This window comes from Affinundibacterium nitidum (assembly GCF_014284155.1).
Classification (GTDB): domain Bacteria; phylum Pseudomonadota; class Gammaproteobacteria; order Burkholderiales; family Burkholderiaceae_D; genus Undibacterium; species Undibacterium nitidum.
Genome location: NZ_JACOFZ010000001.1, coordinates 1,166,243 through 1,281,585 on the forward strand (window position 1 = coordinate 1,166,243; position 115,343 = coordinate 1,281,585).

97 protein-coding genes and 1 pseudogene (2 of these 98 running past the window's edge) are annotated in these 115,343 nt (G+C 47.8%); 44 read left to right on the forward strand and 54 right to left on the reverse strand.

Translation table 11 applies throughout. The features are described from left to right. On the reverse strand, window positions 1-111 hold the beginning of the coding sequence (locus H8K36_RS05035; RefSeq protein WP_186914789.1) for a M14 family zinc carboxypeptidase. It extends 1,584 nt beyond the left edge of the window; 111 of the gene's 1,695 nt are visible here — the first part of the coding sequence; its start codon is at window positions 109-111; its stop codon lies beyond the left edge, outside the window. A 129-nt stretch (window positions 112-240) separates the two neighbouring features. Here H8K36_RS05035 and H8K36_RS05040 point away from each other — a divergent pair, with 129 nt between their 5' ends. Together H8K36_RS05040 and H8K36_RS05045 are read left to right on the forward strand one after the other, a co-directional pair. Then, a complete protein-coding gene (locus H8K36_RS05040) occupies window positions 241-450 on the forward strand; it encodes a DUF3820 family protein (RefSeq protein WP_186914788.1) in 210 nt (69 codons plus the stop codon). A gap of 221 nt (window positions 451-671) precedes the next feature. Continuing rightward, a complete protein-coding gene (locus tag H8K36_RS05045; RefSeq protein ID WP_186914787.1) occupies window positions 672-1,292 on the forward strand; it encodes an outer membrane beta-barrel protein in 621 nt (206 codons plus the stop codon). A 329-nt stretch (window positions 1,293-1,621) separates the two neighbouring features. On the opposite strand, the gene H8K36_RS05050 is transcribed toward H8K36_RS05045, so the two are convergent. The 3 genes from H8K36_RS05050 to H8K36_RS05060 are packed head-to-tail and all read right to left on the reverse strand — an operon-like array spanning window position 1,622 to window position 4,691. After that, the gene (locus H8K36_RS05050) at window positions 1,622-2,941 is read right to left on the reverse strand and encodes a TAXI family TRAP transporter solute-binding subunit (protein ID WP_186914786.1); all 1,320 of its coding nucleotides are present in this window, start codon (window positions 2,939-2,941) and stop codon (window positions 1,622-1,624) included. Between the two features lie 47 nt (window positions 2,942-2,988). Then, window positions 2,989-3,786, reverse strand: a complete 798-nt coding sequence (locus H8K36_RS05055; RefSeq protein ID WP_186914785.1) for a competence/damage-inducible protein A — start codon at window positions 3,784-3,786, stop codon at window positions 2,989-2,991. A 23-nt stretch (window positions 3,787-3,809) separates the two neighbouring features. Beyond that, complete coding sequence (locus tag H8K36_RS05060) at window positions 3,810-4,691, reverse strand: EI24 domain-containing protein (RefSeq protein ID WP_186914784.1); 882 nt, start codon at window positions 4,689-4,691, stop codon at window positions 3,810-3,812. A 169-nt stretch (window positions 4,692-4,860) separates the two neighbouring features. Between H8K36_RS05060 and H8K36_RS05065 the strand changes: the two genes are divergently transcribed. Then, window positions 4,861-5,217: an FKBP-type peptidyl-prolyl cis-trans isomerase gene (locus tag H8K36_RS05065; RefSeq protein ID WP_186914783.1), complete on the forward strand. Its 357-nt coding sequence runs from the start codon at window positions 4,861-4,863 to the stop codon at window positions 5,215-5,217. A 440-nt stretch (window positions 5,218-5,657) separates the two neighbouring features. On the opposite strand, the gene orn is transcribed toward H8K36_RS05065, so the two are convergent. Continuing rightward, on the reverse strand, window positions 5,658-6,263 hold the full coding sequence (gene orn, locus H8K36_RS05070) for an oligoribonuclease (protein WP_186914782.1): 606 nt from the start codon (window positions 6,261-6,263) through the stop codon (window positions 5,658-5,660). 96 nt (window positions 6,264-6,359) lie between these two features. Between orn and H8K36_RS05075 the strand changes: the two genes are divergently transcribed. The 3 genes from H8K36_RS05075 to rsgA are packed head-to-tail and all read left to right on the forward strand — an operon-like array spanning window position 6,360 to window position 8,995. Beyond that, window positions 6,360-7,637: a M48 family metallopeptidase gene (locus H8K36_RS05075; protein WP_186914781.1), complete on the forward strand. Its 1,278-nt coding sequence runs from the start codon at window positions 6,360-6,362 to the stop codon at window positions 7,635-7,637. Window positions 7,638-7,690: 53 nt separating this feature from the next. Continuing rightward, the gene (locus H8K36_RS05080) at window positions 7,691-8,038 is read left to right on the forward strand and encodes a 4a-hydroxytetrahydrobiopterin dehydratase (RefSeq protein WP_186914780.1); all 348 of its coding nucleotides are present in this window, start codon (window positions 7,691-7,693) and stop codon (window positions 8,036-8,038) included. 3 nt (window positions 8,039-8,041) lie between these two features. Further along, entirely contained in the window at window positions 8,042-8,995 is a 954-nt protein-coding gene (gene rsgA / locus H8K36_RS05085; RefSeq protein WP_186914779.1) for a ribosome small subunit-dependent GTPase A, read from the forward strand. A gap of 13 nt (window positions 8,996-9,008) precedes the next feature. Here the strand turns inward: rsgA and H8K36_RS05090 are convergent, their stop codons facing one another. After that, window positions 9,009-9,821: a substrate-binding periplasmic protein gene (locus H8K36_RS05090; RefSeq protein WP_186914778.1), complete on the reverse strand. Its 813-nt coding sequence runs from the start codon at window positions 9,819-9,821 to the stop codon at window positions 9,009-9,011. 373 nt (window positions 9,822-10,194) lie between these two features. Between H8K36_RS05090 and H8K36_RS05095 the strand changes: the two genes are divergently transcribed. Then, a complete protein-coding gene (locus H8K36_RS05095) occupies window positions 10,195-13,530 on the forward strand; it encodes a S41 family peptidase (protein ID WP_186914777.1) in 3,336 nt (1,111 codons plus the stop codon). Window positions 13,531-13,717: 187 nt separating this feature from the next. On the opposite strand, the gene H8K36_RS05100 is transcribed toward H8K36_RS05095, so the two are convergent. The 3 genes from H8K36_RS05100 to H8K36_RS05110 all read right to left on the reverse strand — a co-directional run bounded on the left by H8K36_RS05100 (window position 13,718) and on the right by H8K36_RS05110 (window position 16,780). Next, complete coding sequence (locus H8K36_RS05100) at window positions 13,718-14,860, reverse strand: hypothetical protein (protein ID WP_186914776.1); 1,143 nt, start codon at window positions 14,858-14,860, stop codon at window positions 13,718-13,720. A gap of 172 nt (window positions 14,861-15,032) precedes the next feature. Continuing rightward, window positions 15,033-15,857 (reverse strand): DUF2189 domain-containing protein, encoded by an 825-nt coding sequence (locus H8K36_RS05105; RefSeq protein ID WP_222611116.1) that lies wholly within the window; start codon window positions 15,855-15,857, stop codon window positions 15,033-15,035. A 269-nt stretch (window positions 15,858-16,126) separates the two neighbouring features. Next, the gene (locus H8K36_RS05110) at window positions 16,127-16,780 is read right to left on the reverse strand and encodes a ribonuclease HI family protein (protein WP_186914775.1); all 654 of its coding nucleotides are present in this window, start codon (window positions 16,778-16,780) and stop codon (window positions 16,127-16,129) included. Window positions 16,781-17,024: 244 nt separating this feature from the next. Between H8K36_RS05110 and H8K36_RS05115 the strand changes: the two genes are divergently transcribed. From H8K36_RS05115 to H8K36_RS05150, 8 genes are all read left to right on the forward strand, one after another. Beyond that, window positions 17,025-17,798: a sulfite exporter TauE/SafE family protein gene (locus H8K36_RS05115; protein ID WP_186914774.1), complete on the forward strand. Its 774-nt coding sequence runs from the start codon at window positions 17,025-17,027 to the stop codon at window positions 17,796-17,798. 81 nt (window positions 17,799-17,879) lie between these two features. Next, window positions 17,880-19,586: a nitrite/sulfite reductase gene (locus H8K36_RS05120; RefSeq protein ID WP_186914773.1), complete on the forward strand. Its 1,707-nt coding sequence runs from the start codon at window positions 17,880-17,882 to the stop codon at window positions 19,584-19,586. Between the two features lie 16 nt (window positions 19,587-19,602). Further along, a complete protein-coding gene (locus H8K36_RS05125; protein ID WP_186914772.1) occupies window positions 19,603-20,124 on the forward strand; it encodes a DUF934 domain-containing protein in 522 nt (173 codons plus the stop codon). Window positions 20,125-20,132: 8 nt separating this feature from the next. After that, the gene (locus tag H8K36_RS05130) at window positions 20,133-20,876 is read left to right on the forward strand and encodes a phosphoadenylyl-sulfate reductase (protein ID WP_186920438.1); all 744 of its coding nucleotides are present in this window, start codon (window positions 20,133-20,135) and stop codon (window positions 20,874-20,876) included. A 96-nt stretch (window positions 20,877-20,972) separates the two neighbouring features. Continuing rightward, complete coding sequence (gene cysD / locus H8K36_RS05135; RefSeq protein ID WP_186920439.1) at window positions 20,973-21,908, forward strand: sulfate adenylyltransferase subunit CysD; 936 nt, start codon at window positions 20,973-20,975, stop codon at window positions 21,906-21,908. Next, on the forward strand, window positions 21,908-23,242 hold the full coding sequence (locus H8K36_RS05140) for a sulfate adenylyltransferase subunit 1 (RefSeq protein ID WP_186914771.1): 1,335 nt from the start codon (window positions 21,908-21,910) through the stop codon (window positions 23,240-23,242). Before cysD ends, H8K36_RS05140 begins: the two co-directional genes overlap by 1 nt. After that, complete coding sequence (cobA, locus tag H8K36_RS05145; protein WP_186914770.1) at window positions 23,235-23,990, forward strand: uroporphyrinogen-III C-methyltransferase; 756 nt, start codon at window positions 23,235-23,237, stop codon at window positions 23,988-23,990. Before H8K36_RS05140 ends, cobA begins: the two co-directional genes overlap by 8 nt. Before the next feature lie 135 nt (window positions 23,991-24,125). Continuing rightward, window positions 24,126-24,686: an SCO family protein gene (locus H8K36_RS05150; RefSeq protein WP_186914769.1), complete on the forward strand. Its 561-nt coding sequence runs from the start codon at window positions 24,126-24,128 to the stop codon at window positions 24,684-24,686. A gap of 47 nt (window positions 24,687-24,733) precedes the next feature. On the opposite strand, the gene H8K36_RS05155 is transcribed toward H8K36_RS05150, so the two are convergent. From H8K36_RS05155 to lptF, 6 genes are all read right to left on the reverse strand, one after another. Next, window positions 24,734-26,683, reverse strand: a complete 1,950-nt coding sequence (locus H8K36_RS05155) for a methyl-accepting chemotaxis protein (RefSeq protein ID WP_186914768.1) — start codon at window positions 26,681-26,683, stop codon at window positions 24,734-24,736. A 140-nt stretch (window positions 26,684-26,823) separates the two neighbouring features. Then, entirely contained in the window at window positions 26,824-27,225 is a 402-nt protein-coding gene (locus H8K36_RS05160; RefSeq protein ID WP_186914767.1) for a phosphate ABC transporter substrate-binding protein, read from the reverse strand. Window positions 27,226-27,235: 10 nt separating this feature from the next. Then, complete coding sequence (locus H8K36_RS05165; protein WP_186914766.1) at window positions 27,236-28,606, reverse strand: TonB-dependent receptor; 1,371 nt, start codon at window positions 28,604-28,606, stop codon at window positions 27,236-27,238. A 454-nt stretch (window positions 28,607-29,060) separates the two neighbouring features. Next, window positions 29,061-29,432, reverse strand: coding sequence for a sirohydrochlorin chelatase (locus tag H8K36_RS05170; RefSeq protein WP_186914765.1), 372 nt, complete (start codon window positions 29,430-29,432; stop codon window positions 29,061-29,063). A gap of 62 nt (window positions 29,433-29,494) precedes the next feature. Beyond that, window positions 29,495-30,625, reverse strand: coding sequence for an LPS export ABC transporter permease LptG (lptG, locus tag H8K36_RS05175; protein ID WP_186914764.1), 1,131 nt, complete (start codon window positions 30,623-30,625; stop codon window positions 29,495-29,497). Then, on the reverse strand, window positions 30,622-31,785 hold the full coding sequence (gene lptF, locus H8K36_RS05180; protein WP_186914763.1) for an LPS export ABC transporter permease LptF: 1,164 nt from the start codon (window positions 31,783-31,785) through the stop codon (window positions 30,622-30,624). The genes lptG and lptF overlap by 4 nt, the downstream gene beginning before the upstream one ends. A 191-nt stretch (window positions 31,786-31,976) precedes the next feature. On the opposite strand from lptF, the gene H8K36_RS05185 reads away from it, so the two are divergent. The 7 genes from H8K36_RS05185 to H8K36_RS05210 all read left to right on the forward strand — a co-directional run bounded on the left by H8K36_RS05185 (window position 31,977) and on the right by H8K36_RS05210 (window position 39,747). Continuing rightward, a complete protein-coding gene (locus tag H8K36_RS05185) occupies window positions 31,977-33,476 on the forward strand; it encodes a leucyl aminopeptidase (RefSeq protein ID WP_186914762.1) in 1,500 nt (499 codons plus the stop codon). A gap of 165 nt (window positions 33,477-33,641) precedes the next feature. After that, window positions 33,642-34,406, forward strand: a complete 765-nt coding sequence (gene xth, locus H8K36_RS05190) for an exodeoxyribonuclease III (protein ID WP_186914761.1) — start codon at window positions 33,642-33,644, stop codon at window positions 34,404-34,406. Window positions 34,407-34,973: 567 nt separating this feature from the next. Next, window positions 34,974-35,858 carry an HDOD domain-containing protein gene (locus tag H8K36_RS05195; RefSeq protein ID WP_186914760.1) on the forward strand — a complete coding sequence of 295 codons (885 nt, stop codon included), beginning with the start codon at window positions 34,974-34,976 and terminating at the stop codon, window positions 35,856-35,858. Between the two features lie 151 nt (window positions 35,859-36,009). Then, on the forward strand, window positions 36,010-36,432 hold the full coding sequence (locus tag H8K36_RS05200) for an SxtJ family membrane protein (RefSeq protein ID WP_186914759.1): 423 nt from the start codon (window positions 36,010-36,012) through the stop codon (window positions 36,430-36,432). A 111-nt stretch (window positions 36,433-36,543) separates the two neighbouring features. Next, window positions 36,544-36,693 carry a DUF5989 family protein gene (locus H8K36_RS19150; RefSeq protein ID WP_230404292.1) on the forward strand — a complete coding sequence of 50 codons (150 nt, stop codon included), beginning with the start codon at window positions 36,544-36,546 and terminating at the stop codon, window positions 36,691-36,693. Between the two features lie 6 nt (window positions 36,694-36,699). Next, window positions 36,700-38,535, forward strand: a complete 1,836-nt coding sequence (locus H8K36_RS05205) for a carbamoyltransferase family protein (protein WP_186914758.1) — start codon at window positions 36,700-36,702, stop codon at window positions 38,533-38,535. 12 nt (window positions 38,536-38,547) lie between these two features. Further along, window positions 38,548-39,747, forward strand: a complete 1,200-nt coding sequence (locus tag H8K36_RS05210) for a hypothetical protein (protein WP_186914757.1) — start codon at window positions 38,548-38,550, stop codon at window positions 39,745-39,747. Window positions 39,748-39,807: 60 nt separating this feature from the next. Here the strand turns inward: H8K36_RS05210 and H8K36_RS05215 are convergent. The 5 genes and pseudogenes from H8K36_RS05215 to prpB all read right to left on the reverse strand — a co-directional run. Next, window positions 39,808-41,742, reverse strand: a pseudogene (locus tag H8K36_RS05215) (propionate--CoA ligase); the annotation flags it as partial. Between the two features lie 634 nt (window positions 41,743-42,376). Next, window positions 42,377-43,561 (reverse strand): 2-methylaconitate cis-trans isomerase PrpF, encoded by a 1,185-nt coding sequence (gene prpF / locus H8K36_RS05220; protein WP_186914756.1) that lies wholly within the window; start codon window positions 43,559-43,561, stop codon window positions 42,377-42,379. Between the two features lie 155 nt (window positions 43,562-43,716). Then, a complete protein-coding gene (gene acnD / locus H8K36_RS05225) occupies window positions 43,717-46,311 on the reverse strand; it encodes a Fe/S-dependent 2-methylisocitrate dehydratase AcnD (protein ID WP_186914755.1) in 2,595 nt (864 codons plus the stop codon). Between the two features lie 184 nt (window positions 46,312-46,495). Continuing rightward, window positions 46,496-47,650, reverse strand: a complete 1,155-nt coding sequence (prpC, locus tag H8K36_RS05230) for a bifunctional 2-methylcitrate synthase/citrate synthase (RefSeq protein ID WP_186914754.1) — start codon at window positions 47,648-47,650, stop codon at window positions 46,496-46,498. Window positions 47,651-47,690: 40 nt separating this feature from the next. Next, entirely contained in the window at window positions 47,691-48,581 is an 891-nt protein-coding gene (gene prpB, locus H8K36_RS05235) for a methylisocitrate lyase (protein WP_186914753.1), read from the reverse strand. A 285-nt stretch (window positions 48,582-48,866) separates the two neighbouring features. On the opposite strand from prpB, the gene prpR reads away from it, so the two are divergent. The 4 genes from prpR (at window position 48,867) to H8K36_RS05255 (ending at window position 52,569) form a co-directional block, all read left to right on the forward strand. Continuing rightward, entirely contained in the window at window positions 48,867-50,480 is a 1,614-nt protein-coding gene (prpR, locus tag H8K36_RS05240) for a propionate catabolism operon regulatory protein PrpR (protein ID WP_186915718.1), read from the forward strand. 108 nt (window positions 50,481-50,588) lie between these two features. After that, window positions 50,589-50,972 carry a response regulator transcription factor gene (locus H8K36_RS05245; RefSeq protein ID WP_186914752.1) on the forward strand — a complete coding sequence of 128 codons (384 nt, stop codon included), beginning with the start codon at window positions 50,589-50,591 and terminating at the stop codon, window positions 50,970-50,972. Continuing rightward, entirely contained in the window at window positions 50,969-51,583 is a 615-nt protein-coding gene (locus H8K36_RS05250; protein ID WP_186914751.1) for a chemotaxis protein CheX, read from the forward strand. Before H8K36_RS05245 ends, H8K36_RS05250 begins: the two co-directional genes overlap by 4 nt. After that, a complete protein-coding gene (locus tag H8K36_RS05255) occupies window positions 51,580-52,569 on the forward strand; it encodes a GGDEF domain-containing protein (protein WP_186914750.1) in 990 nt (329 codons plus the stop codon). The genes H8K36_RS05250 and H8K36_RS05255 overlap by 4 nt, the downstream gene beginning before the upstream one ends. A 65-nt stretch (window positions 52,570-52,634) precedes the next feature. On the opposite strand, the gene H8K36_RS05260 is transcribed toward H8K36_RS05255, so the two are convergent. Beyond that, window positions 52,635-53,423: a substrate-binding periplasmic protein gene (locus tag H8K36_RS05260; protein ID WP_186914749.1), complete on the reverse strand. Its 789-nt coding sequence runs from the start codon at window positions 53,421-53,423 to the stop codon at window positions 52,635-52,637. 301 nt (window positions 53,424-53,724) lie between these two features. Between H8K36_RS05260 and H8K36_RS05265 the strand changes: the two genes are divergently transcribed. Both H8K36_RS05265 and H8K36_RS05270 read left to right on the forward strand, forming a co-directional pair. Continuing rightward, complete coding sequence (locus H8K36_RS05265; RefSeq protein ID WP_230404293.1) at window positions 53,725-55,026, forward strand: metal-dependent hydrolase family protein; 1,302 nt, start codon at window positions 53,725-53,727, stop codon at window positions 55,024-55,026. A 75-nt stretch (window positions 55,027-55,101) separates the two neighbouring features. Continuing rightward, window positions 55,102-55,809, forward strand: a complete 708-nt coding sequence (locus tag H8K36_RS05270; protein ID WP_186914748.1) for a DUF6445 family protein — start codon at window positions 55,102-55,104, stop codon at window positions 55,807-55,809. A gap of 40 nt (window positions 55,810-55,849) precedes the next feature. Here H8K36_RS05270 and H8K36_RS05275 read toward each other — a convergent pair whose 3' ends face one another. After that, window positions 55,850-60,454 (reverse strand): DUF4214 domain-containing protein, encoded by a 4,605-nt coding sequence (locus tag H8K36_RS05275; protein WP_186914747.1) that lies wholly within the window; start codon window positions 60,452-60,454, stop codon window positions 55,850-55,852. A 510-nt stretch (window positions 60,455-60,964) separates the two neighbouring features. Between H8K36_RS05275 and H8K36_RS05280 the strand changes: the two genes are divergently transcribed. From H8K36_RS05280 to H8K36_RS05290, 3 genes are all read left to right on the forward strand, one after another. Beyond that, window positions 60,965-62,356, forward strand: coding sequence for an RCC1 domain-containing protein (locus H8K36_RS05280; protein ID WP_186914746.1), 1,392 nt, complete (start codon window positions 60,965-60,967; stop codon window positions 62,354-62,356). Between the two features lie 234 nt (window positions 62,357-62,590). Next, window positions 62,591-63,310: a substrate-binding periplasmic protein gene (locus H8K36_RS05285; RefSeq protein ID WP_186914745.1), complete on the forward strand. Its 720-nt coding sequence runs from the start codon at window positions 62,591-62,593 to the stop codon at window positions 63,308-63,310. Between the two features lie 12 nt (window positions 63,311-63,322). After that, window positions 63,323-64,213, forward strand: coding sequence for a Dyp-type peroxidase (locus H8K36_RS05290; RefSeq protein ID WP_186914744.1), 891 nt, complete (start codon window positions 63,323-63,325; stop codon window positions 64,211-64,213). 69 nt (window positions 64,214-64,282) lie between these two features. Here the strand turns inward: H8K36_RS05290 and H8K36_RS05295 are convergent, their stop codons facing one another. The 6 genes from H8K36_RS05295 to H8K36_RS05320 form a co-directional block, all read right to left on the reverse strand. Continuing rightward, window positions 64,283-65,518 (reverse strand): ABC transporter permease, encoded by a 1,236-nt coding sequence (locus tag H8K36_RS05295; RefSeq protein ID WP_186914743.1) that lies wholly within the window; start codon window positions 65,516-65,518, stop codon window positions 64,283-64,285. Then, a complete protein-coding gene (locus tag H8K36_RS05300) occupies window positions 65,515-66,798 on the reverse strand; it encodes an efflux RND transporter periplasmic adaptor subunit (RefSeq protein ID WP_186914742.1) in 1,284 nt (427 codons plus the stop codon). The genes H8K36_RS05295 and H8K36_RS05300 overlap by 4 nt, the downstream gene beginning before the upstream one ends. Next, the gene (locus H8K36_RS05305) at window positions 66,795-68,804 is read right to left on the reverse strand and encodes an HlyD family secretion protein (protein ID WP_186914741.1); all 2,010 of its coding nucleotides are present in this window, start codon (window positions 68,802-68,804) and stop codon (window positions 66,795-66,797) included. The genes H8K36_RS05300 and H8K36_RS05305 overlap by 4 nt, the downstream gene beginning before the upstream one ends. Next, window positions 68,801-69,472, reverse strand: coding sequence for an ABC transporter ATP-binding protein (locus tag H8K36_RS05310; protein ID WP_186914740.1), 672 nt, complete (start codon window positions 69,470-69,472; stop codon window positions 68,801-68,803). Before H8K36_RS05310 ends, H8K36_RS05305 begins: the two co-directional genes overlap by 4 nt. Window positions 69,473-69,720: 248 nt before the next feature. Next, window positions 69,721-71,397, reverse strand: coding sequence for a hypothetical protein (locus H8K36_RS05315; protein ID WP_186914739.1), 1,677 nt, complete (start codon window positions 71,395-71,397; stop codon window positions 69,721-69,723). Between the two features lie 566 nt (window positions 71,398-71,963). After that, window positions 71,964-73,649, reverse strand: coding sequence for a formate--tetrahydrofolate ligase (locus H8K36_RS05320; RefSeq protein ID WP_186914738.1), 1,686 nt, complete (start codon window positions 73,647-73,649; stop codon window positions 71,964-71,966). 163 nt (window positions 73,650-73,812) lie between these two features. Between H8K36_RS05320 and H8K36_RS05325 the strand changes: the two genes are divergently transcribed. After that, window positions 73,813-74,955, forward strand: a complete 1,143-nt coding sequence (locus tag H8K36_RS05325; protein WP_186914737.1) for a tetratricopeptide repeat protein — start codon at window positions 73,813-73,815, stop codon at window positions 74,953-74,955. Window positions 74,956-74,994: 39 nt separating this feature from the next. Here H8K36_RS05325 and H8K36_RS05330 read toward each other — a convergent pair whose 3' ends face one another. The 3 genes from H8K36_RS05330 to H8K36_RS05340 are packed head-to-tail and all read right to left on the reverse strand — an operon-like array spanning window position 74,995 to window position 78,601. Continuing rightward, complete coding sequence (locus H8K36_RS05330) at window positions 74,995-76,677, reverse strand: hypothetical protein (RefSeq protein ID WP_186914736.1); 1,683 nt, start codon at window positions 76,675-76,677, stop codon at window positions 74,995-74,997. Between the two features lie 55 nt (window positions 76,678-76,732). Next, a complete protein-coding gene (locus H8K36_RS05335) occupies window positions 76,733-77,251 on the reverse strand; it encodes a hypothetical protein (RefSeq protein ID WP_186914735.1) in 519 nt (172 codons plus the stop codon). Between the two features lie 33 nt (window positions 77,252-77,284). Then, window positions 77,285-78,601, reverse strand: coding sequence for a metal-dependent hydrolase family protein (locus H8K36_RS05340; RefSeq protein ID WP_186914734.1), 1,317 nt, complete (start codon window positions 78,599-78,601; stop codon window positions 77,285-77,287). 228 nt (window positions 78,602-78,829) lie between these two features. On the opposite strand from H8K36_RS05340, the gene H8K36_RS05345 reads away from it, so the two are divergent. Beyond that, window positions 78,830-80,209 carry an MATE family efflux transporter gene (locus tag H8K36_RS05345; RefSeq protein ID WP_186914733.1) on the forward strand — a complete coding sequence of 460 codons (1,380 nt, stop codon included), beginning with the start codon at window positions 78,830-78,832 and terminating at the stop codon, window positions 80,207-80,209. Window positions 80,210-80,211: 2 nt separating this feature from the next. Here the strand turns inward: H8K36_RS05345 and H8K36_RS05350 are convergent, their stop codons facing one another. Continuing rightward, complete coding sequence (locus H8K36_RS05350) at window positions 80,212-80,589, reverse strand: GFA family protein (RefSeq protein ID WP_186914732.1); 378 nt, start codon at window positions 80,587-80,589, stop codon at window positions 80,212-80,214. A 326-nt stretch (window positions 80,590-80,915) separates the two neighbouring features. On the opposite strand from H8K36_RS05350, the gene H8K36_RS05355 reads away from it, so the two are divergent. Beyond that, on the forward strand, window positions 80,916-82,796 hold the full coding sequence (locus H8K36_RS05355) for a FimV/HubP family polar landmark protein (RefSeq protein WP_186914731.1): 1,881 nt from the start codon (window positions 80,916-80,918) through the stop codon (window positions 82,794-82,796). A gap of 118 nt (window positions 82,797-82,914) precedes the next feature. Here H8K36_RS05355 and H8K36_RS05360 read toward each other — a convergent pair whose 3' ends face one another. The 6 genes from H8K36_RS05360 to H8K36_RS05385 all read right to left on the reverse strand — a co-directional run bounded on the left by H8K36_RS05360 (window position 82,915) and on the right by H8K36_RS05385 (window position 90,256). After that, window positions 82,915-84,195, reverse strand: coding sequence for a serine hydrolase domain-containing protein (locus tag H8K36_RS05360; protein WP_186914730.1), 1,281 nt, complete (start codon window positions 84,193-84,195; stop codon window positions 82,915-82,917). A 49-nt stretch (window positions 84,196-84,244) separates the two neighbouring features. Then, the gene (locus tag H8K36_RS05365; protein WP_186914729.1) at window positions 84,245-84,688 is read right to left on the reverse strand and encodes a hypothetical protein; all 444 of its coding nucleotides are present in this window, start codon (window positions 84,686-84,688) and stop codon (window positions 84,245-84,247) included. After that, the gene (locus H8K36_RS05370) at window positions 84,672-85,157 is read right to left on the reverse strand and encodes a hypothetical protein (RefSeq protein ID WP_186914728.1); all 486 of its coding nucleotides are present in this window, start codon (window positions 85,155-85,157) and stop codon (window positions 84,672-84,674) included. Before H8K36_RS05370 ends, H8K36_RS05365 begins: the two co-directional genes overlap by 17 nt. Before the next feature lie 64 nt (window positions 85,158-85,221). Beyond that, complete coding sequence (locus tag H8K36_RS05375; RefSeq protein WP_186914727.1) at window positions 85,222-88,356, reverse strand: efflux RND transporter permease subunit; 3,135 nt, start codon at window positions 88,354-88,356, stop codon at window positions 85,222-85,224. Window positions 88,357-88,367: 11 nt separating this feature from the next. After that, the gene (locus tag H8K36_RS05380; RefSeq protein ID WP_186914726.1) at window positions 88,368-89,588 is read right to left on the reverse strand and encodes an efflux RND transporter periplasmic adaptor subunit; all 1,221 of its coding nucleotides are present in this window, start codon (window positions 89,586-89,588) and stop codon (window positions 88,368-88,370) included. Next, window positions 89,585-90,256, reverse strand: a complete 672-nt coding sequence (locus H8K36_RS05385; protein WP_186914725.1) for a hypothetical protein — start codon at window positions 90,254-90,256, stop codon at window positions 89,585-89,587. The genes H8K36_RS05380 and H8K36_RS05385 overlap by 4 nt, the downstream gene beginning before the upstream one ends. 161 nt (window positions 90,257-90,417) lie before the next feature. Here H8K36_RS05385 and H8K36_RS05390 point away from each other — a divergent pair, with 161 nt between their 5' ends. Together H8K36_RS05390 and H8K36_RS05395 are read left to right on the forward strand one after the other, a co-directional pair. Continuing rightward, a complete protein-coding gene (locus H8K36_RS05390) occupies window positions 90,418-91,113 on the forward strand; it encodes a heavy metal response regulator transcription factor (RefSeq protein ID WP_186914724.1) in 696 nt (231 codons plus the stop codon). Beyond that, complete coding sequence (locus H8K36_RS05395; RefSeq protein WP_186914723.1) at window positions 91,113-92,540, forward strand: heavy metal sensor histidine kinase; 1,428 nt, start codon at window positions 91,113-91,115, stop codon at window positions 92,538-92,540. Before H8K36_RS05390 ends, H8K36_RS05395 begins: the two co-directional genes overlap by 1 nt. A gap of 76 nt (window positions 92,541-92,616) precedes the next feature. On the opposite strand, the gene H8K36_RS05400 is transcribed toward H8K36_RS05395, so the two are convergent. Then, a complete protein-coding gene (locus H8K36_RS05400; RefSeq protein WP_186914722.1) occupies window positions 92,617-94,050 on the reverse strand; it encodes a M20/M25/M40 family metallo-hydrolase in 1,434 nt (477 codons plus the stop codon). 213 nt (window positions 94,051-94,263) lie between these two features. On the opposite strand from H8K36_RS05400, the gene H8K36_RS05405 reads away from it, so the two are divergent. Further along, on the forward strand, window positions 94,264-94,638 hold the full coding sequence (locus H8K36_RS05405; RefSeq protein WP_186914721.1) for a hypothetical protein: 375 nt from the start codon (window positions 94,264-94,266) through the stop codon (window positions 94,636-94,638). A gap of 75 nt (window positions 94,639-94,713) precedes the next feature. Here H8K36_RS05405 and lnt read toward each other — a convergent pair whose 3' ends face one another. Next, window positions 94,714-96,276 (reverse strand): apolipoprotein N-acyltransferase, encoded by a 1,563-nt coding sequence (lnt, locus tag H8K36_RS05410; protein ID WP_186914720.1) that lies wholly within the window; start codon window positions 96,274-96,276, stop codon window positions 94,714-94,716. Window positions 96,277-96,282: 6 nt separating this feature from the next. Further along, entirely contained in the window at window positions 96,283-97,164 is an 882-nt protein-coding gene (locus tag H8K36_RS05415; protein ID WP_186914719.1) for an HlyC/CorC family transporter, read from the reverse strand. A gap of 297 nt (window positions 97,165-97,461) precedes the next feature. On the opposite strand from H8K36_RS05415, the gene H8K36_RS19705 reads away from it, so the two are divergent. After that, on the forward strand, window positions 97,462-97,680 hold the full coding sequence (locus tag H8K36_RS19705) for a DUF1294 domain-containing protein (protein WP_408058387.1): 219 nt from the start codon (window positions 97,462-97,464) through the stop codon (window positions 97,678-97,680). Here H8K36_RS19705 and H8K36_RS05425 read toward each other — a convergent pair. Both H8K36_RS05425 and H8K36_RS05430 read right to left on the reverse strand, forming a co-directional pair. Next, window positions 97,674-98,159 (reverse strand): histidine phosphatase family protein, encoded by a 486-nt coding sequence (locus H8K36_RS05425; protein ID WP_186914717.1) that lies wholly within the window; start codon window positions 98,157-98,159, stop codon window positions 97,674-97,676. The genes H8K36_RS19705 and H8K36_RS05425 overlap by 7 nt on opposite strands. Window positions 98,160-98,188: 29 nt before the next feature. Next, window positions 98,189-99,094 (reverse strand): ion channel, encoded by a 906-nt coding sequence (locus H8K36_RS05430; protein ID WP_186914716.1) that lies wholly within the window; start codon window positions 99,092-99,094, stop codon window positions 98,189-98,191. A gap of 215 nt (window positions 99,095-99,309) precedes the next feature. Between H8K36_RS05430 and H8K36_RS05435 the strand changes: the two genes are divergently transcribed. Together H8K36_RS05435 and H8K36_RS05440 are read left to right on the forward strand one after the other, a co-directional pair. Beyond that, window positions 99,310-99,915: a hypothetical protein gene (locus H8K36_RS05435; protein WP_186914715.1), complete on the forward strand. Its 606-nt coding sequence runs from the start codon at window positions 99,310-99,312 to the stop codon at window positions 99,913-99,915. A gap of 160 nt (window positions 99,916-100,075) precedes the next feature. Further along, window positions 100,076-100,318 (forward strand): helix-turn-helix domain-containing protein, encoded by a 243-nt coding sequence (locus H8K36_RS05440; RefSeq protein WP_186914714.1) that lies wholly within the window; start codon window positions 100,076-100,078, stop codon window positions 100,316-100,318. Between the two features lie 59 nt (window positions 100,319-100,377). On the opposite strand, the gene ybeY is transcribed toward H8K36_RS05440, so the two are convergent. Genes ybeY through H8K36_RS05460 form a run of 4 tightly spaced genes read right to left on the reverse strand, consistent with a single transcriptional unit; the run spans window position 100,378 to window position 103,884 of the window. Continuing rightward, window positions 100,378-100,836 (reverse strand): rRNA maturation RNase YbeY, encoded by a 459-nt coding sequence (gene ybeY, locus H8K36_RS05445; protein WP_186914713.1) that lies wholly within the window; start codon window positions 100,834-100,836, stop codon window positions 100,378-100,380. A gap of 8 nt (window positions 100,837-100,844) precedes the next feature. Beyond that, window positions 100,845-102,029, reverse strand: a complete 1,185-nt coding sequence (locus tag H8K36_RS05450) for a PhoH family protein (RefSeq protein ID WP_186914712.1) — start codon at window positions 102,027-102,029, stop codon at window positions 100,845-100,847. Window positions 102,030-102,071: 42 nt separating this feature from the next. Beyond that, window positions 102,072-103,478 carry a tRNA (N6-isopentenyl adenosine(37)-C2)-methylthiotransferase MiaB gene (gene miaB, locus H8K36_RS05455; protein ID WP_186914711.1) on the reverse strand — a complete coding sequence of 469 codons (1,407 nt, stop codon included), beginning with the start codon at window positions 103,476-103,478 and terminating at the stop codon, window positions 102,072-102,074. Window positions 103,479-103,533: 55 nt separating this feature from the next. Continuing rightward, on the reverse strand, window positions 103,534-103,884 hold the full coding sequence (locus tag H8K36_RS05460) for a hypothetical protein (protein ID WP_186914710.1): 351 nt from the start codon (window positions 103,882-103,884) through the stop codon (window positions 103,534-103,536). 262 nt (window positions 103,885-104,146) lie between these two features. Here H8K36_RS05460 and H8K36_RS05465 point away from each other — a divergent pair, with 262 nt between their 5' ends. The 4 genes from H8K36_RS05465 to H8K36_RS05480 all read left to right on the forward strand — a co-directional run bounded on the left by H8K36_RS05465 (window position 104,147) and on the right by H8K36_RS05480 (window position 107,793). Next, the gene (locus tag H8K36_RS05465; protein WP_186914709.1) at window positions 104,147-104,644 is read left to right on the forward strand and encodes a flavin reductase family protein; all 498 of its coding nucleotides are present in this window, start codon (window positions 104,147-104,149) and stop codon (window positions 104,642-104,644) included. 12 nt (window positions 104,645-104,656) lie between these two features. Continuing rightward, complete coding sequence (locus tag H8K36_RS05470) at window positions 104,657-104,911, forward strand: SemiSWEET family sugar transporter (protein WP_186914708.1); 255 nt, start codon at window positions 104,657-104,659, stop codon at window positions 104,909-104,911. 16 nt (window positions 104,912-104,927) lie between these two features. Further along, the gene (locus H8K36_RS05475) at window positions 104,928-105,581 is read left to right on the forward strand and encodes an HAD family hydrolase (protein ID WP_186914707.1); all 654 of its coding nucleotides are present in this window, start codon (window positions 104,928-104,930) and stop codon (window positions 105,579-105,581) included. Window positions 105,582-105,666: 85 nt separating this feature from the next. Then, entirely contained in the window at window positions 105,667-107,793 is a 2,127-nt protein-coding gene (locus H8K36_RS05480; protein ID WP_186914706.1) for a TonB-dependent receptor plug domain-containing protein, read from the forward strand. Between the two features lie 54 nt (window positions 107,794-107,847). On the opposite strand, the gene H8K36_RS05485 is transcribed toward H8K36_RS05480, so the two are convergent. The 7 genes from H8K36_RS05485 to H8K36_RS05515 form a co-directional block, all read right to left on the reverse strand. Then, window positions 107,848-108,885: an L-threonylcarbamoyladenylate synthase gene (locus H8K36_RS05485; protein WP_186914705.1), complete on the reverse strand. Its 1,038-nt coding sequence runs from the start codon at window positions 108,883-108,885 to the stop codon at window positions 107,848-107,850. 18 nt (window positions 108,886-108,903) lie between these two features. Continuing rightward, on the reverse strand, window positions 108,904-110,103 hold the full coding sequence (locus H8K36_RS05490; RefSeq protein WP_186914704.1) for a 5-(carboxyamino)imidazole ribonucleotide synthase: 1,200 nt from the start codon (window positions 110,101-110,103) through the stop codon (window positions 108,904-108,906). Between the two features lie 201 nt (window positions 110,104-110,304). Further along, the gene (gene purE, locus H8K36_RS05495; RefSeq protein WP_186914703.1) at window positions 110,305-110,817 is read right to left on the reverse strand and encodes a 5-(carboxyamino)imidazole ribonucleotide mutase; all 513 of its coding nucleotides are present in this window, start codon (window positions 110,815-110,817) and stop codon (window positions 110,305-110,307) included. An 18-nt stretch (window positions 110,818-110,835) separates the two neighbouring features. Next, window positions 110,836-111,732 (reverse strand): phosphoribosylaminoimidazolesuccinocarboxamide synthase, encoded by an 897-nt coding sequence (locus tag H8K36_RS05500; protein WP_186914702.1) that lies wholly within the window; start codon window positions 111,730-111,732, stop codon window positions 110,836-110,838. Window positions 111,733-111,893: 161 nt separating this feature from the next. After that, complete coding sequence (gene fba / locus H8K36_RS05505) at window positions 111,894-112,958, reverse strand: class II fructose-bisphosphate aldolase (RefSeq protein WP_186914701.1); 1,065 nt, start codon at window positions 112,956-112,958, stop codon at window positions 111,894-111,896. A 338-nt stretch (window positions 112,959-113,296) separates the two neighbouring features. Further along, entirely contained in the window at window positions 113,297-114,727 is a 1,431-nt protein-coding gene (gene pyk / locus H8K36_RS05510; RefSeq protein ID WP_186914700.1) for a pyruvate kinase, read from the reverse strand. Between the two features lie 79 nt (window positions 114,728-114,806). Then, on the reverse strand, window positions 114,807-115,343 hold the 3' end of the coding sequence (locus H8K36_RS05515; RefSeq protein WP_186914699.1) for a phosphoglycerate kinase. It continues 657 nt past the right edge of the window; 537 of the gene's 1,194 nt are visible here — the last part of the coding sequence; its start codon lies beyond the right edge, outside the window — the gene reads right to left on this strand; the stop codon is at window positions 114,807-114,809.

A 115,343-nucleotide genomic window follows, 5' to 3' on the forward strand; every position in this document is an offset into this window, starting at 1 on the left:
CGGAAAGTCTTCTGCCAATTTTTCATAGAAAGGAATGCAGTCAGCCCAAGTCGTGGTTTGATTTTGATTCCCCAACTCAAACGGTGTAGGATAAGCGCGATTTGTTGTCATTTTCGATAAGCCCTGCGTGCAAGAGATAAGTCTAAGAATGGCGCAGATTGTAGCACTCTAGCTTAAAAATTTTGAACGCAATATCGCATTCACCACCAAACTAAACATCCAAAAAACACAGCGTTTCCTATGCAAAGCCAAGATTTAATTCTCCTCGTGACCCGCCAAATGCCGTATGGCAAATACGAAGGCCGCGTCCTCGCCGATTTACCCGGACATTATCTTGGCTGGTTTGCTCGCGAAGGTTTTCCGAAAGGTGAGATCGGACGCTTACTCGAATTGATGTATGAAATTGATCATAATAATTTGCGAGATTTACTCAAACCCTTAAGAAAATAAGTTCCCGATTTAGCAAAAATCAGCAAAAGTACTGTGGCATAAACCCAAGCCTCGCATCTGACAGTCCCTTCGATTCATTTTTTGAAATTTAAGCTCTTCACAACGACACTGCAAACCAAGTTGATTGCGAACGATGAAACATCATCAGATTCAGACGATCAGTCCACAGTTTCAGTACCAAGCAAGTTAGTTTCACTCGTTGTTCATTTGAAGAGGTTCACATGTCTACACTCAAACGCACTATCTCTACCACTCTATCTATCGCTGCATCGCTCAGTGCCCTAGCTTTTGCTGGAAGTGCACACGCTAACGACACCAGCGTAGGTGCCTCTTGGGCCGTTCGCACCAATTCTGATTTAGGTTGCTCTGTAGGTGCGCCATGCGAACGTGCGAGTAAAACGAGCGGCAAAATTTATGGTGACTACAGTTTCGCGGTCACGCCATACAACGGCTTTAGCATTTCGCAGAGCGTAGAGGGGATGCTGTATCAAATTGGCGAGGCAAAAGCGAATTTCAATACTGGCAGTGGTATCAAGAGCGGCAACGGCAAATCAAGTGGCGTTGGCGTATTTTACAAGGTCGATTTGGGCACCGATGACTTTGGCGTCACAGCAAAGCTGGGCGGCAGCTATGCTCACGGCTCCGTCAATTTTATGAATGGCGGTTCTGAATCACAAAACGCATGGTTCTTGCCAGCCGGTGGTCTCGGTTTACGAGTCAACCTGAACAAGAATGTGATGCTCACAGCGGATTGGGATCGCTTGCCAGCCAAATACAGCAGCACGAATAGCACAAAAGCAAAGAACGATATGTATTCAATCGGTGTCGCTTATAAGTTTTAAGAAGATACGAACGGTAAATCAAATCGCAAAAACAATGCGATAACAAGCAAGCTGTAATGCTTCAAATCGCTTAGTCTGGATGCAGTGCATAAGTGAACTTTGGCCTCCCGCAGCCATACTCAAGTATTAGGTACGATGGGGCCAGGCAACAACGCAATGCGCCAGAATAAGCAATTTGAATAAGGAACCACTGACGCACAGAGCCACACACCTACCTGTGAATGCGCAAGATACTCCCCTCCATCTTGCAAATTCGTGTGTCTCTGTGCCGATGGGGTTGATCTATGATGTCTCAATAAAAAAACGAAGCCTAGGCTTCGTTTTTTGCTTTAGAACTCACCCTGCACACGCTTGCGAACAAAACTGATGTGACTTCGCAAGCCATATAGTTCATCCGCGTAAGCAAGTGGAATCGAAATTTGATTGACCTTTTCTTCGATTTCGTCGAGTCGTTTAAGCTGTGCCTCCGCCGCTTTTTTTCGTTGAGCTTTCTCTATGCCTTCCATCGCCATCTCGACTGCTCTTAATTGGCCATACCAACGATAAACACGCGAACGAATTCGCCAACGATATAGTGGAGGTATTACCTTAGACAAAGGCAATGCCAAGGCACCAAAGGTTAGCAATACAACCCACATTCTTTCCAAGAAATTCGCCATCCAAAAACTCAGATAACGCTGCAAGAACGGTTGGCCACTACGATAGAACTTTTCGGCTTGCGGATCGACGGGAATTTCCGTGTAACGATCTGAGGGAAACTCACCTTGATCACTAAACCAATTTGCTCCACCGTGAATCTTCTTGGCTGCTTGCAGGAACAAACTTATTAGGGCGGGATGGAGACTTTCATGTGCCACCAGTGTCGCGGTTGGCGAAATTAAATGATAATCGCGTGCAGGAATATCTTTACCGATATCAACGATACCGCGTGGCAGAACCACGTGAGACAGAAATGGCAAGCGTCGGGTATAAGCTTCGGCTTGGACAAAATCAAATAAGCGCACGCCCGGTGTTTGTAACAACATTTGCACCAGTAGCGAATCTGAGGCCGCACTCATCACCAAAACGTCGAGCTTACCATCAAGAAATGCCGCCGTACCTTGCATACTATCTAGCTTCTGTAGCTGAAAATCGGTATCACTGAGGTTATTGACGCCGATTATTTGCGTAAAAAGTTTATGAACACCATAGCCATCGGGCCCTACATTCACACGTAGGCCTTTAAGATCAGCGAGATTATTAAGTTCTTTTTTCGAACGATAAAAAATCCAGACAGGCTCATAAAATAAGCTACCAAGAGAAATCAAACCTTGAGCCTCTGCCTCTTCTTGATTGGTTGATCCACTTTGCACGAAACCGATATCAACGATGGAATTAGGGTCACGAATTTGATTTAAATTGTCGAGCGAGCCCTGTGAACGATGAACCCTGAGTTCAATTTGATTCTTCGCCAACTCCGTCGCATACAACTGTGCAAAGTGATCATACGCGCTGTTTTCCTGTCCCCCGACGAAGTCTAATTTTTTGCCTGGCGCTGGTTCCACAAAATACAGCGTTGAGGCTATCAAGACCAAGACCAATAAAGTCATCGGTCCAAAAGCAAGCAAGGCGTCCTTCATCGAAAAGAGAGTGAATCGGATTTTATTCATACTTTTTTCTTTCAAATCAAACGCTGTGCCCTGTAAGCCACAGACAATTAATCGACGGCGGCTGTCGATTCATATTCCATATGAAATCCATCCAAGACGGCGAGCATTTCGGCAAATGCCTGCTGCACTTGACGAGGCTCACCCTTCACGCCGAGCTCTATATGACGCCGCATGGTTTCAGATCCCACGCTAGGCAAACTAAATACTTTGACCTCAGGGTATCGTTGCTCTAAGTCTTCCATCATCGGCGTTAGCGTCGACTCTGCCACCTCAAACACTAATACTGATTTTTCGTCATGCGGCTGTTGATGAAACAGATGCGCATAATGCGTATCCAAAACCCAGGCAATCATCGGCCACGCCATCACAGGAAAACCCGGCACAAAATAATGCTGACGAATCGCGAAACCGGGGATTTTATTAAAAGGATTCGGAATAATCTCCGCGCCATGTGGAAACTCCCCCATCTTCAAACGATGTAAATGATCAGGTGAATTTAAGTCAGCCGGTTTGTCTGCTGTCGATGCGGTTTCTAAAATCCGTTCTTGGATCAAACGCTTCGCTTCTGGATGCAGCTCAATTAGCACACCCAAGGCTGCAGCCGCACATTGACGCGTATGATCGTCTGGCGTAGCACCAATACCACCCGTACTAAAAACAATATCTCCACTCGCAAAACTACGCTCCAAAGTCGCTGTGATACGAGCCCTATCGTCACCCACATACTCCGCCCAATCTAAGCTCAATCCACGCTCCTTGAGCAAAGCGATCACTTTGGGTAAATGTTGATCTTGACGTTTGCCCGATAAAATCTCATCACCAACAATAATTAAACCTATACCCATCTCAATCTCTCACTTTCGCACAATCATTTATTTTCGAGTATTGCAGTGCTACGTTCATCTCCTACAACCGGCGTAATGTTCTTGGAACTCGCTTCGCGATCGGCACGTAGTTTGTGCAGGGCCTGCAAACAATAATATTGGAACCAGCAACCGCTATAGATAAAAATCAACAAATACATCCAGATCGCAACGCTGACAAAAAACGGGAAGAAAGCGACATAGGCCAAGGACATGGCACCGCCCAACCACAAAGCGCTCGGCAAAGTCCCAAACCAACCAGCGGCAATACCGATCAACAACAAAGAGCCTCGATGTTGGCTAAATATCGCTTGACGCTCTTCCGCATCGGCATACGCCGCTAAAGCGTCATAGGCCATGATGCGGTAGGTCAGCCAACCCCATAACAATGGTTGGACGAAAAAATAAATCGGAGGGAAGAAAATTAAGGGCAGCGTCACTACCCATAAGAAGGTGAAGATAAAAAAGGACAGCAAAGAGAAACCAATACTACCCAACAGCGAACCGCCTTGGCGTTTTTCTAATTGAGGAAAATCGCGTTGCCCGACATAGCGACTAATCACTGGCATCACAACCAAGCCGATAAACAGCAATGAACTCATAATCATCGCCGGCAATAGTGCCCACATGGTGACTAATGGCACGATTACTGTCTTGAGCGCGAGCAAACCTAAAGAACTCAACATTTGCCCAGCAGAATTTGCCGACTCATGGTTCACGTAATAGCTTTGCACAAAGTCCAGAATGCTTTGCATACGCCACCACATCAGTCCACCCCATAACAAGAGCGAAAGCACTAAAGGCAACAAACTTAGGAAAAGGATACGTGGACTAAACTGAGCCACAAAGGCGCGGCTCCAGGAACGCAATACTTCTTGAAGATTCATGCAACATCCTTTGGTAAACAAACGAAACCATGGTCGTGCACGTATTTTACCTTGGCTTGTATCGATTGATTTGAAAATCCCAGTTTTACAGGGCAAGTCTCAAGGCAAGCGACGATAGAGCTCATTTTCTACTACAATGACATTTTTTGATTTCATTTGAGAGTACATCATGACAGCAATTACTACCGTCACTGGCCTGCAATACGAAGACAAAGTAGTAGGCGACGGCGCCGAAGCCACAGCAGGTAAAAATGTGGTCGTGCATTACACGGGCTGGTTACAAAATCCAGACGGCAGTGCAGGCAAAAAATTCGATTCCAGTAAAGATCGCGGTCAGCCTTTCGAATTCGCTCTAGGCGCTGGCCAAGTCATCAAAGGCTGGGACGAAGGCGTACAAGGCATGAAAATCGGCGGCACCCGTGTCCTGACGATTCCCTCATCCCTAGGCTACGGCCCACGCGGCGCAGGCGGCGTTATCCCTCCAAACGCGACCTTGATTTTTGAAGTGGAATTATTGGGCGTGTAATGAGCCAATAAGCGAGAATTCGTCGCTAAAAGTAAAAAATCCAGCAAATACCTTGCTGGATTTTTTCGTTTTAAGGCCCACAACACGGCGAGGCGAACACAACAACGCCAGCGTCTGTTTTTCACCCGACCAAGGGCTGACGCAAAATAGCGCTGGCTAGGCGCCGACGCGAAGACAGTGCACTAGCACGGCGAGCCGACGGCAACAACGCCAGGGTCTGTTTTTCACCCGACCAAGGGCTGACGCAAAATAACGCTGGCTAGGCGCCGAGGCGAAGACAGTGCGCTAGCACGGCGAGCCGATGGCAACAACGCCAGCGTCTGTTTTTCACCCGACCAAGGGCTGACGCAAAATAGCGCTGGCTAGGCGCCGAGGCGAAGACAGTGCGCTAGCACGGCGAGCCGATGACAACAATGCCAGCGTCTATTTTTCGTCTGCCCTTATTCTTTGATGAAATTGGCGCGGTAATACTTCAACTCCTCAATCGACTCAATAATATCCGCCAAAGCCGTATGCTTCTGATGCTTCTTGAAACCGCTCGCCAGTTCAGGCTTCCAACGACGGCAAAGTTCCTTCAATGTGGAAACGTCGAGATTGCGATAGTGGAAGAAGGCTTCGAGCTTAGGCATACCACGCGCCATGAAACGACGATCTTGGCAAATCGTATTGCCACACATCGGTGATTTACCCGCTGGCACATAGGCTCTGAGGAATTCGATCAGGGCTTTGGAGGCATCTTCTTCAGTCACTGTCGACGCTTTGACGCGGTCGATCAGGCCTGAACGGCCATGCGTACCCTTGTTCCACGCATCCATCTTGTTCAAGGTTTCGTCAGACTGATGAATCGCGAAAACAGGCCCTTCCGCTAGTACATTTAATTGCATATCAGTAACAACAACTGCGACTTCGATGATTTTATCGGTGTCTGGATCTAAGCCTGTCATCTCCATATCAACCCAGATGAGGTTCATTTCATTCGGCTTACCTGGCTTGGCCGCGACTGCCGTTTGTGCATCAGTTGCTTGTACATCGCTCGCTTGTGACATAATTCTTCCTTACTCGTTTTTAATGCGTCGTTTTATACGAATTACTGGCCTCGGCGGCTAAGTAACCCTGAATTTTTCGTAAAGCATCATTTTCCCATGAATTCATACACGTTTTCGGTTTTATTCGTCATTTTTCTTGGTATTACGGTAAGTTTGCAATTTTGGCTATCGACTCGCCAAATTCGCCATGTTGCCCGCCACCGCCAAGCCGTACCAGCTGAATTTGCTGAAAAAATCAGTTTAGCGGCGCATCAAAAGGCGGCCGACTACACCATTGCCAAGACCCAATTCGGCTTGATTTCACTATTTATGAGTGTGCTCGTGCTGTTGGCATTCACGCTATTTGGTGGTCTGCAGCTACTAGCAGTGACGCTCTTCAAGTCAGTCGGCGATGGCATGGTCTACCAATTGAGCTTGGTCGTTGGTTTTGCGGTGATCAGCTCGGTGATTGATCTGCCTTTTGACTACTATCGTCAGTTTGTCTTGGAAGAAAAATTTGGCTTCAATAAAATGAGCATCAAACTATTCTTTACTGACATGATTAAAAGCACGCTACTCGGCGCTGCGATTGGCCTACCTTTACTATGGATAGTCATCAGCTTGATGGATAAAGCGGGAGCGATGTGGTGGCTGTATGCTTGGTTGGTCTGGAGTGGGTTCCAACTATTGATGATGCTCATCTTCCCGACATGGATCGCACCGTTATTCAATAAATTTACTCCGCTCGCCGACGAGGCGCTTAAGAATCGTATCGAAGGTTTGATGCAACGCGTTGGCTTTGCGTCTAAAGGTTTGTTTGTGATGGATGGATCCAAACGCAGCGCGCATGGCAATGCTTACTTTTCCGGCTTCGGCAATAACAAACGCATTGTTTTCTACGATACATTGATCGAACGCCTTGCGCCAGAAGAAGTCGAAGCCGTATTGGCGCACGAACTCGGCCATTTCAAATTGAAACATATCGTCAAACGCATGATCGTCATGTTTGCAGTGTCTTTGGGATTCTTGGCTTTATTGGGTTATTTGAAATCGCAAATTTGGTTCTACACTGGCTTAGGTGTTGACCCGGTCATGTTCGCCTCCTCCAATAACGCAATGGCATTGATTCTATTTATGATCACTTTGCCGGTGTTCACTTTTGTATTGTCACCATTGACGTCGATTAGCTCACGCAAACATGAATTCGAGGCGGATGCCTTTGCTGTGAAACATACCAATGCCAATGATTTGGTGACCGCCTTGGTCAAGCTCTATGAAGACAATGCGTCGACCTTAACGCCAGACCCTGTGCACTCAGCATTTTATGATTCACACCCGCCAGCATCAATACGCATCGCCCACCTGCATCAGCAGGGACAAGTTGCCGCGGCCTAATTAATGCTCATACATTTCATCATCTAATTTTTTGCATTCATCTAACCGCAATTATGAAAACTTCTGATCTACTCGCAAAGAAATCTGCACATACCGAAATCGGTCTTCAAGACAATGAATTACCAGCCTACTTCGCCGCCACACCAGGTTGGAAGCAAGATGGTCCGCGCATTGTGAAGACCTACGAATTTAAGAATTACTACGAAACCTTGGCATTTGTGAACGCCATCGCCTATACCATTCATGAAGAAGATCATCACCCTGAATTGACGGTTACTTACAACCGCTGCGTGGTCAAGTTCGACACGCATACAGTCAATGATGGCAAGGGTGGCATTTCTGAAAATGACTTCATTTGCGCAGCGAAAGTCGATGTCATTTTTACGCAGACTTTCGGTTAATGCATGTCTAAACGTTCCGCTCCAGCGAAGAAAAGCGCCGCCCTGAAATCCGGCGCGACGGCACAAGGCTTAGTGATTGCCGCGCACGGTCGACATTATTTGATCGACGCTACCGGCACCAAATTACATTGCGTGACCCGCGGCAAAAAAAGCGACGTGGCAGTTGGCGATATCGTTGAGTATCAGCTGACCTCAGACAATCAAGGTGTGATTGAAGCCATCGTACCGCGCACCACGCTCTTGTACCGTTCTGATCAGTACAAGTCAAAGATGCTGGCAGCGAATCTCACGCAGTTGATCATCGTCGTCGCCACCGAGCCTAGCTTTTCCGATGATTTAGTGTCACGGGCTTTGGTCGCTTCAGAGTCTTCGGGCATACAAGCCCAAATCGTGTTGAACAAAATCGACGTCACGGAAAGCTTAGCGAAAGCACGTGAACGGGTCGGCCTTTATGCCTCGCTTGGCTACCCTGTGCATGAAGTGTCGGTGACGGGCGCGCCGGAAATCACACGCGAAAAAATGTTGTCGCTAGTCAGCGGACAAAGCAGTATTTTGATTGGCCAATCGGGTATGGGAAAATCATCGCTGATCAATCTCTTGATCCCAGATGCGGATATCGCTACGCGTGAAATTTCGGCAGCCTTGGATACGGGAAAACACACGACGACATTTACTCGCCTGTTTCAAATGGATACCGAATCTGACAAACCTACCTATGTCATTGATTCACCAGGTTTCCAAGAGTTTGGTTTACATCACTTGAGCGAAGGAATGTTAGAGCGGGCTTTCCCAGAGTTCCGCCCTCACCTTGGCAACTGCAAATTCTATAATTGCCACCACCACACGGAACCAGGATGCGCTGTGTTGGCGGCGTTAGAAGGCAAAGAAATCAGCCGCATGCGTCATGATTTGTTCAAGCAGTTGGTGCATGAAGCGGCGCAAACGATTGGGTATTGAGCTTAGCCTTAGCTTATGGCGCTGGAACCTGCCAGCGCTGCTCGATTTTGGCATACTGACCATTACTCTTGATTTTGCGGAGGCCTTGATCGAGCAATGCTGCATATTTGGCCGACTCTTCACGTTTCTTAGAGAAGCTCACGTACAAACGATCAACATTGATGGTGCCTACTTGCTTAATCTTACCTTTAAACTCTTGAGGATAACGGTGCACAAGATAATCAACGATACGCGTATAGACCAAAGAATACTCCGAACGCTTTAACAAGAGCTTACGCAAATTCGACAGGTCAGTCGGTGCCTCTTCCCTTTGTATGCTGCTATCTTTGTCGATTGCGTCGGTATAGGTATAACCATGCGTCAGCCCCACTTTACGACCACTCATATCGCTGGCGCGTAAGCCGCTCTCTTCTGAGGTGATAAGACCGTAGATGCCTATCTCGGCTTTGAAGATGGGTTCTTGATGAAATAGAAATTCTGCACTGAGCTTGCTATCTTTGAGGCTATCAAAACAGCCGAGTTCTTGACCGGTTTCCACTAACATCAGGCAACGTGCATAAGGCGCTGATTTGAAATTAACAGTGACGTCGACTGACGCATAAGCAGCCTCAATCACCTCGACTGCAAATCCACGCAATTTACCGTCTTTTTGCGCAGAATACGGGTACCAGTCATCTTCGCCAACCAGTGTGATGGTTTGAGCATGTGCAGAAAACACACTTAGTGTAAATGCGAACATCAATGCACCAGTCCGCAAGATGCCTAGCCCACGAAGAGTCAGCAAAGGAAGCAGTGAGTGAATCAAATAGCGCATACGAAGCGTCATGATACTTTTATGAACTTTTTAAGTTTATATTTAAACATAAATTCCAAGCCCTGATTTGATATTTCTTCGAAATCCAAACGAAAAAAACAGACGACCGTTCATAAAAAAGAAGTCGCAAGAAAATAGAACTTCATCGACGTTTTACGGTCATAGCAAAACAAAAACAGGACAAGCTCGCAAAAATGAGGTTTTTCTTGAGTTAGTTGCTCTTCCCTTCACGGAAAAACCAAGACTAGCGGGACAAGATCAGTTCAACACAAAGCTGTCATTGTTCAATTGAACAGGCCAAGCAAACAAAACGAACTAGCCCAATAAACAAACAACAAAACAACAAGCACACCCACGTAATCACCTACTTACTCGATCCAACATCATGAAACTACGCTCATTCATATTGACAGCTTCTCTCGCTAGCATGATCACATCCGCCTACGCGGCTCCAGCCGAGAATGCCTATGTTAGATTCCCTAGCGTTCGCGCCGACTCTGTGATCTTCACCGCTGAAGGTGATTTGTGGAAAGTCGGTATCAATGGCGGCGCAGCCCAGCGTCTCACCACTCACCCAGGCGCAGAGACCAATGCGGCGATTTCTCCTGATGGTAAGTGGATCGCCTATTCCGCAACCTACGAAGGCGCACAAGAAGCCTATGTGATGCCAGTCGGTGGTGGTGTACCTAAGCGACTGAGCTTTGAAAATAGCACGGTCACGGTATTGGGTTGGACAGCGCAAGGCGAGGTCTTGGTCACCATGCAAAACCAAACTGGGCCAGTAGCACAAGCGGTCATTGCAGCCATCAATCCAAGTAACTTGCAAAAACAAATCTTCCCGATCACGGATGCCAACGAAGCTGCTGTCGATGAAAGCGGTAAGACTTTGTACTTCACACGCTTAGGGGCACACACGCGAGGCGACAATGTTAAACAATATCGCGGTGGCGCCTTGGCGCAATTGTGGAAATTTGATTTGGCCAGCAAAGGCGAAGCGGTCAATCTGTTTGCCAAAGACAAATCAAACAACCGTCGCCCTATGCTGTGGAAAAATCGTCTGTATTTCTTGAGTGATCGCGATGGTGCTTACAATGTGTACTCCGCCAATCTCGACGGTGGCGAAGTCAAAGCCCTCACACGTCATCGTGAATGGGAAGTACGCAATCCACAGCTCGGTGACGGAAAGATTGCCTACCAGCTTGGCGCCAATTTGCATGTGTTGGATATCGCCAGCCAAAACGACAAAATCGTTAATGTCGATTTGATTTCTGATTTCGATCAATCACGTCAACGCTATATCAAAAACCCGCTGGAGTATCTAACGAATGTACAGCTCGCCGCCAAGGACGAACGTTTAGTCTTCACTGCACGCGGTCAAATGAGCATCGCTGGTATTAGTCCGCAACGGCGTATCGATATCAACTTACCCAACGCCGCACGTGCTCGCGAAGCGGTGTTTTCGCATGACGATCGTTATGTCTATGCGTTCGTTGATAGCACGGGCGAAAACGAAATCTGGCGCTTTGCCACCAATGGTAGCGGCAAAGGCGAACAACTAACCAAGGACGGCAGCACGCATCGTCTCAATATTTTCCCATCACCCGACGGTAAATACTTGGCGCACACCGATAAACGTGGCCGACTCTGGTTATTAGACTTAGCGACACGCACAAATGTGGTGATCGACGACGCCGGCAAACAAGGCTATGGCAACCATGGTGATATCGTCTGGTCTGCTGATGGGAAAACCATCGCCCTCGCCCGCGCCAATAGCTCACAAGGACGCGAACAAATTGGTTTGTACGATCTCGATAGTAAGCAATTGCATTTTGTGACGAGCGACCGCTATGAATCTGAGTCTCCGGTATTTTCAGCGGATGGTCGTTGGTTGTATTTCCTCTCTAACCGCAATTTCCAACCCGGTATTGGCGCGCCATGGGGTGACCGCAATATGGGTACCTATTTCGACAAACGTACGGGCATTTTTGCTTTGTCCTTACAAGCCGGTAATCGTTTTCCGTTTAAACCTGACGACGAGTTGAGCAAGGCCGCCAACGATAAACCTGCCGCCGACAAAGCGGAAGTCAAAACGGATAACAAAGATGTCGTCAAAACGAGCGCAGAAGACAAGAAGCCTGAGGCAGCACCTGCGAAAAAAGCAGCGACAGCCATCGCCTATGAAGGCCTAGCTGAACGTTTGTATGAAGTGCCTGTACCAGCAGGCAATTACCGCCAGCTCGAGGCAGATGACAAACGTTTGTACTTCCTTGAACGTGATCCGGTCGAACGTAGCCGCAGCAATCTCAAGACTTTAGCGATTGCAAAAACTGCACCGCAGGCCGAAGTATTTGCAGCAAACGTGCGTGCCTATGGTCTAGGCAAAGACAAAAAACGGATCTACGTCAATATAGGCACAAGCGGCATGGGTGACTTCTACATCACCGAAGCCGGTGCCAAGGCTCCCGGCGATCTAAGCAAGGCCAAAATCAAGATTGACGATTGGAGCTTTAGCGCGAACCCGCGCGACGAGTGGAAGCAAATGTTCACCGACGCATGGCGCATGCACCGCGACTTCTTGTACGACACCAAAATGCGTGGCGTCGATTGGGAAAAAATGCGCGACAAGTATGCGCCGCTAGTTGATCGTGTCACCGACCGCGCTGAGCTCAACGATGTACTCGGTTTAATGGTCAGCGAAGTCAGCTCTCTGCATTCGCAGATTCGCCCAGGTGATGTGCGTCGTGCCAGCCCCGACGGTGCACCCGCTGGTTTAGGTGCCGTGCTCAGCAAAGTGCAAGATGGCTATCGTATCGATCATATTTATCGCAGCGAACCCGATTTGCCTTCACAACGCGGGCCACTCGACAACCCAGACCTCGATATCAAAGCGGGCGATGTGATCACCTCGATTAACGGTAAATCCGTCCTCGATGCGCGTGACATTTCTGACCTCTTATTGAACCAGGCCGATAAGCAAGTGCTGATTCAAGTCAAACGCGGCGCGGCTGCAGCCAAGAGTATGTTGGTCTCGCCAATCAGCATGCAAAAACAAGCGAACCTGCGCTACAGCGATTGGGAACAAGGCCTGAGCAAAAAAGTGGATCAAGCATCCAATGGCAAAATCGGCTACTTGCATTTACGCGCCATGGGCCCAGCCGATGTCGCCAGCTTCGCACGTGATTTTTACGCCAACTACAACCGCGATGGTTTAATCATCGACGTGCGTCGCAATAATGGCGGCAATATCGATAGCTGGATCATCGAAAAACTCTTACGCAAAGCGTGGGCGTTTTGGTCATCTGAAGGCAATCAACCATATGCCAATATGCAACAAACCTTCCGTGGTCATTTGGTGGTCTTGATCGATGAATTGACTTACTCCGACGGTGAAACCTTCGCCGCAGGCATCAAATCATTGAACCTCGGCCCACTGGTCGGCAAACGCACCGCCGGCGCGGGTGTCTGGCTCTCAGACCGCAACACGCTGGCTGATAACGGCATGGTACGTGCAGCGGAAAATGCCCAGTTTGATGTCAAAGACGGCCGTTGGTTAGTCGAAGGCGTAGGCGTAGCACCAGACATCGAAGTCGACAACCCACCGCACGCCAGCTTCAAAGGCGAAGACAAACAACTGGACGCGGCGATTAACTACTTACAGAAGAAGTTAAAGGAACAACCGATTAAACCATTGGTGCCGCAGGCGATTCCGCCTTTGAAGTAATGTGCTTGTGATTCACTCTTTTCTGAAGTGAATTCGGAAGCACAAATAAAAACGCCAGCTTGCTTTGCTTGCTGGCGTTTTTATATGAACATGTTATGTATTTAATTTAGAGGGGAAATCCAATTTCATGCTCGGAGCACGCTGATTTCACTCATCATTTTCAAATCAAAAATATTCTCGCTTACACCTATTTTTTGTTTATAGGTTTAAGCACTTTCTTGAGAAACCAAGCAGTTGGCATCGTCATTTCCTTATTGCAATGCACTGCTCCCATCCACCAACTTGATACTTCCGATGAGCGCAAATCGCTATACATGAAGCTACGACGCCATGCTAGAACCTCGCCTGTTCTTAGGTCTACGACTATTTGCTCGCCTCCAGCGATACCTTTTTCTCGTAGCTTAGCGTCGCCGATACCTCGCCATGTGTAGCCGAACTTCGCATTGATCTGGTTGGTCAGCATTGCAGTCACGAGATATGGCACGTTTGTCCAAGCGCCTTTTCTGGTTGGATCGAAAGTGTTGTACATCTTACCGGGATGGGCATTTTCATCTCTATAAAATAGAACATATGTGCTTGTAAGGTTTGTGAAATCAATCTGTTCATTTACCTTTTTTGCAGACAGCACTTTGTCTTTGATCGCAGCACTCCATATCAAAAGAAAATTGTACTCACCTAAGTTCGGCTGCAAAAATGCTTCCCAGGGAACACTCAGACTTTCACGTGTGATACTGTATGGGTCTTCGAGCACATAACGATCACTGTACTCACGATCAGTCGGATAAAAAGTAGGGCGCATCTGAAACACACCCTCCACATTCTCCGTAGTCCGATAGATCACTTCACCCGCCTCTTTTTCGCACAGCATTCTGAAGTAGTCGTAATTACTCATACCCCAGCTCGGTGGAGGCAAGACGGTACTCTTAGGCCACTTAATTTCGGGCATGTCAATGTAAGGCTTGCTGATCTTTTCATCCCAGCGGCGTAAGCCATATACATCGCAATCAGGATTTCTAAAATAGCGGTGATCTCCACCGCTTTGCATACAAGCATACCAAGTCTCGCGATCATATTTCTCGCCAAAGTGGTCGCGTCTATTTTGGTCCAACACCGGCATACGCAAATAAAGAATGGCAATACATGCTTGATACTGTAGATTGTTACGTGAAGATTCGCATCTATCTTCGACTAGCGCATCGGGCACCTGTGCGATATCTTGCGCTGTCGGTTTCGGTCGATTGGGATTAGGCGGATATTGCGGAGTAGACGTCGTTTGACAAGCCGCCAACGCAAGCGCGATAGTGCTCACCCATACTGTTTTGATTTTCATTAATTCTCGGTACTTTCGAAGATTTTGATCGACATCTCGTTTCCTTACGCGATCTAGCAACGCGGATCTTGCCTGTTTTTGTATTTTTATGTCAACAAAAAAATAACGAGCACTTGGCTCGTTATTCAGGGCGCACAGAGGCTTTGTCACAAAGCCTCGATTTAGCTTCGAATTAATGCCGATGATCAGACGGCCCCACCACATCGCGATAAGCATGCCAAGTGGCATGCCCCACGATGGGCATGGTGAACATAAAGCCGATGTTCCAAGTCATGAAGCCGAAGACCACAAAGCTAACGATGATGAGGCCCCAAACGATGGTGAGTGGAATGTTCACAGTCAGGGCGACGATGCTGATGATCATGGAAGTGATGGCATCAGAATCGCGGTCTAGCATCATCGGAATTGAGACCCAACTAATCGCGAAAACTAGGCTGGCGAAAATGAAACCCACGCAGCCGTAAACGAATAGAAATTCGACGTTGTCAAGCGAGAACAGTTTGGCTAGAAAACCTTCCATGGTCGGCATACCCTTGTTGTAGAACAGCGCAAAAATCACCAAGGAAGCACGAGCCCACACCATCATGACGACAGCTAAGACCACAGCGAAGGTACCGATATTGCTCCATCTGCCGCTCATGGAAAACACACTATTGATCATGCCTGAGCGTAGGTTTTCGATGCGACGACTGACGTCATATAAACCGAGCGCTAATAAAGGGCCGATTAACAAGAAGCCACAAGTGAGCGCGGAAAGATATTGGGGCGCGTTAGCCAAAACAAGTTTAAGAACGCCGCCCATTAAGGCAAAACAAATACCGTAGAAAATGCCTGCCATTGGCTCGGCACGAAAATCTCGCCAGCCCATGTTGAGCCAGTGAAAGGGGCGCAAGACGCCTAATCGTGCAACGGGAGGAAAGCTACTTTTTTGATCTATCACCATGGTGATGTCAGGTGGCGCGCTGTCGCCATCGCGGCCGTTGGATTGCTCACTCATTTTGTCTCCATCATGTCGGAACCCGCGCTTCTTATGAGTGCTGGTGTTCACTTATTTTATAAACACGTCTCGCTCGTCTTGCGAAGTGCGGCGCATTGTCATTGCTGACTATTATCCTAAGCGAGAAACTGTTAGCACCGCAACAAAACTCAAGTATCCGCCATTGAGGTAACGCAAATACAGCTGAGCTTGCCGCCTGCACGCAACACTTAAGCAAATTTGATGGAGATCAAGAATATATGACTACCAACTTTTGCTTTGCAGCAAGCTTACTCGCGGGCTTGTGCTGCGAGTTGATCTGCTTGCACATTTCTCGCGCGGGGAATCCACACTAGCTCGCAATGCGGAAGTTGCTGTAGTAAAGCGCGGGCCTGTTGACGCCAATGCGATAGCAAGGAGGAGGCTTGCGCTTCCTGTGCCACTACGTCATCCAGAATCACACGACTATCACCACGAACAGTTAATGCATCTGCTTTGTATGTGATGGCGAGTTTTAAGGCCGCAATCAAGGCTTGGTATTCGGCATCACTGCTACTGCCATGCCCTAGGTGTTGGCTCAATTGCCAGCGACTTCCATCAGGCGCTTGAAGAACGGCACCAATACTGCAAGGCCCAGGATTCGGATGTGCTGAGCCGTCAAACCACAGGTTCCAACGCTGAAGGTCAATCTCACGTGAAGCTAGCTTTGCTTGGTGTCGTTGTACGTAGGCGAGTCGCCGCACTTCTTGCAACTGTTGGTGACGACGACGTTCGGCTGCCCTACTTTCGAACAGCTGTGCCACATCGATTCCCTGCTGCTCTGCCATGCTAACAAACAAGGCTCGCAAAGCCTTGAGCAAATCACCATCACCCAGCCGCGCCGAACGCTTGGCCTTCGCTAGTTCAGTTTTCGTGCACAAATCTAGATAATGTTGCAACTCCATTCAATGTCTTTCTTTTTCTAAAATTTCAGCATTGTCTCGCTACAGTAGCCAATAAGCATCCAAATTTACATAAAAACACTCATAACGCCTCAAAAATGGAAAAAGATGGGTATTGAAAAACTACGCTTAACTATGCAGTCCCATCATTTCTATATATTGAAACCACATATAAGCAAATGAGTACTATGTAGTTTGTTATATAGAGCCTGCCCTTTAAGATGCCTGCTACTTTGCACGAGGCTCTATGACACTTACCTATATTATCTCCGGATTTGCAGTCGGCACCCTAGTCGGATTAACCGGCGTGGGCGGTGGGTCATTAATGACACCATTGCTGACCCTGCTGTTTGGCGTATCGCCTTCGGTGGCGGTAGGTACTGACTTAGCCTTTGCTTCCATCACCAAAGCAACAGGCACTTTCACGCATCGTTTGCGTGGCACCGTCGAATGGCAAGTGGTCCGTCTATTATGTTTCGGTGCATTACCTGCAGCATTGCTGACGACCTTGGGTCTCAAATATTTCGGCACGCTGGACAAAGAAATTGGCCAGATCATACGCTATTCCATCGCTGGTTCCGTATTCTTAACGGTGATCGCGATTCTATATCGAAGCAAACTAATCGCTTGGATCAATGCTCACCCGGAACGTCAATTGCACGGAACACGCTTAGCCGTAGCAACGATTACGGCAGGTGCGATACTGGGCATCCTCGTCACCATTTCATCGATTGGCGCTGGCGCGATTGGCGCGACGATCTTGGTTCTGCTCTATCCAAAAATGCCTGCGGCCCATGTCGCTGGAACCGATATCGCTTACGCCGTACCTCTCACCGCGATTGCTGCTTTCGGCCATTGGTATTTGGGCTCAATTGATTGGGTTTTACTGGGCTCATTATTGATTGGCTCCTTGCCTGGCATCACACTCGGTTCGCTCGCAGCTAAAGCGGTTCCAGAAAAACTCTTACGCGGCATTCTCGCTACCACCTTAACGCTAGTCGCTTGCAAGTTAGTGATGTAAGCAGCGTTCGGTAACTGCAAAAAACAGCAAAATTAGTCGCACACCTTATTTAAATTTTCGCCATTGTTAGGATTATTGAAGATGTATCGCTACGACCAATATGACCACCAAATCGTACAAGAGCGCGTCGCTCAATTTAGCGACCAGGTACGTCGCCGTATCGCTAATGAATTGACGGAAGATGAGTTCCGTATCTTGCGCTTGCAAAATGGTTTGTACATGCAGCGCCATGCCTACATGCTGCGCGTGGCGGTGCCATATGGTTTGCTGTCATCGACACAAGTGCGCAAGTTTGCCTTTATCGCGCGCAAATTTGATCGCGGCTATGGTCATTTCACGACACGTCAAAACATTCAATACAACTGGATTAATCTCGAAGATACGCCAGAGATTTTGGATGAGTTAGCCAAAGTCGAAATGCATGCGATTCAAACTTCGGGTAACTGCATGCGCAATATTACTTCCGATGAGTTTGCGGGCATCGCGGCTGACGAGATTATCGATCCACGGCCGTATGCAGAAATTTTGCGCCAATGGACCACCTTCCATCCTGAGTTCGCCTACTTGCCGCGTAAGTTTAAGATTGCGATTAACGGTGCTAAGGAAGATCGTGCGGCGATTGCGGTCCATGATATTGGCCTCTCCGTGGTGAAAAACGATGCGGGTGAAGTGGGCTTCAAAGTGATGGTCGGTGGCGGTATGGGCCGCACACCAATTTTGGGAAGCGTGATCCGTGAGTTCTTGCCGTGGCAGCACGTGATGACCTATCTCGAAGCAATCTTACGTATCTACAATCAATTCGGTCGTCGCGACAATATCTACAAAGCACGGATCAAAATCTTGGTCAAGGCGCTTGGCATTGAAGAGTTCGCACGTCTCGTCGAAGAAGAATGGCAAGACATAAAAGGTGGCCCAGGCACCTTAACTGAAGCAGAGTTAGCACGTGTTGCGGCTTATTTTATTGATCCAGAATACAAAGCATTGCCAGAAACCGATGCAGAATTCGTACGCCTACAGAGCGAAAACAAAGCCTTTGCCAACTGGGTAAAACGTAATGTTAAAGCACACAAAAAAGCGGGCTACGCTGCTGTCGTTTTGTCGCTAAAAAAACCAGGCGTGCCACCTGGCGATGCGAGCGCAGACCAGCTCGATTTCATCGCTGATTTAGCAGACCGCTATAGTTTCGGTGAAGTACGTGCTACGCATGAGCAAAATTTGGTGTTGGCCGACGTTGAACAAAGTCACTTGTTCGGTTTGTGGCAAGAAGCAAAAGCCCATGGCTTAGCGACACCAAATATCGGCTTATTAACCGATATGATTTGCTGCCCAGGCGGTGATTTTTGCTCTTTGGCGAATGCAAAATCGATCCCTATCGCGCTTGATATTACAGATCGCTTCAATGACCTTGACTACCTGCACGATATTGGCGAACTCGAATTGAATATGTCTGGCTGCATCAATGCATGTGGCCACCACCACGTTGGCAACATCGGCATCTTGGGCGTCGATAAAGATGGCAGTGAATGGTATCAAGTCTCTATCGGTGGCGCGCAGGGTAATCAATCGGCCATCGGCAAAATTATTGGCCCTTCATTCTCTGCCGGCCAAATGCCAGAAGTAATTGATCGCATCATTCAAGTGTATTTGCGCGAACGCAGCGATGGCGAACGTTTCATTGATACCGCACAACGTCTTGGTATCACACCGTTTAAAGAGTTTGTGTACGCAACACCGATTAAAACCATAGAGCATCACGGAGAAGATGCCGGCTCTGCAGTCGTCTACTAAATACAGGGAGAAACCTATGCCACAAATCATTAAAGATAGCGTCGTCGTCAATGACGATTGGGAGATCTTGCATTTATCCGAAGACGACACTGCGGACACGGTCACTGTGCCAAGTGGAAAAACGATTGTACCGCTCAAAGTTTGGTTACTGCAAAAAGCTAGCTTAGAGCAACGCAGCGATATCGGTGTTTGGTTTAGTAGCGATGAACAAGCAAAAGAGCTCGGCGCTGATATTCAGCGCTTCTCAGTGATTGCGATTGATTTCCCGAAGTTTGCAGATGGCCGTGGTTACTCCATCGCTTACAACTTGCGCACCCGCTTCGGTTATAGCGGCGAGCTGCGTGCGATTGGCGATGTCTTGCGTGATCAACTGTTCTACATGCAGCGCGTTGGCTTTAATGCTTTTGCGGTGCGAGCCGACAAGAACATCCACGATGCTTTAAAGAGTTTGTCGGACTTCAGCGAGAAATATCAAACTTCTGTTGATGAGCGCGAACCATTATTTCGCCGTGCTAACCGCCTTGGCGCAACTAGCTGAGAGTCCCCATGAGCGCAATTCACAGTAATGCTGTCATTCAAGGTTTCGAACAAAAGCTGGCGGCGACGACTGCCACTTTAGAAGGCATCGCCGCCAACTATAGCCCTGCCGTTTTTGCTTCTAGCTTGGCAGCGGAAGATATGGTGCTGACTGATCTCATTTTGCGTCATCAGTTGAACATCGCGATTTTTTCCTTAGAGACAGGTCGCCTGCATGCAGAAACTCTGGCGATGCTAGACAAGGTTAAAACCCAATATGGCTATGAAATCGCCTTGTTTCGTCCCGAGCCAAATGCAGTCGACACCTATGTCGCAAGCCACGGCTTAAATGGGTTTTATGAGAGCGTTGAAGCACGCAAAGAATGCTGCCGAGTACGCAAAGTTGAACCGCTCAATCGTGCTTTAAGCGGCAAGAAAGCATGGATTACAGGCCAACGTCGTGCGCAATCAAGTACACGCTCTGACTTAGCTGTGCAAGAAGACGATGCAGCGCATCAGATGCAGAAGTTCAATCCCTTAGCCGATTGGACTGAAGCCGATGTGTGGCAGTACATTCGCGCCAAAAACGTACCGTATAACGCCTTACATGATAAAGGCTATCCCTCAATTGGTTGCGAACCTTGCACGCGTGCGATTCAAGCGGGTGAAGATGTACGCGCTGGGCGCTGGTGGTGGGAGAACCCTGAGTCAAAAGAATGCGGTCTGCACGTGGTCGATGGTAAGTTGATTCGTATTAAGCAAGTTGCCGTGTAGTTCGTCCAGCACATTCAGATTCAAGCAAAAATAATCGATCTAGCAATACCACTAAGGTGATGCGATCAAATATAGATAGAGAAGATAGAGGTTAGTATGAATGCCGTCGTTGAAAACAATTTGATTGATGCCGCGAGCAATCGCCATCTGGACTGGTTAGAGTCGGAAGCAATCCATATCATGCGTGAAGTGGCTGCTGAATGCAGCAACCCCGCGCTTTTGTTTTCCGGCGGCAAGGATTCGGTGGTGCTGTTGCGCATCGCGGAGAAGGCCTTCCGCCCTGGCAAGTTCCCTTTTCCATTAGTGCATGTCGATACCGGGCATAACTTCCCCGAGGTCATTACTTTCCGTGACAAACGTGTGGCAGAACTTGGCGAACGTTTGATTGTTGGCTCAGTCGAAGATTCGATCAAGCGCGGCACTGTGCGTCTACGTAATCCACAAACAGATTCACGCAATGCTGCGCAAGCGGTCACTTTATTAGAAACCATCGCCGAGCACAAATTTGATGCTTGTATTGGTGGTGCTCGCCGCGATGAAGAAAAAGCGCGTGCGAAAGAGCGTATTTTTTCTTTCCGCGATGAATTTGGTCAATGGAATCCCAAAGCCCAGCGTCCAGAGCTGTGGGACTTGTATAACACGCGTGTTCATCCTGGCGAAAACATGCGTGTATTCCCGATTTCCAACTGGACCGAGCTCGATGTTTGGCAATACATCGCCCGTGAAAAACTGGAATTGCCACCGATTTATTTCGCGCACGAACGCGAAGTGATTCCACGTAATGGTTTATTGGTACCGTTGACTGAATTAACACCTCCACGTGCGGGTGAAACGATAGAAAAACGTGTCGTTCGTTTCCGTACTGTCGGCGACATTTCTTGCACATGTCCAGTGGCTTCAGATGCTGCCACCGTTGACGCCATTATTGAAGAAACAGCCATCACCCAAATTACTGAACGCGGCGCGACGCGCATGGATGATCAGACCTCTGAATCTTCCATGGAAAAACGCAAAAAAGAAGGATATTTCTAATGAACACGCAAGTACAAACTACACAAGTGCAAGCCGCTTCCATAGACGCTAGCCGCGAGCGCGGACTGTTACGTTTCATCACAGCAGGCTCCGTTGATGATGGTAAAAGTACCTTAATTGGCCGCTTGCTTTTCGATAGCAAAGGGATTTTTGCAGACCAACTCAATGCGATTTCAAAGGCCAAACATAAACGTACCGTCGGCGATACGATAGACTTGTCTTTGCTAACTGATGGTTTGGAAGCCGAGCGCGAACAAGGCATTACGATTGACGTTGCTTATCGCTATTTCGCGACACCGAAACGTAAATTCATTATTGCCGACACCCCTGGCCATGAGCAGTACACTCGCAATATGGTGACCGGTGCTTCCACCGCTGATGCTGTGATCATTTTGATCGACGTCTCTAAAGTCAAACTCGGTGATGATGGCAGCGTAGAGTTACTGACGCAAACCAAACGCCACTCCACCATTGCGCACCTCTTGCAAATCGAGCACGTGATCGTCGCCGTCAATAAGATGGACTTGGTCAATTACGATCAAACTGTGTACGACCGTATCGTTGCGGCCTACCAAAGCTTCGCGACGCAACTTGGCTTAAAAGATGTGCACCCGATTCCATTGTCGGCATTGGCGGGAGATAACGTGGTAAGCGCGAGTGAAAAACTAAGCTGGTATCAAGGCCCTACTTTGATCGAATTGCTGGAATCGCTGAGCGTTTACGACGAATCCCACGACGAAGCTTTCCGTTTCCCAGTGCAATTAGTGGCCCGTCACAATGGTCACGAAGCCAACGATTTCCGTGGTTACATGGGCCGTGTTGAAGCGGGTAAGATTAGTGTTGGTGATACTATCGTGGTGCAACCTTCAGGCCAAACCGCGACGATTAAAGATATTCAAACGCTCGACGGTTCACAACAAACTGCCGTTGTTGGCCAATCGGTCACCATTCTATTGAACGAATATGTCGATATCTCGCGTGGTGATATGTTAGCGTCTGCCAACCGCCCTGCGACGGTTTTAAAACAAGTCAGCGCCGACATTTGCTGGTTGTCAGAAGAAGCACTCGATAGTCGTCGCAAGTATTGGCTGAAACACACGACACGCCAAGTGGCAGCACGTGTTGCGTCGATTGACACACTACTCGATATCAATACCCAAGAACGCCGCACAACTGATACACTTAAATTGAACGACATCGCTCGCGTCAATATCAATGTACAGCAGGCTCTGGCTGCAGATGCTTATGATGCCACTCGTAGTACAGGCGCATTTATTTTGATCGACGAAGTCACCCATCAAACTGTGGCTGCGGGAATGATACGTCTTGACTAACGATACTGCTTCAAACGCAAAACAATTCGGCACCGTCTACCTAGTCGGTGCCGGCCCTGGTGCCGCTGACCTCATCACCGTACGCGGCGCCCGTCTCTTAGCTCTGGCAGACATCGTCTTGCACGATGCGCTGGTCACCAAAGAGATGTTAGATCTTTGCCCACAAGCGATCAAAGTCTCAGTCGGCAAACGCAGTGGCCAACGCTCCGCCGCGCAAGAGCATATCAATCAACAATTAGTCGACGCGGCGCACCAGCATCGTGTCGTCGTGCGGCTCAAAGGTGGCGATCCTATGTTATTCGGTCGCGCCGATGAAGAAATGCGCGCTCTAGAACAAGCCGGTATTCGTTTTGAAATTGTCGCAGGTATCACCACTGCGATGGCAGCAGCTGCCAGTGTGCAATTGCCGCTGACAAAGCGTGGCGTCGCACGTAGCGTCGCCCTCTTCACTTCCAGCACGGCACCCGGCGAAGCCGAAGAAACGCGTATTCCTGATTGCGATACACTCATTCAATACATGGGCGGCCGCGAAGCCATCCTCACCGCCAATCGCATGCTCGCCAAAGGTTTTGCAGCAACGCACCCTGTCGTGATTGTTGAAAGCTGTTCACGCCCAGAAGAAAAGCATCTTCACATCACACTTGCCGAATTGGCGCATGGATTACCCGCTTGTGAAGGGCCCGTCCTCGTCATGATGGGCGAGGCGATGCGTAGTCGATCAAGCGACGACAACAACACGGATTCATAAAGCGACATCTAGTCTAATTCTTGCTTGCATTCAACAAGAGTTTGTCGAATAATCGGTTTTAGAATAGAGCTCAGCTTGGCTTAGCTCTCCTTGCCTACCAAATAGTTTTCGGCATCACTTTGAGCTGCAAACACGATGATCATATTTCATAAAAAAACCCTGGGGATTTTGATTACGTCCGTGGCTTTGGCGTCGCTGCCTATAATGGTGTTTGCCAGCAGCATTCTGTATCAATTGCCCTACCAATGGCAAAACGATAATGGCCAACAAACGCAACTTAATAGCTTCCGTGGCAAGCCTACTGTGATGGTGATGGCCTACGGTGCCTGCAAAAAAATCTGCTCCACGAGCCTTATCCGTATGGAGCAAATGCAGACCATACTCGATCAAAATAAACTCGAAGCAAATTTTGTCATTGTCGGACTTGACCCCAGAAACGACAAGCCAGAAGACTGGCACGAGTATCGAATCAGCCGCAAACTCAATCGAAACAATTGGTACTTTTTGTCAGGCGACGCCAAGGACATCAAAGGCCTCGCGGCACAACTAGGCGTCAATTACTGGCTCTATCATGATCACGTGATGCACGACTTCGTCATCACGCTATTAGATAAGGAAGGCAACACCCTCAGCCGCATGCTCAACGGTGGCGAAAATCTGGAACAATTTTTAACGCCGGCCTTGCGTCCAAAATAAAAAAAGCCCGCTCACAGCGGGCTCTTCAAGATGGCCTGAGCCAGCTTCTAATGCTTGTGCAACTTGAACACTTGAATTTCTTCAACCAATTGGTTCGCCAAACTGTCCAATACCGCGGCAGACGCTGATGTTTGCTCGACCAAGGCCGAGTTCGCTTGAGTCATCCCATCCAATTCCTGCAATACCTCTTCCACGTCTTTTACACCTATCGATTGTTCTCTAGCACTTGCACTAATCTCTGTCAGCAATTGGTTAATATCACGAGCAGAACGAACGACTTTTTCAATCGCATCGCCAGCATTTTTCACGATCACATTACCGCCTTCGACCCGTTCAACACTCACCGTAATCAATGTCTTGATCTCTTTTGCAGCCTCTGCAGATCGATGTGCAAGGGCACGAACTTCAGAAGCGACCACGGCAAAGCCTCGTCCTGCCTCACCTGCGCGTGCAGCTTCCACCGCAGCATTCAATGCCAAAATATTGGTTTGAAAAGCGATACCATCAATCACACTAATGATGTCACCAATTTTATTGGACGAGTCACGAATTCCTTCCATAGTCGTCACCATTTCAGCAATGACCTCGCCACCATGGGTCGCCAAACTTGTATTTTCCCGCGACAGTTTTGTCGCTTGTTCAGCGTTATCTGCTGTTGATTGCACCGTACCAGAAATTTGCACCATGGTAGCGGCAGTCTCTTGCAAACGATTCTGTGTTTGCACAGTTCGATCAGACATATCCATAGAGCCTTGCGCAACTTCTGCACTATTCCCTTTGATTTGATCTGCACTTTCACGCATGACCGTGCAGATATTTAACAATGAGTCTTGCATCAATTTCATAGAACGCATGAGCGCAGTCACTTCATCGCCACCTTTGGGGTCAATGTTATTGGTTAAATCGCCCTTTGCCATCGAATCCAGATAATTGCCGACGTGGCGCAAACCAGACTCCATCACGCGATAGAAGCAGACAAACATGTAGAATGCACAGAATAAAAAGAATACGACCGCAGCAAGGGTCGCGTACATTTTCTTTTTCAATTTATCCAATCGTTGCTGCAACAAACTATCAAGCTGACTCAGTGCATAATCCTGCACCTTGATCAAATCAGAAACAATTTGCGCTCCCTGTTTGTCGATGGCATTAGCCCGCTCGACGCCGCCCTTCCCAACATCATCACCAATTTGTTCGCGAAATTTTTTCAATAAGGCATTGAGTTCAGTGAGCTTCATCTGGTCTGCGTACTCTTTGTGCTCACCAACAACTTTTTCTACCTCTTCGTTGAATATTTCTAACAAATTCTCAATCAAACCTTCTTCTTGAGACAATTCAATTGAGGCTATTTCACCGTCTTTTTCAGTGCGCGCAACGGTTGATGCGATGGCCGTCATTTTTGATGTCACCTCAATCAGCTTGGGTGCGATATTGGTGCTGAGGTCCATCAAATAATAAGTATCAAACTCGGGGTCTAAAGTAAGCCCACTGAGATCTGCGGAGAGTGAAGTCAATCGACTAATGGAATGATTGAATTTCCCATGACTAGAAAAGACCTTAAACAAGCCATCGCTTGATGGCGCAGAACTGGCGTACAGTTGCTCAAGTTCTTGTAACGACTTCACGAACTTCTCGTTACTATTGAAATGAACGAGCTTTGCTTTAGCCTCTTTCAACTCAGTTTCTAAACGGGTTTTGGTATTTGCAAGCTCAGACGACTTGGTACCACTCGCCAATTCCAGCAGAACGGCACGGCGATAGTCTTGTGCCGCACGGTTCACATCAATCAATTCCTTTACCGAATAAAAACCATTGAGTTCATCCTTGGTAGCACCGATGCTCTCTTGCTTGGTCTGCACAAATGACCACAACAGAATCAGAATAGGAATCAAAAAGGCAATCGAAATCAAACTAGCTTTTGGCTTAAATCGGATTTGTCTAAACAAATTGACCCCAGGACGCAAAATGAGGGGCTGGCTGCTTTTAGATTTTTTCATAGCTTTATTTTTGGGGTGATCACATCAAAAAAAGAACCGCGCTTTTATTGAACTTTTTTGTTGACCTATTGATGTGCCAAAGAGGATCACAAGGGATCCTCTTTGGCGCACTCTTTATAATTAAGATTAAAGCTTAAGCACTAAAATTTATGAACAACTTTAACGTCATCAGTCGCCTTTGAAACATATCCTACCGCTCCTGGATTTGCTTTAACGAAGGCAATCACTTCGGCGTCACTATTTTTCATTGGTGGCGGGTTCAAGCCTTCACGAAAACCCTTTTTCGCCCAAATCGAAGAATATTTCGCGCTATCGACTTTCACAACCTTTTCCAAAAAATCTTTTTGTAGACTCGCGTTATCGACCGGCACCAACTTAGTACCGCCCTCAACCTGTTTATCGCCCACAAAAATATCACGTGCGTCAGCCGTCGCTACGCTTACACCTTTATGACTGATGAGGATCAAATCTGCTGCGAATGCTGACGCTGAGAACAGCACACAACTCGCCAAAGCAACACTCAGTTTTCGGATTGTTTGCATGTCTCTCTCCTTAGAAACGCACTGAGAATTGCGCACGTGCTTCGTTATACTTAAATTCACCCGTACCTCTTTGTTCTGCTGTCTGACCAAATTCAAACTTCAAAGCTGAAGTGGGACTAATGTTATAACGTAAGCCGAGAATCTGACGGTTATATGAGCGGCCGCTTGCTAAGGCTGCGAAATACAAATCAGTCTGATCAAGTACTGCTTTCTCGTAGCGGACGTAAGGCATCAAAGCATCGCCGATACGATAGCCTGCATGTGCAAAACCTGCCCAACTATTATGACTTCCAGTGTTGCCTGACAAATCCTTATTATTGAAGCGGTAGTATTCGCCGATGACTTCCCAATTATCGGAATCAATCGACGCAAATGCGCCCATCATATTGAATTTGGTGCGATTAATGCTCCCCTCTTGCGCAACCTCTTGATTCAAAGTATTCACACCGAGAGTCAAGCCGTCGAGATCACCGTTAAAACGGTAACGCACGTTGGCACCAATCGCTTTATTCGAGTTATCGTCTTTACCTGCATTAAAATCGAGAATCATGTCACCGGCTTCACCAACGATACGACTACCATTGCCGACGATAAAATCATATTCCAGACGTCCACCGCTAACCTTAGTCGCACCGCTGGCCATCATACCGACGGTGTGGGCAGGCAAGATGCCACCTTGATCTTCAAAAGCAATCATCTTAGGACGTAAAATCGAAGGCTGAAGTTGAGCACCATGATGGAAAGCGGTGTTCCAGTAGCCATAAGGTGTGTGAACACGGCCAGCCCACAAAGTAAGCTCATCACTGAAGGTATAGCCAAGTTGCAAACGCTCGAGATCCGTGGCAACAGATTCACCTTTCTCGTTGAACTCAAAGGTCAATTCAAATAAAGATTTGATACGATCACCAAACTCAGGCGTCATATAAAAATCGAGATTACCAAGTGCGAAACCGGATTTACGATTATCGATATCTTTGGAGGTTCGAACAAATCCGACGTCAGCAAAACCGTGCAATGGCAACCCAAGCTCGCGTTTTTTTGCCGAAACTTCAGACACATTAATGATATTTTTCTCTAGCTGATCTAAACGCACCATTTGTTCTTGTGCAGTTTGCGCGCTAACCTTCGCTACTTCATCTGCCTTGGTCTTCGCCTCTGTGCTAGCAACAACCGCTTTTGCACTCGCGCTTGAGCTTCCCTCTAGCTGTGCCACACGGCCACTTAATTGCTCGATGATCGCCAAACTTTTTTCGAGTTTCTTTTCCAACTCAGCAATTTTTGCCTTGTCTGCTTTGTCTGCATACGCAGGCAAAGAAAAGGCCAATGCAATCACTACGACTAACTTTGTTGGTTTGATTTTCCACTGCAAGCGTCGATCCATTTTTTTCCCCTAGAAGTATCGTGGATGGGTTAGGCTCAAAATCTGTTGCTGGCGTTTAAAACGCAAAACAAAATATCGTTTGGACCGAGATTCCTTACACCACTGTTGATCTTGATTACCATCAAACTCTAGCGTAATTAAATGTCAAAAATATTTCCTTTATGCACTTTTTTAACATTATTTATTACTTTTCAGAAAAACGTTGGCGTGATGCAACGAAAAGATGTGCGTTTTATAATAGCTAAAATATTAATTTGCAATCGAAACCAAAGAGTTAAATTGGCAGAACAAGAAGCTCATGCGAACTTCATAAAGAATCGATAGCCATGAGGATTTTTAGCTGATGAGGGAAAATTGCAAACGATTGCAGATGCCCGCTGTAGCTTATAGATGGGGTGAGACGAGGCTAGCGCTTGATAAACATGCGATCTTGCCCATTCAAGCGAGGAATGAATTAAGGGAGCGAGCGTAAACAATAGTCGCGAATCGCCTGCAAAACTAAGGCATCTTCGCCAACCGCGTCGACTTGTTTGATTTGAAGTTGCGGATGTTTCAATCGCAGCTCATCGATCATCAAAGGTAAGTCGCGCATCACATGTCCACCTTGGCCAAAGAACACTGGCACTAACGTGGCTACATTAATTCCATCTGCCAAAAGCTGTTCGACGAGTTCTGGCAGAGTTGGACTCATAAATTCGAGAAAGGCGAGCTCAACTCTCACCAGCGGCGAACTCTCTTGTGTCAATTTCTGCAAACGTTGAAAAGGTGCAGCCCAACTCGCGGCACGCGCTCCATGAGCAAAAAGAATTAGTGCAGTTGTTGACATGAGAACCTCGATTATGAAAATGTGGTTTTTGCTGGCACCTGCGCCATCGACGCAATCAAGCCTTAATTTCGTTCGACGTAGCGCAACCCGCTGAATGCCAACAAGGAGAATATAAAGCTCGGGAACAGTGCCGTCAGTAATGGGGGCCATGTGTTGATCAAGCCCAAATGAGAGAACAAGCTATTCACCAAATAAAACACCATGCCCAACATGATCCCACTGAAGATACGCAAGCTAATACCGCCATCTCGTGCATGTAAATAGGCAAATGGCAAAGCCAACGCCATCATTACCAGAATAGAAACCGGGTACGTCAACTTCTTCCAAAATGCCATGTCGTAACGTTTAGTTGATTGCTTGTTCTCAGCCAAATGCTGGGTATAGGAAGACAACTCATAGGCCGACATGCGGTCAGGTTCGATGAACAAGACAGACAAAATATTCGGTGTAATTTCCGAAATCAGTTCTTTGCTTTCCAGTTTTTGCGTATTGGCAGCAAGAATATCTTCACTGGCGATATTCTTTGGAAAGCTGGTTTCGACTACGGTTGAAAGTTTCCAAACATGGGACCGCACGTACTCGCCCTTTGCAGCATTGATTTGCCTGATCAACTGGAAATCTTTATCGAACTCGTAAATTTTTACGCCCAAGAGTTCTCGGTTTTGTGAGACCTTAGTGACATTCAAAAACCGCACGCCGAGCACCGCGCCATTGAGACCATCTGCACGAATCAAATCTTTAGTCCACATGCCACTGCGGAATTCCTGCGTCAATGGCCCACCTTGCGCATCGGCTTTGAGCGCTTTCGCAAACTTCTCCGATTTTGGCGCAATAACTTCGCCCAACAAAAAAGTTAAGGCAATAAAAACCAAGGCGATACGCATCAAGATTTGTGCAGCTTTCCAAGAGGACATACTGGCCGCACGCATGATCGTAAATTCTGAATTTGCTGCAAATTGCGCCAACACATAGATAGAGCCAATCAAAACCGCGATCGGCATCAAGTCATAGGCTTTTCCTGGTAGAGTCAGACCGATGTACATGAAAGCATGCTGGATACGATAGCCTTCTTTGGTGACAGAACCCAACTCTGCCATCAAGTCAAAGAAAGACGTTAAGACCAGTAGAGCCAGTAGAACGAAGAGAACTGCACGTAAAATTTCTTGCCCAAAATAACGTTGCAATACACTCATGCTGCACCTCCTGCATCGCTAGGTAAGCTTGTGTCGCAACGGCGTTCGCTACGGAAGCAGGCTTTAAAGCGCGACCACAAACCACTTGGATGCATACGGCTATTCACTTTCAAACGCCACAAGAAAAAGATTGTGACCAAAGTCGCGACCAAGAAATGCATAGGCCACGATGCACGCCAGAAACTCAAGCGGCCATTGACGACCGACATCTGTAGCATATTGAGCATGGTGATATTGATCGATATAAAAATCAGCGCGGCGATCAGGTTGGCAGAACGCCCAACACGTGGATTAACGTATCCCAATGGAATGGCTAACAACATCAATAACAACCCCATAAACGGTAAAGACACACGCCACAATAGTTCGCCATCGCGGGTCGGATTCGGATTATCCAACAAGGTCATCAGAGGTAAGGCTTTAGCAGAACGGTTATCCGCATCGAGTTTGCTTTGGGTCGATACCAATACAGAATACTTTTCAAACTGCATCATCTGGAAATCACCTTCGGTTGGCAAACCGTCATAACGGCGTCCTTGACTCATGACCAAGAAACGATCGCCATGCTCATCGATTTCGATTTTGCCTTCTTTAGCGACAATCACACTAGTGCGACCGTCTTTTTGGCTACTGGTAAAAATATTTTGAACTTTGCTCAAGTCACCTGATACTTCTTCGACAAAGGAAACACGCCCACCACCACGCGATTCTTGAAATTTACCTGGCGCGACTTTAGAGATATCTTCGCGTTTTTCATAACGATTGCGTACTTCGAGTTTTTGCTCATTGGCCCATGGTGAGACCACCATACTTAAGGTGCCGACCAATAGCATCAATGGGATACCGAAGCTCAAAATCGGCTTAATCCATCGCGTCAAACTCAAGCCTGAAGCGAACCAGACCACCATTTCAGACTCTTGATAGGCGCGGGTCACGACCAACAGCACCGAAATAAAGCCGGTCAAAATCAATAAAATGGGGAAGTAATCAAGGGAAGTAAAGCCGATCAGAATCAACACGTCACGCGATGCCACCTTGCCCCCTGCGGCTTCGCCGAGGATACGAATCAACATAAAAGTGACGGTGATGGTGAATAATGTGGTGAAAACAGCGCCTGCAGCACTTAGTAGTTCTCGTCTGAGCGCACGTTCAAAAATCATAAATATAGGTGGTTATGAGAATAGTGGTTATATCGGTCTTGCAAGAGCGCTATAATAGTTATTTTACGACCGTTGCACTCTTTACCATTGTATTCGGTCGTCGCCGTGAGTGGAAGCAATTAAGCTCGCTTGAGTTTGCCGCCCAGAGGCAAGAATAAAACAGCAGCCCGTTCAACAATAAGGAGCAAAACGTGGACTTTAGCATAAAAACACTAGACGCAAAAAGCGCAAGCAACACAATCAAGACTGGATGCCTCGTGGTCGGCGTCTTTGAAAACAAGAAATTATCGACTGCAGCGACCGCCTTGAACAAGAAAGGCGCGATCGATGCTGCTTTGAAATCGGGCGACATGACAGGCAAAGCTGGCTCATCATTATTGTTGCGCGGTTTGGCTGACGTTGCGGCAGAACGCGTGTTATTGCTCGGTTTGGGTGATGACCCTGCAAAAGTTTCCGAAAAAGCATTCACTGCAGCAGTTCAAGTTGCGGCGCGCAGTTTGAACGGCTTAGGTGCTGGCGACGTCACTTTGGCGTTACCTTCAGTTGACGGTCGCGATACAGCTTGGACTATTCGCCAAACTGTCATCGCTTTTAACGAAGTGGTTTTCCGTACCGATGCACATAAGAGCAAAAAAGATACGATTCCTGCCAATGTCAAAAAGGTCAGCATTTTAGTTGCCGCTAATGAAGCGGCCGCAGCGAAAACAGCCTTGGCGCAAAGTATTGCCTTGGTCAATGGTATGGAGTTGACCAAAGAATTGGGCAATACGCCAGCTAACTTCTGCACACCAACTCATTTGGCGAACACGGCGAAAAAAATCGCAACGCAATTTAAAATGGGCGTTGAAATTCTCGACCGCAAACAAATTCAAGCATTGAAGATGAATAGCTTCTTGTCTGTTTCTGCAGGCACTGATGAACCACCAAAATTCATCGTACTGAAGCACATGGGCGGTAAAGCTAAAGATGCTCCTGTAGTCTTGGTTGGTAAAGGTATTACGTTTGACTCCGGTGGTATTTCATTGAAAGCAGGTCCAGGCATGGACGAAATGAAATACGACATGGGCGGTGCGGGTTCCGTTCTGGGCACGATGCGCGCCATTGGTGAAATGAAACTAAAGCTCAACGTGATCGCGGTGATCCCAACTTGCGAAAACATGCCGTCTGGCCGCGCTACGCGTCCTGGTGATATCGTCACTTCCATGTCTGGTCAAACAATTGAAATTTTGAACACAGATGCTGAAGGCCGTTTGATTTTGTGCGACGCCTTAACCTATGCAGAACGCTTCAAACCAGCCGCAGTCATCGACGTCGCGACTTTGACAGGTGCAATCATTACTTCGCTTGGCCATCACAATACAGGCCTGTTCACTCGTCATGACGCAGCACATGATAAGTTAGCAGACGAATTGCTGGCCGCCGGCAAAGAAGCAAACGATACCGCATGGCGTTTGCCGATCGGTGAACTGTATAACGAGCAATTGAAGTCTAACTTCGCGGATATGGCCAATATCGGTGGCCCAGCGGCTGGTTCTATTACTGCAGCGTGCTTCCTCGAACGCTTCACACGCAAATACACCTGGGTGCATCTCGATATCGCTGGCACATCGTGGAAATCTGGCGCAGCAAAAGGCGCAACTGGTCGCCCAGTTCCTTTGTTGACGACTTTCTTGATGAACCGCGCAGGCTAATCTCTGCCAACTTTCGCGCAACAAAGTGACACGTTGCCACACCATGCGACTGAAAGTAAATTGAAATACGAAATGCCGCTGCTATGTCTTATAGCGCGGCATTTTTAACTAGATGGCTCCTCCATACAGTTGAAGTCAGCCCCAAACGAAAGAAAGCAAACTGCAATGAAACTTGTCACTTGGAATGTTAACTCTCTCAAAGTACGCTTGCCTCAAGTTTTGCAATGGCTGGAAACAAATCCAGTCGATGTCCTGTGCATACAAGAAACTAAGCTTACAGATGACAAGTTTCCACAGGCTGAAATTGAAGCCGCGGGATATCACGTCGCTTTCACGGGGCAAAAAACTTACAACGGTGTTGCGATTCTGTCTCGTCATGCGATTACCGAAGTACAAAAAAATAATCCATTGTTTGAAGATGAACAGCAACGGATTATCGCGGCGACGATTGAAGGCATGCGTATCGTCTGCGCTTATGTACCAAACGGCCAGGCTTTAGACTCTGAAAAATATCCTTACAAACTGAGCTGGCTAGCCGCTCTGCGCGAATGGATCGAAAGCGAAATGGGGAAATATCCAGAGCTCGCTTTGCTCGGCGACTACAATATCGCACCTGACGATCGCGATGTGCACGACCCTGCAGCATGGGAAGGCATGAATTTAGTATCACCACCAGAACGCGCTGCCTTTCAAGCCTTGCTCGACCTCGGTTTAAGCGACAGCTTCCGTCAATTCGAGCAGCCAGAAAAAACCTTTAGTTGGTGGGATTATCGTCAGCTGGGCTTCCGCTTAAACAAGGGTGTGCGCATTGATCACGTTTTGCTATCGGCCCCTTTAGCCAAACGCTGTACGTCTTGTGTGGTGGATCGTGTTCCTCGCAAGTGGGAACAACCATCTGACCATGCGCCAGTGATCGCCACTTTAGATTAAGTCTCTTCCAGCAATGCACTTGCATCCCAAACTTCGACGTATTTGGCAGGCCTGCACCCGAGTCTGCCTTTTATGCGCAGTTTGGCGTTTCATACGACACCATCCTCGGCTCGGCATCAAAACAAAATCTCCCACCAAGGCTCCAGAGCATCTGCCACGGCGTGGAAAATAGAGCTCAAGAGGATCACTCTTACAACATCAACATCTATCCTTTCCTATCGATCTTGATCCAAGATTGTTTGCATTACGACATTTTTTTAATTTCAAAAATGCAACAGTGAGCAAAATACAAAACAAGGCTCTCAAAAGTAAAAATAAATTTCCATGCAGAAAGGTTTTCTGCTACATTGATATTTAAGGATTTTTAACAATTACTCGAAATGATTTCGCTGGTCTGAGCCCGATACCATTCACTAGCTCGACATCGAAAGGCAACAAGCTTCAAATAAGACGTGAGGAAAAAACGCGCCTAGTCAGCTATACCGGCAAGCGCCCAGGCAGCCGTCTCCTGTTTAACAGCAGACGCTCAATGTTCGATTCTTTTTTTATTCGGAGTAAGGCTCTGTGATGAACAAGACTCAAGCTTTAAGTTTGCTGGTGGAACAGGCACTTCGTGGTGATCTCGTTTTTTCCGCTAGCGTTGCGACTTCTCTTCGCGTACAAGAAGCGATTAATGTCGAGGACTGCTCACTTGATACGGCAAGCAAAATCATCCTGAATGAACCTTTACTCGCAGCGAAAGTCGTGGCAGTCGCCAATAGTGCTGCCTATAAGCGATCAACAAGTGAGGTAGCCAATGTGCGCTCCGCGATTGCGCGCCTCGGTTTCAAAACTTTACGTGCTTTGGTCGCTTCGCTCGTCGTGCGACAGATTGCTGGAGCGAGTAAGAATCCTGTCATCCGCGCCAAGATCAACCAACTATGGGAACACTCGGCACAAGTTGCTGCATTGGCTCAAATCTTAGCTCGACGAGTCACCAAGCTTGACCCAGATACCGCGATGTTCGCCGGTATCGTGCATGAAGTTGGTGGGTTTTATCTTTTATCGAGAGCAGAAGAATTTCCCTGCCTACTTGAACCTGATGACCTCTCCGGCGCCGAAGATGATGAAAATTTCGACGCCTTGGGCGAAGCTGGCACCGAAGAGCGCTCGCAGGAGTCCATCATCGGGCGAGCGGTGCTCAAAGACCTCAACCTGCCATCTGAAGTTACGAGTGCCTTAGAGGGATTATGGTATGGATTACGTGCCATGCCACCCGAAAACCTTGGCGATACTATCTTACTTGCCAATGAATTGGCTCGCACCGTTTCTCCTTTAGATACCCGTACAGATAACGAGAGCAATCGCTGCGAATCAGACATCAATTTTGTCGTGGGCGAAGGTAGCCTACAAGGCATACTCGAAGAATCGGAAGATGAAGTTAGGACTTTGTCGGCTGCATTGATTATTTAAAGAAAGCACTAGACAAAGTCGCAGGGGGCTGTGGGGAATCATTCCCAAGCCCCCTGTTCTTTTTTGCGCGACTTCTGCTGCTGCAAATATTCAGCATTGATGCCTTTGATATGCGATACTTCGGGAAATGAACACATCGAGAAATCGAACCATGAACGAAGTAAAGCCAACGGCAAAAAAAACAGAACCAGAGATGTCAACAGACCGTAATTTCGGCCTAGTGATGTGCGGATTTTTTACAATTCTTGCACTTTTACCGCTACGAAATCATGAACCGATGCGCTTATGGGCCTTAATTCCGGCAGCATTATTCTTGATTTTCGCCCTTGTTGCGCCGAAAGCCTTGCATCAACTCAATCGTGCTTGGATGCATTTCGGCGAGTTGCTATCCAAACTCGTCAGTCCGGTTGCTATGGGGCTTGTATTCTTTATCGCGATCACGCCTTTCGCCCTGGTCATGCGTCTATTTGGCAAAAGGCCTTTGGACTTGTCCATCGACCGTTCGGCTAAAAGCTATTGGAAGCCAAGAACTCCACCTGGACCTGCGCCAGAATCCATGAAAGACCAGTTCTAAGACGATAAACGGGTGCGATTTACGACACCCATTAGTGTTAGAATCGCACAAATTTAGCGCTACCCAAATAAATCAAAAGCGCTCGTTTTCATAGCCCTGAGGACTTCAATTTTGTCTTTCTTAAAAGAACTTTTCGCCTTTCTCAAAGCTAGAAAAAAATTCTGGCTAGTTCCGATTTTGCTCATCATGGCAATGCTCGGTGCATTAATTGTGCTCGCACAAGGCAGCGCCATTGCGCCATTCATCTATACCTTATTCTAAGATCACATGATTGTTGTCGGCATCTCCGCGTATTACCACGATAGTGCAGCGGCACTGATTCGTGATGGCGTCATTGTCGCAGCGGCGCAGGAAGAGCGCTTTACGCGCAAAAAACACGATCCTGCTTTCCCGAAACAGGCGCTCGAATATTGCCTAAGTGCTGCTGGCATTAGCATAGACCAAGTCGATCATGTCGCCTTCTACGACAAACCCTTCTTAAAGTTCGAACGCTTACTTGAAACCTATTTGGCTTTTGCGCCTAGAGGATTTTCTTCTTTTCGTCTTGCGTTGCCAGTGTGGCTCAGAGAAAAATTATTTCTCAAAAGTTTGTTAGCCAAAGAACTGAAAGCCTTTTCAGCGAATATTGATTGGGAAAGTAAACTGCTTTTTGGCGAACATCATCAAAGCCATGCGGCCAGTGCATTTTTCCCTTCTCCCTTTGATGAGGCGGCAGTCTTGACCCTTGACGGTGTTGGTGAATGGGCGACAAGTTCACTGGCCATCGGCCGCGGCAAGAAACTCGAAGTCATCAAAGAAATTCATTTCCCGCACTCACTTGGTTTGCTGTATTCCGCATTCACCTACCATCTTGGTTTTAAAGTGAATTCGGGCGAATACAAAGTGATGGGTTTAGCACCCTATGGCACACCACGCTTTACTGATCAAATTTTTGAACATCTGATGGATGTCAAAGACGACGGTTCATTCCGTCTCGACATGAAATACTTCGATTACTGCGCTGGCTTGACGATGACCAATGATCATTTCAGCCAGTTATTTAATCTGCCGGTCCGAAAATCAGAAGACGCGTTGACCCAAGTTCATATGGACATGGCAGCCTCATTACAAGCTGCCACTGAAACAGTGGTTTTAAAGTTAGCCGCAGCTATCGCGCAAGAAACGGGCATGAAGAACCTCTGCCTTGCTGGCGGCGTCGCCCTAAATTGCGTCGCCAATGGCAAACTTTTCAAGCAAGGTACATTTGAAAAAATTTGGGTACAACCTGCGGCAGGCGACGCGGGTGGCGCATTGGGTGCGGCATTGGCGGCCTACCATGGATATTTAGATCTGCCCCGTGAATCCTGCACCAGTTACGACCGTATGCAAGGAAGTTATCTCGGCCCACAATTTGAACAGAGTGAGATTGAAAGACGCCTCAAGGCAGCGGGGGCTCAGTTTGAAATCCTGAGCGATGAAGCACTGATCGAAGCTTGCGCTAGCGATTTAGATCGAGGCCACGCGCTTGGTTGGTTCCAAGGGCGTATGGAATTTGGGCCACGTGCCCTTGGTGGTCGTTCAATTTTAGGTGATGCCCGCTCGGCCTCTATGCAAAGCACCTTAAATCTGAAAGTAAAATTTCGCGAATCTTTCCGTCCATTTGCGCCAGCAGTGTTGAGGGAAGATGTGCAAAACTGGTTCGACTATGATGCTGATAGCCCATACATGTTGATGGTCGCTGAAGTGCATTCCAGCAAACGCATCGCGGTACCAGAAGCAGAAAAAGCTTTGTTCGGTATTGAAAAACTGAAGGTCGCGAGATCAGAAATTCCGGCGGTCACGCACGTCGACTATTCAGCACGCATCCAAACGGTAACAGCCGATACCAATCCAAAATATCATCAACTGTTAAGCCAATTCAAAGCGAAAACCGGCTGTCCAGTCTTGGTCAACACCAGCTTCAACGTGCGTGGCGAACCCATCGTCAATACACCCGAAGAAGCCTTCAAATGCTTCATGGGCACCGACATCGAACGCCTGGCGATAGGCAATTGCTACCTTCGCAAAGAGCGGCAAGATCCTGCACTGAAGATCAGTTATGAAAATGCTTTCGAGCTCGATTAAGAGAATGGCCCTATGAAGTCGATTAAAAACTTGTCCCTATCTCTGGTGACGATCGTCATCGTTCTGGCCATCGTTGAACTTGCCTTACATCTAGCGAATTTTCCAGCCTCACCTCAAGCAGGTTGGAAGTGGGATCAAAGCCCGTACCGTGGCGTCATGAATCAAGACGATAAACAAACTAATCAACTTGGATTACGCGGACAAAAAATTGAATACAGCGACAAGGACTTTGTCGTTCTATTGGTGGGTGACTCGCAAACTGAGGCAGGTACACAAACCGCAGATCAAATTCCAGAAATCAAACTGCAACAAGCCTTGCGAGACGAATTAGCAACGCAAAACGTCAAAGTGTTTTCGATTGCCTCAGCTGGCTGGGGACAAGACCAACAGCTGGTATGGCTGAAAAAATACTTTGAGCAATTTCGTGCCGATGCCGTCGTAGTATGGACCACACCGGTGAATGATTACTGGGAAAATACTTTCATCGATCGTAGTGTGACCACCGAAGCAGGCAAGCTCAAACCAACTTTCGCGTTTGATGGTGAAAAACTCAAAACCATGATGCCTGCACCGCGCGAAATCAAGCTCAGAAATTTATTGGCGCTTGCTTTAGGCCAAAAGGTCAACGATAAGAAACCATCGATTGAACAAGTCTATTTGAATCGTTGGTTACGTGGTCTACCATCGAACCAACGTGAGGCAACGACAGCCGCGAGCTGCCCAACGGCTAGCGTCAAAGAACAAGAAGTAATCGAAGCCTACCGCCAAGGAGGCCGCGCTTATACTTTATTGACGGAAGAAGATGTAGAAAACAGCCGCAGTCATTTTTCTCCCTTCCTAAAAAACCATTCTCCGCGAGACGACTATTCGATCGGTATCACTCATCGTTTATTTGAAGAATTGGCGACTATTAGTCAGCAGAATAAGGCGTCCTTCAATATCTTGCACACGTATAGAAATGACTTAGATGCGGCCTTCCGCGAAATCAAATGTGTCAAGAACACGAAGACCAATACTTACTTTGAATATGATGGTTCAGATTGGCTACGCTATCTGAAGTCTTCGCCTTTATCTACTTATCTCATCGCACTCGACATCCGCAGTGAACAAGCTCTCAACGTGAGTCCGGGTGACTGGCATTTTGGCGAGGCAGGAAATACCTTGGCCATGCAAGAATTAGCAAAGGTCTTAGTAAAAAACAAAAAGCACTAAACTGATGGCCATAAAAAAGGACTGCTGTTGCAGTCCTTTTTTTACGAACATGAAATGGTTTCAAGCAGATACTGCTGCCTTAATTTGCTGCAAAGACATCGGGTCTTCAATGGTCGTCAAATCTCCCGCATCTCTCCCCTCACATACCGCCTGAATCGAACGACGCAACAACTTACCTGATCGCGTCTTCGGCAGCATAGCCACAAAATACACGCGAGATGGTCGCGCCACAGCACCGAGTTGCTTATCAACGACGGCCATGACTTCAGCTTCTAAAGTTTTTGCAAGCTCAGGTGTCGCCGCACGTTCTGGGTTTTTAATGATGGCAAAAGCAACTGCGACTTGGCCCTTCAATTTATCTTCGACTCCAACCACAGCGACTTCAGAAATTTGTGGATGACTCGAAATGCTTTCTTCAATCTCACGCGTACCTAAACGATGTCCAGCGACATTAATAACATCATCGGTACGGCCCAAGATAAAGTAGTAACCATCTTCATCGCGAATACCCCAGTCGAAAGTGGAATACAACTGTTCGTGAGCGAAATTAGACCAATAGGTTTGCACGAAGCGTTGATCATCGCCATATACGGTTTGCATGCAACCTGGGGGCAAAGGCCCTTTGATTGCGACCACACCTTTTTCATTTGGACCACAAACCGCGCCTGTACCTTCATTGATGATGGTGACGTTGTAGCCATACATCGCAATACCAGGACTGCCGAGGCGTGTGTCTTTGTGTTCAACGCCACGTGCGACCGACAAGATAGGCCAACCAGTTTCAGTCTGCCAGTAATTATCAATAATTGGCACACCCAATTCAGTGGCGATCCAATTTGACGTAGTTTCATCGAGTGGTTCACCCGCTAAGTACAAAGCTTTGAGGGAAGAAATATCATACTTCTTCATCAATTCCACCGGATGCTTCTTCAGCACGCGCACCGCAGTGGGCGCTGAGAACATGCGCGTTACTTTGTATTTTTCAACGATACTCCACCATACGCCGGCATCAGGGCGTATCGGCGTACCCTCGTACATAATCGTCGCCATACCAGCAATCAAGGGGCCGTAAACAATGTAGGAATGCCCTACCACCCAGCCAATATCAGAAGTGGCAAAGTAAGTTTCACCTGCATTACCGCAGAAAATATGTTTCATCGAGGATGCCAAGGCCACCGCATAACCACCAACGTCACGCTGCACACCTTTGGGCTTGCCAGTGGTGCCCGAGGTGTAGAGCACGTAGGACATTTCATTCGATTCAAGCCAAGTGACCGGCACTTGGGTATTGAGATGTTGTTCACGCAAAGCCGTGTAATCCACATCGCGCCCAGCAACATTATTCATCGCATCCAAACCACGATTGACTAAGAGCACTTTCGCGGGCTTGTATTCAGCGAGTTGAATTGCTTCATCCAACAAAGGTTTGTAAGGCACTGCCTTACCACCGCGCATCCCGGCGTCGGCAGACACCACCAATACAGGTTTAGCATCATCGATACGCGTTGCTAAACTCTTAGAGGCGAAGCCGCCGAACACCACGGAATGCACAGCACCGATGCGAGCACACGCCAACATGGCAAATGCTGCTTCGGCAATCATGGGCATATAGATTAAGACTCTATCGCCCTTCTTGACTCCGAGTTCCAACATCATCGCTGCCATGCGCTGCACTTCCACATGCAGTTCAGCGAAGCTATAGGTTTTCTCGGAATTGGTTTCAGTCGAAATGGCGATCAATGCCGCCTTATCCGACTGTGTCTCCAACCAACGATCAATCGCGTTATAACAAAGATTGGTTTCCCCACCGACAAACCATTTGGCGAATGGCGGTTTGCTGTGATCGAGCACTTGAGTATAGGGTTTGTGCCAACTGATGAGTTGGGCTTGCTGATCCCAGAAAGTGGCGGGATCTTGAATTGAGGCTTGATAAAAATCTTGGTAGTTCATGGTGTCTCCAGTTTTTATAGCGTTTTGGTTTGAATTCTGTTTGGCGTTTCTTTGATTGTTATTTGTTTTGCTTAATCGCCTTTTGTACTACATCAAGTTTGTGTTTTGATTCCTATGTGGGTCTTTCAACTTCTACGGTCCAACAACGTTCTCTGGCCGGGTGTGGCCCGGCGGCCAGTTACCTTTTTTGCTTCGCCAAAAAAGGTAACCCAAAAAAGGCGATCACGCTGCCACTGCCCTTCGGGTTCCCAATTGTGCAAGACAAAAATGGGGAGAGTCAGAAACTCGCCTTCGGCTCAGACAGCAAAGCTTTCTTTTCCATTTTCTGTCCGGCACAAATGGCAGTGCCAGATGCGAGAAAATCAAAACATACATGCTCAACGGCCAGCAATTAGGTACTAAATTTATCTTACACAGCTTGAGTGCCGGCTTTGCCGTTCCGCTTCTAAATCGCCAATGGTGCGCAACAGAAAATGGATTAAGAAAGTGTTGATGTCTGAGCGTAGCGAGTTGCAACACTTTCCCATTTTTTGTTGGGCAACATTGGGCACCCGAAGGGCGATTTAGTGCGGTCGCCTTTTTTGGGTTACCTTTTTTGGCGAGACAAAAAAGGTAACTGGCTGTCGGGCCACCCCCGACCAACAGACCTCAGATCAACCGAACAAGTAAATCAAAAACCTCAAAAACAATCACCCGGCACCCTAACAAACCCCTCCATCAAAACCCGTGCACTTCGACTCATACTCGCCTTCTTCACAACCCATTCCCCTTCCACCAACTGCGCCTCAGCGCCAACGCGCAAGGTGCCTGATGGATGGCCGAAACGAACTGCAGAGCGTTCTCCTCCGCCTGCCGCCAAACTAACTAAAGTGCCAGGAATCGCAGCTGCTGTGCCGATGGCAACTGCCGCCGTACCCATCATCGCGTGATGCAATTTCCCCATAGACAAAGCACGCACACACAAATCAATTTCGTTTGCATGCACTTGTTTTCCGCTCGACGAAACATAGTCCAAAGGCTTAGCAACAAAAGCGACTTTCGGCGTGTGTTGACGTTTTGCTGCTTCATCGATGTGTTTAATCAAACCCATGCGCACCGCTCCGTATGCTCGAATAGTTTCGAACTTCGCTAAAGCCGCGGTGTCACTATTGATCGCGTCTTGCAATTCCGTGCCGGTATAGCCAATTTCTTCTGCGTTCACAAAAATAGTTGGGATGCCGGCGTTGATCATGGTCGCTTTTAAAGTGCCGATACCTGGCACTTCCAAATCGTCGACCAGATTCCCGGTTGGGAACATAGCCCCCCCAGCACCCTCTTCTTCAGCCGCTGGATCCATAAATTCGAGTTGAACTTCAGCGGCAGGAAAGGTGACACCATCAAGTTCAAAGTCGCCTGTCTCTTGTACTTCGCCATTGGTCATAGGTACATGCGCAATAATCGTCTTGGCGATATTCGCCTGCCAGATGCGTACGATGGCAATACCGTTTTGCAGCACATTGTCGACCAAACCCATGCTAATCGCGCACGAACCGACAGCAGCAGAAAGATTGCCGCAATTGCCGCTCCAATCGACGAAAGCTTTATCGATGGCGACTTGGCCAAACAAATAATCAACATCGTGATCGGGTTTGCTACTCTTCGCCAGCAATACTGTTTTCGAGGTACTTGAAGTGGCGCCGCCCATACCGTCGATTTGTTTGCCGTAAGGGTCTGGGCTGCCGATGACACGCAATAACAAGGCATCGCGCGCCGCGCCAGGTTGTTGTGCTGCCGCTGGCAAATCCTGCACGCGGAAAAATACACCTTTGCTGGTGCCGCCGCGCATGTAGACAGCGGGAATTTTGATTTGGGCTGGGTGGGACATTGTTTTCCTTACTATCTCAATTTCTTGTACAGAGTCAGCTACATGGCTGAGCGTGTTAGCCGTCGCTCCTGCGAAGGCAGAAGCCCAGCGTCTTTAGTTCTACAACCAAGGCCACTGGATTCCTGCTTTCGCACGAAAGACCATCATCTACTTGTTCAAGCGGACTTCGTCGACGCCAAAAAGTCTTGCGCAAAACGCTGCAACACCCCGCCAGCTTCGTAAATCGACACTTCTTCCGCTGTATCTAAACGACAGGTCATTGGCACCTCTAAGCGTTCACCATTTTTGCGATGTATGACTAAAGTCAAAGTCGCGCGTGGAGTCCGCTCGCCAATCACGTCATAGGTTTCGGTACCATCTAATCCTAAAGTCAAACGATTCACGCCCGCTTTAAATTCGAGTGGCAATACACCCATGCCAATCAAGTTGGTGCGGTGGATACGTTCAAAACCTTCGGCCGCAATCACTTCGACGCCCGCCAAACGTACTCCCTTCGCTGCCCAATCGCGTGAAGAGCCTTGACCGTAATCAGCACCGGCAACAATGATCAATGGTTGTTTACGTTCCATGTAGGTTTCAATCGCCTCCCACATGCGAGTGACTTTGCCTTCCGGTTCAATGCGGGCTAAAGAGCCTGCTTTGATTTTGCCGTCGGCGTCGCGCACCATTTCATTCTTCAAGGTTGGGTTAGCGAAAGTCGCACGTTGTGCGGTCAGATGATCGCCACGATGGGTTGCGTAAGAGTTGAAATCTTCTTCAGGTAAGCCCATTTTCGCCAAGTATTCACCAGCCGCACTATCGAGCATGATCGCATTTGAAGGCGACAAGTGATCGGTCGTAATGTTGTCACCCAAGACCGCCAAAGGACGCATGCCTTTCATGGTACGCTCGCCGGCCAACGCACCTTCCCAGTAGGGCGGACGACGGATGTAGGTCGAAGGTGCGCGCCAATCGTACAGAGGTGGCACACTAGCCGCTTGTTCGGTTGAAATCGCAAACATAGGTTCATACACTTTGCGGAACATCTCTGGCTTGACGCTAGACTTGACGATAGCGTCGATTTCTTCGTCGCTAGGCCAGATATCTTTCAAGCGAATTTCTTTACCATCGACGACCGTCAATACATCTTTTTCGATATCGAAACGGATCGTGCCAGCAATCGCATAAGCGACGACCAAGGGAGGTGATGCCAAGAACGCTTGTTTCGCATACGGATGGATACGGCCATCGAAATTGCGGTTACCGGACAATACGGCGGTCGCATACAAATCGCGGTCAATAATTTCTTGCTGGATCAAGGGATCCAAAGCGCCAGACATACCGTTACAGGACGTACAAGCGTAAGCAACTACACCGAAGCCAAGTGCCTCGAGATCTTGCATCAAACCTGCTTCTTCCAAATACAAAGTTACCGCTTTAGAGCCAGGAGCCAAAGAAGATTTGACCCATGGTTTACGCGTTAAGCCGAGGCGATTTGCATTACGTGCCAGCAAACCTGCTGCAATCACATTGCGTGGGTTGGAGGTATTGGTGCAGCTCGTAATCGCCGCAATAATCACTGCGCCATCAGGCATTTGCCCAGGGACCTTATCCCAAGCGGCAGCAATACCTTTTGCGGCCAAATCTGCAGTGGCGACACGTGCATGCGGATTCGATGGGCCAGCCATGTTACGCACTACGCTAGACAAATCAAACTGCAAGACGCGTTCGTATTCGGCTGTCACCAGAGAATCAGACCACAAGCCTGACACTTTGGCGTAAGTTTCAACCAAAGCGACTTGCGCATCTTCACGACCTGTCAATTTCAAATAATCGATGGTTTGCTGATCAATACTAAACATCGCCGCCGTTGCACCATACTCTGGCGCCATATTAGAAATCGTCGCACGATCGCCTAGCGTCAAGGCTGCGGCGCCTGTACCGTAGAATTCAAGATAGGCACCCACTACTTTGGATTTGCGCAAGAATTCTGTAAGCGCCAAGACAATGTCAGTGGCAGTGATGCCTGGTTGCGGTTTTCCGCTGAGTTCAACACCGATGATGTCGGGCAAACGCATCCACGATGCACGGCCGAGCATGACGTTTTCGGCTTCCAAGCCACCTACACCAATCGCGATGACACCGAGTGCATCGACGTGCGGCGTATGGCTATCGGTACCGACCAAAGTGTCGGGAAATGCCACGCCATTTTGACTGTGTACCACGGGTGACATGCGCTCCAAATTAATTTGGTGCATGATGCCATTGCCTGGTGGGATCACATCGACGTTTTTGAATGCTAATTTGGTCCAGTTAATGAAATGGAAGCGATCTTCATTGCGTCGATCTTCAATCGCACGATTCTTTTCAAACGCCTGCGGATCGAAACCGCCGCATTCTACGGCGAGAGAGTGATCAACGATGAGCTGCACCGGCACCACAGGATTAACTTGCGCAGGATCGCCACCTTGATCGGCAATCGCGTCACGCAAACCGGCCAAATCAACCAAGGCTGTTTGACCCAAAATATCATGGCACACCACACGTGCAGGGAACCACGGAAAATCCAATTCACGTTTACGCTCAATCAACTGCTTCAAAGAGTCCGTCAAGCTCGTCGGATCACAACGACGCACCAAGTTCTCAGCCAAAACGCGTGAGGTGTAAGGCAGTTTGGCATAAGCACCCGCCTCAATTGCCTCAACCGCTTCGCGCGCATCGAAATAGTCCAGTGAGGTACCGGGAAGATTTTTACGGAATTGTGTGTTCATTCGTTGTTCCTTTTTTTGTTATTGCTAGCTCAGCAGAATCTAGATCACGGCTGCTGCATTGGATCGTTTAGAAAATCCGTAGTCGGGATGCAGCGCTAGGCGGCAAACGCAGCAATATGTCGATATTGCGAGTATTGCCAACAACGCGATGCGCCCGAATACGGGTTTTAAAAATGATCCAAAATTATTTGCGATCTTTTAATGGCACAAACGCCAAATCCTCAGGTCCCACATAATTCGCGCTCGGACGAATAATCTTGTTATCGATACGTTGTTCGATGATGTGTGCAGACCAGCCCGAAGTACGTGCGATGACGAACAATGGTGTGAACATCGCGGTTGGCACACCCATCACGTGGTAAGACACAGCAGAGAACCAATCCAAGTTCGGGAACATTTTCTTGATGTCCCACATCACTGTTTCTAAACGCTCAGCGATATCATACATCTTGGTCGAACCCGCTTCGACCGACAAAGTACGTGCGACTTCTTTAATGACTTTGTTACGTGGATCAGAAACCGTGTACACAGGGTGACCAAAACCAATCACCACTTCTTTGTTTTCAACGCGGCGTTTGATATCAGCTTCTGCTTCGTCAGGATTGTCGTAACGTTTTTGAATTTCAAACGCCACTTCGTTCGCACCACCATGCTTTGGACCACGCAAAGCACCGATCGCACCGGTGATGGCGGAATGAATATCGGAACCTGTACCGGCAATTACGCGGCTAGTAAATGTCGAAGCATTAAACTCGTGTTCTGCGTACAAAATCAAGGAAGTGTGCATCGCACGTACCCATGATGCTTGTGGTTTTTCGCCATGCAAGAGATGCAGGAAATGGCCGCCGATAGAATCATCATCGGTTTCGACATCGATACGTTTGCCGTTATGGCTGAAGTGGTACCAGTACAAGAGCATAGAACCAAACGACGCCATCAAGCGATCAGCGATATCGCGTGCGCCTGGCACATTGTGATCATCTTTCTCTGGCAAAGTGCAGCCCAGGACCGACACGCCAGTACGCATCACATCCATAGGATGAGAAGAAGCAGGCAATGCTTCCAATGCCGCTTTCAAATTGGCTGGCAAGCCGCGCAATGCCTTGAGTTTCGCTTTATAGGCGGCGAGTTCTGCCACGTTTGGCAATTTACCATGCACTAACAAATGCGCGATTTCTTCGAATTCGCAATTATCTGCCACGTCCAAAATATCGTAACCACGATAATGCAAATCGTTACCTGTTTTACCCACGCTGCACAGCGCAGTATTACCGGCAGCAACGCCAGACAAAGCAACGGATTTTTTTGGTTTGAATGTTGGGTTTTCTTGTGTGGTCATGTTATTTCTCCGAAAATTTGTTCAATCTATTTTTTGCCGATTACTTCGCTTTTTGTTGCGCAAACAAGGCGTCTAATTTTTGTTCAAAGTCGTGGTAGTTGATGCGCTCATAGAGTTCCATGCGCGTTTGCATCGTATCGACCACATTCTTTTGTGTGCCATCACGACGGATAGCGGTGTAGACGTTTTCTGCCGCTTTATTCATGGCGCGGAAAGCGCTCAATGGGTAGAGCACTAAACCGACATCAGCAGACGCTAACTCTTCTACTGTGTAGAGTGGAGTCGATCCAAATTCTGTGATGTTGGCGAGAATAGGCACTTTGACTGCACTGGCGAATTGTTTATACATCGCCAGCTCAGTAATCGCTTCTGGGAAAATCATGTCTGCGCCAGCTTCTACGCAAGCTAAAGCGCGATCTATCGCAGCGTCCAAACCTTCCACTGCCAGCGCATCGGTACGCGCCATGATGACGAAGTTGTCATCCGTACGCGCATCGACAGCGGCTTTGACGCGATCGACCATTTCTTGTTTGCTGACGATTTCTTTACCTGGGCGATGTCCACAACGCTTAGCACCGACTTGATCTTCAATATGCATAGCTGCCGCGCCGAACTTAATCATGGATTTGACTGTGCGCGCGACGTTGAATGCCGATGAACCAAAACCTGTATCCACGTCGACCAATAATGGCAGATCGCAGACGTCGGTAATACGACGGACATCAGTCAACACATCGTCCAAATTAGAAATACCAAGATCAGGCAAACCCAAAGAACCAGCAGCCACGCCGCCGCCTGACAAATAGATGGCTTTGAAACCAGCACGTTTTGCCAACAAAGCATGATTGGCATTGATTGCACCGACCACTTGCAGTGGGGACTCTTCTTGCATCGCCTTACGGAAGGCTGCACCTGCGGAATATTGAGACATGTTCTGTTCCTTTTTAGTTGGATGCAGCCTCTATTGCAAAGCGCGTGCCAACTTGCTGGCCAGCAGCATCGTTTCCGCACACATTCTCAACAAATCAAGGACTTAGACCTATGCCAGTGGAAAATTAACTGGAGTAAAACATTTGGGTATTTCACCAATACGTTTCAAATGCGTTTCAAAATCGTTTCAATTTAAGCGAATTTGAAACGTAAAACGCTTGAATTTGAAACACAGATGAAACATACTGTGCAACATGCTCCCACCTTTGATTATTTATTCGGCAACATGATTAAGCATCCACCCGCATCGCGCGACCCGCAAGACAAACCCATCATATGGACAGTGTCGATCTCGCGCCTGTTCGACCTCTTCCGCGACATCATGGTCGAATATGACGCCACTGCCGAAATCGAGCCGATTCATCTTGGCTTTGAAGAAGCGGCTCAGGTATTGCGAGAACGTTTGCAAACGGAGCGTTGTGACGCCGTGATTGCCGCCGGCTCAAACGGGGCCTATCTCAAGAACCGTCTACCTGTACCGGTCGTGATCGCCAAGGCCAGTGGCTTTGATGTGATGCAGGCCTTAGCCCGCGCACGTAAAGTCAGCCCGGATATTGCCATCGTCACTTACCAAGAGACCATGCCAGAACTCGCTGACTTCAAGGCGACCTTTGGTTTTGATGTCGAACAACGCACTTATGTCACAGAAGAAGACGCCAAGGCGCAGATTAGTGAACTGAAAGCGATGGGCATCAAAGCGATTGTCGGTGCGGGTCTGATTACCGACCTCGCCGAAGAAGCTGGCTTGACCGGCATCTTCATGTATTCGGCTGGCTCCATCCGCCAAGCCTTTGACGATGCCATTGAGATCGCTCGCCTGACTCGCTTAGAAGCGTCACGCGGGCGTCAACAATCGAGTCTTGAATTACGTGCTCGGCACAGTATCAAAGATCTTCGTGGTGAATCGGATGCCATGCTGGAAGTGCGTCAGAACGTGATGCTATTTGCACGCTCGCCCGCCACCGTCTTAATTCAAGGCGAAACTGGCACCGGTAAGGAATTGGCAGCACAAGCCATCCATCGTGAAAGCGCACGAGCACGACAAGCCTTTGTCGCTGTCAATTGCGGCGCCATCGCCGAATCCTTGCTGGAATCTGAACTGTTCGGCTACGAAGAAGGTGCATTTACGGGCTCACGCCGAGGGGGCCATGCAGGCTTATTCGAGGCCGCCCATCGCGGCACCCTCTTCCTCGATGAGATTGGTGAAATGCCGCTGAGTTTGCAAACGCGCTTACTACGTGTATTGGAAGAACGCGAAGTTGTCAGGGTCGGTGGTGTGCGCCCTATTCCTGTCGACGTACGCATCATTTCGGCGACCCATTGCGATCTCGACCAACGCATCAAGGAAGGTCGTTTCCGCGCTGACCTGTTTTATCGTTTGGCTGTCTTGCGCTTGCGACTACCTGCACTACGCGAACGTCCTAGTGATATCGTTGAACTGGCCCAATGGTGTTTAAAACATGCGAGTGCTGCGATGGGAAGCCGCCCCCATCCCAATCTGCAAGTGGAAGTGGAACATTGTCGCCCACTGCTGCAAAGTTATACTTGGCCTGGCAACGTACGTGAATTACGCAATGCGATGGAGCGAGTCGCGCTCTCATTGTCGGTCACACCATTGCAAGCCATTACGCCTAGTTTATTGGGTCGTCTCGTCCCAGAGTTAAATTCAACAAACGCGCAAAGTGATGTGAAAATAGCCACTCAAGTTGAGGAAATTGCGCCCGCAGAGCCGTCTTTGGAAGAGCAGCTTGCGCACTTTCAAAACAACAGAGAAATGTTGGCAAAACACTTAGGCATCAGTAGAACAACGCTTTGGCGTAAGCTACGTAACAAAAAATAACAAATTTAGCGCCATAATTTACGTGTAAATGGCAGAATTCGCCTCCGAATCATGGGCATCAGGTAGAATACTTTTTGTCCGTCACACTGGCCAGCGAGAACAGCATTCATGGATACCAAAACACCTGCAAAAAAGCTTTTGATCGTCGACGACAGCAAAGTCTCCCGTATGGTGATTCGCGCGCGCGTCAAAGTTTTACAGCCTGAATGGGAAATTCTAGAGGCAAGTAATGGTGATGAAGGAATTGTACTAGCTCTGGAGCACCAACCCGATTTCTGCACTATGGATATCAACATGCCTGGCATTCTCGGGACCGATGCGGCCGAGCATATTTTGCAAAAAATTCCAAGTCTACGGCTGGTGATTTTCTCTGCTAATATCCAAGAAACTTTTCAAGAGCGTACAGCGTCAATGGGCGCTTTGTTTGTGGCGAAACCAGTCACTGAAAAGTCTATCGCTGAAGCATTGCGCTACTTCATGGATGCCAAGTGAATACTTTATCTGAACTCCACTTAGATGCTTTAGTCGAAGTTTTTAACGTCGGCGCCGGTCGTGCGGCCGCCAGCTTAAGCGAGATTGTTGGCGATGAGGTTCGCTTATCCGTTCCTTCCATCGAGATCAAGAAATCATCCGAAGCCGATGCTAGCGTACTAGAACTCAACAGCAGCAAATTTGGCGTTGTGAGTCAAAATTTTTCCGGTCCATTCGAAGCACAGGCACTGTTACTATTTACCGAAAGTCACGCGCTCGAAATTGTTCGCGACATGATGGGCTCACAAATGAGCATCGAAGAAATCGCTGAATTTGAACAAGAAGCGATGTGTGAACTGGGAAATATCATCCTGAATGCCTGCCTGTCGGCAATGGCAGATATGCTGACAATTTCACTCGATAGCTCTCTTCCTAACTATAAGATCGCTAGCGTTGAAGATATATTCGCTGGACTGAACCAATCAGAAGATCAACCTTATCTTTTGCTTTTACACATTGATTTAGCCATTGAAAAACGACACTCTGAAGGACACTTGATCTTTCTTTTGAGCTCTATGTCATTGAAAAATTTAGTGATCCAGATTGAGCGCTTTTTGGGGACTATAGAATGAGTGCGGTTGAACTCTATCAGAATGCTATTTTTGACACCATTAATATGGGAATCTTCGTGGTGGACCACGAGGAAACGATATTGATGTGGAACGGATGGTTGGCGAAACATGCCCGAATTAGTCCAGAACAAGCAATCGGCAAACCGATTACCGAAACCTTCAGCAAAACGCCGAGCGCCGCTTTTATGGCTGCCCTGCGCAACACTTTACAATATGGTTTGCCTGCTGTTTTATCAAATGCCTTGCACCGTGCTCCTTTAGCACTCTATGGAGTCGATGACGACATCGCCGAACATTTACCGATTCATCAATCGATTACGATCACTGCGCTCAATACACCAGATGGTTCACGCTGTGCATTGATACAAATCACAGATTCAAGCACCTCGATCAAGCGCGAGAAAATGTTACGTTCACATTCGGAAACGCTGAAAAAAGATGCGACCACCGATATGTTGACTGGGCTCTACAATCGACGTTTCTTTGATGAGCACTACAAAATGGCGATAGGCCAAGCCATTCGGCAGAAACTGCCGATGACCATTTTCATGGTCGACATTGATTACTTCAAACAATATAACGACTACTATGGCCACCCAGCAGGTGATAAGGTACTGTATGCCGTTGCGCATACATTGAAGTCGCAGCTTGCAAGATCATCTGACATGATTGCCCGTTACGGTGGTGAAGAGTTCATCATGGTGCTGCCAAATATGCCTGCAGAAAATGGCATGCAGTTTGCAGAGAAATTGATCCAAGCGATCAGTGCACTCAACCTACCCCATCTCAAATCTAAGGCAGCTAAACACATCACGGTAAGCATAGGTTTGAGTACCTATGATCCAAGTCGTCATCGTGAGGTGACGGCGCTGATCGATGCGGCGGACACTGCACTTTACAAAGCAAAGCAACAAGGCCGCAACCGTGCTTCCTTCTTAGCTCTTGATACTTTGATTTCTCATCGAGTGGGTGCAACCATCGATTAGGTCGATTGGCATCGTTTTCCCGAGTCTGAGATCTGGATCAGGCCTCCAAAGTTAGACCGCTTAAGCTAATGGTAGCCTTTCAGCACCTTAGCCAACTCGCCACTTTTGGTGCCGCGATCGATCGCCTTATCAATTTTATCGATGACGTCAACAAATTTCCCTTGCGCGCTGGCGAAGTGCACCGTGTCGTAGAACATCGGCTTATCTGAGACGTCGAAACGTTTGTCTCGCAACTCGCGATCGCTGGCTTGTGCCACCAAGACCTTGTTTACATAGTCTTCAACTTCACGGCTTGTCTCCATCTGGCGCACTGGCCACAGCATAAGATCACTTCGTTTGGCGACGACCTTTTTGAAACGTGAAGCGATTGAAGCGGAATCTTCTTCGACCGTGAAGACAACGCCACGAGCTTGATCAAACTCTAAACCATGGCTAAATCCGCGACCAATGCTAATCACTTTCCCGCGCAAATCCTCAACACTTTGAAAATTTGGCTTTGGTTTTCCGTAGGTGATTGCCCAAACTTTTTCGGTAATGACAGCCTGCGAAAAATGAAACCGACGCAAACGCTCGACAGACTTCGAAAAACCATAAATGATTCCGTGTCCATTCTGCGTTTCAACCTGCGCCCGCTTCCAAGGCAAAATAATAGGCTCAAAGGTAAGGCCAGTTTCCTTTTCAAAGAAGCGAATGATTTCATGGACTTTCGCTTCGACGGGGATTTGGCGTCCTTGAGCATCAAGGTTCTCTTGTAAGAACAATTTAACAGTCGCCTTCTTCACCTCTTGAGCAAAGGCATTGAACGCATTCATGGAAAGGCAAACACACAAGAGCAAACTACGTAATCTAAACATAATTACAACACTTAATTTTCAGCAGACCGGAGTATCGCAGGCATTACATGTTTCCGCAAGAAAACTCCTTTACTTTCAATGACTTCCATAAAAATTTGATAATTTATAGTGATCAAAATTTAATAAAACTGAATTTTTCAACGTGTGCATTTGATCGAATCGAAAATAATTGATCGTTCTCACCCTCCCCTTAGCAATTTGTCTAAAAACCACACAAAAGCAAATATGCATCTTGGTTTCCAGATGAAGCCGAACGAAGTCGCTACAATCGACGCAACTTAAAATCAAACCGGAGACATCCATGATTATGCGAACTAGCGGTATTGCATTGGCAATCGCAGCTCTATCCATTTCTCAAGCCAGTTTTGCGCAAAGCACCGTAATTGACTGCGGTAAGTTACTTGATGTGAAAGCTGGAATCTGGAGGGAGAATGTCAGTATCACGGTTGAAAATAGACAAATCAAATCTGTAGGACCTATCGTCTCGGGTGAAAACCATATCGACCTCCGCAATTACGCTTGTCTTCCCGGTTTAATCGACATGCATGTGCATTTGACAGATGAAACCAAGCCACAAGTTGAACAATTTCGCGCAGCGCTCACACTTGACCCTGCAGACCTCGCTTTCCGTTCTATCAAGTTGGCAGAACGTACGCTAATGGCGGGCTTCACCACAGTACGCGATCTCGGTGCCTCAGACGGTTTGAACATCTCCTTAAAGCGCGCAATCGAAAACGGTGACGTGATCGGACCTCGGATGTTCACCGCAGGCAAGTCTATCGCCACGACTGGAGGACATGCAGATCCTAGCAATGGCCTGAATCGAAAATTGCGTTCAAGCTTAGGGCAACCTGGACCGGAAAATGGTGTGATCAATGGCATAGAAAGTGCGCGTGAAGCGATTCGTAGCCGATATCAAGAAGGTGCTGATCTCATCAAAATTACGGCAACAGCTGGTGTTTTAAGCCAAGCGGCGAGTGGCGACAATACCCAGTTTTCAGATGAAGAACTGCAAGCTATTATTGCGACCGCAAAAGATTATGGATTTCGTGTTGCTGCTCATGCACATGGAAATGAAGGGATCAAACGAGCCTTACGTGCAGGCATCGACTCTATCGAGCACGGAACCTATATGGACGACGAGGCGATTGAGCTCTTCAAGAAAAAAGGGGCATGGTACGTACCAACTATTTCAGCAGGAAAATTTGTTGCCGATAAAGCCAAAATCAATGACTACTACTCACCCTTGGTTCAGCCTAAAGCCGCAGCAATTGGTCCTCGCATTCAATCGACTTTTGCGCGGGCCTACAAGGCTGGTGTGAAAATCGCCTTTGGTACTGATGCCGGCGTATTTCCGCATGGCGACAATGCAAAAGAATTCACCTACATGGTAGAAGCGGGAATGTCCCCATTAGCAGCCATTCGTAGCGCAACAATCAGTGCGGCAGATCTTCTCAATCAAAGTCAACGTTTAGGACAACTTGAGACGGGCTTCGCTGCCGACTTAATCGCGGTCAAAGGCGATCCATTGAAAGATGTTAAGGTACTTGAACAAGTTCAGTTCGTTATGAAAGACGGCAAAGTGTTTAAGAAAACACCTTAATTTTTTCAATTGTTGCTCAGGCGCTTTTCGATCGTCCTTCCATTAACTCTGTTTCGTGTCACGTTTAATTTTTTTATGTTACCTCTACCTGGCCCAGAAGTCGTTTTACCCGCTATTCCTGCAATTGCACCAAAACTGCCCTACGAAAAATTAGAGCATGGCAAAAATTATTGGATTGTCGATGATGTGCTACCGAACGCGGCAGCGATCGCAGAGCGTTGTTTTAGTCGTGAAAAGTGGGAATATGGTTCACCCTATCAACCCGAGAGTTGGCCAGGGATGCGTTTTCATGGCGCACTGAATCAAGAGGAATTAGCGCATATTGAAGAGACTGTGAAACGTCTGACTGGAAAAAACAAACTGTGGACAGAACAGCCACCAGGTGGGCTGCGGCTTGATTGTAATGTCGCGCAGCTGGTTGGCGCTGGTGAGACCACGCCACATCCGCATACTGATAGCAGACGTCTGTGCCGTTATGCCTGCGTTATTTATCTGAGCCCAAATCCACCGCCGAATTCTGGAACCAGTTTTTGCAGGCTACGTTACCCGAACGGGGCAATCGGCGGCAATATTGTCGAGGCGCCCAATAATAATTTGGTCGATGCGTTGAAAGTCAGAGCCTTACCGATTCAAGCTTGGTATGAAGATATGCGTGTCGAGAATGTGTTCAATCGCATGATCTTATACAAAGCAAACTTAGTTCATTGCGCCACTGGTTACTTCGGCAAAGAACTAAGAGAAAAACGTTTAACAACCGTTTTCTTTTGGATGGCAGAAGACTAAACGCTCGGGTGTGAGTCGTTCGAAATATTGCAGCAAAAGTCTAAATCGAAAATGCCAGATTCAACGAGTTGCCCGAACTATCCGATACCCCGACTAAAGTGATAATGTCACCACCTGCGACGGTGGTGCCGGTGCCAAGTAGCAGGGTCAGTTGCGTGCCATCACTGCTCCAAGTCGCCATCGCACCAGTACCAAAAATATGACCATTGGTGACCGTTAAATTCGCCAAAGTGATCGCTTTATTTGTTGCTTCCGAAATTATAAAGATATAGGTATCACCGACACTTACAGTACCAGAGGTGTCGGCGTCAGAATATGCAGGCAAACCCACGGCCGCGGGCATACTGGTCTCTAGCGTTGTGGTTAAGCTACCGCCGATTGCCCCTGCGTTCCCAGCAATATCAATGACTCTAGCAGAGATATTCTTGACACCATCGCTGCCCCAACCTGCCCCTGATGGAATCGTCACATTCGCACTGCCTGCCAAGATTTCGGCGCCAGTTAAGGTATGCAATACAGGAGTAGTAAAAGAAGCGCCGCCTAGTAAAATTTCAAGACTATCATTTGCCACCGCGCCAGTGCCCGCAAGATCAACGGTCGCGACCACACCTGCTGTCTTTTCAGCGGCATTGATGCCGCTTGCCGCCACAGCAACTCCCACCGCGTTGCTGGGAGCGGTAGGTGCGGTCGTATCCAAACTCACTGTCACTGATCCGCCCTTCGTTCCAACATTGCCAGCGAGATCTGTCACGCTATAAGTTAAAGTGTGACTGCCTTCGGCTCCCCAGATGGCACTGCTTGGTACCGTAAAATTAAAGGTGCCCGCGGTAATTTCAGCTCCGCTCAGTACATGGCTCACTGGGGTCGAGAAGGCCACCCCATCAATAAACAAATTGGCAGTATCGCCCGCCACAGCTGAAGTCCCACTTAGCGAGGCGGCAACCGTTACCCCTGCTGCCTTTTCCGTCGCACTTATCCCGTTTGTTGCTGCCGCAACGGTCATCGCTGCAGAGGGCGTGCTTGGAGGAGTCGTATCCAAGATCGTCACAGAAACTGAGCCGGTAGCCGAGCTAGCATTACCAGCCGCATCGGTGATTTTCGCGGTTAAGGTTTTAGCCCCATCAGCTCCCCAGCCACTAGCAGAAGCAATCGTGAGACTTGCGAGTTTGGCTGTGACCTCTGCACCAGTGATTGTATGTGTCACAGGTGTCGTAAATGAATTTCCAGCAATCAAAATTTCAACGACATCTCCTGCAACAGCCGCCGTCCCCGTCAAATCTACATCAACATTAACTCCCGCCGTTTTCTCAGCCGCAGTGATACCTCCGCCGCCATTGGCCGCAACCACTAAGGGACTGGTTGGCCCTGTTGGCGCCGAAGTATCTACATTCACAGTCAACACACTACCAGCTACACCTATATTGCCCGCGAAGTCTGTTACACGGGCCGTCAGATTTTTACTGCCATCCGTACCCCAACCAGATGCGCCGGGTACCACGATATTTACAAAGCCATTACTGATGTCAGTTGATCCTATTGTCTGAACGGCGGGCGTAGTAAATGCGGCACCGCCTAATAGAATTTCAAGCTTATCGCCAGAAACGGCACCCGTTCCTGTGAGATCAACCAATACATTTACACCGGCGGCGAGCTCGCTTGCATTAATACCCGACGTCGCTGCACTGACGACCAACGCGTTGCTTGGTGCGGTCGGCGCGGTGGTGTCCAATAAGATAGTATTCGCTCCACCAGGCAGGCTAGAGTTACCTAAGGCATCAGTGATCGAAGCAGTCAGCACTTTACTGCCGTCGAGTCCCCACCCTGCGCCACTGGGAATGATCAATGTCGCTAATTTTGCTGTAATTTGCGCCGGCGTAAGTACTTGGGTGACTGGCGTTGAAAAAGCCATACCGTTCAGCAATAGATTGAGTGTATCGCCCGCCGCCGCGCTGGTGCCAGTCAAGTCAACGCTTACACTAACACCGGCCGTTTTCTCGGTATTATTAATGCCATTTGAACTGGCAGGAATAGTCAAGGTGCTGCCAACGGCACCGGGTGGGCTACCATCTAAAGCGACCGTGGCTGAACCTGCAGCTGTACCTAAATTTCCGGCTGGATCAATAAAACGCGCTGTCAGGATTTTATTGCCGTCCGCACCCCAGCCATCGTTGGTGCCAATCGTCAAAGTCACGCTTTGCGCAGTGATTTCGGTCGGTGTAAGGGTGAACTTTACTGGCGTTGTAAATGCTGTTCCACCTACTAACAATTCAACCGTATCACCTGCTGTTGCAGTGGTGCCTGCTAGGCTAACCACCACCGCCACGCCCGCTGCCCGTTCAGTCAAACTTATTCCACCTCCTGCATTCGCCGCGACGCTTAACGCATTCGTCGGCCCTGCTGGGGCGACGGTATCCAAGGTCACTGAAAGCGAGGCACTGCTAGCACCCACGTTGCCAGCAATATCCAACACTCGTGCCGAGATCAACTTAGTTCCATCGATACCCCATGCAGCAGTACCAGGAATGATGATAGTTGCTGAACCATTAGAAATATCTGTACCGCTTAAGGTTTGTAAAATTTGGGGAGTAAGCGCTGCGCCGCCCATCAGAATCTCAATACTGTCACCAGCAACGGCAGACGTTCCTGTCAAATCAACCAAGACGGCGACACCTGCCGTCTTCTCACTCAGGCTAATGCCGTTAGTCGCAGCGGCGACGCTCAAAGCATTCGTCGGTGCATTAGGTGCTTTGGTGTCGACTGTCAGAGAGAGAGCACCGCCAGCTAATCCAAGATTTCCCGCCGCGTCAGTGACGGTTGCTGTCAAGGTCTTGATCCCATCTAAACCCCATACTGCACCGGCAGGGATTTTGATCGTAGCCGAATTCGCAGTAACTTGAGTCGCTTTCAAGACCGTGCTCACGACCGGACTAAAATTCGCACCATCAATCATGATGCTAACAAGGTCACCCACTAAAGCGTTGGTACCAGTCAAGTTCACTACAACATCGACGCCGGCAGCAATTTCCGCCGCACTGATGCCATTTAATGCAGCGGCCACTGTTAAACTCGAATTTTGTGAATTGGGTGGCACGCTATCCAACGTTACTTTTAGATTTCCACTGGCTAGACTCACATTCCCTGCAACATCAAAAAAACGCGCGGTAATAATGCGGTCGCCATCGGTATTCCCCCAAGCTGTATCATTTGGCGCGATTGTTACCGTCGCAGATTTATTTGTAATCTCACTTGCGGTGAGAATATGCATGGTTGTGTTGGTGAAGGGCTTGCCATCAATCAGTAATTCAACTGAATCACCGACCTGAGTATTGGTTCCCGTCAAATTGACGATCACATCGACTACGCCAGCTTTTTCGGAGGGGCTGATGCCGCCAGTTGATACTGGCATGACCAAGGGATTACTCAAAGCTGCTGGTATCGTTGCATCCAAATTCACTGTCAGGGCGCCACCGATCCCCCCGATGTTGCCAGAGATGTCGGTAACCCGCGCCGCCAGTGTTTTTTCACCGTCGAGGCCCCAATTGGCAGCGCCAGAAATCGTAATCATGACATAACCTGCTTTGACGTCCGTCTCCGTCAGCACCGCGGAAGCCGTTGGCGAAAACACCTGACCTCCATTGAGGACCTCAATTTTGTCACCTGCAAATGCCTGAGTTCCTGCGAGATCAACTTTAACCACCACGCCAGCGGACTTTTCCGCCGCATTGATACCGTTACTAGCAACGGCGATCGAGATCGGATTCGTTGGTGTACCGGGCGGAAGTTGATTCAAAATGACATTCAAATCACCACCCGCGAGGCCTTGCACGCCTGTCGTATCGCGCACAAAAACGTTCAATAATTTGCTTCCATCATTTCCCCAATTGGTACCCGCAGGGACTAATAAGGTCACTTTCTGCGCTTTGATATCGGCATCAGTCAAGATTTTTGTGACTGGGACGGTAAAAGAAACACGATCGAGCAGCAACTCCAAAACATTATTGACCGCGGCATTGGTTCCTTTCAAATCGACAACAACGGAAATTCCCGCTTTCACTTCGTTCGAGCTAATTCCATCGGCAGCTGCTGGCACTGCAATCGCATTCACAGGAGCGCCCAGACCAATACCCGTAACGCTTGAATTCATCGCATTTTTTGCGATCGTAATAGTAGTGGGGTCTGCATTCACGCTCGCCATCAAACTCTTCAGATAGGAAGGTGAAAAATCAGCCCTTTGTACATTTTGCTGATCAACGGCAAACTGCGCGACAGAGAGTCGATTGACAATATATGCTTTCCCCAGCGTGCCATCGGGCGTGGCCAAGCCAGTATTAATCATCGTCATCACCAACTTGCCGCGACTAGAACCATTCGCTAACTCAGCTGACCAATATTTGAGGCCTTCAACATCAGGTGATTTACCAAAAACATTGACATAAATAAGCGTGACAAAAGAGTCATTGGTCAAACCCTCGGGATAAATTGCCTTCACAATATCGAGCGAAAAAACCGTTTCTAGTACGTTTTCAAACGATTTACCGTTGGCCAATTGCAGCAACCAGTAGTCGAGACCACTCTTTTCTGGCGCTCGAATGAACGCTGCCAAATACATTTTGATCAATTCGGTTTGATAATTTATCCCAGCCATAATCTCTCTCACCAATCCCTTATTGTCGGCCACAAATCACGCGAACCGCGTCCCGACATTCACCCTCGATTGACAAACCTCATGCGAGACAGTTCCTGCGTCCCGCGCATCTTGTTTAATAACGGCTCATTTAATGGATTACTTTAAGGAAATATCGAATTCCTCGACCATGTTTTCCAGTCGCTTCATGATTTTTCAAGTTACCAATTGCTATTGAACCAGCATTGGTATTTGCATCCATACCCCAGAATCTAGCTTGGTCGAAAAAAGTGTATTCAATTTCGATAACAAGCCGATAAAAACAGCCCTTCTCTCTTATTCAGAAATACAAATACATACTAGACTGCCACTGAAGAATATTTTCTATCGGTGATACTATCGATATTAAATTTTAGGCATTTATTTTTTAATCGTAACGAGACATCCTCTCCTCTTCTGAAATTGGACATCTCGCTTTTAAACTATCTTTACGCGGTTTCCTTGGCTATGTACATTCGACAAAAACTCGCAATGAAATTCAAGTTCTTTTCTCTCGCCGCTTTGTTGTTGCTTCTAAGTGCCTGCGGAGGCAAAGACTCGACGACAAGTACCAGCACAACACCGACCGTCAGCCTTGTGAGTTTAGCGATAACCCCTGCGAACTCAACGATTGCACTTGGATCAACTCAACAATTCACCGCAACAGGCACGTATTCAGACGGCAGCACCGCTGCAATTACCAAAGACCTTGCCTGGACTGCTGGTGGCACGGTCGCCAGCATTACGTCTGGCACTGGCATTGCTACTGGTTTGAGCCTTGGGACAGATACGATTACCGCCACCGTCGGCAAAATTACCAATACTACCAAGCTGGTTGTTCAAGGTCCGTATCTCAGCGCCGCAGGCGGTGGTAGTCACTCAATCATTTTGAAGTCAAATGGAACCATTTACAGTGCTGGCTTGAACCGCAATGGTCAACTTGGCGATAGCACTTCAATTGACAAAGCTAGCCTCACTCAAATCGGGACCGCTAATATCTGGACTGTCGTTAGCGCTGGCGAATTCCACACCTTGGCACTGAGAAGCGACGGGTCACTTTGGGCATGGGGTTTTAATCAAAATGGACAATTAGGCGATGCTAGCCTCATCGACAAAAATACGCCGGTAAAAATTGGTACCTCGAGTTGGATCGCGATTGCTGCTGGAAAATCTCATTCGGTCGGCGTCAAAAAAGATGGAACCCTGTGGGCATGGGGTCGTAATTTCAACTCGCAATTGGGAGATGGCACTGTGATTGATCGTGTCGAGCCAGTGCAGATTGGTACAATTAAGACATGGACTAGCGTCGCTGCCGGCGCTGGTCACAGCCTGGCAAGACGCTCAGACGGCACCATCTGGGGATGGGGCAATAACACCAACGGGCAAGTCGGCGTAGGCCCCACACTTAATGTCTTAGCTCCCACCCAAATCGGTACCTCAACTTGGGTCTCAATCGCTGCGGGAAGTAATTACAGTACCGCTATCCGCGCAGATGGTGCGCTTTTTAGTTGGGGCGCAAACGAACTAGGTCAACTTGGAAATGGCGCCTTATCGGATAGGCTCAACCCTAGTCAAGTTGGAACCTTAAACAACTGGGCGATGGTTAGCTCAGGTGACAAACACAGCATCGCACTGAAAACCGATGGCACCATTTGGTCATGGGGTGCCAACACGGAAGGTCAACTCGGCATTAACAATACGATCACACAACTAACACCGGTGATGATTGGCGATGCTAAAAACTGGAAAAGTATCGCCACAGGCGCCTCACATAGTTTGGCGGTGAAGGCAGATGGCACTTTATGGGTATGGGGTAGAAATCTCGACGGCCAACTTGGGGACGGTAAGCGCCTCAACTTAGCGGTGCCCACAAACCTGCCGTAGCGCTTTTTCCACAGTTGTTAGCAGTAACGGTCCTTTTTACAGTGGTTCACAACTGTTTGCGGCTGAAAAGAAAGACAAAAATAATTTACGTGTTAAATTCCGCTAGAATAAGTCGATAGAGAAATATGATTTGGCTTTCACGGAATTCCCACTTTGCATTTGCTTAAGCTTACCCGTTTTTGTCTTGCTCTCAGCTGCAGCCTTTTCTGTTCAGGAACGCTGTCGGCGCAAGCCATGCCAACTCCGAATACCAATACACTAACTGTGCTGATGGCAGAACAACGCGGCGATCGCGATCAGGTTCTCCCTCTCACCAAAAATGTCATCCAACTTTTCAATTACCTTGAAGACACTACCAAACTAAAGATTGAAGTGCGTCGCTACCCTTGGCGACGCGTCTTACATAATGCTGAAAATGGCGAAGGCTTTATCTTCGGCATTTATAAGACCATCGAACGCCAGCAAATCTATAGCTTTTCTGAGCCGGTCTACTCTGACAAAATCTGGCTCATGACGCGTTGTGAAGATCATCTCAACTACAATGGTTTACCAGACCTCAAGGGCAAAACTATAGGCATTGTTCAAGGCTCTAGTGCTGGTGACGAATTTGATAGCCAAGTCAACGTTTTGTTCAAGCCTGAATACAACACAAGTAGTCTAGCAGGTCGTTTTTCAAAGCTTTACCAAAAACGAATGGACGCCTTCTTGTTATACGATCCAAGAACTAATCTAAAAGAGATGCAAAAAGAATTCAATCAAATCTATGCAACTGATATTGATGAATATCGCAAGAAAAAAAATGATATCTTTTGCATTCTCCCGAAACCAATCAATGTTATTGACGCCCACTTTGCTATGAGCATTCGTGGTGATAAAGCGCTACTCGAAAAGCTCGACCGTGCATTACAGCAAGCGCGCAAAAGTGGCGAACTAGATCGTATCTTCTCCAAATAATTTTCAACAGCTATGGCGCACTATCAAGTAGGCATTTTGGCGGGTATTCCGGCTCACGCAGAATATTTATTTTTTCAACTTCAACAAGAAACAGCCGCACAAGAGATAAAGAGCGCCCTAGAGAAAATCAAACACCTCGTAGACGGCGACATGCTCGTGTTGGGTCTAGGCCACGATCTTTGCCAGCAGTTGCATCTCCATGTTCCGGCACTCAAACATTTCTCGATCGAGGCGACAACAGGCACAAGTGAAACTCAGAGCGCCCTCAACAAAAACGCTGATTTGTGGTGTTGGCTTCGCAGCGATGAACGCGGTGAATTAGTGGAATGTCAAAGACAACTAGAGAGCTTACTCGAACCATATTTCACGCTACATGATCAAGTCTCGGCATTCCGCTACCAAGGTGGGCGTGATCTCACCGGTTACGAAGATGGTACAGAAAATCCGGTCGGTGAGGATGCACTAGCCACTGCATTTGTAAATGATCCAAACTCTCCTCTACATGGTTCTAGTTTTGTCGCTGTTCAGCAGTGGCAGCATCAGATGCAACACTTCCATGCGTTGGCGAGAGCGCAACAAGACAATATCATCGGCCGTCGCAAAAGTGACAACGAAGAACTCGAAGACGCACCGGAGAGCGCCCATGTGAAGCGCACGGCACAAGAGAGCTTTGCACCCGAAGCCTTCGTCTTGCGCCGCTCAATGCCTTGGGCTCAGCAATCCAAAGCAGGTCTTTTATTCACGGCATTTGCGACATCGTTCGACGCCTTCGAAGCACAGTATCGTCGCATGTTGGGCAATGAGGATGGTATCGTTGATGCGATATTTAGCATTTCGCAGCCAATCAACACGCATTATTTTTGGTGCCCCGCATTACAAAACGGCGAACTCGCTTTTGGTTGAATTAGAACTGAGAGTTCAATAGAGATTCGCTAGCGATAAATCGAGCGAATCTCTTCAAATCACCGCAGTCTAGCCATCACTACGCAAGGCAGCAATCGGATCTAAAGTTGAGGCTTGTTTTGCTGGGAACACACCAAATACTAAACCCACAGCGACACACATCGCTACCGCTGTGAACAGGCTTAAGGGTGACCAAGCGACAGACCATCCAGCTAGGCTAGCAATACTGTAGGCCGCAATAATTCCCAGAAGCAGACCTAGCAACGCGCCACTGACCGCGATCACTAAAGCCTCAGCCAAAAACTGTTCGACCACGTCGCGACGTCGTGCGCCAAGTGCGCGTTTCAAACCGATTTCGCGTCGGCGTTCCAATACGTTGGCCAGCATAATATTCATAATGCCGATGCCACCAACCAAAAGAGATACTGCTGCAATCGAACTCATGACAATAGTGAAAATTTTCTGCGTCTGCTGGTTTTGACGATACAGCCCCATCGGCACAATCAGATTTGTATCGTCCGCGCCAGCGTGTCGTTGTTGGATCAATGTTTGCAATACACGCGCAGCGCTATCTGGTGCCGATTTTCCATCCAGCCGCAGACTAATACCATCGACTTCATCCTCAATTTGCGTGAAGAAGAAACGTGCACGACCACTCTCCCACGGTACAAATAGGCGTTCATCATCGAGGCCTAGTTTGATGCCCTCAAATTCGCTTTTGCCCGCACTACGATCGGCTAATACACCAACAACTTCAAGCCAGGTATGGTTGAGCTTAATACGTTCGCCAACAGGATTGATGTCACCAAACAAAGTCTTGGCAAGGCGAGCTCCTATCACGCAAACAGGCGCCAGGGTATCGCCATCTTCATTGACGAACCAGCGTCCATTCGTAACTTGCAAACCGCCATGTTCAGCATAGCTTGTCGATACCGCAAAAGCGCGTCCTTGCTCGATACTGGACTGAAAAACCAATTGATCCACTTTGATTTCTTTTTTTAATGCTACCGATTGCGCACCAGGTACTACCGCCATCGCGGCCGTAGCATCAGCTGCAGATAGGCCTAGCGAGCGTGTACGAATCTCTTTCAACTTATCAGTCGGAATCGTTTTACTTTCGACGATGACATTATTAAGCCCTAACTCGGCCACTAAACGCAAAGCTTCGCGTTTACTCCCTTCACCTACGGCCAACATGGCAACAATCGCGGCCACCCCGAAAATCATTCCCAACAAAGTTAAACCTGTGCGAAGTTTGCGACGTTTGAGTTCAACCACTGCTTCCAGAATCAAAGCGCGATTCATGCTTTACCTTCTTTCTGTTTTTCTTGTCCAGCACCTGATTTTTTAACTGCCTCAACGTTCTTATCAGCTTCTTTCTTATCGCCTTTTTCTTGCGGCGTCAGTACCACTTCGTCGCCGAGCTTGAGCCCTGCCTTCACCTCGGTGCGAACCGGGCCTCGCATACCCAAATCGATTTTTCTTTTTTCAGCCTTGGTCCCATTCATCACTAAGACTGAGTAATCTGAACCATCTTGAACCAGAGCGATATTCGGCACCGAGATCACATTCGGCATATCGAGCAAATCCACCTTTGCTGACACAGCCTGACCTGGCTTCAAGCCATATTGTTTAACCATGGCATCATCGATCACCACTTCGAAATCAGAGTACTTGACCGGCGACTCTCGGCTCTTGGTACTGGCGGTTTTACCGACTTTACTGACCTTTAAATTCAATTCAGTCCCAGTGCCGGATAAGCGCACTTTCACCATTTGGCCTTCCTTCAGACCAAAAGCAGCACCTTCTGCAATCGAGAAACGCGCAACTTGTTTTTCGAGATCAGGCAAGGACCCAAATTCATCGCCTGCCCATAGCCTTCCGCCAACTTGTGGCAGCGTGCCATCCCATCGTGCTTTCAGAATAAACACGCCTTGATGTGGTGCCAGCAACTGTAACGAATCTAGGCTCTTACGCTTTTGATTGATTTTGAGATTGATACTTTCCTTTTGTGATCCGATGACCGCCTGCTCCGCGTCTTGACGCAAACCCAGTTGCCCTTTTTTCCAGTTAAGGTAGCCTTGCTTGTCGGTTAAAAAACCGATATCGACGAGCTTGTCGAGAATGCTGTTCTGGGCAAATATTTTCAGATCGGCGTTCGCATAGCGCTGGCTCAAACTTAAATCTGTATTCACCTTCGAGCTTTCTGATCCTAATTCCGCACGCCCCAAATTTGACTGCGCGAGCACCGCTGCTTCGTTGAGTTCTTTACGCAAGAGATCAACTTCCGCTTGTGACAGCTGGACGCGTGACTGCGCCGCATCAAACGTGGCAATGACTTGGCCCTTTTCCACTAAGCTACCGTTGGGAACCATACTTAACAAATTGCGTTGATCCCAACCTTCACCTGGTACGTTGAGGGATGTGCTTGCGGCGGCCTTAATTTCACCTTCGGCGACAAGTTCCTCACGCCATGGTGCTTGCTTTACTTTTTCAGTCGGTAGGGCTTCATTTCCCGTATCGGAGCCGCAGGCCACCAAACTCAACATCGCCAGTACTAAAGCGCTCAGCTTCAATTTCATCATCTTTGCGCTCCTTTGGCATTTGGTACCGTATTCTTACTAGCCGTTTGCGTTTCCAGTTGCACCTGTACCGCAGTGCCAGGTTTCACACCTTTAGGTAAGCTATCAAATTCCAATTCAATATCGCGCACCACTATAGGTTGGCTAGAAGATTTGCCGTGGAAAACTGGTCCCATCGCAGTTATCTTTGCGTTCACTACCGTATTTGCGCCTGGCACAGTGACTTTGGCAATTTGCCCTAGTTTGATTAAAGAGATTTGTCCTTCGGGTACCTTTGCAGCCACATACACCTTATCTGGGTCTGCCAAATTGGCGACGGCGATACTCATAAAGACACGAGTCCCGACAGCAAACTTCTCACCTTCGAAATTACTCAAATGCACCACCGTTCCCGCTCGTGGTGCAGTTACAGTCAAACCTTTGACGCCCTTCTCTAGGACATCTATATTCCTTTGTAACTGCGCGACTTCCGTCTTCATGCCTAACATTTCCTGTTCTTTGGCACGCTTATGTGCATCGCGCTGTCGAACTGCCAACTGGGCCAATTGGGCAAACTGTTCCCGTTCTATCACCAATTTGTCATAATCGACCCGTTTCACCAGCTCGCGTGGCAAAGAAGCCTTTCGTTCCGCCTTCTCGGCATTGCTCTTAGCTTCGCTCACACTCAAGTCAGCAGCACGTAAGGCCTCCGCCTGATCCAACTTGAGCTTCTCCATCGCTCTTTGTTTTTCCTTGAGCGAACTGCGATGCGTATCCAAACGTGTCCCCACTTCGTTGGCCTCGAAAATCGCTACAGGCTCGCCTTGCTTTACTTGAGCTCCTTCGGCTGCCAACATCACGAGGTTGTATTCCCACACCTGTTGAATCGATGGTGGCGAGATCGAATATGATTGGCGCGATAAGACATCGCCTTCCAACGTGATTTGGGTTGGCGCAGGTTTGCTGACTATTTTTTTTGCTGCCGCTGTGGTCGGATCGATCGCTTCAATAGCTGCACTCATACCATGCTGCAGAGCTAGGTTTTGAACATCCGCTAATCGTATATCGACCTTAAAGTATCGCCCTTTTCCCCAAGCGGCTTTCGCCTCTGGTGCTCCAGCGATACTGTCGATGGTGCCGCTTACAATCGCGCCGGGTATAGCATCAAACCGAACTGTCACAATTTGCCCTTGCTTTATGAAAGAGCGATCTGATTCCAAAACATAGGCAACCACACGCAATTGCCCCGTGCCCATGATGTAACCAGCCACCGAGCCAATGTGCCCCATCCCACCTTCGTCGAGTCGCTTACCGGACCAGCCATCGTAACCATGAATCACTACACCATCTTTTGGCGCACGGACCTCGGCTTGCGCAATCTGTACTTTTGAAAATGCGACTTGAATTTGTGATTTTTTGACTGCCAAAACCCCGTCTTCTATCTTTCGATTAATCGCTTCTTTAGCAATCTCCAAGGCTTTTTCTTTGACTTCAAGATCTTTCTTCGCACGATCGAGTTCACCTTGATATTTATCGTAGTCTAACGCCGCAATTTGCGCCTTAGGCAAAGCCGCGTCGACTTTGGCTTTACCCAACGCCGCTTTGGCCATCAACAATGCGCGCTCTGCCTCAATTTGGCGGACTTCCAGGTCAGCGACCTCACGAGCATTAGTTTGACGTGCTTGTGTCATCTCCAATTCGACACGTTCCAAATCAGTATTACCTTGGGCATCTACGCGAAGAACGAGGTCCCCTGCTTTCACTCGACTTCCCTCAGGTACGAAATAACGGAGAGTCATCGGCGAAACGTTTGAAGTCGGCACAATGATCGGAATCGAGTCGCTCGCCTGAACTTCACCCGCAAACAACACTGGTCTTTGCACTTTGGTCACAGTGCTAGCTGTCACAGAAGAGGAGCTAGTTTTAGTCGTGGTCTGCGCTTTGACACCATGCAAACTCAAGCACATAGACATCAACACTACTGACAGTGCTGTTCGACGACCATAGGAATTCATGAGGTCCTTGCTCATTGCTGCACCTCTGCAACTTTGCCATCCTTTAAATGGATCGTTCGTTGCGCCTGTGCCGCAATATTCGGATCATGCGTGACCAACACCATGGTTTGACCGTTGCTATGCAATTCCGCTAGCAAGGCCAGCACGTCGGTCGCACTTTTTGAATCGAGATTACCTGTCGGCTCATCTGCCAATAACAAAGCAGGTTGATTCAGCAAGGCGCGCACAATCGCCGCTCGTTGTAATTGACCGCCAGAGAGTTCGCCGGGCAAGTGATCAAGACGCTGCGCCAGCCCCACTCGCTCAAGTAACTGGCGTGCGCGTTGTTCAGCTTGTGAATCGACAGTAGCCGCATATCGCTGAGGCAATAGCACGTTCTCTAACACCGTCAAACGAGGTAATAAGTGGAAAGACTGGAAAACGAAACCAATACGACGATTGCGCAAATCGGATGAAGCGTCGTCATCCATGCCTGCAATTTCATCGTTCTCAAGATGGTAGGTACCTGAATCTGGCTTATCGAGTGCGCCTAGCACATTCAATAGTGTCGATTTACCGGAACCTGACGGCCCCATAATTGCGACAAATTCACCTTTAGCAATCGATAAATCTACACCATCTAAGGCTCGAATCTCATTGCCGCCCTGCTTATAGCACTTACGGATATTCTTGAGTTCTATCATGTCTCTCGTTTTTCTAATCGCTGTTGTCGATCGTGGATCATCAAATCACCACGTTCGGTAAAGTTAGCGGCGAGTATCCTTAGACATTCGACAATTGTCAATCATATCAGTTCATAAAATAATAAAAAAATCATTCCTTAGTGAGAATCGTTTCAAGTCTTTCAAACGACGCCTGAATATCAATCGCTTTATCGCCGATACAAACAAAGAAGCCCGCTTTCGCGGGCTTCTTCCGAAACAAAATTAACTTAATTGCGCATACTCACCACACCGTAATGCGCAGCTTGATCCTTATACAAAACCTTGCCGCTAGCACGATCAATAATCTTTAGCGTGAGGATCAGACTGCTATGTGAATTCTGCGCGGTGATTTCGAACGACTTTGCCAGATCAATATAGAAGCCATCTTGTTTTTCTTTTCCCGCTTGTGACATGTTGTAGGCCTTGTACATGTTAGAACTACCTCCGCTACGGATTTTGAGCTCAGTATCAACACCATGACTTCCTGAGAAACAAGCTAAGATGTTGATATGGTTGGGCATACCGCAAGATAGGACAGCAATATAAGGATAATCCTTCGCATAGGCCACTTGACGAGCTCTCTCTTCATCTTCACGCGCTTTTGCTTCAGCTTTATATCGTTTATCTCGCGCATCCTTTACCTGAAATGCAGTCAGTTTTTTATCTTTACCTTCGCTCTCGTCGCGTAAAAATTGAATAACTTCGTCGTGACTTTCACCTCCACCGTAATTAGCTTTCTTCATGCGCTGTATCGCGACGGTGAGCTCTTCCACACTCTTCACGCCTAAGCTGTCGAAATCGTCGATTTGTCTCGAACTTGCTCTTGGGTTCAGTTGTTTGGAAAAAGCGTATTTCTCAGCGGACTTGAATCCATAAGACTCGGCAAAGCTCGCGACTAATTCTGTTTTAGGGATAGCGATATAGAAATTAAAGGGTATCTTATCGCGTTGCAAAGCAGTCGACATTTTGATAGCTTCATCATTGGTCATCACTGGCACTTGGCACTTCCCCGTTTGCACCGCCTCATACAACTCATTGAGATCTTTCGCGACCATATCAAATTTACGATCACGGGCGATCCCTAAGCCTTTGCTGAATTTCTCGTGATAACGCATGCCAGTCGTCCACTCAGCCAAATCACCAGAGCCAGCTACAGTACAAGTCTTGTAGACACCTAGCTTGCCTGAACTATCTTTAGGCGGAAGCAAATAGAAACTGACGATGGAGTTTCCGAATTCAGGAAGTTTCGCCAGCAGCGTTTGATTGCGTGCTTCACGCTTTTGAACCGATTCAGCTTGCTTCTCTTTTGCCGCTTTCATCTGGGCAATCAAAGCACTCGCATCCACTTCGCCAAGAATCAATAACTCACCTCGATCAATGAAGCGCTGCAATAGTGGTAAATCGACGCGTGGGTGTAAGAAGAAAACATCGCCCGACAGACCTGGATTTCGTAAATCTCCACTGATGGCTGCCAAACTAGGTTCCCATTTCAAGCTATCTGCACCTACTCCAAAACCTACAAGCTTATTCACCACTTCCTGCCACATTTTATTTAGTAAATCAGGATCAATACTCTCGTAATATGCTTGTCGTTTGCCTTTGCCCGCAGCACCGGCCGTAATTTCATCGACCATCGCTAAGGAGTTCACATCCATGTAGCGTGCTCGGCGAGGATCGAAACTGACTTTGTAATTACCTTCTATGGTCTTACTCATGGTAAAACCAGCCGCTTGCCCGTTCTTTGCGTTCATCAAGATCAACACGTTGGCAGGCGTAAAGTTCGGTGCAGAGGCCGCGTTCGTTTGCGCCTGCGATCCAGAAGCTTGCTGCGCCCAAGCAAAAGGAGAAATGAGGGTAAAAACAAATATCAAACCTGCCATCTGGGTCAGCGTTCGGGTCATCATTCGAGTCGCCATCATGTAGCTCCTTATAGTCAATTTTGGAGATGCCAGCCATTGGTATTCCCTTGCTTTAGATCCCATACTAAAGCGCGAACTTAACTACATCATAGTTCACAAAATTTCCTCAAGGCAACTGCATTTAACTCTCAGAATGTGAATTTTTGATACAGGGATAAGGTAGATGCAATCAACGTTGGCGCGCCGCCACGAAGGCATAACTAAAAAGCAATAAACCCGAATAAGGAGAGTGACACCGACAGATGACGATTGAGCCGGTGAAGCAAAGATAAAGCCGGCCGCAATGCGCAGAGGATAAGTACGAAAAGACGATACGCTTAACAGAAAAGCCCTGAGCGGAATGCAGTGCTAGGCGCTTCCCGCAGCAATACTCGAGTATTGCGAGGACAAGCAACGCCGCAATGCACAGCGGATAAGTACTAGAAAACGATTCACTTAGCAGAAAAGCCCTGAGCGGGATGCAGTGCTAGGCGCTTCCCGCAGCAATACTCGAGTATTGCGAGGACAAGCAACACCGCAATGCGCCGGCTCAGGGATTTTATGTAAGCGAATCAAGAGAGTCCGCTGATCACTCCCTCATCATCAATATCAATATGCAAGGCTGCAGGCACTGCAGGCAAGCCTGGCAGACGCATGATCGCCCCGGTAATCGGTACCAAAAATCCCGCCCCTGCCGCGATTTCAAACTCCCGCACGGTCAACTCGAACCCAGTGGGTCTTCCGATCAAAGCTTCGTTATCAGAAAAGGATTTTTGGGTCTTAGCGATACAAATAGGCAGATGTCCTAAACCCAAACCTTCGATGTGTTTAATATCGGCCAAGGCTTTGGCTTGGAAAACGACTGAACCTGCACCATAGATTTTCTTGGCCACAGTTTCCACCTTGGTTTTGATATCGCTATTCCAATCGTAGATCGGTGTATAGCGACCATGAAAATTCTCGACTGTATCGACGACTGCTTGTGCCAAATCAGTGGTTCCTTCGCCACCCTTTGCCCAGCCTTCCGACAAAGCCACCTTAGCACCGCGCGCTTCACATGCTTTCTTTAGGAAAGCCAATTCTTCATCACTATCGCTACTAAATCGGTTGATTGATACTACTGCTGGCAAACCGAACTGCGCGATATTCTCGAGATGTTTCTCGAGATTGGCGAAACCGGTCTTTAAGGCATCCAAATTCGGTGTCGTTAAGGTCTTGAGATCTTGTCCGCCGTGATATTTCAATGCGCGCACAGTGGCAACGATGACCACAGCCGAAGGACTCAAACCCGAATAGCCACATTTGATATCAAGGAATTTTTCAGCACCAAGATCTGCACCAAAACCCGCTTCCGTCACCACATAATCGGAAAGCGACAGCCCAAGTTTAGTCGCTAAAACAGAATTAGTTCCTTGTGCAATATTAGCGAAAGGGCCGCCATGAATAATCGCAGGATTACCTTCCAAGGTTTGTACTAAATTCGGTTTTATCGCGTCTTTCAAGAGAGCAGCCATTGCACCTTGCGCCTTGAGATCGCGGCAATAGATCGGCTTGTTATCGTAGGTGTCACCAACATAAATATTGCCCAGCTTAGTCTTGAGGTCCTGAAAAGATTCCGCTAGACACAAGATGGCCATAATTTCGGATGCCGCCGTAATATTGAAACCAGCCTCGCGTGGATTGCCTCCAGGACGACCACCTAGACCCGTAATGATACTGCGCAAGGAACGGTCGTTCATGTCCATCACACGTTTCCACTTCACTGTGCGCGGATCTATCCCCAGGCTTTCTTTTTGGAAGTAGATATTGTTATCAATTAGCGCCGCCAACAAATTGTTTGCTTTTTCTATGGCAGAAAAATCCCCGGTAAAATGCAAATTGATATCTTCCATCGGCACGACTTGAGAATAACCACCACCTGCAGCACCACCTTTGATACCAAACACGGGGCCGAGCGAAGGTTCACGCAAAACCACCGTCGCTTTTTTACCGATACGATTGAGACCTTCCGTCAAACCGATCGAGGTTGTGGTTTTTCCTTCGCCTGGCGGTGTTGGTGTAATTGCGGTGACCAACACCAGTTTGTTTTTCTTAATTTTTTCTGGATCAATCAAATGCAAGGGCAGCTTCGCCTTATACTTTCCGTAATGTTCGAGATCATCGACATCCACGCCAAGACGCTTCGCAATTTCATTGATATGAGTGAGCTGCGCCGCTTGTGCAATTTCAAGATCGCTTTTGACTTCCTTAGTTGCCACGATTGAGCCTTTCTTTTAAAGTAGAGTAAGCGAATTATCGCGCCTTTTCAGATCAGTGTGCAGCGTAAATCATGTGTCACGCCACTTTTCATTTCGGATCTGTAACAGCTTTACATGGGTTTCAAACTTCAGTTACTGCTTTGTATATGAAATTGTGTCCATTATGCGGATTTTTATTGCAAGTCTTGGGTTTATTCTGCTCAGTGGTTGCGCATCCCAAGAACAGCGTATCGAACAACCAGCGAGTTTATGGAAAGATGCACACTTCAGTTCACAAGAAACTCGCCCTCTCGATGCATCTGAGATTTTCAACATCGGACCCGCGCTGGAATCGAAAATTCGTGCGGCTAATCTACAGCACGCGAGTATTCAAGAACGTGCAGACTTTTTGCTTAATTTGATTTACACCAGCAGCAATCGCCCGTTTTTATATGAGGGCTACCATACGACTCCCGCAAACGAGACTTGGGACAGAAATCATGGAGATTGTTTGTCTCTGAGCATTCTCACTTACGCGATCGGAAAACGACTTCATTTACCGATTGCGATTCAAGAGATTCCCTTACCAGTGCAATTTGATCGTCGTGGCAAAACGGAGTATTTAAATGCACACGTGAATACGATCATCCTCAATCCCCAGCTGGCTATTGCAAATGACGTGGCTAAAAATGATCGTGGTTATATGTTGATCGACTTCGACCCAGGACAATTCACACAAAGAAGAGGAACACTGCTAACAGAGCAAGAAGTGGTAGCGCGCTTTTATAGCAATTTGGGGGCAGAGGCGATGTTCAATAACAAGCCGTCGGTCGCCTACCATTATTTTAAAGCAGCGCTTAACATGAGCCCGACCCATACACCGAGCCATCTCAACCTAGCTACCTTGTATCAGACACAAGGTCTAAATAATGAGGCTATCACGGCGCTCAAACGCGGCTTACAACTGAATGCGAAAGACGCTGTAATGCTGCGCGAACTACAACGCGCCTATGTCAATGCAGGGATGCATGCAGACGCACATGGATTAGATCAAGCAATTCAACTTATTCAAGAAAGCGACCCTTATTTCTGGATAGGTGCAGGCTTACAAGCTTTACAAACAAAACAATATGAACGTGCGATTCAATCTCTTGAAAAGGCCCAAAAATTGAGCACTGGCTTTGAAGAAGTTCATCAATATTTGGCCGAGGCTTACTGGCGTGTTGGGAATATCGACTTGGCGAAACAGCAAATGAAAATTTTAGGCGACATCAATTCGACCAACCCTAAATTGCGTTTCTTGCGGGCCACGATTGCGGCGAATTAATGAATGAAATGCGGTGGCGAAAGCCACCGCTTCTCTGCATTATTGCGCCAACATTTGCTCGCTCGTGAGACTCACAGGAATACTGCCAATATCATTAAACTGTTGGAAGAATAATTTCATATCAAACTCGCGATGCTGCAATTCCGCTTGTTTCGCTTTTTGTGTCATCAGTTTCTCGATAAGATATTTCCCAACAACATAGCTAGTGCCGTATCCCGGCTGGCGCAAGTATAGATGCTGTTCGAACTTCAATAAGTGAGGCTCACGGCGCATCCAATTACGGGGAGTCCAATCTAAATGCACGCGACTCGCTTCTTCCATGTTTTTCAAATTAGCATGTGCATACAAAGATCCCAAGCCTCGCGCAGCACGTTGCGCCAATAGGATCCAAACAAGCTCACGTGAGCGTGGGCTGTCGTCATGCAAACCCATATGCATGAACATTTCCTCTACACCAGTTGCAATCCCTTCATTGCGGTTATCCCACAAATTAAATAGCAATGGACTACGACGAATGGGGCTCGCATGAGGCTCATCGCGGATCTGCGCCAAGTCAAACCAATGGTACCAATGGCAATACAAAGCGAGCGGATCGTAATGCAAAGTAATGCTGAAAAAATTACGCTTATCCTCAGGCACAAAACTTTGTAAATGTTCGCGAATTGCGGGCTCCATATTGGGCTTGATAGGCATCACATTTTTTTCGTTCAAAAAGCGCATCAGTTTAGTCGCCGCGCGATCTGCACGCGCATTGAACTCCTCAACACTCGCTGCCGCTATCATCGGTGGCAAATTCTTATTGCGCTGTTCTTCCAACTTCAAGTTAGCCCAAGCTCGATCAAGTTCTCGCTGCAACAAATCAACTTCTTGCTGCCAGGTCATCGGCACCAAGTGCACATTCTGCTGATACCACGTGTAGTTCTCTTTCCCAACCCCTGATGGCCCATTCTTTGAAGCAGACTTTTCGTGCAGCCACACCACAAAATCACTGGTCGCGGCCATCGCCAATGCAATAGATTGTTTAAGTGGAGTTGATCCGTAGGAGGCTGTCTTTTGCTCTAGATCTTGCAAATCAGCGACTTGCTGTTCGAGCGTACTAATACCTGCTATCCATAAATCTCTTGCGTTGCCAGTTAGATTCGCCTTTGCTTGTTTTAACAAATGTGGAATAACCGCGATCTCTCTGGCCAGTTTCTCTTGATCACCCGTGTTTAGTGGAAATTGATAACGCCACAGTTCCACCGTTGCATGATTGGTCGGTCCTTCGCGCGCAGGCGTGTCAGAGGCTTCAGTAAAAATGCTTTGATAAAACGCGGGATCACGCACCCACGGCTGAAGCACACGGTGATTGAAATCGTAGCCATTCATTTCAGCACGAACAATTTTCCAATCGACTTGCTGTTCTTTAGTCCAGGAGCGCGTGTCCATGGAAGTCAGTCGTTCGCGTAATTGCTTAAATTGAGGAAATGTCTTGAGCCTTCTCTCCAAGGAATAGTCTGGGGCACCATCTCGTAAAGGAGGTCGTTCGAAATTTCGCCACTCTACAAATATCTGCAGCAGATCCTGATAGGAAGCCGCCTTTACGGATTTGACGACAGGTCTAGAATCAGACTTCATCGCAGGCTTCAGTTCGTTGACGTTTGCCGCCGGCATCGTTTGCGCCATCGCTGCCCCACTGATAAAGAGCACAATGGCCAGACAGTATTTCTTTTTCAGTTGCATATAGACCCCAAGGATTTAGCTTACTTCAATCGACTTCAAGCAAAGAAAATGAGGCTCAAAGTATTCTCTTGAATTCCGCTTTAAATAAAAATTGCATCCTGCATGGTTTACCAGCGCACATCGCTGGCTTGTACTTTTCTTCTAGAAGGGCAAGCGCTGCAACTCTTGCGATATCTGAATCAGGTGTCTCAAAGATGGAGACAGATTCAGGCTCACCCGTACTAGACACATCGACCGCGATCGTCAGCATTCCATTTGCCACGACGATTTGCTGGGCTTTTGACATTTTTTGATGAATAGCACGCGTTCCGTTGAGGGGATATGGTGGCTCATCTTCCTCAGGCATATCCTCATAGAAACTACGTAGATAGGCTTTTTCGTCGTCGCTTAGTTGGTGATAAGAACGGTCCATCGACATCGATGATGTAGCGATTTTCTTTTTTAAAATTGTTCCCAGAGCTGGTGTTTCTTCTTTGATCGATTTTTCGTCCTTGCCTTGTGCTGACACAGAACTGGAGGCCAACAGCGAAACCCATAAAATCGCAGCCAAAACTAATTTAGTTTGAAAAAACATCTACACTTCCTCATCTAATTCGATAATTATTAACTAGTACAACACACCGTCTTTCATTATCCATTTTACCCGACGAATCAGTCGAATATCTTTACTTGGATCACCCTCGACAGCAATCAAATCAGCCAACATCCCTGTCTGCACACTCCCAATACGGTCTGCGTAATCGAATACCTTGGCATTCACTGATGTCGCCGCACGTAATACATCAACCGGCGCCATGCCATAATCAACCATTAGCTCCATTTCACGCGCATTGTCTCCGTGAGCATACACACCGACATCTCCCCCCATGCACATGGTCACACCAGTTCTTAATGCCAAGCTAAACGTCGCACGCTTGGCTAGGATACGGGCAGGCTCAGGGTTTACTCCCTTTTTCCAACCACGATACTGTTCAATCGCATCACCTGCAGCCAAAGTTGGGCAAAGTGCCACGCCCTTTTCTTTCATTCTTTTGAGTACAGCCTCAGTAGCTCCGTCACCATGCTCAATCGTTGATGCTCCGGCTTCAATTGCCCGCATCATTCCCTCGGGGGTTGAGGCATGCGCCACCAATTGACGTCGTCCACTATTGGCGATCTGTGCCATTAACGCCATCTCTTCTTTCGAAAAAATTGGTGCTGCCTCTCCATCGCGCCCAGCACGATAATCAGCATAAACTTTGATGACATCAGCGCCTTTACTAATTTGCGTACGCACTTCTTGACTAATTTGTTCTAGTCCAGAGACTTCCGCTGCCCCTTGCGGCAAATCGAGGTCTGGGTTTTGACTTTTCGGCCCATAGGCGCCCTTCGCTACTAAAGCTCGACTGGCGATGATCATACGCGGTCCTGGAATAACGCCTTTTTCGATAGAGCGCTTCAACCCAAAATCATCATAAGAGGCGCCCTCGGTACCTAGATCTCTGACAGTCGTAAAGCCAGCCATCAGTGTCGCTTTGGCATGGGTACCTGCGCGCAAGGTTCGCTCAGTGCGTGTCTCCTTAAGAACTTGATCGTCCCAAGAGACTTCGTTATACGGATGTAAAAACAGATGTGAATGTCCCTCAATTAAACCCGGCATCAAAGTCATGCCCTTAAGCTCAATGACCTTAGTGCTTTCTGGTAGCTTCATTCGCTGTGGGCCTGCCATTGCGATCTTATTCCCCTTCACCAACACGACCCAATCGTTGTGCATGGTCTGACCGTCGAAAACACGATCAGGCACAAGCAAGGTCAACGCCTCTTTATCGGCTTGCGAATTTTGCGCTAGCACAAGGAAAGGACAAAGGCTGGCGGTTCCAAATAGAACGACTAGGCTCGTCTTTATCAAGCCAGTGATTGAAGTTTTGAGAAGGGGAGACAGCATGTTTGCATTCATAGAGGAAGTGCCAAGAGATTGATGGAGAATCCATTCATTCGCAGAGACTATACAGGACATTTTCACGAATTTAAGCCACGGTGGCATACACACCACAGGCTTTATTTCACCTAGAACTGCAGTCTAAGCTTGCATCTCGCACCGCTATGCGACAACCGCATCACGGTATAATCAACACTCTATTTTCCAAAATTGAAGCAAAGCGTCATTCGCTCTATGTCTGCTAACCCAGCGCCCTTAACCGAAAAACTGCAGAAGCTCGGACTGTTTGCCATCACTTGGCCTATCTTCATTGAGCAGCTTTCGCACATCTTGCCAGGCATGATCGACATTTTTATGATCAGCCATTTAGGCGATGCCGCGGCAGCCGGCGTTTCGGTGGCTAATCAAATCGTCGTCTTCTTCATCGTACTCTTTTCATTTATCGGACTGGGAAGCAGCGTTGTCATCACCCACTACCTTGGCGCACAAGACAAGCAAGGCGCAGAAAGGGTCGCCAGCAACGCCATCGGCGTTAATGTTTGGCTCGGCGCAGCCATTAGTATTCTCACCCTATTATTTTCAAATCAGATGTTAACGCTACTACATCTGCCAAACGAACTCTTGCCGTACGCTAGGCCGTTTTTAGCATTAATGGGGGGTACGCTTTTTCTAGAAGCGATCAATATCGTCTTTGCCTCGATCCTGAGAGCGCATGGCCATACCCGGGAAGTAATGGTAATTGCACTCGGTATGAATTTAATCAATATCGCTCTGAATAGCATCTTAATATTTGGTTTGTTCGGGCTTACCCCATTAGGCGTTGTGGGTGCTGCTTTGTCGACGGTGATCAGTCGCCTCATCGCTTGCGTTGCCTACGTCTATTTGGTCAAACGCCTCATACAATTACCACTTAGATTCGAAGCACTCTGGAACTTCTCACGGTCAATCATCGCGAAGATTCTGCATATCGGTATTCCTTCAGCAGGCGAGAATTTATGCTGGTGGACGAGTTTCATGGTGATCACTTATTTCATCGCGCAAATGGGCGCTGATCAAATCGCCACCTTCACCTATGCCATGCAACTCTCGATGATTATGATGATGCTCAGTATCGCCATCGGCATTGGAACGGAGATCATCATTGGACATTTGATAGGCGCTGGCGAGCTCGATTTGGCCTATCGACAGCTACTCAGAAGTTTGCGAGTTGGCGTTGCACTGACCGTGGTAATGACTGTTGTCGTGGTATTCGCTGGCAAACCACTGTTTTCACTGTTTAGTCAGAAACCAGAGATTATTGAAGCGGGTGCCAGTCTGCTACTCGTTTCACTGATTTTGGAACCTGGACGCACCTTTAACTTGGTTGTCATCAATTCTCTGCGCGCTACCGGAGATGCTCGCTTTCCTCTGTATGCCGGGATTGTATCGATGTGGGGCATCGCCGTAGTCCTGGCCTGGCTTCTCGGACTACACTGGGGTTGGGGCTTGATCGGTGTCTGGTCTGCTTTTGCGATCGACGAATGGGTGCGCGGCCTATTAATGTATCGCCGTTGGAAAAGCCGTGCTTGGGAAAAACACGCCCACGCGACCCGCGCAGGCTTGCAACAGAATTAGCTCTACTGGCTCTTTTCACGCAATTGAGGACCGACCTGCTCCCAATTCTGTCCATCGAATTTCACAATCGTGACTTGCTTCGGACGGGTTTGAAGGCAACGTAAATTCACATCCATCCCATCCGGATTAGATCGCGGCACGTAAAACGGTTTAACCCCGCATGTTTTACAAAACAAATGTTCCGCAGTCCCCGTGTTGAACCGATAGGACTGTAAGTGATCTTGGCCTTGCATTAAGCGAAAATGGCGTAAAGGCACAATCAGATGCAGGAATCCAGACATCTGGCAAATGGAGCAATTGCAATCCTCGACCTCGACCTCATCAGCGGCTTCCACTTCAAACTGGACTGCACCGCAATGGCAACTTCCTTTGTGTAACATTGAGTCTTCCTTCTCACCCCAAAAAAAACTTCTTAATATCGGCTTCAAAGCAGAGCTTTGTCGAAATGTTCACATATCAATCTGATGAAGCATATTGTCGTTGTTTTGCCCCCACGCTGATCGTTTTTTGAGCAGAAAAACTTAAGTCTCGGCAACACTATGCCGTAATCTTAGCTATGCACATTTTATTGGCTTTCATTAACATTTCCACAACCCAATTGTATTTCAACTTAGAGTGTTTGATTTGCGCAAAGAATTAACAATGTACTAATTTTAAAAAGACAAACTCCACTAAAATCGCGGCTCCTTACTCAAATGAGAATGCTATGAAGCGTAGCTCAACGTTTTTAAACTCGATTCGAAAAACTTTTTTGGTCATCGCGCTTGGCGCTAGCCTGAGTTCATCTGGCTTTGCGAGTGGTGGTGCAACTGCAGGCAATCCTCACCAAGACATCGATCTGCAAACCAGAAATAAAGAAGCCTACGACAGCGGAAACTCGTTCGAGAAATCAAACTTCGACGAAAAAACCACGGGTCAACAAATCGCTACAAACAGCAGTTCCGCTGAAGCTGAGCTGAAAGCAAATCAAGCACAATTACGCGAAGCCTTGCAAAAACAAATGAATACTCTGCTACTGGAAAATGCAGAGATCAACCGTAAGCGCATCGAGCTACTAGAAAGCGACAAAAAACGGGTTTTCTGGACGCAAAGCTTGGTTGTTTTCTTGATCGCCTCCATGCTCGTTGCGGTATTCGCATTTTGGCGTATGCATGCAACAGCAATGATCAACCGCAGCATATCAGCCCTCTCAAACACTTTGAGTAATTTCCAAGATTCTTTTTTTAATTTTGTCGACACCACGCAACTGGCCGCCAATTCGCAAGTTTCAAGTTTTCAACTGCAGGCAGAAATCGGCGATGCTGATGAAGCGCTTGATTTCGATCTTGATTTAAGTCCAACAAAGAAACGTTCATCTTATGTGAACAAGACGACCAATATTTCGAGCGATTATTTTGTTGAAGAACTCGATAGCGACGAACATTTCAAGACACAGGCAACGATCGAGCAATTGCCAGAAGCCGTTGAACCCGTTGCAGAATTGGATGCGCCGGCCCCAACAAAATCACCCGATGAGTTTTTCGCAGTCAAAGGCTATGTCGATTCGTGGTTGCGTGTCTACAAACCTAGCGATGCGGCGATCGAAACGGCACCGACAGATCTCGCAGCAATTGAGAAAATTCCTGAATCTGAAGTGGCTGCAGTAAATGCATTAACTGCCACCGAAAAACTTCCAGACACACCAGCTATCGCAGCGCAAAAAGCGCTTGCAGCTCAACCAGCCTCGCCCCGTGGTCTATTAGCAAAACTCGATAGCTGCCGAGCCAATAACGATGCAGAGGGGTATGAACAAGTTTATAGAGAAATTAAGAAGCTGTTCAACCTCAAGTTAGAACCTTGGGAAATGTTGGGTGCGGTTGAACAGAAACAGTTAAGCGACTTCCCCCACATTATCAATAAGATTCTTGAGCTATGGGCCTCAGATGACATTACTGTTTATCTTGAGCGCTTACTCAGTAATTCACGTATCAATCCACGTGAAGGCTTTGATTTGCCAATCTACCAAAAGCTCGAAGATCTTCTTGAGCTTGCAAGGGAAAATGATCGCCCTCGCGATCTTCAACTACTCAAAAAAATAGACCGCGCCGGTTTCCTGTTCGTACCATTACCGGTGAATAAAGTGGTCTCTCCGAACGAAAAACGGAAGAGTTCAGCATCTGATTCCGTTAGTGCGGCAGAACCGGCCTTAAAAATCGAAAAAGAACTGAGCTATACCAATAACGAAAATAAGGCGCGAAAATTGGAAGCCATGATCACGCCTGAATTTGGTGCTCTGGATCCAATTTCCGATGTTGAATCGAAAGATTTAATTGTCCCCGACCTTCCAGCGCCAAGTGAAAGTAGTCTTTCGATCGTCGCCAAGTCAACTGAAGAGAAATTCTTACTCTCACCTTTTGAGGTGAGAATTAAGCTCGCTGTCGCTTATACCGAAATGGGCGATAGTGAAGGTGCGATTCTACTTCTGGAAGAAGTGATTCACGATGCGCCACTTGGTCAACGCAAACATGCAGAACGCTTGCTCAAGGAAATCCAAGACAAAAAAGCACGGCTACAGGATACGCACAGCAACACCATCATTCACACATAGTGCGCTGTAGCGCTGCCTCGCGCTGAAATTCAGAATTCGACTCGACGTAACCCAACTTAGCAACATTCGAAGAGCACACCACTAGAGATGTGCTCAGCTAAACTCAGCTTAGCTCAGCTCAACGCAGCACTGAATTTACCGCTTGATAAAAGCTCGCATTATCGCTCCCTGCCCCCCCCGTTGGTCGCACTTGAGCACCCCACAGCACAATCACCAATTTACTTGAGGGATTAATGTACATGGCCTGGCCGTGTATGCCGATGGCCGAGTAAGCAGCGTCACGTTGGCCGCTAAGGTCAACTGCAGGCCACCACAAATAACCATAGGCTAACGGCTTACCATTCTTTAATAAGGTGGGCGTAGTTGCTTCATAGGTCCAGCCATCGGGGAGAATCGGCACATTTTTGATCCGCCCTTGATTCAACATGAACAAAGCGAAACGTCCGTAATCGCGCAAAGTAGCGCTAATGCCGCTACCACCTATTTCAACTCCGTTCGGGGAATCTAGCCACCAATAGGCATCAGCTTCCATGCCAAAGCGACTCCAAATGCGATCGCTCAAATATTCAGCCAAACTAACTCCAACCGCATTGCGCAGGACTTGGGCGACGACTTGTGTTTCCCCCGTATTGTAGTTGGCCAAGGTGCCTGGCTCGGCAACACGTGGAAGTTTACGCATGACTTCCAGCGCCGCGCCCGGCTTTTGACTAATCTGTGCTTCCAAAAGACGACGGCGATCTGAATTGGGGTCTGAATAGGTCTCGCTCCATGCAACACCGGAAGCCATCATCAACACATCACGGACACTGGCGTCCTGATAGCCACTAGCTTTTAACTCTGGCACATAGACGCTAACAGGATCACGCAAACTCTTAATCTTGCCTTGCTTGAGAGCCGCGCCAACCAGCGTCGAGGTAATCGATTTCGCTACCGACATCGACATCCAACGTGTTTGCTCGGTATTTCCGTAGCGATAGTTCTCCAATACGATCTTGCCGTCTTTCAAAACTAAGGCACCGGCGATACGGTTAAGATCGAAGAAACGCGTCAGATTCATGACCTGTCCGCGCTCTTTCCATTCCAATGCTGCGAGCTGCTGCCGCAATTTGACGTCAGCCAATGGCAAGTTCATCACTTGCTTGGCCGAAGCGGCCTTGATTTTATTGACGGGAAAAAGTCGATCAATATTTCGAAAAGTATTGATCGCCAATTCAGGGCTCAGCGCACCATCGTAGATTTGACGAACAGTGCCGATAGGCTCGTTCGCGTGTAGATATTGTGCAGGCGCAGCGGATTTTTTTTGCTCCACTGCACCAGCGTTTATTGCCAGTAAGGATGCATCGAGCAATAGGCTAATTGCTGCGACACCGAACAGACTTGGATAATAAAAACGAGGCATAGACTACTTTCGAAATCGAAGTTTGCCTATTCTAATCCTAGTCGCAAATCTATTTCAGCTTTTCCAAATTAGCTGTGAGATTGGCGCCTTTTGTGCTGCGATTAGTCCACATCCAACAATAGGTTTGCTCTTGAGCGACATCAAGCCGGTCGGATGCCTTCTTTTTTTGTTTCAATTTCGTCGGATAATGAACAGCGTCTCCCACATGAAAGTGAATATTGAAATCGAGCTTTGCATCACTTTCAAAGCGCCACGCTATTTGGTTCTGATTTATCAACAAGCCACATAACTCTAGGCTTTTTCCAGGAGCCAGCATTTCTTTCATCACATAACGCTGATCCTGGTCGAAAGGAATGTCCAATACACTCGCTTGGCTAACATTTGCCCAACTGAGCACACCCATCATCAGCGCCAAGATTGAGGCGCGCTGAAAAGAAGCAGGCCACATATTGGGACACTTTGTCGAACGATGTTTTTCAATGGTGGTGCGCATGATCATCCCCAGACTTCGCAGCCTTACTACTCTTCTTCGTCACAGCAAACGGCGTGTAACGCGCCTGTTCAGCACCTTTACCTGCTGGCGTGTAGGTTAACGCAGCTTTCAAATCTGGTGTGGCGGCATAATTACCCTGTCCCACCATCTCGTTCTCACCCTGAGCTTGCAAATCTACCGTGATCTTTTGCTTACCTTGAACGATCAACAAACTCGCTGTCGCACCTTTGGTTGAAATCGCTTTACCTGCGTGATCCGTGACGTACACAAGCACTGGATTCGCGCTGACGTTCGTACTGCCTGCTTTCAATACCAATTCAAAATGATAAGGACCTGCCATCCGCGTCTGTCCGCCGTGCGGCGATTTGATCGAATCAAAATATTTATCGTCATGAGCTAAGGCAGAACCAGTGCTCAGTGCCAAGCTCAAACCCGTCAACAAACTGAGCGCCACATTTTTAATCTTCATTTTTTTCTCCTCAAAAAATCATCAATTTCAAACCGTCATTCTTAGACACCGTGTCATTACCAGCTCAGAAGCTCTCTTGGAGTTGCTCTTGCGACTGGGCTTCCAAAAGTTTTTGTAGTGGTTGCTCACCCCATCGCCAAAACATCAATGGCGTCAACACAGTATCAAGCAAAGTCGAACTAATTAAGCCCCCAAAAATCACGACCGCTACAGGATGTAATATCTCTTTGCCTGGCGCATCGGCGGAGACGATCAGAGGTAGCAGCGCGAATGCGGCAACCAAGGCCGTCATTAACACCGGAGTTAAGCGTTCTAGTGACCCTCGAATAATCATCGCCTGTCCAAATTTTTCGCCTTCAAACAAACAGAGATTGATATAGTGACTAATTTTCAAAATACCATTGCGCGTGGAAATACCAGCCAGTGTAATGAAACCAACCAAGGCAGCTACCGATAAGCTCTGGCCAGAAAGCCATAAGGCAAACACGCTACCCACAAGCGCCAAGGGAATATTGCCCATTATTATCATCACCAAACTTATGGAACGATATCGGCCATACAGTACCAAGAAGATCAGCGCCAATGACACTAATGCTAACAAGGCGATCAGATGTGAGGCTTTTTCTTGCGCTTGAAATTGTCCTTCCAAGCTCGTCGAATAGCCACTTGGTAACTTCACTGCCGCCAACTCTTCACGAATATCAGCGATCACTGTTCCCATATCACGGCCGTCGGTATTGGCCGACAGGACAATACGACGACGTGAGTTCTCGCGATTAATCTGATTCGGGCCCTCGTTTTCCTCCACCTTCGCTAACTGCGAAAGCGGTACAAAGCCACGAGGCGTCGATATCAACAATTGCTGCAAGGAGACCAGATCACGCCCGTTTTCTGGTAAGCGCATCAACAAATCGAAGCGTCGATTCCCTTCAACTAACTGTGTAATTTTTTCGCCTTCGATCTGCTGTTGTAGGCTACGAAGTAACTCGCCTGGGCTCAGACCATAGCGAGCAACTTGTGCGTAGTCGATGTTAATCTTAATTTGCGGGATCAAGACTTGTTTTTCAATTTGCAGATCGGTAATTCCTGGCACTCGCGCCAAACGTTGACGCATCTCAGCCGCTAAGTTGCGCAGCTGATCTAAGTCATCTCCCACAATTTTCAATGCGATCTGCGCACGCACACCTGACAGTAGATGATCAAGCCGATGTGAAATTGGCTGGCCGACATTACTATTGGCGGGTAGTGTCTTTAAACGACTACGAATGTCTTCAATGATTTGATCGCGGCTGCGCTTGGATTTTTTTAGGTCGACGTCCATCTCGCTATAATGTACACCTTCGGCATGCTCGTCGAGTTCAGCACGCCCAGTGCGACGCCCTACTTGGGTGACTTCAGGTACATCCAATATCAGTTGTTCTGCAAGGCGTCCGAGACGATTAGACTCTTCCAAACCAGTTCCTGGATTGAGTACCAAATTAACCGTCAAAGTGCCTTCATTAAACGCTGGCAAAAACGCGCGCGGAAAGAAAGGAACGGCCACCGCCGCAAGCAACACTAGTATTACCGCAGCACTCAACAAAGTTTTTGTATGTTGGAACGACCATTGCAACAGACGCGTATCCCAATCTTTTAATTTCCTCACTAGTGGACTGTCGTCATGGCGCAACTGCTTCATCTTCGGAAGTAGGAAGTAGCACAACACAGGTGTGACCGTCATCGCCACCAGCATACTTGCCAAAATCGACACCACATAGGCGATGCCGAGCGGGGTGAACAAACTGCCCTCAATGCCAGGCAAGGCGAACAGAGGCACAAATACTAAAACAACAATAAGAGTTGCATACACAATGCCGCTACGAACTTCACCAGAAGCACGCGCAATTACAGCCAAGCTCGACAAGGGCTTTTCTAACTTTGCATTCTCTTTGAGACGACGCAGCACATTCTCAACATCAACCACCGCATCATCAACCAATTCCCCGATCGCAATCGCTAAGCCACCCAAAGTCATGGTGTTAATTGAAAGCCCAAGATAACGGAACACCAGTATGGTCACGACCAAAGACAATGGAATAGCGATCAGCGAAATCAAAGTCGTCCGCACATTGAGCAAAAACAAGAACAGCAACACAGCAACCAAAATGGCGCCATCTCGTAAGGCATCTTTCACGTTATTGAGTGAATTTTCAATGAAGTCAGCTTGTCGGAACAAGAACTGTGGCTTGCCAACGCCAGCTGGCATATTTTTACTAAGTTCTGCAATCGCCTTTTCAACTTCGCGGGTGAGTTTGACGCTATCTGCGGTCGGTTGTTTTTGTACCGATAAGATAACTGCCGCTTTACCGGCATAACCAGCATCACCGCGTTTGAATGCAGCTGCAATTTTCACATCCGCCACTTGCTTCAACAAAACTGCTTGGCCATTCTTCATGGCAATGACGGTGTTTTGGAGATCTTCTAAACGTGTGGTGCGACCGATTTGACGTATCAACAATTCGCGCCCATTCGCTTCAGTAAAGCCCCCACTGGTGTTGGCACCAAACTCTTTCAAGGCTACCTCGACTTGTGGCAGAGTCAAACCTAGCGATTGCAATTGGCTCGGTTTTATCTCTACGCGAAACTGTCTAACCTCACCACCAATGGGGGTAATTTGCGCGACACCAGGAACATTCAACAAACGTGGACGCATCACCCAATCAGCGAATTCACGTGCACGCATTGCGGCCGGTGTAGCGTCACCCACTGAAATCTTGTCCTCGATCGGCAAAGCAACCAGTAAAATTTCTCCCATGATGGAGGAGATAGGCCCCAATTGCGGTTGCACACCCGAAGGCAGTTGTTCTCTTACCAAATTCAAACGCTCTGCGACTTGCTGACGATTGCGATAAATGTCCGTTCCCCAATCGAACTCCACATAAACAATGGAGAGCCCTACTCCTGAAACAGAACGAACCCGACTGACCCCAGCCATGCCGTTCATGCTCGATTCAATCGGAAAACTGACTAGCTGCTCGACCTCTTCCGGAGCCATACCACCGGCTTCGGTCATGAGCGTCACGGTAGGTTTGTTGAGATCAGGAAAAACATCGACGGGCATTTGTCGCATGCTAAGCAGTCCCAGCACAACGAGCAAAATCGATGCTGCCAACACGATTAAGCGCTGACGCAAACTGGTGTGAATAATCGCTTGAAACATATTCACTTTCCTTACTTGACTTGCGCCAATAGGCTTGCACCACTAATCAATATCCGTTCGCCTTCTTGCAAACCGGAGGTAACGACGACGCGTTGTGGATCAAGGCGTTTCACTTGCACAGAACGCGCCACAAAACGTTCGGCTTCTGTATGTACCCATACCATCTGCTGAGAATTGGATAGTTTAAATAGAGCAGCAACAGGTAAGGCTACACCTTCAGCGTGCTGGCGTTTTTGCGCAAAGATTTGCAAAGTTTGTCCCACCGCCGCACTTTGATTTTTGCCACTCACTCTAAACAATAGAGGAATCGCCTGCTCCCGCATTTGTTGACCGCCGCCTACGAAGATCAGTTGCAGCTCAGGTGTGGCATCAGCGGAGCCGTTGCTGTTGATGCTCCAAGTCGCAGTGGCTCTAACGACATCGCCGGATTGTACGGTTTCGTACGAAAGTGCCTCGACCATCAAGCGATTTGGATCAATAATCTCAAACAAAGTCTCACGCGCATCCACCACTTGGCCAGCCGTCGCATTGGCAACGCTGATCACGCCAGCAACTGGAGCGACCAACGCTTCCATTTTGTACAAACTCACTTCGACCGCAGCCTTACGCTTACGCAGCGCTTCTGCATCGTAACGCGCAGTTTCTATGGTCGCCTTAGGCAGCGCTTCTGCCAATGCTTCATAGCGCTGCAACTTCTTTTCCGCGATCGATAATTGCGCATCAAGATCTGCCAAAATCGCTGTACTATTGCCGCGATCCAAACTACTCATCACCGGTCGCAAATACGCCAGCACTTGTCCTTTACTCACTCGCTGCCCTAAGCTCGGCAAACTTTGTCCGTTAGACTCAATACGCCCTGCTTGGCTCGCCTGCACTTTACCGCCTGCATTTGGATCAGCAATCACTTTGCCATTGAGTTCAATAGTTTGTGGCCACTCATCTGATTCAGCGACGATGGTCCGTAACTGCAACTGTCTTTGCACCACCTTAGGCACAAACAAACTACCATCCGGCAAGCGTTGCGGCGCAGTGGCATCACGCGAAGCGAGCGCATTATTCCCATTCTTTTTCGCTTCGCCGACTTTGCTCACTACCGTAGGTTTCTTGGAATGGTCTTCATCGCCATGAGCGAAAGCAGAATTGGCCAAGAGCAGAGGCGTCAAAATAGAAATCGCTATCACCGCAACATAAGTTTTCGTGCGCAGCGCATTGTTAGCTTGGGCAAATTTCATTTCGCACCTCCACTTAGTTTGCTAACATCGTCGATTCGTAATGTTGAAGAACGACGACGTGCAGTCACTAGTAGCGCTACCACTACACCCAAACCACTAAAAACCGCCACTAACCATTTCCACCACACGATGCTTGGGCTATCGTGATCATGCATTTCTTCTTCGTCCGCGATCTCGAGACTCGCCGCCAACACGTCACTGCTATCTTCAGTTTGAACAGAAAAAGTCAGTGGGTATTTACCTGTACTCTCCAACACTCCTTTAGGCAAATCCACAAGATACACACCAGGCTCGGTCTCTTTCGCAATCGCTTTCCATTTGCCTTGGCTATCGATTTCAATCACAGCCCCAGTCACCGCTATATTGGAATCGAAACGATCAAGATAGATGACCAAATGCTTTGCTTGCAAAACCGCTACTAGCTCGAATTCGTCCGTTTGAGCAGACGCACGGGGTGCGACGGCGACACTCATAGCCATCGGTGCACTATGCTCATGGTCATCATTGCCATGGGCGGCGGCCACGGTCGCTAAACAAGTCGACAGTACAAAAACCATGACCACCCAAAATCTTATATAGAATTTCACTCTTTGCTCCTTATTGAGATCGCCTGTCGACATCTTCACCATCGCGACCTCGATCATTCGTTCCCAATCTTTATCCCGCATTGTTTCCAGCCTTGTATTATGCCAAGCGAGCACCGACAGCAGCCTGACACGAAGATTACAAATCGGTAATCTTCGGACTGAGGCATCACTATTGCGGGTAAAATAAAGCTCAACAAGCAATACCAATCAATGCCAATCACCGGGCTAAGCACAGCAATCGAATGAAAATACTCATCGTCGAAGACGAAATCAAAACTGGGGAATATCTCAAGCAAGGGCTCAGTGAGTCTGGTTTTGTGGTGGACTTGGCACGTGATGGCACGAGCGGCCTGTTTTTAGCTAAGAATGGCGCCTATGATTTGATCATTCTTGACGTCATGCTACCCGAGCTCAATGGCTGGCAAGTTTTACAACACTTACGCCATGCGGAAAATCAAACGCCTGTTTTGTTCTTAACGGCCAAAGACCAAGTGGAAGACCGCGTCAAAGGCTTAGAACTTGGTGCAGATGACTACTTGGTCAAGCCATTTGCATTCTCCGAGCTGCTAGCACGAGTACGTAGCCTTCTACGGCGTGGTAAACAACAATTGGAATCTACGGTATTGCGCGTTGCCGATCTCGAGCTCGACTTAATCAAACATCGTGTCAGTCGGCATGGGCAACGTATCGACCTGACAGCGAAAGAATTCGCCTTACTAGAACTTTTTGTACGTCGCCAAGGTGAAGTCCTGAGTCGCTCGTTAATTGCATCTCAAATCTGGGACATGAACTTTGACAGTGACACCAATGTGATTGAAGTCGCGGTACGGCGTCTACGCGCTAAACTCGATGATGATTTCGAACCTAAGCTCATTCATACGCTACGCGGCATGGGCTATGTGTTTGAAGTGCGTGATGCAAAAACAGGTAAAGCATAATGAACGCCTGTTTTCTGCAACAACTATCACTGACCGCTAGACTGAGTTTGTTTTTTACCTCCTTAGCCTGTGTGGTGCTCTTAGCCCTCGGTTGGTTGATCGGTGCCTCCATCGAAACGCACTTTGAAGAACAAGATCGTCACGCCTTAAGCGGCAAGCTAGAACTCGCTCAGCATATTATTGAGCGTGTCGATAACGCCGAGGATGTCAAACGCTTGCAGGAGCAACTCGGTGACGCCCTAGTTGGCCACCATGATTTGCTTATTCATATTCGTGACAAGCAGGGCAATATCATTCTCAGCTCCGATGAAAAACGTTTTCCTGAACTGCTGCTCAGCGAAGCACCGAACCAGACTGTCTCGCATACCATGGCAATGCATACATGGCAAAGTGAGGGGCAAAGCTACCGAGGCTTAATCACACGTCTAGCCACCAAGAACCCACAGTTTTCACCGATTACGGTTGCCATCGCCACCGATATCGCGCATCACCAAGCGTTCATGAAGACCTTCATGAAGACGCTATGGTTGTTTGTGATTGTGGCCGCCTTGCTGACTGGTGTACTCGCTTGGTTTGCAGCGAGCCGAGGCTTAGGGCCACTCAAGAATATGTCAGCGCGAGCGTCTGAAATCACTGCTAACAAATTAAATCAACGTCTCTCGCTTGATTCAGTACCACCAGAGCTAGCCGATCTGGCACACCATTTGAATCAAATGCTGGCTAGACTAGAAGAGGCTTTTCATCGCTTATCTGATTTCTCTTCGGACTTGGCACACGAACTGCGCACGCCCATCAGCAATTTAATGATGCAAACCCAAGTCTCGTTAACACAAACCCGCGACGCCGCGAGTTATCGCGAGGTACTAGAATCGAACGCGGAAGAATACGCGCGTTTGGCCAGCATGATTAGCGATATGCTGTTTTTGGCTAAAGCAGAGCATGGGGCACAATTAGTGCACCAAGAGCGTGTTGATCTGCGTACGGAAATTCATTCGCTTTTTGAGTATTACGAAGCTTTGGCTGAAGAAAGAAATATCACGTTTGAGCTGCATTGTGATGAACAGCATACATGGGAAATTATGGGCGACCGCCTCATGTTGAGACGGGCATTCAGTAATATCTTAAGTAACGCGCTGCGATACGCCACGGCACATACCAAGATCGAAGTTGAGCTGCGTGCGACCGATGATCAGCTACAAATCTACTTTAACAATCGTGGTCAAACTATACCTGCAACACAGCTATCGCGTTTGTTTGAACGGTTCTATCGTGCTGACCATGCGCGTCAACATGCCGATGGTGAAGGTGCAGGACTTGGTTTGGCGATTGTGCAAGCAATTGTGCGCGGTCATGCAGGCCAAATTACAGCGCGTTCTGAATCAGGACTCACGAGCTTCATCATCAAACTGCCCGCCACAAGCAAATAAAAAGGGAGACCCTGGTCTCCCTTGCCTTCAGCTTCACTTACCTCAGTGAGCGAATTTTTGAGCCATTTTAAACCATCTATTGCGCCAAGCGTTTCGCCAACTGGTATAAGAAGCTTTGTCCTTCATACAGTGATTTCACGGGCAAACTCTCGTTCAAGCCGTGTGCATTCGATCCTTCTGGATAGTGAAAAATACCGCTCACTCCGTAGGTAGGAATCCCAACACTATTCAAAAAACGACCATCAGTGCCCCCAGGTGACATCGTGGGCACCACAGGAATCCCTGGCCACATTTGATTCGTGAGATCTGTCACGGCTTTCATCAACTCGGGATGCAATTGTGCAATTGGCGGCACCGTCGCCGTGCCGAGTGCCGTGATTTTAATGTCATTATCAGCGATGACTGTCGCCAAAGTGGCCTGCGTCTGCTCGACTGTCTCTCCTGGCAAGATGCGGCAATTGACAATCGCTTGTGCGCGCTGTGGCAAAGCATTGCTTGCATGGCCCGCATTGACCATCGTTGTCACGCATGTAGTGCGCAAACTGGCGTTATTGAATGGGCTGCTATTGCTCAAGCGCGCAACTGAGTCCATATCTGCAGGCTCTTTCACGACGGCTTTCATATCACTTGCCAATTGACCGCTTTCCAGATTCGACATCGTTTCGAAATAAGCACGTGTCGTCGGCGTTAGGCGAAATGGAAATTCATAACGCGAGAGTCGGCTCAAGCCATCCGTGAGGCGATAGATCGCATTGTCTTTGCGCGGTTGCGAGCTATGTCCACCACTATTGGTGATCTCGAATTGGAAAGTCTGGAAAGTTTTTTCACCGGCTTGTATGCCATGACGCAGAGGTTTGCCGCTCTTATCCATGACACCGCCACCACCCTCATTAATCGCCAACTCGGCTTCAATTAAGGGACGATGCTGTTTCAACAAAAACTCTACACCGTTGAATTTCGAAGGAATTAATTCTTCATCGCAGGTCAAGGCCAACACAATATCGCGATTCGTTTTGAGCTTCTCTTGTTTGTAACGCATCATATTAGCAACGAAGATTGCTGCCATAGCTTTATCATCGGACGCGCCACGCGCATAGAACATGCCATTTTCTTCGATCAATTTAAATGGATCACGAATCCAGTCTTCACGTTTGGCTTCGACCACATCGATATGCGCCAACAACAATAGAGGCTTTTTGCTTGGGTTGCTGGCCTTCAGACGCGCGACCAAATTCCCTTTCTGTGGTCCCCCCGTTGGCACCAAGATTTGAATGTCACTGTCGGCAAAGCCAGCGGACTTCAAACGAGCTCCCATAGCCTGAGCCGCTTTGGTGCAACTGCCGGTCGAATTGGTTGTATTAATTTCGACCAATTCTTGATACACCGCACGCAATTGCTTTTGTTCAGCATTTAAATTGGGGGTCTGTGCAGATACGTTAGCAGTTACAGCAAAACAATTGGCCAACAACAGGCCCAGCGCTAATGGACGAAAATATTTCGGGAGTGCCATGAACATCCTTTCGGGTGTGGGTGAATCGACGAAAATCAGAACGAACGATGCTTTTATACAGAAATTAACATTGAGCAAATCAGTTAGTACAAGTTTTTTTACTGCTTAGTTAGACCACTTTTCTGGACTAAGGTTCCGCCTCTAGTAATTCCAGCATCAATCTGAGTTAAACTACGGCCTGATTAGCAAAACGCCTCACTGAAGAAAGTCAACATGGCTCAACAACTCAGCATCGACGAATACGATGCACTTGAACAAATTACCAAACTACCACGCGGCGCTCGCCCCAGTGCTTGCATCGCACGCAACTCCAAACACTTGGTTGGAATTAAATTAATCGCACATCGCCGTGATGGCAGTTTCGAGCTGACCGAGCTCGGTCGTCAAACGCTGTTTATCAAGCAATGCATCGATGGTTTGCGTGCGATTGCAGCTGATCCGAATTTCGAACTAAGTAAACCAGTCGCTACTTTTCTTGGCAAAAAAGGCCATGTAAGCACTGACGAAGAAAGTGGCAAAAACAGTATCACTGCGCGTGGCTTAGAGTGTCTTGCAGACATTGACCTGACAAGCGCAAAAAAGAAGTAATCGACATTGTAGACTGAGTTGCGGGGCGTTGTTCGATACCATACGGTTTCAAACAGCGCCCTGTTGCATTGGTATTCAGCTTTGACGACGACGAGCGATCAAACTTAAGGCCAGTAAGGCCATACCTGAAACTAAAAGAGCTGGCGCGTCGCCAAAGCGAATATACGGCGTCAGTCCTTGCATACCTTGGACTTGTCCGCTCAAACTCCCCTTCACTAGAAAAGGCAAGCTGGCTTGCACTTTCCCTTTCGCATCAATGATGGCAGTCGCACCAGTATTGGTTGACCGCAGCATAGGTCGCCCCGTTTCTAAAGCACGCATCTGTGAAATTTGTAGGTGTTGAGGCATCGCGATGGAATCACCGTACCAAGCGAGATTCGACATATTCAGCAGAATCGTTGCTGCACCTGTGGCGCCTGAATGTTGCGCGCGCAATTGCTGGGCGATCTCATCGCCAAACAGATCTTCATAGCAAATATTCGGCATCACACGCTGATCTTTAACAGGCATGGCTGGTTGAACCACTCCAGGGTTGCTGAACTCCCCCAAAGGAATCTTCATCAAATTCACGAACCAGCGAAACCCCGTCGGTACAAATTCACCGAAAGGCACCAGATGATGCTTGTCGTAACGATAGGTTTTGCCGCTTGTACCGACATCTGAATTCGCACCTAAGCCCAAAACACTGTTCGCATATTTGTTATCGCCATCATCAATTGCGACACCAACAAAGACCTGGCTCCGCGAATTCGCCGCAAAACTCTGCAAGCCTGATAGGTAATCCGGTGGCAATTGCGAGGTCAAAATCGGGATCGCCGTTTCGGGTACAGCAATGATATCGGCTGGCTGCTCCGTAATCATGCCTGCATACATCTGCAGAGTTCGATCGACAAACTCAACACTGAATTTTTCGCCTTGATCGATATTTCCTTGTGCCAATCGCACTGACAGCGGCGCGCCGTGGGCATGGGTCCATTCGACTTGTTGCAAACCAAAGCCAGCGCCAAAAATCGCCACGATCAATGCCGTTGCGCCCCAACGAATCTGTGTGTCAACCAACAGCAAAACGAGCGCGCCTGCAATCACGGCAGACAAACCGGCAAGACCATACACGCCAATGACCGGAGCAAAACCTGCCAAAGGGCTTACCGTGTGAGCATATCCCACCGCCAACCAAGGAAAACCGGTGAACACATAAGAACGTAAAAACTCACACAACATCAACAAGGCTGGCAACGCTATTAATAGCATTGAACGCAGACTCAGCCTCCAGCGATTCTGTAAAATCCGGCTCAGCACAAAAGCAGCCATAATGTACAGCGCCATGTACGCGGCTAACAAACCGACAAATAGAATCGATAGCAACCAAGGCATGCCGCCATAACGCGTCATGGCGATCGTTAGCCAACTGACGCCGAGCGCCATCGTACCGAAGGCATAGCAAAAACCAAGCTTAGCGACCTGTTTCTTATTCCAATCGGGATGTCCGACAACAAGTAAGAACATCAAAGCCAAACTCAGTATTTGTATGGGCCAAATGAAAAAAGGCGCGAATGAGAGTACATTCAGCGCCCCGGCGAGTAATGCCACAAGACAGGCTCGTGGCAAACTTAAATTGTTTAGTAATGCCAAACGCATGCCGGCTTATTCCTCCGACACGTAACTGGCGCTACGTTTTTCGACTAAAATCATTTGTACTTGGCGAGCATCTGCACGCAAGATTTCGAAATGCAATGAACCAATATCAAAGGCGTCGCCCTTGTGTGGTACGCGCTGCAAATGATTTGAAATGAAGCCACCAATGGTGTCCATTTCTTTATCACTCAAATCGCTACCAAGCACTTCATTGAATTGCTCAATCTCAGTCAATCCTTTCACGCGCCAACGTTTGCCATTGCCCAAATTGTCGAGGGCAATGATGTTATCTTCTTCCTCGTCAAAATCGTATTCATCTTCGATGTCACCAACGATTTGCTCCAACACGTCTTCAATCGTGATGAGACCAGCCACACCGCCGTATTCGTCAACCACCATTGCCATGTGATTACGATTCGCGCGGAAATCTCGTAGCAAAATATTTAAGCGTTTGGATTCAGGGATGTACACCACAGGGCGCAACATTTCGCGAACATCAAAACTCTCTTCTGCGTAGTAACGCAATAAATCTTTGGCGAGTAAGATACCAACCACTTTATCGCGTTCACCGTCGACAGCAGGAAAGCGCGAGTGCGCTGTTTCCAGTACTTCAGGCATCCACTCGGCGATAGGTTTCGAAATATCGACCACGTCCATTTGCGAACGCGGAACCATGATATCGCGGGCAGATAAATCAGAGACTTGGAAAACCCCTTCGATCATGGCCAAGGCATCGGCATCGATCAAATTGCGCTCTTGCGCATCATGCAGGACTTCTAACAGCTCTGCGCGGTTTTCAGGTTCGGGAGAAATTAAGGCGGTCAGTCTTTCGAACAATGACCTATGTGGTTTAAGGTCAGATGGTCTGACCTTACTAGAGTGCTCTTGCATAATGGGCTTGACGCCGTTGTTTCTAATCCTACAGGATACAACATCTGCGGCTTTTTCCCAAATTTTGGACCTATTTTGTCTGGAAAACCACGTCTAAGAAATGCTTGCCGTTGCCTACCGCAGGAGGAAAAACTAAGAATTTGCACCAAATTCAATCGCTTAGGCCAGCTATCTCACCTAAAATGATGAATCTGTAACATAACTGCTTTCTTCATCCTACGAGCATTCATGCTATCTGAAATTCCCCTTAGCACCTTAATACCAAGTAGCTTTTACTTATTTGCCAACCTTATTTGCATGTTTCTCTATGGGTGGGACAAACAAGCGGCGAAACGACGTGCCCCGCGTATCAGCGAAAAAACCTTATTAATGTGGACATTGATGTCGGGTGGACTCATTGCGCTCGCTGCCCAACGAGTTTTACGTCACAAAACGCAGAAATCGGTTTTTCAGATAATCGCCGCGCTGGCACTGACTTTGCACATCACTGTTTGGATTTGGCTACTGAATCAATAACGCAGGATGGTCAAACTTGGCGCGCCGTCCTTATGCAAATGCACAATGAGAAGACGATCAAACTCATCTTCCGCCACCGCCTTCTGTTCGGTAATCCCCAAACCTTGTAACAAGGTGTTGAGTGTATTCGAATGACCCACGATCAAAGTGTTCTTGCTTGCGCTTCGCAATTGCTGCCCAATCGCCAAAGACTCTTTCGCGGAGTATGGTGTGATCGCCAATTGTCGAGCATCAGCCAAGGGTTTGGCCGTCAATTGAGTGCGCTGGTATTCTGTGGCAAACACTTGTTCGATATTCGCATCACGCAAAATACGCGCTAGGTTCTGCGCACGTTGCTGGCCTTTTTCACTTAACAAAGGATCGCGACTATCGTCGACTTTTTCGCCATGCCTGACCACTACGATGGTTTGAAATGCATAAGATTGTGCACTCAGCACACTTGCCATTAAAACGATGGCAGTCAGAATTTTCTTGATCATCTCTTTTCCTAAAAATTTAAATTTGAAGTTTAATCTTCGGTATCAGCCAGAACCGCGGCGATCTCTTGCGACTGATGAAAGCGTGAATAATGAATTTCTTGAATTGCGCCATCTTGGTTTTCAAACACATCAACATAACGATGATTCCAACGAATGAGCTCACAAGGGTAATAATGACGCGCTCGCTGATTTTGGTTGGTGGTTTCATCGACACCGTCGACGCTTAAAATCAAGGCCGCCTGTCTTTGCTTCAGCTCTTCTGTGCTGATACCAAACAAGGGGCTGGATTCATCAATCACGTGAAAAATCGTCCAGCCCAAGACGAAGATAGGATGTTGATCGCGTTGTAGAGAGAGGTCGTGAATCTTACGGAACTTGCCATTGGTCGGTGATTCTTCATTCCAAATCAAACGCAGTTTAGCCGACGCTTCACTAATCACATTCATGCGTGCATTCGCCATCCGTATCATCAACAAACGTTTACCTTCAGAGACATGGCTAACAGGATGCTCAGCAAAAATAATGCTAGAGCGAGGACGCGAAAAGCGCGCAAAAATCAAACCCGTCACCAAAGCCAAGCCAGACATGCCGATAAAGATTTCTATGGTTGAAATCCAATGTCCGTAAGCAGTGGTGGGGTGCATATCACCATAACCCACTGTCGCCAGTGTTTCCACGCTAAAGAAGAAGGCGCCTAAGAAACCTTGTGGGTATAAATTCCCAATCGCGTTATCACCCAAGAGATACAAACTGGCGAACACCAAGTTCATGAGCATAAACAAGACCGCAAAAGCCGCAAAGAACACGGGCCAAGAACTGGTCATCGCGTAGTAGTAAATATCCTGCCAAAAGCGTGTCGGCATACCGTAAGTGATGACCTGGCGACCACTCATTTGTATCACGCGTTTGTGTTTTTTGTCGGCTTCTAGGCTCATGGAGAGGTGGTTTCAGGGTGAGTAAATTAGGGCTGATTGTACTGGAGTGGACTCTATTGCACTATCTCAATGATCTCTTTTTGCAAAAATACAATAAAAACAACAGAAAACGAATTTCAATTTATTTTTATCGAGAAACGATAAATTTTGATTGCTTTTCAAATATTTAGTTACTACAATCCGGTCACAGCAAAAACATTTATGTGGGAATCATCATGCAAAACGAACAGAAAAAAAGGCTGGAGAAATTTAAGAAGGTCAGTGGCTACCTGCTTCCACTCTCTTCACTTGTAATGGTTATCTTCGCCTTTGGTGCGATCATTGCAATAGCGATTGTGTTATTTAAGCCAGTTGGAGAAACGAATATTTTCGCAGTTGCCGATGCAATGACCTTAAGTGCAAAAATTGAGGGTTACAACGATATCTTAGATTGGTTTTTACACAAACGTTTAGACTGGACCGCAAAAATAGTATTAAGCTTAATCTTCAGTGGCTTTTCGTATTTTGCAATTCAAGCGATATTTCATTTTAATGGGCTACTCGGCTGCTTCTATGACGGAGAAATATTTAACCGTAACGCTCTCACGCGAGCACGGAAGGCATTTCGGTTTAACGTATTTGCCAATCTAATCTTCATGCTTGCTTATCTAACTTTCTTAATCATTTCGTTCTCGAATCTACATCAAAACATTGGAGCGCGAATTGAGCAGTTCCTCGATATACTACTCGGGGTGGCTATCGATTTTGGTTTCTATTGTTTAGTTCTTTGGGCACTAGAGATGGGGACTGAATTAAGTGAAGAGTCTGAACTAACAATATAGCAAGCAGATCAATCAAGAATATGCTAGCCACCATAACCGCACATTTAATTGAATTATGGATTGCCATCTTCGATCGCGTCATCCATACCATTCAAATCTTATGTTCTTTTCTCGGGTTATAGACTCAGACCGCAGCAAACCAACTTATCGGTAATTAACTATGCCCATCATCGTCAACCTCGACGTCGTTCTCGCTCAACGCAAAATGCGTCTCAACACGCTGGCCGAGCTAGTCGACATCACGCCACAAAACCTTTCGGTGCTCAAGTCTGGGCGGGCGAAAGCGATACGCTTTGATACCTTGGAAAAGATTTGCGAAGTCTTGCAATGCCAACCTGGCGACATCTTGGCTTTTGATCTGACGCCAGCACACTCACCAGAGCAAGTAGACGACACGGAATAAAAAATCCCTCGTCGACAACCGTCGAACGAGGGATCTTTTTTTAAAGATTCGCAGCAGAATCAAAGATAAGGATTTTTTAATCCTAAGCCTTCTAGAATTTCGATCTCCAAAGCTTCCATTTCTTCAGCTTCTTCATCGTCTTCATGATCATAGCCTTGCGCATGCAAAACGCCATGGACCACCAAGTGCTGTGCATGTTCGAGTACAGTTTTCTTTTGCTCTTTCGCTTCTTTCTCCAGCACATCGGTGCACAGAATAATATCCGCTTGTGTCACTTCAGCATCGCTGTCTTCAGTGTAAGCGAAGGTCAACACATTGGTGGCATAGTCTTTACCACGATAATCACGATTGAGAATTTGTCCCTCTTCGGCATCGACAATACGCAAAGTCAAATCAGCGGGAAAGAATAAGGCGGCCTGTATCGTTTTGCGCAGCAAAGGACGCGTCAGCACTTCTTTGAGACGCTCATCCGCATATTGCACGGAGAGATTGAGTTTATGTTTAGGAGCTGCTGCCATGACCGTTCTTACCTTCTTTTGCTTTTACTCATCGCGGTTGCATGCTTTAAGCTAACAATTTCCGCATCTTGTTGATCTTGATGTTGCGTCGCTTCTTCATACGCATCGACGATACGGCCAACCAGGGGATGGCGCACCACGTCTACACTGGTGAACTGATTAAATGCGATACCGCGCACATGGCGCAAGACCTGACAGGCATCTACCAAACCGCTACGCTGATGCCGTTGCAAATCGATCTGCGTCACGTCGCCGGTCACCACGGCTTTACTGCCAAAACCGATACGTGTTAAGAACATCTTCATTTGTTCTGGCGTCGTGTTCTGCGCTTCATCCAAAATAATGAAGGAATGATTCAAGGTACGGCCGCGCATATACGCCAAAGGTGCGATCTCAATCACCTGTTTCTCAAACATTTTTTGGGTGCGATCAAAGCCGAGCAAATCATACAAAGCGTCGTATAGAGGACGTAAATAGGGATCGACCTTTTGCGCTAAATCACCGGGCAAAAAGCCAAGGCGCTCACCAGCTTCCACCGCGGGGCGGGTCAATACAATACGTTTGACAGCATCACGCTCTAAAGCGTCGACAGCACATGCCACGGCGAGATATGTCTTGCCGGTACCTGCGGGGCCCACACCGAAAGTGATGTCGTGTTCCAGTATGGCTTTGAGATAAGTGTTTTGATGTGGCGTACGACCACGCAAATCACTGCGACGGGTTTTGAGTATTGGGCTTTCTATCTCACCGTCAGCTTGTTCGGCAGGCGCAACTTCTTCATCTAGGTCGACTGGTGGTTTCTTCACACGACTTGTTTTTGTCGCTGGTTTTGCTGTTTTTGATGGAGCCGATGACTTCGCGGACTTTGTCGTAGAGCTTAGCTCTTCGAGCCCCTCTTCTTGTGCTTTTTTCTTACTACTATTAGCACGTTGTTCCACTAAGGCCAACTGCACTTCATCGATGCTGATAATCTTCTTCGCTTGCGCGTAGAACTTCTCTAGCAGCTCCAAGCCTTTCTCAGCATTGTGACCACTGACGATAAATTTTTCACCGCGTCGAAAAATACTCAAATCAAGCGCCGCCGAAATCTGACGTAGGTTTTCATCGAGCGGCCCGCACAAATGCGCCAAGCGCAGATTGTCTAGGGGCTGCGGAACGAAATATAAAACAGGAACAGGCGTTTTCGTTTTCAAAATAGCTTTTCTTTCGATGAGAAGCACACAGCTTCGTCAGAATTAGTCGACCAATTCTCCACGCAGAGAATAGTTATACGATTCGGTAATACGTGTGTTGACCAAGGTTCCGATCAACTCTTTACCACCTGGAAAATTCACCACGCGATTATTCTCTGTGCGACCTTGCAATTCATTCGGGTCTTTCACCGATGGACCTTCAACCAAAATACGCTGCACCGTACCTATCATCGCATTGCTGTATTTTTTCGTATTCGCATCGATCACTGACTGCAAAAATTGCAGACGCTTCAGTTTCAATGGCGCTGGCGTTGTATCTTCAAGATTCGCGGCAGGGGTGCCTGGACGAGCACTAAAAATAAAACTAAAGCTGTTGTCGAATTCAACGTCGTTGATCAACTTCATCAGGGCATCGAAGTCTTCATCCGTTTCACCTGGGAAGCCGACGATAAAATCAGAAGAAATATGCATGTTCGGGCGCACCGCGCGTAACTTGCGAATTACCGATTTATATTCCAAAGAAGTGTAGCCACGTTTCATTGCTGCCAAAACGCGGTCAGAGCCGTGCTGTGCAGGCAGGTATACATGATTCACTAGTTTAGGAATCTTGGCGTAGGCGTCGATCAAACGTTGATTAAACTCTTTAGGATGACTCGTCACGAAGCGAATGCGTTCAATTTGTGGAAACTCGGCGATGTATTCCAGCAGCAAAGCGAAGTCAGCGATCTCACCATCATCCATCACGCCACGATAGGCATTTACGTTCTGACCGAGCAAACTAATTTCTTTAATGCCCTGCTCTGCCAAGCCAGCCACTTCGACCAACACATCGTTAAATGGACGAGAAACTTCTTCACCGCGTGTGTAAGGTACCACACAGTAACTGCAATACTTAGAGCAGCCTTCCATGATCGAAACAAAGGCTGTGGCGCCCTCCACTTTCGCTGGCGGCAAATGATCGAACTTTTCAATCTCAGGGAAACTAATATCGACTTGCGAACGACCAGATGTACGTCGATCTTTAATCAACTGTGGCAAACGATGCAAAGTTTGCGGACCAAATACCACGTCTACATAAGGCGCACGACGAATGATCGCTTCACCTTCTTGCGATGCCACGCAACCACCGACGCCAATCACTAAATCTGGTTTATCACGCTTTAATTCGCGCAAACGTCCCAAATCAGAAAACACTTTTTCCGACGCTTTTTCACGTACGCTGCAGGTGTTCAACAAAATCACGTCGGCATCTTCCGGCTTGTCGGTTTTGATCATGCCATCGGTTGCTGCGAGCACATCCTGCATTTTGTCGGAGTCGTACTCATTCATCTGGCAACCAAAGGTTTTGATGAAGACCTTTTTCTGTGCAGCGACAGTACCGCTCGCTTCCACAGCGTCGACCTTGTTAGGAATACTTGAATTTTCTTGATTTGAAATAACGGTAGACATTCGATTCACTTCTTACTTATTACAAAATTAGCCAAAACATTTCGTCTGGCCTTTCTTAATTTGACCTTGGCGGGAAAGGGCGTTTAGCTTCCTCGGCGGTCAAGATCCAAATTCTCTGTACCTCACCAAAATCGTTTTCGAGGTAATAAACCACAATATTTCGCACATCCAAAGTCCCTGATGTGACGATCAGATTGTCCTCGTTGTAGATTCTGAGTGCCACCGACAAGAGTTTTAACTTGCCGTCGATCACGATTTCGGCCAAGGCCGTTGTACTCATCTTGCCTCGCTTAATTCCTTCTGGAAAAGGGCGATCCATCTGCATTGCCTGAACATTCGTCACTGCAAATGCAAGTACCAAAGTCCATACCAACAAAAGCTGTTTTGATAGTTTTTTGCCAAACATGTATGCCTCACGCAAAGGTCGATGAAATATTCTTAAAAATCAATTGCTTACGAAACAGCTTCCACGACAAACGAGGCGAGAGTTTAACACATGACAGCCGCTTATTCCTCAGGACGCCCCAAATGCGATACCAATGTTAGGATCTGTCTCATCCTCAACTAATTTTCACCGAATACGAGCCCAGTGTCCCCACAGACCATGCGCTCTTTCATGATAAAAGCAAAAATCTGGGATAATGTTAAAAATTACCTTTGGATCACTGATGCAAAAGCCCGCCACCTCTGCCCTACCGCCTGATTTCGATAGTCGCCATTTCCGCACTGCGCTTGGACAATTTGCCACAGGCGTTACCGTGGTAACAACTCGCCTCGCCGATGGCAGCTTTCTCGGCCTTACTGCGAGCTCATTTAATTCGGTGTCGCTTGACCCGCCTTTAGTACTCTGGAGCTTAGGTAAGCGGGCCCAGAGCCTTCCCGTATTCAGTGCGAACAGCCACTACGTGATCAATGTTCTCACCGCAGAACAGCAAGTCTTGGCGGAACAATTTGCTAGCCGCAGCGAAAACCGCTTTGAAGGTGTCGAATTTACGCTCTCTCGCACAGGCTTACCGATTCTCAAAGGCGCTTCTGCGTGGTTTGAATGTTTTAACCGTAGCCAATATCCCGAGGGTGATCATGTAATTTTCGTCGGTGAAGTTGAACAATGCGCCCACGGCAACGCAGCCCCGCTGATTTTTCACAATGGCAGCTTTTTGCCTTAATTACTCTCGTCCATGTCTCATCTCGATATCATCGGCTTCGTCGCCGCTTTTTTGACGACTAGCGCCTTCATTCCACAAGCTTGGCTCACTTGGAAACGTAAACGTGCCGAAGGCGTTTCACTTGGCATGTATTGCATCATGGTCAGCGGCGTCATCTGCTGGTTAATTTACGGATTGATGTTGGGAGCTATGCCTATCATTATCGCTAACTTGATCTCATTAGCGCTGTCAGCATTCATCTTGGCGATGAAACTGATCTACAAGTAATTAGCGCTACCCATGTATGTCTAAGCTCAAAGCTATCTTGTGGGATAACGACGGTGTTTTGGTTGATACTGAAGGACTGTTTTATCAAGCAAATCGCGAGCTATTCGCTAAGCATGACATAGAACTCACTCACCAACATTTTTTCGATTGGTTCCTACTAGAGAACCTCGGTGCTTGGCATTTACTGCAAACGCGTGGCATGGATGATGCGCAAATTGCCGCTCTACGTGATCAACGTAATCGGCGTTACGCAGCGCTATTAGCTGAAACACATTCACATGTAATTGATGGCATCGCCGAAGTACTTCACCATGCTGCCCAACGGACCCGCATGGGTGTGGTCACCAGTTCGCGTCGCGATCACTTCGAACAAATTCACCGTGATTCCAATTTACTGCATCACTTCGAATTTATTGTCACCGAGGGCGACTACCTTCACAGCAAACCTGCACCAGATCCATACTTAATAGGGCTCTCGCGGCTTGGGCTAGGTACTGATGAATGCATCGTCATTGAAGACTCACCACGTGGTTTGCGATCGGCACTCGCAGCGGGTCTACGCTGTATTGTTATTCGAAATGAGTTTTGCAGGCACTATGATTTTCCTGGGGCGTTTCTTGTGCTTGATCAACACACCCAAATTGCCAAGGTACTTTCGGAATTGCTATAGGTAGCACCGCAGATTTCATATCATTGCAATAACAAGTTATACTTTCGACCTTACTCAAATCAAAGATCAAAGTCAGCGTCGACGCATGCCATCTCGTACTCTCCCCTTCTGCTTTGTCGCCTTCAACGTCATCACTTTCTCTTCAGACGCCAGAGCACAAGAAAATACCAACTCAACCACAACCATCGAAACGAAAGCTTCGACGCAAGTCGTCGAAATCAAGAACGATGGCAAGAAGTATGATGCTCGACGTGAAGACACAGTAACCAAGTTTGTGATTACGAGAGAGGAGATTGAAAGGCATGGTGACTCGAGCGTTGCTGAAATTCTGAATCGACAAGCTGGAATTATAAATGGCAATATCAATGGTCTCAGAGGCTATACACAATACTTAGTTGATGGGCAAGATCCGCCTCGGGGTTTTTCCATCAGCGATATTTCGGCAAGTCAAATTGAGCGCATCGAAATTATTCGTTCTGCCGTTGCAGAGTTTAGTACGCAGGCAATTGGAGGGACGATCAATATTGTTTTGCAACGCTTGGTGAAAACACGCACCAGAAAATTAGAAATGGCACTGAGATACCAAGACCAATCTCCAGTATCAAGAAAGTTGCAACTAAACTACGCGGACAAATTTGACAATTTCTCCCTCGACACCACATTTTTCATCAATCAACCTCGCTATTTGACGACAGAACAGGATTACTTTGAGAACACCGACACTGATCTCCTTCTAACCGAAATCAGAAATCGCCATCAAAAAAGTAAGACTACCAATTCCGCTTTTGCACTAACGCAAGACCTCACTTGGTCCCTAGGAGATCATGAGCGAATTTCAGTTAACGCCTATGCCGCTAGGATCATCATTAGGCAAGACTCTCTAGCAACAACATTTGATACAAAATCACCATCAACCACGACTGAGCGTGAAACCAATTTCACTTATTGGACGCCACAAAATATTTGGCTAAAGCTGTCGTGGGATAAGCCATTGATCGATCAGGCTAAGCTACAAACCACTTTATACGTGCTTCGCGGTGACTTGAGCTCCAACAATGGTGCGTCTAGTTCAACACCGACTCAATTTCGCGAATTTCAAAGCAATATGCATAGGAAGAGTAATATCCTTTCATGGAAAGGCAAAATACTCTTTCAAAAATCTGAAACGGACACTCAAAAAATTGGCTGGCATATCGAAAATAAAGAGTATCAATCAGAAAACATCGAAGGCTCAAAAAACGTAGCGTCACAACATTTGCGATCTGCTCAAGCTGCCTTTTTTGCAGAAAAAGAACGGGATGCATCAGACCAATGGTCGAACTACCTCGGTGTTCGTTGGGAAGGTTTTCGCTCTGAAATCAGCGCCCCTTTTAGCGCCAGCTCAAGCCAAATAAGCTCCGTCCTTAGTCCAATTGTTCAAACACGATGGAAGCCGCATAAGCAGGCAGAAGACCAAGTCCGTTTTGCACTCACAAGAACCTTTAGGAATCCTGATCAACAACAATTCATGGCGGAGTCGTTTAGCAATTTTGGACAGGACATCTATACACCCGTAATGGTCGGGAACCCCAAGCTAAGACCGGAAATCGCTTGGGGACTCGATATTGCCTTCGAACATTTTAGCGAAAACGAGATTAACTACTCGCTGAGCCATTACCTAAAAACTGTAAAGAATTTAATGCGCGATCGGCTGTTTATCGAAAACAAGCAATGGCAACAACAAACCATTAATAGTGGCAACGGTCTTGCGCATGGCCTTGTGGCAGACTCAAGTTTCCCACTTTCCATTTGGTTCAAAGGGGCGCCAAAGATAAGTGTAACAGCGAACCTTTCACGCAATTGGTCTCATGTTAATGACGTCCCGGGTCCCAATAATCGTTTCGCAGAGCAAGCCAAATTCAATGCCAATGTTGGGCTTGAATACCAGCCAAACGATGCTTGGAACTTGCGAGCGAACTACGGCGTTATTTCTGGTGGGCCACTAAGAATTGCCGCCGATCGAATCAATATAGAACAAGTCACCCGCAGCACATCGGTCGCCGCAAACTGGGACATTGATCAAGGCAAGACCATTCACTTTCAAATTTCTAATTTCATGATGCAGCCGACCATCACTCAGACCACACTTTTTAGTCAAAACAAGCTCTATTATTCGCGCCGAGAGTCACGCGGGCTTCTCAATGCAAGCCTACGCTTAAGTATGAACTTCTAAGGATTTTGGAAGACAAAGCCAGGCAACAATTGCGCCGATGGGAACGATCGGGATTTATATACCCAACATCGCCTGCAACACCCCTTGCGAATCAAAGGCCGCTCGACGCAAACGGTCCGCGACACCTTGCCATTCACGTGTCGTCGGTAAGGCTTCCACTAAGATGATGTTGGCATCAACGTGATCGAGCTCTCGCAAATCGGCATACAGGTCATGAGCGTAGGCGACAGGGTCATTATTTAACTGGCGCCACGCTTGGAGTCCAGCTGTTTCGCGATGCGCTTCGTAGGCCATCACGGCGACACGTTTTTTCGCCGCGAGTAATTGTTGCACGGTCGCCTCGAGTTGATCGACGGCGACTAATGCCACTGGAGTACGCGGTGCATAGTGTGCTTCTAAAGTGCCAGATGCACGCGGTGCTGCTTGGTCTGGTGCGTTCACTGCGACACCTAAGACTTGTTGCAACTGCATTGCTGTGATGTGGCCCGGCCTGAGCAAGACTGGACCATGGGTGTCGAGGCGGCTCATATCAACAATCGTCGATTCGATACCAACATCACTTTGGCCACCATCGAGCACTGAGGCAATCATGCCGCTGGCAACTTCCTCAGGAAACTCCTCTAACACGTGCTCAGCTTTGGTCGGGCTAACATGGCCAAACTTGTTCGCTGATGGTGCTGCCACGCCGCCTTTGCCGCCTTTAAAAGCACGAAGTAATTGTTGAGCGACCGGGTGTGAAGGACAACGCACGCCGATTGAATCTTGACCGCCTGAAACGGCATCGGGGATATGCTCTGCCCTCTTCAAAATCAAGGTCAGAGGGCCTGGCCAAAAAGCATCGATCAGGTGTTGTGCTGCTGCAGGGAGGTCTTTCACCCAATAGTGAATATCAGCCTCAGGAGCGATGTGCACAATGACGGGGTGATTTGATGGACGACCTTTGGCACGATAGATATTGGCGACGGCTTCTATATTCTCGGCATCAGCACCGAGTCCGTACACAGTTTCCGTAGGAAAGCCGACCAAAGCACCGTGCTCCAAGGCGATGGCGGCGACTTGAATTTGTTCAGAAATTTGCAGGCTAAAATTCACGGCAGAGTCTCAAGAAAATCAGAGCGCAATGCCTAAGATCGCGCATGCTTGTTGCATCTCGTCTTGCGCTTGCTCTAAAGTTGGCGCGATAAACGTGATATGACCCATTTTACGGGCACGACGCGCTTCCGCTTTGCCGTAGAGATGCAAATGCGCGGATGGCAGCGCCAACACTTTATGCCATTCTGGCTGACGCTCGATATTTGAATCATTTTCAAACCAAACATCGCCCAAAATATTCAACATCACGCAAGGTGAATGCTGACGTACATCACCTAAAGGCAAACGCGCCATGGCACGAACTTGCTGAGCGAACTGACTGGTGACGCAAGCATCTATCGTGTAGTGACCACTGTTATGTGGGCGTGGTGCCATTTCATTGACCACCACACTACCATCTTGCAAAACAAAAAATTCGATGCACAAGACACCGACATAATTGATATCAGCAATCAATTTTAAGGCGGCATTCTGTGTTTTCAGTGCGGCATCGGCAGATACATGAGGACTTGGCACAGTCGTCGTAAATAAAATACCGTCACGATGAACATTTTCAGCAATGGGATAAACCACTGCTTGCCCGTCTGCGCCACGTGCAACCAATACAGAAATTTCGTAAGCCAGTGGCAGCATCTTTTCTAAGACGCAGACCACACCTTTTAAATTTGCGAAGGCGGTGCGCAATTCATCCAAGGATTTAACGCGTACTTGACCTTTGCCGTCATAGCCCATGCGTGCCGTCTTCAAAATACCAGGGAATAAATCCGCACTAACATTTTCTAAATCGGTCGCTGTGCGCAAGATCGCGTGTGGTGCCGGTAAGATGCCTGTCTGTGGTGCGCAACGAGTAAAGAAGGCTTTTTCTTCGATACGATCTTGAGCAATTGAGACGCATGCAGCGCTCGGTGCCACAAAACCCGTTTCCGCTAACTTCGCCAAACTCGCCGCTGGCACATTTTCAAATTCGGTCGTGAATGAAGCACAGCTGTCCGCCAATTGCTGCAAACCAGCGGCATCATCGTAGGTCGCTTGAATATGGACGTCGGCTGCATGAGCCGCAGGACTACCAGCTTCTGGTTCTAATACCGTGACTTTAAAACCGAGTGCCTGCGCTTCGTGCACGAACATGCGTCCCAATTGACCGCCGCCGACCATGCCCAACATACTGGCTTTGGAATTAGGGAATTGAGGAGAATTGTTGTTTGAAGAAGTGGACATCGTCGATTTTTCCATACGGGTACTGAATATTTTGAAACCAATGTTGCGAAGAGAAATCGCTCCTCACAACGACAGCATAAAAGGCAATGTCACTCGATTCCTGCACACGCAGGGATGACGCCTAAAAATATCGAGCCAAGCAAAAGCGAAACCACCTTCGATTGGCTCTTCAAACAAAATAAGCTTAAACGGCGCTACACCTTACAAAGGCAGATGCATATCACGAGCGGCTTGCGTTTGTTTAGCGCGGAAGGCTTCGAGCTTTTCTGCCATCGCATCGTCAGTGGTCGCCAACATCGCGATCGCTGCCAAAGCTGCATTGCCAGCACCAGCTTCACCGATAGCGAAAGTATTCACAGGAACACCTTTAGGCATCTGCACAATCGATAACAAAGAGTCTTCACCACGTAAATATTTAGAAGGAACTGGAACACCGAATACAGGCACGATAGTCTTCGCTGCAATCATCCCTGGCAAATGCGCTGCACCACCAGCACCGGCAATAATGCCGCGAATGCCTCGGCTACGCGCTGTCTCTGCGTACCGAAACATTTCGTCAGGCATGCGGTGTGCTGACACCACTTGCGCTTCAAATGGAATGCCGAATTCTTTCAACATACTGACAGCATGCTGCATCACATCCCAATCAGAAGAAGAACCCATTACCACACCAATGATAGGTGCAGTGGCTGCTACATTATTTGTCGTGCTCATATTCGCTGCCGCCTTCAATTATGCTTTTAAGCTTTCGCCTGTCAGGCGTTCCAAGGCTTCGCGATATTTCGCTGCCGTTTTCTGTACCACTTCGTCTGGCAAAGTTGGCGCTGGTGCTGTTTTGTTCCAGCTTGTGATGGTTTCTAAATAGTCACGCACAAACTGTTTATCGAATGATGGCGGAGAGATGCCTGTTGCGTAGGAATCTGCTGGCCAGAAACGAGAAGAATCTGCCGTTAAGACTTCATCCATCAAATGCAAAACACCATTGTCATCGAGGCCGAATTCAAACTTAGTGTCGGCGATGATAATACCGCGCGTTGCCGCGTAATTCGCTGCTTCTGTGTAGAGCTGAATACTGATGTCGCGCATCTTAGCTGCCAACTCAACACCAATACGTTTTTCCATTTCGGCGAAGCTGATGTTCTCATCGTGCTCACCCATTTCAGCCTTCGCTGCTGGTGTGAAAATCGGCGTTTCTAATTTCGCTGCTTGTGGCAAACCTGCTGGCAATTGAATGCCGCAAATCGCCCCTGTATCTTGATAATCTTTCCAGCCAGAGCCAATGATGTAGCCACGTACAACCGCTTCCACCATAATGGGTTTCAAGCGTTTTGCGACGACGGCACGGCCACGCACTTGCTCAACTTCATCTGCAGCAACCACAGATTCAGGAGCGATGCCTGTCAAATGATTCGGGACCACATGACCCAATTTTTCGAACCAGAAGTTCGCCATTTGATTCAACACGCGGCCTTTTTCTGGGATAGGCTCATTCATGATGACATCGAATGCCGACAAACGATCACTGGTAACGATCAACAACTTATCTTCGCCAACAGCGTAGTTATCACGGACTTTGCCACGACCTAACAGTGGTAGCGAATGTAAAGTAGAGTTAATTTGCGTAGTCATAATGTGGTCTCAAAAAAAATACTGAAGGGAGATTCATCGAATCTTGTGTTTGGCATCATGAATGCCGCCGACAAAACCCGTTGAAACTCCCTCATGGGCATTTGAAGATTGCTTCAAGCACCCGACTTACTTATTTCACGATCAATCGATCAATCGATCAATTAGTTAACAACCTGTGCCAATGCGCCAGATTTGTATTGCTCAGCAACCTTTTCCAAGGTGATTGGCTTGATCTTCGCTGCTTGGCCTTCGCAACCGAAGGACAAGAAACGCGCTTTACAAACCAACTTCGCTGCTTCGCGAGCTGGTTTCAAGTAATCACGTGGATCAAACTTGCTTGGGTTTTCAAACATGTAACGACGGATCGCTGCTGTCATCGCCAAACGAATGTCGGTGTCGATGTTGATTTTACGCACGCCGTTTTGAATACCGATGACGATCTCTTCTACTGGAACGCCATACGTTTCTTTCATGTCGCCACCGAATTCACGAATCTCTGCCAACAATTCTTGTGGCACGGAAGAAGAACCGTGCATCACCAAGTGAGTGTTTGGAATACGTGCATGGATTTCTTTGATGCGATCGATCGCCAAGATGTCACCGGTTGGCTTACGGGAGAATTTGTACGCGCCGTGCGAAGTACCAATTGCAATCGCCAAAGCGTCACATTGTGTTTGTTTCACGAAGTCAGCTGCTTGCGCAACGTCGGTCAACAATTGTTCACGTGTCATCTTGCCGTCTGCGCCATGACCGTCTTCTTTGTCGCCCATCATGGTTTCCAAAGAGCCTAGCACGCCCAACTCTGCTTCTACTGTCACACCAATAGAATGGGAAAACTTCACCACTTCTTTAGAAACTGCAACATTGTATTCGTAGCTAGCAACAGACTTGCCGTCTTCCATCAAGGAGCCGTCCATCATCACCGATGTAAAACCAGACTTGATCGCTGCCATACAAACTGCTGGAGACTGACCATGATCTTGGTGCATCACTACTGGAATGTGTGGGTAAGCTTCCACCGCAGCAGAAATCAAATGACGCAAGAACGCTTCGCCAGCATATTTACGAGCACCTGCAGACGCTTGCATAATGACCGGCGCACCGACTTCATTGGCCGCTTCCATAATTGCCGTGACTTGCTCCAAATTGTTCACATTAAACGCTGGAATACCGTAGCCATTTTCAGCAGCATGGTCCAGCAATTGACGCATAGATACGAGAGACATAGTTTTTACTCCATATAAAAAAATCTTTTTTTGATGCTCTGATTAAGCTACTGCGCGGGCAGATTTTGAATCTGCGATGCTCACCGTACTCAAGTACGGTTGCGCTTCTTAATTCAAACTTTGCCCGCTCGCTACGCTTACTCAGCACATCAACAAGCTTGTGGCCTTTTTCGACTTTGCTGACTTCGAACTTTCATCGACAATCAATTTACCTTCTGAGATCTCTAGAAATTCAATTTTAGGGATGCAGCGCTAGGCGCAAAACGGAGCAATACGTCGGTATTGCGAGTATTTGCAACAACGCGATACGCCCTACAATTGGATTTATTGAGATCTCACTATTCGCCGACTTTCACGATGCGCATTGCATTGGTCCCACCAACCTTACCCATCTGCTCACCCCAAGTCGCAACGATCAAATCGCCCTTCTTAACAGCGCCCTTCGCGACCAACAAATTCTCTGCCTCTTTCAAGACAAAATCACGGTCAGCCGAGTACGGCAGTTTGAAGGTTTGCACATTGCGATACAAGGCTGCTTTGCGTTGTGTCGCCACACTTGGTGTTAAAGCAAACAGCGGTACATCAATACTTTGACGGCTCATCCACAAGGCCGTAGAACCCGATTCAGTCAAGGCTGCAATCGCTTGTACGCGTAAATGGTGCGCTGTGAACAATGCGCCGTAAGCGATAGACTGATCGATACGGGTAAATTGCAAGTTCAAGAAATCGGCATCTAATTTACATTCTTGGAACTTCTCGGCTTCAATACAAATCGCTGCCATAGTCTCGACTGTTTCGATCGGGTATTTGCCCGACGCTGTTTCAGCCGACAACATGACGGCATCTGTGCCATCCAAAACCGCATTAGCGACGTCTGACACCTCAGCACGGGTTGGCACCGCATTGACGATCATCGATTCCATCATTTGTGTCGCTGTGATTGCCAATTTATTGGAATCACGCGCCATTTTGATCATGCGTTTTTGCAATGCAGGCACTGCTGCATTACCGACTTCAACTGCCAAGTCACCACGCGCCACCATAATGCCATCAGAAGCATCGAGAATTTCTTGCAAAACTGGGATCGCTTCGGCACGCTCAATCTTCGCGATCAACATGGGCTTGTGACCAAATGGCTCACCCGCGATATTCGCAAGTTGACGCGCCATTTCCATATCCGTCGCACTTTTCGGGAAGGAAATTGCCAAGTAATCTGCTTGGAAAGACATCGCAGTTTTGATGTCTTCCATATCTTTTGCAGTCAAGGCTGGCGCGGTTAAACCACCACCTTGACGATTGATACCCTTGTTATTGGACAGTTCACCACCGATTTTGACGGTCGTATGAATTTCATTACCGATTACTTTGTCAACGATCAACACGATCAAACCATCATTCAACAGCAAAACGTCACCGCTTCTTACATCGCGTGGCAGTGCTTTATAGTCGAGACCCACGCGCTCTTGATTTCCTAAAGCGCAATCCGCATCAAGGATAAATTTATCGCCGTTTTCGATTTGAATCTTACTGTTTTCGAACTTACCGATACGGATCTTCGGACCTTGCATATCGGCCATGATCGCCACTTCAAAACCGCAAACTTCTGCTGCTTTACGCACCAAATTTGCACGATCAATATGGTCTTGCGCTTTACCGTGTGAGAAGTTCAAACGAACTACGTTCACACCGGCTTTCAACATACGAACTAAAGTATCTAAATCGTTTGAAGCTGGGCCTACTGTCGCTACAATTTTGGTTCCGCGTAACATTGAATCTCCTGATGGATAATTTTTACAAGGTCGTGCTCAAATCAAAAAATCTATATTCGTACAATCAAAAATACGAAACTTACTTCGCTGCTCTCTGCAACAAAATTTCAACTGCAGGCAAAGTCTTGCCTTCCAAGAATTCGAGGAAAGCGCCGCCACCTGTAGAGATATAACCAATTTTTTCAGTGATGTTGTATTTCGCAATCGCGGCTAGCGTGTCGCCACCACCAGCAATCGAGAAGCCTTTGGAATCAGCAATTGCTTCCGCCAATACTTTAGTGCCATTACCGAACTGATCAAATTCAAACACGCCAACGGGACCATTCCAAACAATCGTGCCTGCCAAACGAATTTGCGCTGCGAGGGCAGCTGCTGTTTCTGGGCCGATATCGAGAATCATGTCGTCATCTTGCACATCAGCGACTGCTTTGACCGTTGCCACAGCAGTTGGAGAAAATTCCTTGGCGCACACGACGTCAGTTGGAATTGGCACTACGGCGCCACGTGCAGACATCATGTCCATAATCGCTTTAGCTTCGCTCACCAAGTCAGCTTCTGCTAAGGACTTACCAATTTTCAAACCAGCAGCCAACATAAAAGTATTGGCGATACCACC

What these genes read in the sequence shown, in the direction of transcription:
- H8K36_RS05430 (WP_186914716.1), bottom strand. Translation starts at nt 99,094, where the DNA reads ATGAGCCTAGAAGCCGACAAAAAACACAAACGCGTGATACAAATGAGT.
- H8K36_RS05050 (WP_186914786.1), bottom strand. Translation starts at nt 2,941, where the DNA reads ATGAATAAAATCCGATTCACTCTCTTTTCGATGAAGGACGCCTTGCTT.
- H8K36_RS19705 (WP_408058387.1), top strand. Translation starts at nt 97,462, where the DNA reads ATGTTTCTCTATGGGTGGGACAAACAAGCGGCGAAACGACGTGCCCCG.
- lptF (WP_186914763.1), bottom strand. Translation starts at nt 31,785, where the DNA reads ATGATTTTTGAACGTGCGCTCAGACGAGAACTACTAAGTGCTGCAGGC.
- H8K36_RS05245 (WP_186914752.1), top strand. Translation starts at nt 50,589, where the DNA reads ATGGATACCAAAACACCTGCAAAAAAGCTTTTGATCGTCGACGACAGC.
- H8K36_RS05380 (WP_186914726.1), bottom strand. Translation starts at nt 89,588, where the DNA reads ATGAAATTTGCCCAAGCTAACAATGCGCTGCGCACGAAAACTTATGTT.
- H8K36_RS05340 (WP_186914734.1), bottom strand. Translation starts at nt 78,601, where the DNA reads ATGCTGTCTCCCCTTCTCAAAACTTCAATCACTGGCTTGATAAAGACG.
- H8K36_RS05425 (WP_186914717.1), bottom strand. Translation starts at nt 98,159, where the DNA reads ATGATCAAGAAAATTCTGACTGCCATCGTTTTAATGGCAAGTGTGCTG.
- H8K36_RS05065 (WP_186914783.1), top strand. Translation starts at nt 4,861, where the DNA reads ATGACAGCAATTACTACCGTCACTGGCCTGCAATACGAAGACAAAGTA.
- H8K36_RS05090 (WP_186914778.1), bottom strand. Translation starts at nt 9,821, where the DNA reads ATGACGCTTCGTATGCGCTATTTGATTCACTCACTGCTTCCTTTGCTG.
- H8K36_RS05465 (WP_186914709.1), top strand. Translation starts at nt 104,147, where the DNA reads ATGCAAAAGCCCGCCACCTCTGCCCTACCGCCTGATTTCGATAGTCGC.
- pyk (WP_186914700.1), bottom strand. Translation starts at nt 114,727, where the DNA reads ATGTTACGCGGAACCAAAATTGTAGCGACAGTAGGCCCAGCTTCAAAC.
- H8K36_RS05100 (WP_186914776.1), bottom strand. Translation starts at nt 14,860, where the DNA reads ATGAAAATCAAAACAGTATGGGTGAGCACTATCGCGCTTGCGTTGGCG.
- H8K36_RS05330 (WP_186914736.1), bottom strand. Translation starts at nt 76,677, where the DNA reads ATGCAACTGAAAAAGAAATACTGTCTGGCCATTGTGCTCTTTATCAGT.
- H8K36_RS05350 (WP_186914732.1), bottom strand. Translation starts at nt 80,589, where the DNA reads ATGTTACACAAAGGAAGTTGCCATTGCGGTGCAGTCCAGTTTGAAGTG.
- prpF (WP_186914756.1), bottom strand. Translation starts at nt 43,561, where the DNA reads ATGTCCCACCCAGCCCAAATCAAAATTCCCGCTGTCTACATGCGCGGC.
- H8K36_RS05270 (WP_186914748.1), top strand. Translation starts at nt 55,102, where the DNA reads ATGTTACCTCTACCTGGCCCAGAAGTCGTTTTACCCGCTATTCCTGCA.
- H8K36_RS05325 (WP_186914737.1), top strand. Translation starts at nt 73,813, where the DNA reads ATGCGGATTTTTATTGCAAGTCTTGGGTTTATTCTGCTCAGTGGTTGC.
- H8K36_RS05295 (WP_186914743.1), bottom strand. Translation starts at nt 65,518, where the DNA reads ATGAATCGCGCTTTGATTCTGGAAGCAGTGGTTGAACTCAAACGTCGC.
- H8K36_RS05055 (WP_186914785.1), bottom strand. Translation starts at nt 3,786, where the DNA reads ATGGGTATAGGTTTAATTATTGTTGGTGATGAGATTTTATCGGGCAAA.
- H8K36_RS05375 (WP_186914727.1), bottom strand. Translation starts at nt 88,356, where the DNA reads ATGTTTCAAGCGATTATTCACACCAGTTTGCGTCAGCGCTTAATCGTG.
- H8K36_RS05115 (WP_186914774.1), top strand. Translation starts at nt 17,025, where the DNA reads ATGACACTTACCTATATTATCTCCGGATTTGCAGTCGGCACCCTAGTC.
- prpR (WP_186915718.1), top strand. Translation starts at nt 48,867, where the DNA reads ATGATTAAGCATCCACCCGCATCGCGCGACCCGCAAGACAAACCCATC.
- lnt (WP_186914720.1), bottom strand. Translation starts at nt 96,276, where the DNA reads ATGCGTTTGGCATTACTAAACAATTTAAGTTTGCCACGAGCCTGTCTT.
- H8K36_RS05470 (WP_186914708.1), top strand. Translation starts at nt 104,657, where the DNA reads ATGTCTCATCTCGATATCATCGGCTTCGTCGCCGCTTTTTTGACGACT.
- H8K36_RS05400 (WP_186914722.1), bottom strand. Translation starts at nt 94,050, where the DNA reads ATGGCACTCCCGAAATATTTTCGTCCATTAGCGCTGGGCCTGTTGTTG.
- H8K36_RS05440 (WP_186914714.1), top strand. Translation starts at nt 100,076, where the DNA reads ATGCCCATCATCGTCAACCTCGACGTCGTTCTCGCTCAACGCAAAATG.
- H8K36_RS05435 (WP_186914715.1), top strand. Translation starts at nt 99,310, where the DNA reads ATGCAAAACGAACAGAAAAAAAGGCTGGAGAAATTTAAGAAGGTCAGT.
- rsgA (WP_186914779.1), top strand. Translation starts at nt 8,042, where the DNA reads ATGTCTAAACGTTCCGCTCCAGCGAAGAAAAGCGCCGCCCTGAAATCC.
- H8K36_RS05105 (WP_222611116.1), bottom strand. Translation starts at nt 15,857, where the DNA reads ATGAGTGAGCAATCCAACGGCCGCGATGGCGACAGCGCGCCACCTGAC.
- H8K36_RS05335 (WP_186914735.1), bottom strand. Translation starts at nt 77,251, where the DNA reads ATGTTTTTTCAAACTAAATTAGTTTTGGCTGCGATTTTATGGGTTTCG.
- H8K36_RS05360 (WP_186914730.1), bottom strand. Translation starts at nt 84,195, where the DNA reads ATGCCTCGTTTTTATTATCCAAGTCTGTTCGGTGTCGCAGCAATTAGC.
- H8K36_RS05260 (WP_186914749.1), bottom strand. Translation starts at nt 53,423, where the DNA reads ATGTTTAGATTACGTAGTTTGCTCTTGTGTGTTTGCCTTTCCATGAAT.
- miaB (WP_186914711.1), bottom strand. Translation starts at nt 103,478, where the DNA reads ATGTCTACCGTTATTTCAAATCAAGAAAATTCAAGTATTCCTAACAAG.
- H8K36_RS05385 (WP_186914725.1), bottom strand. Translation starts at nt 90,256, where the DNA reads ATGCGGGATAAAGATTGGGAACGAATGATCGAGGTCGCGATGGTGAAG.
- H8K36_RS05170 (WP_186914765.1), bottom strand. Translation starts at nt 29,432, where the DNA reads ATGTCAACAACTGCACTAATTCTTTTTGCTCATGGAGCGCGTGCCGCG.
- H8K36_RS05310 (WP_186914740.1), bottom strand. Translation starts at nt 69,472, where the DNA reads ATGATAGAACTCAAGAATATCCGTAAGTGCTATAAGCAGGGCGGCAAT.
- H8K36_RS05370 (WP_186914728.1), bottom strand. Translation starts at nt 85,157, where the DNA reads ATGAAGATTAAAAATGTGGCGCTCAGTTTGTTGACGGGTTTGAGCTTG.
- H8K36_RS05210 (WP_186914757.1), top strand. Translation starts at nt 38,548, where the DNA reads ATGAAGTCGATTAAAAACTTGTCCCTATCTCTGGTGACGATCGTCATC.
- H8K36_RS05475 (WP_186914707.1), top strand. Translation starts at nt 104,928, where the DNA reads ATGTCTAAGCTCAAAGCTATCTTGTGGGATAACGACGGTGTTTTGGTT.
- H8K36_RS05165 (WP_186914766.1), bottom strand. Translation starts at nt 28,606, where the DNA reads ATGGATCGACGCTTGCAGTGGAAAATCAAACCAACAAAGTTAGTCGTA.
- orn (WP_186914782.1), bottom strand. Translation starts at nt 6,263, where the DNA reads ATGTCACAAGCGAGCGATGTACAAGCAACTGATGCACAAACGGCAGTC.
- H8K36_RS05365 (WP_186914729.1), bottom strand. Translation starts at nt 84,688, where the DNA reads ATGCGCACCACCATTGAAAAACATCGTTCGACAAAGTGTCCCAATATG.
- H8K36_RS05290 (WP_186914744.1), top strand. Translation starts at nt 63,323, where the DNA reads ATGGCGCACTATCAAGTAGGCATTTTGGCGGGTATTCCGGCTCACGCA.
- H8K36_RS05315 (WP_186914739.1), bottom strand. Translation starts at nt 71,397, where the DNA reads ATGATGACCCGAACGCTGACCCAGATGGCAGGTTTGATATTTGTTTTT.
- H8K36_RS05490 (WP_186914704.1), bottom strand. Translation starts at nt 110,103, where the DNA reads ATGTCCACTTCTTCAAACAACAATTCTCCTCAATTCCCTAATTCCAAA.
- H8K36_RS05125 (WP_186914772.1), top strand. Translation starts at nt 19,603, where the DNA reads ATGCCACAAATCATTAAAGATAGCGTCGTCGTCAATGACGATTGGGAG.
- H8K36_RS05140 (WP_186914771.1), top strand. Translation starts at nt 21,908, where the DNA reads ATGAACACGCAAGTACAAACTACACAAGTGCAAGCCGCTTCCATAGAC.
- H8K36_RS05480 (WP_186914706.1), top strand. Translation starts at nt 105,667, where the DNA reads ATGCCATCTCGTACTCTCCCCTTCTGCTTTGTCGCCTTCAACGTCATC.
- H8K36_RS05460 (WP_186914710.1), bottom strand. Translation starts at nt 103,884, where the DNA reads ATGTTTGGCAAAAAACTATCAAAACAGCTTTTGTTGGTATGGACTTTG.
- cysD (WP_186920439.1), top strand. Translation starts at nt 20,973, where the DNA reads ATGAATGCCGTCGTTGAAAACAATTTGATTGATGCCGCGAGCAATCGC.
- H8K36_RS05120 (WP_186914773.1), top strand. Translation starts at nt 17,880, where the DNA reads ATGTATCGCTACGACCAATATGACCACCAAATCGTACAAGAGCGCGTC.
- H8K36_RS05205 (WP_186914758.1), top strand. Translation starts at nt 36,700, where the DNA reads ATGATTGTTGTCGGCATCTCCGCGTATTACCACGATAGTGCAGCGGCA.
- H8K36_RS05305 (WP_186914741.1), bottom strand. Translation starts at nt 68,804, where the DNA reads ATGAGCAAGGACCTCATGAATTCCTATGGTCGTCGAACAGCACTGTCA.
- H8K36_RS05095 (WP_186914777.1), top strand. Translation starts at nt 10,195, where the DNA reads ATGAAACTACGCTCATTCATATTGACAGCTTCTCTCGCTAGCATGATC.
- H8K36_RS05075 (WP_186914781.1), top strand. Translation starts at nt 6,360, where the DNA reads ATGAATTCATACACGTTTTCGGTTTTATTCGTCATTTTTCTTGGTATT.
- xth (WP_186914761.1), top strand. Translation starts at nt 33,642, where the DNA reads ATGAAACTTGTCACTTGGAATGTTAACTCTCTCAAAGTACGCTTGCCT.
- acnD (WP_186914755.1), bottom strand. Translation starts at nt 46,311, where the DNA reads ATGAACACACAATTCCGTAAAAATCTTCCCGGTACCTCACTGGACTAT.
- H8K36_RS05300 (WP_186914742.1), bottom strand. Translation starts at nt 66,798, where the DNA reads ATGATGAAATTGAAGCTGAGCGCTTTAGTACTGGCGATGTTGAGTTTG.
- prpB (WP_186914753.1), bottom strand. Translation starts at nt 48,581, where the DNA reads ATGTCTCAATATTCCGCAGGTGCAGCCTTCCGTAAGGCGATGCAAGAA.
- ybeY (WP_186914713.1), bottom strand. Translation starts at nt 100,836, where the DNA reads ATGGCAGCAGCTCCTAAACATAAACTCAATCTCTCCGTGCAATATGCG.
- H8K36_RS05200 (WP_186914759.1), top strand. Translation starts at nt 36,010, where the DNA reads ATGAACGAAGTAAAGCCAACGGCAAAAAAAACAGAACCAGAGATGTCA.
- H8K36_RS05415 (WP_186914719.1), bottom strand. Translation starts at nt 97,164, where the DNA reads ATGCAAGAGCACTCTAGTAAGGTCAGACCATCTGACCTTAAACCACAT.
- H8K36_RS05045 (WP_186914787.1), top strand. Translation starts at nt 672, where the DNA reads ATGTCTACACTCAAACGCACTATCTCTACCACTCTATCTATCGCTGCA.
- fba (WP_186914701.1), bottom strand. Translation starts at nt 112,958, where the DNA reads ATGTCTCTCGTATCTATGCGTCAATTGCTGGACCATGCTGCTGAAAAT.
- H8K36_RS05155 (WP_186914768.1), bottom strand. Translation starts at nt 26,683, where the DNA reads ATGAAAAAATCTAAAAGCAGCCAGCCCCTCATTTTGCGTCCTGGGGTC.
- H8K36_RS05500 (WP_186914702.1), bottom strand. Translation starts at nt 111,732, where the DNA reads ATGACTACGCAAATTAACTCTACTTTACATTCGCTACCACTGTTAGGT.
- H8K36_RS05150 (WP_186914769.1), top strand. Translation starts at nt 24,126, where the DNA reads ATGATCATATTTCATAAAAAAACCCTGGGGATTTTGATTACGTCCGTG.
- H8K36_RS05040 (WP_186914788.1), top strand. Translation starts at nt 241, where the DNA reads ATGCAAAGCCAAGATTTAATTCTCCTCGTGACCCGCCAAATGCCGTAT.
- prpC (WP_186914754.1), bottom strand. Translation starts at nt 47,650, where the DNA reads ATGACCACACAAGAAAACCCAACATTCAAACCAAAAAAATCCGTTGCT.
- H8K36_RS05390 (WP_186914724.1), top strand. Translation starts at nt 90,418, where the DNA reads ATGAAAATACTCATCGTCGAAGACGAAATCAAAACTGGGGAATATCTC.
- H8K36_RS05280 (WP_186914746.1), top strand. Translation starts at nt 60,965, where the DNA reads ATGAAATTCAAGTTCTTTTCTCTCGCCGCTTTGTTGTTGCTTCTAAGT.
- H8K36_RS05110 (WP_186914775.1), bottom strand. Translation starts at nt 16,780, where the DNA reads ATGGAGTTGCAACATTATCTAGATTTGTGCACGAAAACTGAACTAGCG.
- H8K36_RS05160 (WP_186914767.1), bottom strand. Translation starts at nt 27,225, where the DNA reads ATGCAAACAATCCGAAAACTGAGTGTTGCTTTGGCGAGTTGTGTGCTG.
- H8K36_RS05395 (WP_186914723.1), top strand. Translation starts at nt 91,113, where the DNA reads ATGAACGCCTGTTTTCTGCAACAACTATCACTGACCGCTAGACTGAGT.
- H8K36_RS05130 (WP_186920438.1), top strand. Translation starts at nt 20,133, where the DNA reads ATGAGCGCAATTCACAGTAATGCTGTCATTCAAGGTTTCGAACAAAAG.
- H8K36_RS05405 (WP_186914721.1), top strand. Translation starts at nt 94,264, where the DNA reads ATGGCTCAACAACTCAGCATCGACGAATACGATGCACTTGAACAAATT.
- H8K36_RS05265 (WP_230404293.1), top strand. Translation starts at nt 53,725, where the DNA reads ATGATTATGCGAACTAGCGGTATTGCATTGGCAATCGCAGCTCTATCC.
- H8K36_RS05080 (WP_186914780.1), top strand. Translation starts at nt 7,691, where the DNA reads ATGAAAACTTCTGATCTACTCGCAAAGAAATCTGCACATACCGAAATC.
- H8K36_RS05275 (WP_186914747.1), bottom strand. Translation starts at nt 60,454, where the DNA reads ATGGCTGGGATAAATTATCAAACCGAATTGATCAAAATGTATTTGGCA.
- H8K36_RS05345 (WP_186914733.1), top strand. Translation starts at nt 78,830, where the DNA reads ATGTCTGCTAACCCAGCGCCCTTAACCGAAAAACTGCAGAAGCTCGGA.
- H8K36_RS05195 (WP_186914760.1), top strand. Translation starts at nt 34,974, where the DNA reads ATGAACAAGACTCAAGCTTTAAGTTTGCTGGTGGAACAGGCACTTCGT.
- H8K36_RS05060 (WP_186914784.1), bottom strand. Translation starts at nt 4,691, where the DNA reads ATGAATCTTCAAGAAGTATTGCGTTCCTGGAGCCGCGCCTTTGTGGCT.
- H8K36_RS05285 (WP_186914745.1), top strand. Translation starts at nt 62,591, where the DNA reads ATGCCAACTCCGAATACCAATACACTAACTGTGCTGATGGCAGAACAA.
- H8K36_RS05355 (WP_186914731.1), top strand. Translation starts at nt 80,916, where the DNA reads ATGAAGCGTAGCTCAACGTTTTTAAACTCGATTCGAAAAACTTTTTTG.
- purE (WP_186914703.1), bottom strand. Translation starts at nt 110,817, where the DNA reads ATGAGCACGACAAATAATGTAGCAGCCACTGCACCTATCATTGGTGTG.
- H8K36_RS05255 (WP_186914750.1), top strand. Translation starts at nt 51,580, where the DNA reads ATGAGTGCGGTTGAACTCTATCAGAATGCTATTTTTGACACCATTAAT.
- lptG (WP_186914764.1), bottom strand. Translation starts at nt 30,625, where the DNA reads ATGAGTGTATTGCAACGTTATTTTGGGCAAGAAATTTTACGTGCAGTT.